The organism is Achromobacter sp. ACM05, assembly GCF_019218915.1.
GTDB lineage: Bacteria > Pseudomonadota > Gammaproteobacteria > Burkholderiales > Burkholderiaceae_B > Achromobacter > Achromobacter animicus.
This window is the reverse complement of the sequence record NZ_JAHUWQ010000001.1, coordinates 1,942,487-2,055,112: the sequence shown is the minus strand read 5'-3', so window position 1 is coordinate 2,055,112 and position 112,626 is coordinate 1,942,487. Positions and strand designations below refer to the sequence as shown.

Genomic DNA, 112,626 nt, shown 5'->3' with positions numbered 1-112,626 from the left:
TCTGGCTGCACCACTTCTTCACCATGGGAGCGGGGGCCAACGTCAATGCCTTCTTCGGCATAGCGACAATGATCATCTCGATCCCGACCGGGGCCAAGATCTTCAACTGGCTGTTCACCATCTACCGCGGCCGCCTGCGCATCACGACGCCGGTGCTGTGGACGCTGGGCTTCATGATCGTGTTCGTCATCGGCGGCATGACCGGCGTGATGCTGGCCATCCCCGGCGTGTCGTTCATCCTGCACAACAGCCTGTTCCTGATCGCGCACTTCCACAACACCATCATCGGTGGCGTGGTGTTCGGCTGCATCGCCGGCATGGTCTATTGGTTCCCGAAGGCGTTCGGCTTCACGCTGAACGAGCGTCTGGGCCGTTACTCGTTCTACTGCTGGTTCGTCGGCTTCTTCCTGGCCTTCATGCCCCTGTACGTCCTGGGCTTCAAGGGCATGACGCGTCGCCTGAACCACTACGACAACCCCGAATGGCAGCCGTACCTGCTGGTCGCGCTGGCTGGCGCCGCGCTGATCATGCTGGGCATCTTCTTCCTGCTGCAGCAAGTGTTCGTCTCCGTGCGTCAGCGCAAGCAGAACCAGGACGTCACCGGCGACCCGTGGGATGGCCGCACGCTGGAATGGTCGATCTCGTCGCCCGCGCCTTTCTACAACTTCGCCCACGTTCCTCACGTTGATGAACTGGACCAGTTCTGGGAAGACAAGCAGAGCGGCAAGGCGTACAAGCGCCCGGCCAAGTACGAAGACATCCACATGCCGAAGAACACCGCCGCTGGTGTCTGGATTGGCGCCTTTGGCCTGGTCATGTGCTTTGCGCTGATCTGGCACATCTGGTGGCTGTCGATCGCCGGCCTCGTGGGCATGATCGGTTCGTTCATCGTTCGCGCCTATGACCGCGACGTCGACTACTGGGTCCCGGCCGCGGAAGTCGAACGCATCGAAAACGCTCACTTTGACAAAATGCAGAAGGCCGCCTGAGCCATGATTCAAGCCGTAGCCACTCACCCCCACGCGGGTCACGACGATCACGCGCATCACGACGATGGATCCAAGACCGTTTTCGGTTTCTGGGTCTATCTGATGAGCGACTTGCTGATCTTTTCGGTGCTGTTTGCCACGTTCGCGGTGTTGTCCAACGCCACCGCGGGCGGTCCGTCCGGCAAGGAACTGTTCGACCTGAACTTCGTCCTGGTCGAAACGCTGTTGCTCCTGGTGTCCAGCTTCACCTTCGGCATGGCCAACCTGAACGTGCACGCCAACAACAAGAGCCGTGCCATGGGCTGGTTGATGGTCACGTTCCTGTTCGGCGCGGGCTTCATCGCGATGGAAATCTATGAATTCCATCACCTGATCAGCATCGGCGCCGGTCCGGGCCGCAGCGCCTACCTGTCCGCGTTCTTCACGCTGATCGGTACGCACGGCCTGCACGTGACCTTTGGCCTGATCTGGATCATCGTCATGCTCGACATGATCCGCCGTCATGGCCTGGACTCGATTAACAAGCGTCGTCTGGCGTGCCTGAGCCTGTTCTGGCACTTCCTGGACATCGTCTGGATCTGCGTCTTCACCTTTGTCTACCTTCTGGGAGCCCTCTGATGTCGCACTCCGCTGCGGCCGCACACGGCCACGACGATCACGCCGCCGATCACGGCAGCCTGAAGTCCTACATCATCGGTTTCGTGCTCTCGCTGCTGCTCACCTTCGGCTCGTTCGGCCTGGTGATGCACGGCGCGCTGTCCCACACCGCCACGATCATCGGCGTGGTGGCGTTGTGCATTCTCCAGCTGCTGGTTCAGCTGGTGTACTTCCTGCACATGGGCGCATCGAAGTCGTCCCGCGACAACCTGGCCACGTTTGTCTTCACCGTGCTGATCATCTTCATCATCGTCGGTGGTTCGGCCTGGGTGCTGTACAACATGAACGTCAACATGGGCCACGCCATGTAATGACCGCTTGCCGTTCAGGCATGCAAAAACGGGCGCCTTCGGGCGCCTGTTTTTTTTGGGGTGGGATTGCGCGGAAGGCGCTGGGGCGTCGCGGGCAGCCAGCACGCCACAGCCGCTGCGCAGCGCGCGCCGGATCAGCGCGCCGGATCAGCGCGGCGATTCAGCGCGGCGGCGCCGGCAGGTCCACCTCGGCGCGCCGTGCCAGCTCGGATGCCGTCACGCCCTCGAAGGGCTGCACGCGCGACGTCTGGTTCAGATCGCATCCAGCCGGGCCAGCGGCTGCATCGAGCACCTGCTTGACCCCACGTCCGCCCATCGGGCTGACCGGGCCGTTGTTGCCAAGCTGCCAGGCCAGCACGTCCGCCACCGCCATGCCGCAACGGGCCGGCGTCTTTGGCGCGCCGCCGTGTTCGAGCAGCAACTGAACCTTGTTGTCCATGCCCAGGTTCAGCATGGTCACCAGCGGCAGCGCGTCCGCCGCCGCGACGCCCTCGAGCCGCATGTCGGAATCGCTCCGGTCGGTCGGGTCCGCACCCGCCTTCAGCCAAGCCTCGTACAAATCGTCGGGCAGCCACGGCAGGCTGAGCGGCGCGATCCGGTTGCGCAGCGGTCCCGCCGTGTCGGCCGGCGCCGCCAGCGGCACGCCTGCGGCCACCAGCCGGTCCGCGATGGCGCGCAGCCGCGCGCGCTGGCCGTCCCACGCCGCGCTGTTGCCGTCAGCCGCCGCGCGTTGCTCCACCTGATTCCACATCGACAGCAGACTGGACAACGGCTCCGTCGAAAGCGGCGCTTGCGGCGGGCGAGCAGCCTGCACCAGCTGATCGATGAGGCCAGGCTGCAGGTAGCGGACCGCCAGCGACAGGCCTTCATTCATCCCGTTACGGTCGGGCGCGTCCTTGCTGGCGCCGTAGCCGCCTACCGCGGGATCGGCGCCGTGGGCCAGCACGTATGTCACGCGCTCAGGCACGGCATAGGTCGCCGACGGGGTCAGGTCGCCGCCCGGCGATTCCCGCAGGGCCTCGAGCAAGGGCGTTTCCCACATTGGACTGTTGCCGTAGTACATGCGGGTGTAGGCGGCATTGATGTCCGCCCCCCGCGCGAGCAGTTTCTCGGCAAACCAGAAATTCTTCGGCGTTTGCAGCGCGGCATGCAGCAGCGAGCGCCCGTTCTTTTCGCGCGCGTTCGGATTGGCGCCCTTCTCCAGCAGGTAGACCAGGTTTTCCTTGCTGTCGCTGTAGTACGAAATCCGGCGCATCAGCAGCGGCGTGCCGTTCGAGTCCAGCGCATCCACCGGCGCGCCCGCGGCGATCAGGATGTCGGCCAGCGCGTAGCGCTCTGCGGCCGGGCGGGTGTCCTTGGCGTCCGGCAACGCGCTGGCGACCAGCGAGAACCCGTTGTCGGGGCCGTCCGCCTTGGCGCCCGCGTCCAGCAGCACGCGCACCATCTCAAGCTGCTTGCGCGACACGGCCACCGACAGTGCGGACCTGCCGTATTCGTTCACGCCGTTCGGATCCTGTCCGCCCGCCAGCTGGGCGCGCACCGCGTCCAGATCGTTCGCCTGGATCGCCTGGAAGATCGCCAGGCGCGGACGGCAGACCTGCGCATCCAGTGCCGAGGCCTCCAGCGCCGCGCCGATGCGGGACGCGATGTTGGCCGGAATGGCTTCCTTGGCGGCAAGGCGCTTTGCGCAATACAGGCGGTAGTCCTCGCGCGCCAGCGCTTCGTAGTAGGCCCGTTCCTCGCGCGATTTCTCGCGCTGCTTCCAGCGGGCGTCGGCGCGGTTCAGGTAGGCGGCGGTGCGCGACGGATCGCGCCGCAGCACGTCGGTCAGGATGCGTTCCGCCTGCGCCGTGTCGCCCGACTCGGCCAGCCAGAAGCCGTAGTCGTTCAAGGCGGTCAGCATCTCGGCGTCCTTGCCGTCCGGATCGATCTCGCGATAATCCTGCGCCATGACGAAGCGGCGCAGGTCGGCCAGCGCACGGTTGAACTCGGCGGTCTTGGCGCGCGGAATGGCGCGCGCCACCTGATGCAACGTGCGGAACGTGGCCGTCACGTCCGGCGCCGTCTGGTGTTCGAAACGCACCTGCGCGGGAAATGGGTCCAGCCGCGTGGGATAGTCGCGCAGCGCCGCCTGCAATGTCGCCAGGGCCTGCGCGCGGCGCGCCTCGTCCCACGGGCGGCTGCTGGTGACCACCGCTAGCTGCGAGTCGGCGTTGACCGACGCGGCCTCGCCTTTGTCGTCCACCAGAAAACCCGTGGCCTTGCCGGCGCCGGCGCCGCGATCGGCATAACCGACCCAGTAGAAGGCCTCGCCCGCGCGCGGGGACCGGACCGCCACGTTGTCCTCGCGCGACGCCTTCCAGCCTTCGGGGTCGATCACCAGCGGCTGCGAGCGGAAATCCAGCTTGAAGGTCTTGGCCCCCTCGCGCACGTACCGGTACAGGTACAGCCGGTTTTCCATCTGACCGACAAGGACGGCGTCCTTGACGTTCTCGGTGCCCCACACCCGGCGCTCGGGCTCGCGCAGCGGATAACGGGAAAGCCGGATCGAATCAATGACAGCGCCGACGTCAAAGGCCAGGGCCGGCGGCGGCGATGCGGCCATGCCGGCCAGCGCCAGCGCGACAGCGCCAAACAGACGGGTGACAGCGGGACGGAAACGGCGCGGCATGTTTGGGATGTTATGCAATGGAAAGGACGCCGATCATACCTGTCCCCGCTAATTGCCCTCGGGTATGTCCCAACGGGGATTCACCCGCATATGGCAGAAGCGCGCCGATTTTTCGTTATATATTCGCCCCTACACTGTTTAGTTAACAGCTTAATAAAACCGTTACCGCCTTAAGAATCATGATGGACGCCGTGCCCGTGCCGCCCTCTCTTCCCGACACCAGCATCACCGATCGGGCCCAGCGGTTTGCGCATGCCTTGCTGCGATATGCACCGCCCGTTCATCCCGACGCCGGCTTTTTCGCCGCCGTCATCGGCACCAGCATTGCCCACCAGGACCTCGCGCGCAGCGGTCTGTCGCCGGCCGAACTGCACGACCTGCTGGACTACCTGTTCCCGGGCGCGCTGACCGGCTTCGACACATCCCTGTCTCCGCTGCGCGAGCAATATGCCGCCTACGTCGGGATGGGCGTGAGCGATCCTCAGCCCGGTTTCACGCTGTTGATGCGCGTCCTGCTCGACGCCTACCGCGCGCCCGGCCCCGACACCACCCCATGGGTCAGCAGCGTCCTGGCGCACGCCTGCCTGCGGCCCGACCACCTGTGGCGCGATCTGGGTTTGTCGGGACGCGAAGACGTCACCGTGCTGCTGGCGCGTCACTATCCGGGCCTGGTGAGCCGTAACGTGAACAATCTGCGCTGGAAGAAATTCCTGGCGCATTCAGCGTGCGAACACGCCGACCTGCCCGCCGCGGCCGCGCCGGGATGCAGCGATTGCGAGGACAGCGCGTTCTGCTATCCCGCCGCGGCGTAAGGCGCGGGCGGGGTCACGACAACCCGCCGCACCTCGCGCGTCAGAACCGGTAAGTCGCCCCCACGCCCACGCCCGCATTCCGTCCGGGCGCCGGTTCGTAATAGCGCCCGTTGCCTTCGTTGACGATGACCGAGCCTGCGTAGTCGCGGTCGAACAGGTTGTCGACGCGGGCGTAGGCGTTCAGCTCCCACGGGCCCGCGCGCTTGATGTAGCCGACGCTGGCGGCCGCTACAAAATAGGCGGGCGCGTCGCCATTGTTGGCGTCGTTGACGTAGATCTTGCTCAGGTAGCGCCCTTCCACTCCGGCCTGCCAGCCTTCGGGCGGCGCCCAGGCCAGCGAGGCATAGGCCGCCTGGCGCGCGATGCCGGGGATCTTGTTGCCCGCGCGGATATCGCCGCTGCCGTCGTCGGCGTAGCGTGCGTTGAGCAGCGTGTACGCGAGCTGCGTGCGCCAATGGCGCGCAAATTCCCCGGACCAGCTCAGTTCCAGGCCATCGCGGCGCGTGCGGCCGGCATTCTGGTAGCTGGTGCGCCCGCCCAGGCTGCCCGCAGACACGATCTCGTCGTCGGTGCGGGTGCTGAACACCGCGGCCGTCAGCAGGCCGCCGGCCATGCGCGCCTTGACCCCGGCTTCGACGTTGGTGCTGACCGACGGCATCAAGCCGAAGTTCAGCCCCGGGTCGCCGCCGGGCCGGTACGAGATCTCGTTTAGGGTGGGCGTCTCAAAACCCCGGCCGTACGAGGTGTAGACGCCGACGTCGTCGTTGACGGCGTAGCGCAGCGCGGCCACGGGCAACGCCTTGCGGTAGCGCGCGCCGCCGCTGTCGTCGGTATTGCCGGCGGTGATGTAGTGGTCGTCGGAGTCGAAGCGGACCGTGCTGTAGCGCAAGCCTGCGTCCAGCGTCCAGCGGTCGGCGAAATTCCAGGAGGCCTGCGCGTAGGGATCGGCGTTGTAGACGCGATTGGTCTCGTCGCGGCGCAACGCGCCTTTCACGCCCAACTGCCGGCTTGCGCCCGAACCGATGAAGTTCTCGTAGCCCTTGCGGTCTTCCTGCATGGTGTCGTACGAGAAGCCGCCGATCAGGGTCAGCGCGCGGCCCGCCAGCGTCAGTTCCGAGGTCCAGCGCACGTCCGCGCCGCCGTATTGGCGCTTCAGATCAATGACGCCGCCGGCTTGCGTGGGCGGAGTCTGCACGGCGGGCGGGATCGACTGATATTGCGTGGTATCGCGCTGGCCGTAATACACCATCACGCGCAGCGCGTTGCGGCCGTCGATCTGGTGGTCGAAGACCAGCCCGCCCTGCGTCTGCTTTACCGTCTTGCGCGTGTTGAACTCCTCAGCGAGCGGCGCGCTGCGCGGGTCGTCCTGAAACTGCTGGTAGGTCAGGCCCAGCGGGTCCTGCGCCTTCAGGTCGACGCTATTGACGACGAGCGTCAGGCGGCTGTCGTCGTTCAGTTGCAGGCCCAGCTTGGCGTTGCCCAGATTCTTGCGCGCGGCGCTGTGGTCGCGATAGCCATCGGTGGTGAAACGCGACAGGTCCAGCACGTAATCCAGCTGACCCGCGCCCGTGCCCGTGACGCCGCTGGCCTGCGCTCCGTAGCGCCATGTGCCGTAGCTGCCGCCCCAGCCGCTGGCGGTGATCTCGGGCGGATTGGCGCCGTCCTGCGTGAACACCTGGATGACACCGCCGGAGGAATTGCCGTACAGCGCCGAGAACGGCCCGCGCAGCACCTCGACGCGGTCGATGGAGCCGATGTCGATATTGGAGGTCTGCCCCTGGCCGTCGGGCATGGTTGCGGGAATGCCGTCCACGTACAGCCGCACGCCGCGCACACCGAACGTGGATCGCGCCCCGAAGCCACGGCTGGAAATCTGCAGGTCCTGCGCGTAGTTCTGGCGGTTCTGGATCTGCAGGCCGGGCACGCCGGCCAGGCCTTCAGACAGATTGATGCCGGGCTGCTGCCAACGCATGGTGCTGCCCTGCACGATATCGACGGAGGCCGGCGTGTCCAGCACCGCGGTGCCGAGCCGAGTGCCGGTCACCACCACCGGGGCCAGCGTCTGGGCTTGCGCCAGCGCGGTCGCAGCCGGTGCAAGCGCCAGTATCGTGCTTGCCGTCCACCACCACGTGCCGCTGTCCCGCCATTGCCGCTGTACCAAACTTCTCTCCTGTGATCGGGCGGGAATGGGTTCTAATACCCGCCATGGAAAATACGCAAGACATCGAACGCCGGCTGATGGACCTGGAGGTCAAAGCCAGCTTCTCGGATGATCTTCTGGAGCAGTTGAACCAGATCATCGTCCGCCAACAACAGCAGATCGACCGGCTCATGCGCGAGGTCGCCGACCTGCGCCAGCAGGCGCCCGAGGGGGCAGCCCCCTTCCGCAGCCTGCGCGACGAACTGCCGCCGCACTACTGATCGCTAATAGTGATAGCGCAGCAGCCTGGTCATACTACCCAAGGGCTCGACCCGGCGCATCAGCCATAACGCCGCCTGCGCCGGCAGCGAATATCGTGCCCGCTGCGCGGGGTCGTCGGTTTCGTACCCGCCGCGCACGGTGCGCAGCCGCAAGGCGGGCACCTGCGCCTCCAGATCCTGCGGGCGCCTCAGACTCCAACGCGTGACCGCGCCTGTCGATTGGATCATGCGGTTGTGCGCCACCCAGCTCAAGCCCAGGCGGTTGTAGGCGTCAAAGACGACCTCGCCGGACGGAAACCGCGCCGTCACCGCGCGCAGCAAGGTCAACAGCGCGTCCTCGGGCAGATAAAGAAAAAGTCCTTCGGCCACGACCAGCGTTGGCTTGCCGGCCGGGATCTGCGCCAGCCAGTCCAGGTCCGTGACGGGCGTGCCCACCAGCGTGCAGCCCGGCCGCGGCGGATACAGCTTGCGCCGCAGTTCGATGACCTCGGGATAGTCGACCTCGTACCAACTTATGCCCGGTGGCGGATTCACCCGCTGCACGCGCGTATCCAGCCCGCAGCCCAGATGCAGCACGGTGGCATCGCCGTGCGCGGCGATGAATTCGCGGGCCCAGCCATCCAGCGTGTGCGCGCGCATCGCCAGACCGATCATTTCGTCGCGGCGCATGCGCAGGCGGGAAAAATCGTAGTCGATGCGGCTAACGGCATCGGCGGCGTGATGGTCCTGCAGCACGGAATTGGGCAGCCGGCTTTCTCGCGCCTTGGCGTACAGCGTGATGAGAAGCGTGGCCTTTTCCCGGGTGAGGTCGATTTTTTCCATGCACAAGTCCAGTCGATCCGCCCCGCCTCGGTATTCCAACAATGGCGACTTAGCCTACTTAGAGGCGAAATCTTTCCACTGATAGAATTATCTTTTACCGATATCCGGGTTTATCCGCATTCTAGATCGGCGCAAGATTCAACCCATCGGGAAACAGCAACGAACCACGACGGAAAGGCCGCCGGATTCGCTCCCAGGCTCTAGAAATCGGAGGTTTACCATGAAGACCCTTGCTACCGCTTTGATGTTCTCGCTGGCTGCACTGAGCGCCGGCGCCTACGCCTCGCCCAACATCGAACCCAACAACGTGCCCTTCCAGGGCGTCTACGGCACCCCGTACGAAGGCCCCACCCGCGCTCAGGTGAAGGCCGAACTGGCTGCCGCCAAGGCCGCCGCCAAGGCTGCCGGCATCAACACCAACGCCGAACCGAACAACACGCCGTTCCAAGGCGTGTATGGCACGCCGCACACCGGCAAGACCCGCGCCGAGGTGCAGGCCGAACTGGCCGCCGCCAAGGCCGCCGGCCAAGTGTCGAACGTGGAACCGAATGACATGCCGTTTGCCGGCGTGTATCGCGGCAACTGAAACGGCAACTGAAACGGCTCTCCCGCCGCGCAACGATTTACCCTCCCCTTGTTGTAGCTTGGCCGCCCCGTTGGGCGGCCTTTTTTTGGCGTACTATCGGCTCAGATTCACGGTGCAGACTCGCTTACCGCCTTACTGGCTGTTCACATCAGGGAGCCCATCTTGAAATATCCCCGCGTTCTTGCCGCAGTGCTTCTGTCCAGCGTCATGGCGTCGGCGGCGGTCGCCGCCCCTGCCGTCATGCTCAACGACGCCCTCATCACGCAGATATTGCCGGCCGACCGTGCCTCGTTTCACGAGGCCGTGGCACAGGCGCTGAACAGCTCGGCCGACGGCCAGAGCACCGAATGGACCAGCACGCACCAGCGCAAGAAGGCGGCGCCGATCACGGTGCAGTTGACGCCCAAGCAGACCACCAAAGCCGGCAATGACCGCGTCTGCCGCTTCCTTGTCGGCAATTTCTCGCGGACCACCACGACCGAAACCTGGCAGTTCTGGTTCTGCAAGCAACCGGACGGCACCTGGAAGGCCAGCGCAAACTAGGCCTGGCCGCTCACCCGCGGAAAAAAATGCGCGCCGGCTCCATGAGGAGCGGCGCGCATTGTCTTGGCCGCGCGAATCACGCGGCGGGCTCAATGGCGATCAGGCGCCTTCGACGCGGTTGGCGTCGAGCACCGTCATGGCCGTCATGTTGATGATGCGGCGCACGGTGGAGCTGTTGGTCAGGATGTGCACGGGGGCATTGGCGCCCAGCAGGAACGGACCCACCGCGACGTTGCCGCCCGCTGCCGTCTTGAGCAGGTTGTAGGCGATGTTGCCGGAGTCCACATTCGGGCACACCAGCAGGTTGGCTTCGCCCTTGAGCGTGGACGACGGCAGGATGCGCATGCGCAGGCCCTCGTCCAGCGCGCAATCGCCGTGCATTTCGCCGTCGATTTCCAGTTCCGGCGCGGCTTCGCGCACCAGTTCCAGCGCGCGGCGCATCTTCTCGCCCGAGGCCGAGCTGCCCGAACCGAAGTTGCTGCGCGACAGCAGCGCGACCTTGGGCGCCAGATTCATGCGCGCCATTTCCTGCGCGGCCATGATGGTGAATTCAGCGATCTGCTCGGCGGTGGGCTCGTCGTTCACGTGCGTGTCCACCAGCACCACCGTGCGCTCGTCGAGCAGCAGGATGTTCATGGCGGCGTAGACGTTGTGGCCCGGACGGCGGCCGATGACCTCGTCCACGAATCGCAGGTGGTCGTGGTACGCGCCGACCGTGCCGCAGACCATGCCATCGGCATCGCCCAGATGCACCATCATTGCGCCGATCAGCGTCAGGCGGCGGCGCATTTCCACGCGCGCCATTTCCTTGGTGATGCCGCGGCGGCTCATCAGCTCCCAATACGTCGTCCAGTATTGGTGGAAGCGCTCGTCGTATTCGGGGTTGGTGACTTCGACGTCCTCGCCCAGGCGCAGACGCAGGCCGAATTTTTCGATGCGCGACAGCAGCACGGCGGGACGGCCCACCAGGATCGGACGGGCCAGGCCTTCGTCGACGATGACCTGGACCGCGCGCAGCACGCGTTCGTCTTCGCCCTCGGTGAAGACAATGCGCGCCTTGCCGCCCGAGCGCACGATGCGCTTGGCCGCCGAGAACAGCGGCTTCATGAACGCGCCCGAGTGGTACACGAACTGCTGCAGCTGTTCTTCGTAGGCTTCCAGGTCGGCCAGCGGACGCGTGGCGACGCCGCCTTCCATCGCGGCCTTGGCCACGGCCGGCGCGATGCGCACGATGAGGCGCGGATCGAAGGGCTTGGGGATCAGGTATTCGGGACCGAACGAGATGTCGTAGGTGCCGTAGGCGGCGGCCACGACTTCGTTCTGTTCTTCTTCGGCCAGGTCGGCGATGGCATGCACCGCGGCCATTTCCATCTCGCGCGTGATGGTCGTGGCGCCCACGTCCAGCGCGCCGCGGAAGATGTACGGGAAGCAGAGTACGTTGTTGACCTGGTTCGGGTAATCCGAACGGCCCGTGGCCATGACCACGTCGTCTCGCACGCCGTGGGCCACTTCGGGCAGGATTTCCGGCGTGGGGTTGGCCAGCGCCAGGATCAGCGGACGCGAACCCATGGCGGCGACCATTTCGGGCTTCAGCACGCCGCCGGCCGACAGGCCCAGGAACACGTCGGCGTCCTGGATCACCTCGGCCAGCTTGCGGGCATCGGTCTTCTGCGCAAAGCGCGCCTTGTCCGGATCCATCAGCGTGGTGCGGCCTTCGTAGACCACGCCCTCGATGTCGGTGACCCAAATGTTTTCCAGCGGCAGGCCCAGGTCCACCATCAGGTCCAGGCACGCCAGCGCCGCAGCGCCCGCGCCCGACGTGACCACCTTGACCTGCTTGATGTCCTTGCCCACGACCTTCAGGCCGTTGATGAAGGCGGCCGACACGGTAATGGCGGTGCCGTGCTGGTCATCGTGAAAGACCGGGATCTTCATGCGTTCGCGCAGCTTGCGCTCGACGGTGAAGCACTCCGGGGCCTTGATGTCTTCCAGGTTGATGCCGCCGAAGGTGGCTTCCAGGCCGGCGATGATCTCGACCAGCTTGTCGGGGTCGGTTTCGTTGATTTCGATGTCAAAGACATCCAGGCCGGCAAACTTCTTGAACAGCACCGCCTTGCCTTCCATGACCGGCTTGGAGGCCAGCGCGCCGATGTTGCCCAGGCCCAGCACCGCGGTGCCGTTGGAGATCACGCCCACCAGGTTGCCGCGGGCGGTGTAGCGGTACACGTTGGACGGGTCGGCCACGATTTCCTCGCAAGCCGCCGCCACGCCGGGCGAGTACGCCAACGCCAGGTCGCGCTGGTTGACGAGCGGCTTGGACGCCACGACGGAGATCTTTCCCGGGGTGGGGAACTCGTGATAGTCCAGGGCTGCCTGGCGGTCGGAGGGGTTGTTCATGGGCTGTGGCCTCGCTGTCTTGAATGTGCAAAATTCTAGGGTGGAAGACATAAGGTGTTCATTCGGATTTAATATCGTCCCATCACGCTTTCCTAATGCCTTGTCTATGACAGCCTTTGATCCGGATGCCGTTTTCCGGAAATTGACCTCGCGCCTGAAGATGCGCCACCTGATGCTGCTGCTCCAGATCGAGCAGCACGGGTCACTGACCCGGGTGGCCGAACACATGGCGACCAGCCAGCCCGCCGTGACCAACGCCCTGGCCGAACTGGAAAGCATGTTCGGCGTGCCCCTCTTCGACCGCTCGGTGCGGGGCATGACCCCCACGCCCATGGGCGCCGTGGTGCTGGCGCGTGCCCGCGGGCTGGTCCATGACCTGGGCCATCTGGTGCAGGAAATGGAAACCGTGGCGGCCGGGCACGCCGCCCACCTGCACATCGGGGTCATTCCGTTCGTGTCGGGCCAGATGCTGTCGGCGGCCATCGGCCGCACGCTGCCGCAGGGCCGTCAGCTCACCGCCACCATCCACGAGGGTCAGGGGCCGGCGCTGCTGCGCCAATTGCGCGACCACACGCTGGACGTGGTCGTCGGCTGGGCCACGCCCTCGGTGGACCTGAGCAACATCGGTTTCGAGGTGCTGTACCACCAGCAGCCGCGCCTGATCGCCAGCCGCCGGCTGGCCGCCCGGCTGGGTCGGTCGCGCCTGGAATGGAACCGGCTGGCCGATCTGGACTGGATCCTGGGCACGCCGGGCAGCCCGATCCGCGAGCAGGTGGCCGACATCTTCTTGCGCGCCGGCCTGGCGCCCCCGCCGCCGTCCGTGCAAAGCGACTCGTCCAAGCTGATCGGCGAGATGATCGTGGCCAGCGACCGCGCCGTCACGATCCTGCCGGCCGACATCGCCGACGAACTGGTCCGCATCGCAGGCGCGGCCATCGTGCCGTATTCGTTTGACTGGACGCTTCCGCCGATCTCGCTGTTCACGCGGTCCGACGGATTGCGGCGCAACGTCGAGGCGCTGTTTGCGGCGGCGTTGCGCGAGGTCTATCTGAAGGGCGCGCGGCCGATGTGACGCCCCGGGCCGGCAGCCCGTCGTATCATGGACGCCGGACTGACCTGTGCGGCCCCCGACTTCCGGCCCGGTCACGTGGCCGGTCCCTCCGGGAGGCCGTACGTCATGACGCAGGCGAACACGCAGGTTCCGCAAGCTCCTCGCCCCTGGCACCAACTCTCCGTCGACGAGACGTTGGGCATCCAGGTGACCAGCGCCGCCGGCCTTTCGCAAGACCAGATCCGGCGCAGGCAAGAGACCCACGGCCTGAACGCACTGCCCCCGCCTGCCCGCCGCAGCGCCTGGCTGCGATTTCTGGGCCACTTCAATGACGTGCTGATCTACATCCTGCTGGGTGCGGCGGTGGTGACATCGCTGATGGGCCATTGGCTCGATACCGGCGTCATCCTGGCCGTGGCGGTCATCAACGCCGTCATAGGCTACGTGCAGGAAAGCCGCGCCGAACGTTCGCTGGACGGCATCCGCAACATGCTGTCGAACCATGCCCGCGTGGTGCGCGACGGGCAGAAGGAAGAGATCGACGCCCGCGACCTGGTGCCGGGCGACATCGTGATCCTGCGACCCGGCGACAAGATCCCGGCGGACGTGCGGCTCTTTGACACGCACAACTTCCGCGTCGAGGAATCGATGCTGACCGGCGAATCCACCGTCGTCGAAAAGCACGATGCGCCCCTGCCGGGTGACGCGCCGCTTGGCGACCGCCTGAACCTGGGGTTCTCGGGCACCCACGTCAGCGCGGGCAATGCGCGCGGCATCGTCGTGGCCACCGGCAGCGACACCGAGATCGGCCACATCAACCGCATGATGACGGACGTGCAGACGCTGCAGACGCCGCTGCTGCGGCAGATGGAGCTGTTGGGCAAGCGCATCTTCCAGGTGGTGCTGGTGATGGTGGTGGCGCTGTTCGTGCTGGGCCGCTACGTGCTCGACATGCCGCTGTCGGACCTGCTGATGTCGCTGATCAGCATCGCGGTCGCCTCCGTGCCGGAAGGCCTGCCTGCCATCATCTCCATCATCCTGTCGCTGGGCGTGCAGCGCATGGCGCGCAACCGCGCCATCATCCGCAAGCTGCCCACCGTCGAAACGCTGGGCGCGATGACGGTCATCTGCTCTGATAAGACGGGCACCCTGACCATGAACGAGATGACCGCCAAGAATGTGCTGCTGGCGCAGGGCGTGTATCGCGTGTCGGGCGACAACTACCGGCCGGTCGGCGAGATCACCCGTGAATCCGACGGCACGCCCGTGGACTGGCAGCGCGAGGACGCGCTGACGCGCTTCGTGCGTGCGGCCGCCATCTGCAACGACAGCCAGCTGCACGAAGATGCCGATGGGCAGTGGCGCATCGTGGGCGGTCCCACGGAAGGCGCGATGATGGTGCTGGCAACCAAGGCCGGCCAGAGCCTGGAGGGTGTGGCCAAGCACGGCAAGGTGCCGTTCGATTCCAGCTACAAGTACATGGCGCGCCGCTGCGACGACCATGGTCAGAACATCATCTACGTCACCGGCGCGCCCGACGTGCTGTTCAAGCTGTGCGCGCAGGAACAGGGGGAAGCCGGGCCGCAGCCGCTGCGGCTGGACTACTGGGAGCGCGGCCTGGAGGCCTTTGCGCACCAGGGCCTGCGGACATTGGCAGCGGCATACAAGCCCGGCACGGCGGACGCCACGGCGCTGGACCATCCGGACTTTCAGGACGGGCTGGTGTTGCTGGGCGTGGCCGGCATCATGGACCCGCCCCGTCCCGAAGCCATCGAAGCCATCGCGCAGTGCAACCAGGCAGGGATCCGCGTGAAGATGATCACGGGCGATCACCCCGAAACCGCGCTGGCGATCGGCGCCATGCTGGGCATGACGCATGTGCGCGAGGCGGTGACCGGCGCCCAGTTGCAGCAGATTGGCGACGAAGAACTTGCCGCGCTGGCGCGCGACCACGACATCTTTGCGCGCACCAGCCCCGAGCACAAGCTGCGCCTGGTGCGCGCGCTGCAAAGCATGGGCGAAGTGGTCGGCATGACGGGCGATGGCGTCAACGACGCGCCCGCGCTCAAGCAGGCGGACGTGGGCGTGGCCATGGGCATCAAGGGCACCGAGGTCACCAAAGAGGCCGCCGACATGGTGCTGGCGGACGACAACTTCGCCTCCATCGCCTATGCCGTGCGCGAAGGGCGCCGCGTCTACGACAACCTGAAGAAGACGATCCTGTTCATCCTGCCGACCAACCTGGCGCAGGGACTGCTGGTCATCGTGGCGCTGCTGGCCGGCGCACAGGCGCCGCTGACGCCGCTGCAGATCCTGTGGATGAACATGGCGACCTCCATCACGCTGGCCTTCGGCCTGGCGTTTGAACCGGCCGAACCGGGCATGATGCAGCGCCGGCCGCGCGATCCCGCGAAATCGATCCTGGACGGCTTCGCCCTCTGGCGCATCGCGTTCGTGGGGCTGCTCTTCACCACGTCCGCCTTCATCATCGAAAAGAGCCTGATTGCCGCCGGGCGCGATCCGGACTTCATCCGCACCGTCATCCTGCAGACGCTGGTGACGGCGCAATGGACCTATCTGTTCAACTGCCGCCTGCAGGACCGGTGGCCGATCACGCCCAGCATGTTCCGCAACAAGGCGCTGTGGCTGGTCACGATCCTGCTGGGCCTGCTGCAATGCGCGTTGATCTATCTGCCCGCGATGAACCGCGTGTTCGGCACCGTCCCGCTGCCGCCCGAATACTGGACCCTGACGCTGGTGGCCGCCGCGGTGCTCTTTTGCGTGGTGGAGATCGAGAAGCTGGTGCTGCGGACATGGCGCGCGCGGCGCGCCCGGCTCGAGCTGGCGCATCGTCCCGCAGCATGACGTGACGACCGCGGCGTGATGGCGCGCCCCGGTTGCCCGCCGCGCCTCGCGCACAAAAATGCCAACAAATGTAAAGGCCGCGGCCGCGCGGCTGCGCGCCCTCCTATACTTGCGCCCGCCAAGATTCACAGGAGGGCCCGCAGCTTGTTCACCATCTCGCCAACCTTTGCGAGCGGCCGCGCGCTTTGCCTGCTGGGACTCGCCGCGCTGACCGCGCTTTCAGGCTGCAGTTCGATGCTCGGGGAAGGCACGGGCGCCGCGGCCGGTATCGCCGGAACCGCCATCGCCAACAAGGTGACCGACAACGCCACGGTGGCCACGGGCATCGGCCTGGGCGTGCAGGCCGGCGCGAAGGCGGCGCTGGCCTATGCGCAGCGCCAGACACGCGGCGAAGAGCAGGACGCCATCGCCAAGGCGGCCGGCGCGCTCGCGGTGGGCAAGGTCGCCAGCTGGAACGTCCAGCATAAGTTGCCGATCGAGGACGACGCGCGCGGCCAGGTCACCGTCAGCCGGCTGATCGGCGGTGGCGATCTGCAATGCAAGGAAGTGGTGTTCTCGGTGGACACGCCTGCCGGCAAACCCGGCGCTGATCCGGAACGCGAGTTCTACGTCACGACCGTCTGCCGCGACGGCGAAAACTGGCGCTGGGCCAGCGCCGAACCGGCGACCGCCCGCTGGGGTTCGCTGCAGTGACGCGGGCGATCGGCATGCTGGCGCTGGCCGCCAGCCTGGCGCTCGCGGGCTGCCAGAGTTCCTCCATCGGTCCCGCCACGGGCGCGGTGGTCGGCACGCTGAGCGGCGCGGCCACGGCCAATCCCGTTGCCGGCTTTGCCATTGGTGTGACGGTGCAGGCCGCGGTGGACGCCACGGTGAAGTACGTGTTGCGCGAATGGAAGAACGACCAGCAGAACGTCATGGCCAATACGGTGGGCGGGCTGCCCATCGGTGAAGTCCAGCAGTGGCAGATCAAACGCACCCTGGCGGTGGGCAACGAGCGCGGCAGCATCCAGGCAGTGCGCGACATCGATACGCCGCTGGCGCACTGCCGCGAGGTGCTGTTTACGGTCGAGGTCGAAGGCGCCGCGCCTGCCTACACCAGCACGATCTGCCAGCGCCGGGACGGGCAATGGAAATGGGCCTCGGCCGAACCCTCCGTGGCGCGCTGGACCGGCCTGCAATAGCGGCGCTTGATCGGCGCGAGATCTGCGGGCGATACTGGCCCGACCGCCATCGCCGCCACGTCATTCATGCCCGCAGGCCAATTCCTCATGCAGCGCAGCGCCATCGCCGGCGTGCAGGCCGTCTCCGCCTGCAGCGGCCACGCGTTCGCGCGCCACACGCATGAACAATTCGGCATCGGCGTGATGCGCCAAGGCGCCCAGGTGTCGCACAGCGGCCGGGGCCAGGTGGAGGCCGGGCCGGGTTACGTCATCACGGTCAATCCGGGCGAGGTCCACGATGGCGCGCCCATCGGCGACGGTGTGCGGGCCTGGCAGATGATCTACCTGGATCCCGGTGTCGTGGCCGTCTGCGCCGAAGACCTGGCCGGCGCGGGCGTGCCTCGGCGTCACGATGCGGGCAGTCTGCCGGGCGCCTCCCTCTACGAATTCGAGCACCCGGCGCGGCACCAGCCAGCGCTGGCCCGTGACGTCCTTGCGCTTTATGCACACATCACCGCAGGCGGATCGCCGTTGGCGTGCGACAGCCTGCTGTTGCGCGTGCTGGCGCAGGCTGGCGGTCCGCGCGGCACGCTGGCCACCGCCCCTGCGCGCGACGCGATACCGTCCTCCCTGCGCCATGCGATCGCGCGCATCGACGACGACCCGGCCGCGGCGCTGTCGCTCGCCGATCTGGCCACCGCCAGCGACCTGAGCCGCTACCAGGTGCTGCGCGCCTTCACGCGCGCCACGGGGCTGACGCCGCACGCCTACCAGATGCAGCGTCGCCTGCTGCTGGCTCGGCGGCTCATCCGGCAGGGCATGGCGCTGGCCGATGCGGCCGCGCTGGGCGGTTTTGCCGACCAGAGCCACATGACGCGGCTTTTCGTGCGCGCCTATGGCGTGTCGCCGCGCCGCTATGCGTTAGCCGCGGGCGCCTGATCCGCCTTCCCTGCAATTTCGTTCAAGACCTGCCTCCCGCCTGCGCCCTACGCTGCGCCTTTTCCAACGGGAATTCAGGCGATGGCCATCAACAGGCTGCGGCACGGGTATCTCTATCTGGCACTGGCCATGGTGCTGGTCGGCAGCACCGTGACCGCCAGCAAGGTCATTGGCGCGGGGTTGCCGCCCTTCACCGCGACCGCCCTGCGCTTTGCCATCGCGTTGCCCTGCTTCGCCCTGCTGATGGCGGCGACCGGCGCGCGCCTGCCCCGGCTGCACCGGCGGGACTGGCTGCTGCTGACGGTGCAGGCGGTGGCGGGCAGCGTCGGGTATTCGACCTTGTTGATCGCCGGGTTGCAGCGGACCTCGGCAGTGGACGGCGGCATCATTCTGGGGACGCTGCCGCTCGTCACGGCCGCGATCGCCATGCTGCTGCTGGGCGAGCGCCCGGGCCGGCGGGCCCTGGCTGCCATCGGCATGGCGGCGTTCGGCGTGTGGCTGATGACCAGCCGAACCCCCTCACGGGGCATGGACGGGTCGCTCGCCGGCAACGCGCTGATCCTGGGCGCGGTGGCCTGCGAGGGGCTGTTCATCCTGTTGAACAAGCGCCTGCGCACTCCGGTTGCGCCGCTGGCGCTATCGACGTTGATGACGGCATTCGGCCTGGCGTTTTCCGCGGTGGCCAGCCTGACCGAAGCGCCATGGGCATTGGACTACACGCCTGGCGCGGTCGCTGCCGTCGCGTACTACGCGCTGGTGCCCACGGTGGGCGGCTTTCTGCTCTGGTACGCGGGCGCGGCGCGCGTGCCTGGCTCAGAGGCGGCGCTTTTTACCGCACTGGCGCCCGTTTCCGCAGTGATGCTGTCGGCCAGCCTGCTGGACGAGCCGGTGACCGGCGCGCAGATCGCCGGCATAAGTTGCGTGCTGGGTGGCGTCCTGGCAATGACCCGGCGCGGCGGCCCGCGCAGCAATGGAACGGGGGACGGCATTTAGCCGCGGCTGAAGGCCTGCGCGAAGTCGTCGGAAAAGATGGCGGCCAGCGCGTGGCGCAATGCCGCGGCGCGCTCGGCGCCGTACGCGGCTTCGAAACGGTTCTGCGCGTCCTTCCACAAGCGGCGGGATTCCGCCAGCTTGGCGCGGCCGGTCTCGGTCAACTCCACCCGGCGGCTGCGGCCATCCAGCGGGTCGCGCATCATCTGCACGTACCCATCGCGCTGCAAGGGCTTGAGGTTGTGCGCCAGCGCGGACCGGTCCAGCACCATCGCGCGGGCCAGGTCGGTCATCGACGGCGAACCCGCGCGGGCAATGTGCACCAGGATCGAATGTTGCGACACTTTCAGCCCGCAGGGCGCGAGCACGGTGTCATAGAGCTGGGACACGCGACGCGTCGCCTTGCGCAGCGCAGCGCCGTTACAGACAAGCGGATCCGGAGGAACGGCAGAGCCGAGGAGCGGGGCGTCGGACATGGCGGCCAAGGAGGGAAAATCGGCGGGCAAGGACATAACGCTACCGCCCGCGCGGGTTCACGTCCAGCCCGTTATTGACAGTTATTGGCATATGCACGTAAATTTTGCCGATCACGTCCACCGGCCTTCCCCATGCCAGCGACCGCTCCGCCACGCCCCGCCAATGCGCGCTTGCAAGCCATGCTGCATGGCCCCATCGCGCCCACGCTGGCGCGGCTGGCGTGGCCCAACATCCTCATGATGCTGGCGCAGTCGTCCACCGGCCTGATCGAGACCTGGTTCCTGGCGCGGCTGGGCACGCCGGTGCTGGCCGGCGTGGCGCTCGTCGTGCCGGTGCTGATGCTGATGCAGAACATGTCGCAGGGCGCGATGGGCGGCGGGATTTCCGCCGCGGTCGCGCGCGCGCTGGGCGGCGGACGGCAACAGGAGGCCGATCAGCTCGTGCTGCATGCGGTCGTGCTGAACGCCTTGCTGGGTCTGGCCTTCTGCGTGTTGTTGCTGGCCTTCGGTCCGGCGCTGTACCGCGCGCTGGGCGCCGAAGGCGAAGCGCTCGACGCCGCGCTGGCGTATTCCAATGTGATCTTCGGCGGCATCGTCCTGATGTGGCTGATGAACGCCTTTGCCAGCGCCATCCGCGGCACCGGCAACATGCTGGTGCCGGGCGCGATCATCTGCGGCGGCGCGCTGCTGCTGATTCCCCTGTCGCCATGCCTGATCTTCGGATGGGGCCCCTTCCCCGCGCTGGGCGTGGCGGGCGGCGGCTGGGCGCTGGTGATCTACTACGCCGTGGGCACGCTGATCCTGGGCGCCTATTGCGCCAGCGGACGCAACGCGGCGCGGCTGGTCTCCAGCCGGCTGCATGCGACGCTGATGCGCAACATCCTCAGCGTGGGCGCGCTGGCCACCATCAACCCGCTCATGACCAACGCGCTGGTGGCACTGACCGCGGCACTGGTGGGCGCCTACGCGGGCGAGGCAGCGGTGGCGGGCTATGGCGTGGCGGTGCGGCTGGAATATCTGTTGATGCCCATCGCCTTCGGGCTGGGCGCGCCCATGGTGGCGATGGTCGGCTCGAACATCGGCGCGGGCCAACCGGAGCGCGCCATGCGCATCGCCTTGACGGGCGGGGCGATGGCGTTCGTGCTGGCGGAGGCGATCGGGCTGACCGCGGCGTTTTTCCCCGACGCGTGGCTGCGCCTGTTCGGCGCGCAGGATCACATGCTGGAGGCCGGCGCCGATTATCTGCGCATTGTGGGTCCGGTGTATGGGTTCTTTGCGCTGGGCTTTTCGCTGTACTTCGCGTCGCAAGGCGCCGGAAGGCTGAAGTGGCCGTTGTTGGCGGGGTTCCTGCGGCTTTTGGTCGGCATCGGCGCAGGCGGCGTCGCGCTGCACATGACCGGTTCGCTGACGGTGTTCTTCGTGATCGCGGCCGTGGCGATGTGCATTTACGGCCTGATCATCCTGGCCGCCGTCGCGTCGGGTTCGTGGTTCGACCGCGGCCACCTGCCAGGGCGCCGGCAGTTCGCGCGGTAGCGCGGGCGGGCGCGGTGGCGGGAGTGGTGGCGGGAACGCCAATTGCATTCTGGCCAGGCGCGCCAGACCGCGCTTCTGCCGCATCGCCAGCCGGTGCGTCGCGCAACGCATAGGCCACCAGATCCGCCGCGTACGCGGGAAGATCATCACGCACGCACAGCACCAGATCGCGGGCCGCCCACGGATCCGCCAGCGCCACGCGGCATACCCCCGCCGCGCGGCCATAGCGCACCGCCGCCGCGCGCGGCACGATCGCCACGCCGACCCCCTGTCCCACCATCCGGCAGACGGCATCGAAACTGCGCAACCGCACGCGATAGGACAGCGCCTTGCCGCTGCGGCGCGCGTGATGCGCGATGTGCTCCTGCAGCGCGCTGCCCTGCACCAGTCCGACGAATTCATACCCGGCCACGTCCTCCAGCAGCACCTGTTGCAGCGCCGCGAGCGGATGGCCGCGCGGCACGATCAGCGTCAGCGGGTCATGGCGGAAGATGCGCGTGCGCAGGCCGTGCAGATCGGCCGAGTCCGCCAGCACCCCGATGTCGCATGCGCCGGTCCGCAGCGCGTCGGCGATCTCGTGGCTCAGGCGCTCTTCGAGGTCGACGGAAATATGCGGATGGTCCTTGAGAAACGCGCCCAGCACGGGCGGCAGGTATTCGCTGAGCGCCGTGGTGTTGCACAGCAACCGCACATGGCCTTTCAGCCCGGCGCCGTAATGATCCAGCTCGCCGCGCATGCGGTCGATCTGGCCCAGCACCAGCCGTGCATGATGGACCAGCGTGCGCCCCGCGGGCGTTGCCTGCACGCCGCGCGGCTCGCGCACCAGCAGCGGTACGCCCAGCGCGTCTTCCATGCCGCGGATGCGCTCGCTGGCAGACGCCAGCGTCATGTGCGACCGCCCCGCGCCCGCCGTGATGGAGCCGGTTTCGTGCACGTTCAGGAAAAGGCGTAGGTCGGTCAGGTCAAAGCGCATGAAAAAAAGCGTAGCACGCCAGCCTCAGGCGCAGCCATAGTCTGGGTAAGCCAGATCCCGATAGGCGCGGTCGGGCGCGAGCGTGAGAATGCGTCCATACCCATCCAGAGAGGCGGAAATCATGAACATTGCAATGTTGCGCACCCGGACCGCGCGCTGGCCGGGGCTGGCCTTGGTCGCATTGGCGCTGCACGCCTCAGGCGTAGCCGAAGTGCAGGCCGGACTTGGCGGCCCCCTCACCCCCGCCCAGCAGTACGCACTGGCATTGGAAGCGCAGACGCAGGGCGACCATGGCGCAATGCTGACGTGGCTGCGCGCCGCCGCGCGCGCGGACCACCCGCCCGCGCAACGGATGCTGGGCATGGTGCTGATCGGCGGTCCCGCGTTGTACGGCCCGTCGCTGCCCGCCGACCTGTGCGAGGGGCGCGCATGGCTGCTGCGCGCCGCCCGCCAGAACGAAGGATCGTCGCAGGATGTGGCCTTCGCCCTGTTCGGCCGCCCCAAGGACGCGCTGACCGCGCACTGCGAGCCCGCATGAATCTTTTCGATCCCGTATTGCTCGCGGCTGTCGTGACGGTCTTCGTCCTGGCCGGCGTGGTCAAGGGCGTGGTTGGGCTGGGCCTGCCCACCATTTCGATGGCATTGCTGGCGCTGGTGATGGCGCCGGCGCAGGCGGCCGCGCTGCTCATCGTACCGTCGCTCATCACCAACCTGTGGCAGGCGTTGCCGTGGGTCACACTGCGCGGGGTCCTGCGCCGGATCGCCGGCATGCAGGCCGGCGTCTGCGCGGGCACGGTGGCGGGCGCGCTGTGGCTGGGTCCGCCCTCGGGCGACTGGGCCGGCATCTTCCTGGGGCTGGCGCTGGTGGCTTATGCCGCCTGGGGACTGTTTGGCTCGCCGCCCACGGTGCAGCCCCGGCATGAACAATGGATGGGCATCGCGGCCGGCGCGGTGACCGGGGTGATCACCGCCGCCACCGGCGTCTTCGTCATCCCGGCCGTGCCCTATCTGCAAGCCCTGAAATTGGACAAGGACGCGCTCATCCAGGCCATGGGGATTTCCTTCACGGTGTCGACCGTGGCGCTGGCCGCGGGGCTGTGGCTGAACGGCGGCTACACGGCCGGCGCCGCCAGCGCGTCGCTCCTGATGCTGCTGCCGGCACTGGCCGGCATGGCGCTCGGGCAACGGCTGCGCGGTCGGCTTTCCGCGCGCACGTTCAAGCTGTGTTTCATGGTCAGCCTGGCGCTGCTGGGCGCCTACCAGGCCGGGCGCGGGCTGCTGGGCGGCTAGCGGCTGCGCGCCTCAACGGTCTGCGGGCTGCTCACCCGATGCGGCTGGCGCGCTGTAGGCCTCAAGCGGCCAGCCGTCTTCCGTCGACAGCGCCGATCGACACGGACATCTCGCGCCACCGTGCCAGCTCCTGTTGCACCGACTGGATCTTGCTGCGCGCCTGATCGAAGGAATCGCGGCCCAGGAACAGATGCAGGGGCGCGTACTGCGCCTCGGCGGCCTGGATCAGCGCCTGCGCCGCCTTGACCGGATCGCCGCCCTGGTCCCACCCTTGCTCGCCGCGCGCGGCCAGCTCCGGGGATGCTTGCGCATCACCCGCGCGCATCGCGCCCGGGTAGACAAGCGACACCCGGATGCCCAGCGGCGCGGCTTCGGCGGCCAGGGATTCGGTCAGCCCGCTGACGGCAAACTTGGCGGCGCTGTAGGCGCCCCATTCCGGCGCGCGGCCATCGAAACCCAGAATCGACGAGATATTGAACACATGCCCGCCGCGCTGCGCGCGCAGACGCGGCATCACGGCGCGGATGACGTTCAGCACCCCGAACACGTGGATATCGAACGTGCCGCGCAACTGCGCGTCCGACAACCGCTCGAGCGAGCCTTGCACGCCCTGGCCGGCGCCATTCACCACGACGTCGATGCCGCCAAAGGCCGCCGTCGTGGCGTCCACCGCGCGGCGCACCGCGCGCTCGTCGGCCAGGTTGACGGTCAGGGGCAGGAACCGGCCTTCCAGCTTGGCGCCCACCGCTTCCAGCAACGCATCGCCGTCGTCCGACGTAGCCGCGACCTTGTGCCCCTGGTCCAGCAGCATCTTGACCAGCGTGACGCCCAGCCCGGCCGACGCGTCCGTCACCAACCAGATTTTTTCGGTATTCATGCGATTCCCTTCCCTTGCTTGCGGCCGCCGGCAAGATGCCTGGCTGCCCGGCCGATTGCCCCCGCGCTCCGCAGAGCCACGGCCGGCGCGGCCCTGGACAGGATAGTAAGAATCGCGTGCGCGGGCGTACAGGCAGGATCTTGCGTGAAACCTGCCTATTTCTACGGCAATGCGATATGGCGGATAATCCGTCTGTTTGCCGCCGCCACGCGCGGCGGGTCATTGCGGGGCTTTCTTTCCCCGCTGCTTTCGGAGTCAGCTATGCATCGCGGCATTGAAGCGATCGAACACTTCATGGAATCCATCGGCCTGACCTGGCAGCCCGGCCGCGTCGCACGCGCCGAACTGCGCGTCAGCTACCGCATCGGCAATACCCGCCCACTGGGCATCGACCGCACGCTGGTGGAATTCCACTGCGACGCCAAACGGGCAAAGGTGTGGGTGCCCGAGTTCTCGCGCACCAGCTTTCACCAATGGTTTGAAGTCCCCTATCAGGACTTCGAGTACACGCCCGGCGGGTCCATGCTGAAGATCAAGGCCGCCGCGCGCGGCAACGCGCCGCCCTACAGCGTGGGCATCAAGCCGCTGGCCTGATCGCCCCGCGCGGAACGCCGGTCATAGCGGCTTGTACATGATCGTCGTTCCGTCCACCTTCGCCGGGTCGAGCGGATCTCGTGCAAATCCCGGAATCACCCCCACCGTCTGATAGCCCAGCGACGCGTACAGCGGCTCGGCCGAATCGCCCGTGCGCGTGTCCAGCGTGAGCAGGCTGCGATGCAGGCGGCGCGCCATGTCCTCGACCTCGTGCATCAGCCGGCGCGCGATGCCCTGGCGGCGAAAATCCGGATGCACCAGCAGCTTGCGCACCTCGGCGCGGTGCGGCTGGTTCGGCGGCGTGTCGACGTCCAGTTGCACGGATCCGGCAACCCGCCCGTCCACGCGCGCCACCCACAACTTCACCGCCCCGCTTTCGACGCCAGGCAGCACCTTGCCGCGCCAGAACCCCTGCGCGTCGTCATGCGTGTACGGCAGCACGAAGCTGACGCTGGCCCCGCCCTGCACGCACGCGTGCAGCAAGGTGGCCAGCTCGGGGATGGCGGCCGCGGCGGCATCGGCCGTCAGCAGCGTCAATTCAAGGTTTGCAGGGGTCATGGCAGGCTCAGACGATGAAAAGCAGGTAGCGGGCGCCGCTGTGCGGCGGGGTGACGAAGGCGCTGGCGCCGAATAGCTGGTAGCGCAGGCAGTCGCCCGGCAGCAGGCGATGCGTGTGGCCGTCGGCCGTGACGGACAGCTCGCCGTCCAGCATCAGCAGATGGTGTTCAAGGCCGGGCCGTGGCGATTGGTCATAACTAATGCGGGCGTCGGCGGCCAGTTCGCAGGCCAGCACCTCGCCCGCCAGGCGCTGCGACGGCGGCGACACCGAGCGGCGGCGGAAACCCACGCTGTCATCCACCCACACCGCCTGCGCGGCCTGGGGCACATGGGCGGCAAAGTCGTCTTCGACCATCAGCATGAGGCGCGACATCGTCATGCCATGGGCGGCGCAAAGCTTGCCCAGCACGCTGGCGGTGGGACTGACCTCGCCATTTTCAAGGCGGGAGAGCGTGGCGCGGCTGATGCCGGCGCGGCCGGCCAGATCGTCCAGCGACCAGCCCCGGTCCTGGCGCAGTGTTTTTAGCCGGGCGGCCAGACGAAGGTCCAGCCCGGCATCGGCGGCGGCGGCGGTGTGTGGTTGTTCCATATCCGGGAATTTATTCCATATATGAAAACATGTCGACCGCGTGGTTTCCCCGATGCGCAATCCGTTCGCCCGCCGGACACTACGAGCGACCCGCGCCGGATTCGGCACAATAGCGGTCATGCACTTGGGCAAACACCTCTACATGACCATCTTTTGCGCGTTGACCTCCGGTTGTTCCCTTCCCTCGCTGGACAAGCGCAGCGTGTCGCAGGGACTTACCGATGAGGAAGCCGGCGCAACGCCGCTGGGCCGGGCGATCGCCCCACTGGCCGCCGCGCATCCCGGCAAGTCCGGCATCCACGCCCTCGCCGATCCCCTGGACGCCTTTGCCGCGCGCATGATGCTGGCGCGTGCGGCCGAACGCAGTCTGGACGTGCAGTACTACATCTGGCACGACGACATGACGGGCATCATGCTGTTCGAGGCGCTGCACGAGGCCGCCGACCGCGGCGTTCGCGTGCGTCTGCTGCTGGACGACAACGGCACGTCGGGACTGGACCGGACGCTGTCCGCGCTGGACGGGCATCCGAACATCGAGGTGCGGCTCTATAACCCTTTCACGCTGCGCTGGCCCAAGCCGCTTGGTTACCTGACGGACTTCAACCGGCTGAACCGCCGGATGCACAACAAGTCATTCACCGCCGACAACCAGGCCACCATCGTGGGCGGCCGCAACATCGGCGACGAGTACTTTGGCGCCACCGACGGCGTGCTGTTCAGGGACATGGACGTGCTGGCCATCGGCGCCGCCGTCAGCGACGTGTCGGGCGACTTCGACCGCTACTGGCGCAGCGATTCCGCCTATCCGGTGGAAGGCATCGTCCGGAAGGCCGCGTCCAACGAACTGGAAGAACTGGAGGCGGACGCGGCCGCGGTCGAACAGTCGCCCGAGGCCGCAGCCTATGCGCAGGCGATGCGCGACCTGCCCTTCATCCGGCAGTTGCTTGGCGGCGAACTGCCCCTGATCTGGGCGAGCACCCAAATGGTCAGCGACGATCCGGGCAAGACGCTGGGCACCGCGCCGCCCGAGGCGATGCTGCCGCACCAACTGCACGAGATCGTGGGCGAGCCAGCAAAGGAACTGCTGCTGGTGTCGCCTTACTTCGTGCCCACCGCCGCCGGCACGCAGGCGTTTGCCAAGATGGCGCGCAATGGCGTCAAGGTCCGGGTGCTGACCAACGCGCTGGAAGCCACCGACGTGGCGGTGGTGCATTCGGGCTACGCCAAGCGCCGCAAGGACTTGCTGGCCGCCGGCGTCGAGCTCTACGAAATGAAGCGCGCGGTGCAAGGCGTCGAGCGCAACAAGAGCATGGGTCCCTTCGGCAGTTCGGGCTCCAGCCTGCACGCCAAGACCTTCGCGGTGGATGGCGAGCGCGTTTTCGTCGGGTCGTTCAATTTCGATCCGCGCTCGGCGAGATTGAACACCGAGCTGGGATTCGTGATCGACAGCCCGGCGCTGGCGCGTGGCATCGAAGACGCCTTCGAGGAAGAACTGCCCCGCACCGCCTACCGCGTCATGCTGGATGAGATGGGCAAGCTCTACTGGCTGGAAGATCGCGACGGTCACACGGTGCGCCATGACCGCGAGCCCGGCGCCAGCATCTTGCAACGCGCGACCGTGTGGGTGGCGTCGCTGTTGCCGCTGGAGCCGTTGTTGTAGGGGTGGAAGTCAAACGCGACCCGGTCTACCGCAATCCGCAACAAGCGGAGTGGCCGTTTATTTCGCAAGGCGTAGACTGGACGCAGCGATTTTCCGCAGTGAATCTGCCGCCGTAAATTTGCCGCAGTAGTTCTCCATTCAACGACCATGACCACCACGCCCGCCGACGCCCTGCTCGCGCAGCAGGACTGGAACCGCGCCGTTGCCGACCTCGACGCGCACGGCAACGCTGTCCTGCCCGCCTTGCTGACGCCTGCGCAATGCATCGCGCTGTCGGACGCCTACGACCACGATGATCGCTACCGAAGCCGTATCGTGATGGCGCGTCACGGATTCGGGCGTGGCGAGTACAAGTATTTCCGCTATCCCTTGCCTGACCTGCTTGCCCGCCTGCGCGGCGCGCTTTATACCCAGCTGGCGCCCATCGCCAACCGATGGAACCGGCAGATGGGCATCGGCGTGCAGTACCCCGCAGATCACGCGGATTTTCTTGCGCGGTGCCACGCGGCCGGCCAGCGCCGGCCGACGCCATTGATCCTGCAGTACGGGCCGGGCGACTACAACTGCCTGCACCAGGACCTGTACGGCGAACACGTGTTTCCGTTGCAGGTGGCGGTGCTGTTGTCCACGCCGGACGTGGACTTCACGGGCGGTGAATTCGTCATGACGGAAACCGGCAGCCGAGAGCAGCGCGCCGACGTGCTGCCCCTGAAGCAAGGAGATGCGCTGATCTTCACGGTGAACCAGCGCCCGGTTCCCGGCGTGCGCGGATGGCGCAAGGTGGCCATGCGCCACGGCGTGAGCGAGCTGCGGTCGGGGCGCCGCCACACGCTGGGCATCATTTTTCACGACGCGGTGTGACATGACCCTGGACCTATTTGGCGGCGACGATCCCGCCCAGCATGGCCGCGTGACCATCGGCCCGCAATCCGTGGTGTTGCGCGGCTTTGCGCTGCCAACCGTTGACGCGCTGCTGGCCGGCGTGGACGACGTAACCGCGCAGGCGCCGTTCCGGCACATGGAGACGCCGGGCGGGTACACGATGTCGGTGGCGCTGACCAACTGCGGCGACTTGGGGTGGACGACGGACGCCCGCGGCTATCGCTACAGCCGCATCGACCCCGTGTCCGGACAGCCCTGGCCGGCGATGCCGCAGGCCTTCAGGCAGTTGGCGCAGGACGCGGCGCGGGAAGCCGGCTTTCCGGATTTTGCGCCCGATGCGTGCCTGGTCAACCGCTACGAACCCGGCTCGCGTCTGTCGCTGCACCAGGACCGCAACGAGCGCGATTTCAACGCGCCCATCGTGTCGGTGTCGCTGGGCATGCCGGCGATGTTTCTGTTCGGGGGAGACGACCGCGCGGACCGCGCGGCGCGGGTGCCGCTGTTTCACGGTGACGTCGTCGTGTGGGGAGGCGTGGACCGCCTGCGGTTTCACGGCGTGATGCCGCTGAAGGACCTGCCGCATCCGCGGCTGGGAAGCCAGCGCATCAACTTCACGATACGCAAGGCGGGATAGGGGCGCGCGGCCGCTGCCGGCGCCCCTGTGGAACCCGGTGGCCCGGGCCGTGGGGACAGCGCGGGCCGCGCGTTGCGAAGGCCGCCTGGGTTGCCCAGGTTGGCCCCGGATCGCTCACGCCGCGCGCAACTGCACACGCGGGAAATCCACCGGCACGTCGAACGCCACGTTCACGTAGTTGGTGAACAGGTTCAACGCCACATGCGCCAGGATCTCGACGATCTGCTCGTCATTGAAGCCGGCCGCGCGCACCGCCGCCACGTCGGTGTCGGCCACCTGGCCGTGCTGGCGCACTAGCTTCAGCGCGAAATCCAGCGCCGCGGCCGTCTGCGGATCGTCGGCGTGGCCGGCCTGGGCCGCAGCCATCTGTTCGGCAGTGGCGCCAGCCTTGCGGCCCAGCGCGGTGTGCGCGGCCAGGCAGTATTCGCAGCGGTTGCGGTCGGCGACGGCGACGGCGATCTTTTCCGTCAGTTGCGGGGGCAGCACGCCGCCGCCGAGGGCGCCGAACGCACCCCACATGCTTTTCAGGGCGGCGGGCGAGTTCGCGACTGCGCGGAACATGTTGGGGGTCGCGCCGAACGCGCCGTGGATCTGGTCAAGCAGCGCCTTGCTGGCAGCGGGAGCAACGGAGGAGTCGATGAGTTGAACGCGGGACATGATGTTTCCTTTCAGTGAGTTGATTCAATCGTTAAGGGAAAGGCGCCGGCTGGTTTCCTGCTGCCTTTGCGCCAGTATGGGCGGGCCGGGAGTAATATTGGGCACCTAACGTCCACGATTCATATCTATTCGTCCAAGACGCCATGACACCCTCGCTCGACCGTCTGTCCGCCCTGCTCGACCGGTTCCGCGTGCGGGCGCACCTGTTCCATGCCGGCCCGCTGTGCGGTCTGAACCGGTTCGCGCCCGAACCCGGGCGCGCCTTCCTGCACGTGCTGCGACGCGGCGACATGGAGGTCGCGCACCGGGCCGGCAGCGGTCTGCCCCGCCGGCTGCGCGTAGCCGAGCCGACGCTGCTGTTCTACGCACGCCCGGTGCACCATGAATTCCACAACCCGCCCGAGGACGGCTCGGATTTCACCTGCGCCACGCTGCACTTCGAAGGCGGCGACCACCATCCGCTGGTGCGCGCGCTGCCGCCGCTGATCGCGCTGCCGCTGGCGCGTGTTGACGGACTGGCGCAGGCGCTGGCGTTGCTGTTCGCCGAAACCGAACAGGTGCGATGCGGACAGCGGCTGCTGGCGGACCGCCTGTTTGAGGTGGTGTTGATCCAGCTGTTGCGCTGGCTGATCGACCATCCTGCCGAGGCCGGCATACAGATCGGGTTGATGACGGGTCTTGCCGAGCCGCGCCTGGCGCGCGCGCTGGTCGCCATGCACGAGCAGCCCGGCGCGGCCTGGACGCTGGCAGCGCTGGCCGGCCGTGCGGGCATGTCGCGCAGCGCCTTTGCCGCCGCGTTCAAGCACGTGGTCGGCCAGCCGCCGGCGGACTACCTGGCCGACTGGCGCCTGACGCTGGCGCAGTCGCGCTTGCGGGAAGGCATCGCCGTCAAGACGATCGCCGCCGAGCTGGGCTACGCGAACGCGTCGGCCCTGTCGCGCATCTTCAGCCAGAAGCTGGGCGCATCACCGCGGCAATGGCTGGATGCGCGGGCGGCGGAAAACTGAGCGGGCGGCAGTCGACGATGCAGCCTTTGGGGTCCGCCAGCGGGCGGTCCGGCGGTCCGGCGGTCCGAAGCTCCGGCGATCCGGCGCTCCGGCGGACCGGCTTTCCGCGACGCGTCCGTCCAACATGAGGGTTCACCATGTCTGGCGGCGGCCGCGCAGCGGACCTACTATTGCGCACCCCTCAGGCCTAACCCGTCGGACTGCCATGCGTACCCGCACTGCCTTCGCCCTGCTCTGCACCCTGACCTGCGCGTCCGTCCAGGCGGCCACGCCGCCCGACATCGTCGAAAATTCGCTGGGTATGACCTTCGTGCGTGTCCCGGCGGGCACATTCCAGATGGGCAGCGACGAAGGGGCCGACACGCTGGCCGCCGCGTATCCGCACTATCCGCCTGACCGCTACGCCCAGCTCTTTGACGAAGCGCCGGTGCACGCCGTTCGCATCACGCGGCCGTTCTACCTGGAGCGCACGGAAGTCACCGTGGGCCAGTTCCGGCGCTTCATCGAAGCGTCCGGCTACGTGCCGGAGTCCGAAGCCGACGGCACCGGCGGCTACGGCTACAACGCCGCGTACGATCCGGAAACGTCCGCGTCGGGCGACGCCTTCGAAGGCCGCGACCGACGGTATTCCTGGCGCAACCCGGGATTTGTGCAGGGCGACGATCACCCGGTGGTGAACATCAGCTGGAACGACGCGCAGGCGCTGGCGCAATGGCTGACCAGGACGGAAGGCCGCGTGTACCGCTTGCCCACCGAAGCCGAATGGGAATACGCCTGCCGGGCCGGCACGCGCACGCGCTACCAGAACGGCGACGACCCGGCCGCGATGCCTGACGTGGGCAACGGTTTCGATGCCGACGCCAGCCCGTTGTGGCCGAAGTGGCAGGCCTTTGCCTCGCCGCGCCACGACGGCAACACCTTCACCGCCCCGGTCGCCAGCTACGCGCCCAATGCGTTCGGCCTGTACGACATGCACGGCAACGCATGGGAATGGGTCGCGGACTGGTACGGCGAGGACTACTACGCCCACTCCCCGACTGATGATCCGCAGGGTCCGGAAGCCGGCAACGTGCGCGTGCGGCGCGGCGGCTCGTGGCATACGTGGGCGCTGTACACGCGCTCGTCGTACCGCAACTGGAACACGCAGGAAACGCGCTATCCGCTGGTCGGCGTGCGCCTGCTGCGCGAGGCCGACGCCGCCGACTGAGGTCAAAGACTTCCTGGTGGGTTAGCATGGCCGCACGATCCATTTGAAGAGAGTCCTGATATGCACACGCTGGGCCGTCTCGTCCTGCTGGTGAACGACTACGACACCGCCATCGCCTTCTACCGGGACAAGCTCGGGATGGAGGTGTCTGTCGACATGCCTGTCGGCCAGCAGCGCTATGTGCATCTGCGTCTGCACGATCAGCCCTCGGTGGGCATGTGGCTGCTGCAGGCCCAGACGCAGGCCCAGCGCGATCGCGTGGGCGACCAGACGGGCGGCCAGCCCGTCGGCGTGTTCTACACGGACGACGTGCTGCGCGATCACGCGCACTTCTCGGCCAAGGGCGTGCGCTTCACGCGCGAGCCCGTACAGGAAGAGACCGCCGCGTACGCCCACTTCATCGACCTGTACGGCAACGAGTTCGTGCTGGTCCAGTTAAAGCAGCCGGCGTAGCCGCGGGGTCTGCTCATGGCCTTCGATGCGACCCGCAAGGACTGGATCCGGCGTGCCGCGCCGTCCAGCCGCGTGGAGCGCATCGAGGCGTACTTCGGCGGGCATGGCTACGACATGCACCGCCACGACACCTACGCCATCGGCCGCACCCTGGCCGGCGTGCAAAGTTTTCATTACCGGCGCGGCATGCAGCACAGCCTGCCGGGCGGCACCATCGTGCTGCATCCCGACGAAGCGCATGACGGCCAGGCCGGCACCGACGCGGGCTTTCATTACCGGATGATCTACGTGGAGCCGGCGCTGATCCAGCAGATCCTGGGCGGCCGGCCGCTGCCGTTCATCCGCGACGGCATCAGCGCCGATCCGCGGCTGTACGCGGCCAGCGGCGCGCTGCTCCAGGCCACGGGCCAGGACATCGATCCGCTGCAGGAAGACGACGCGCTGTTTGAACTGGCGCACGCGCTGTGCGCCGCCGCGGGCCGCAGAACCGGCCGGCGCGCGCCCGATTACGCCGCGGCCGAACGCGCCCGGCAGTTCATCCATGCATCGTTGGACCAGCCGATTCTGCTGGACGACCTGGCGCGCGCGGCGGGCACGGATCGCTGGAGCCTGTCGCGCGATTTCCGCGCGCTGTTCGGCACCAGCCCATACCGCTACGTGATGCTGCGGCGCCTGGACCTGGCGCGCCGGCTGATCGCGGTGGGCACGCCGCTGGCGCAGGCTGCCGCCGACGCAGGCTTCACCGATCAAAGTCACCTTACGCGCCGCCATGTGCAGGCCTATGGCATGGCGCCCGACCGCTGGCGGCGGATGCTGAACGGCTGACGCGCGGCCCCGGCGCGCAACGGAAAAAGCTGCTCGATCGTACAAGACGGCGCGCCCGGCGCCGCCGTATCGTGGGGCTTTCCATCCCCATGAGCCCGCCATGTCCCTCCCTGCTTCCATCAATCTGGCCGCCAAGCTGGCCCTGATCCACGACCACTGGATGCCCAAGGTCATTGCCGAGATGAACGACTACCAGTTCAAGCTCGTCAAGCTGAAAGGCGATTTTGTCTGGCATTCGCACGCCGACACGGACGAGACGTTCATCGTCATCGCGGGCCATCTGCGGATCGCGCTGCGTGACGGCGAGATCGCGCTGGGTCCCGGTGAAATGACCGTGATCCCCAAGGGCGTGGAGCACAAGCCCTGTGCGCCGCAGGAAGTGCAGCTCATGCTGATCGAGCCGCGCGGCGTCGCGAACACCGGCGACGAAGGCGGGCCGCGCCGTGCGCCCAACGACGTATGGATCTGATCGGCCGCGTTTGCTAACGTGTGGCCCAACAGTGATGCCACCACAGGAGGAAACCATGTCCAAAGTCATGCTTGTCACCGGCGGCAGCCGCGGCATCGGGGCTGCCATCGCCAAGCTGGCCGCCCGCCGCGGGTACGCGGTCGGCGTCAATTACCACGCCAATGCCGATGCCGCAGAGGCGGTCGTGGACGAGATCACCCGAGACGGCGGCAAGGCCGTCGCGATTCAGGCGGATGTCGCCCAGGAGGACCAGGTGCTGCGCATGTTCCGCACGCTGGACGAGCGCCTGGGTCGCATCCACGCGCTGGTCAACAACGCCGGCATCCTGGAAAAGCAGATGCGCGTCGAGGACATGGATGCCGCCCGGCTGCACCGGGTGTTGTCCACCAACGTGGTCGGCGCATTCCTGTGCGCACGCGAAGCCGTGCGGCGGATGTCGCCGCGCCACGGCGGCCAGGGCGGCGCCATCGTCAATGTGTCATCGGCCGCGGCGCGGCTGGGATCGCCCAACGAATACGTGGACTACGCCGCGTCCAAGGGCGCGATGGACACGCTGACCATCGGGCTGTCCAAGGAAGTCGCTCCCGAAGGCATCCGCGTGAACGGCGTGCGCCCCGGCACGATCTACACCGAGATGCACGCCAGCGGCGGCGAGCCGGGCCGCGTCGACCGGCTGAAAAGCGTCATCCCGCTGCGCCGCGGCGGCACCGTGGAAGAAGTGGCCGGGGCGGTGATGTGGCTGTTTTCGGACGAGGCCGGCTATACCAGCGGCTCGTTCATCGAGGTATCGGGCGGCAATTAGCGGGCGGCAATTAGCGGGCGGCCCGGCAAGACTGCGCCGGGCGGATCCGCTTCCGGTGTCTACGGCGATCCCTTGTCATCCGTCGAGATCACGCGCTTTTCCTGGCTTGCGGAAATGCGCGCCTCGACGCGCCGCAGCACGGCCAGCACAAACAGCGCCATCAGGGTGCTGACCACGGCGGTGGCCTCGCGGCCCATGCCGGCGGCCACGCCAATGGCGGCGGTCATCCAGATGCTGGCCGATGTGGTGAGGCCATGGATTTCGCGCTCGGCGCCCAGCTTGATGATGGCGCCCGCCCCCAGAAAGCCGATGCCCGCGATCACGCCTTGCAGCACGCGGCTCAGGTCTCCGACTTCCATGCCGCCCTGCAACGGCACCAGCACGAAGATGGCCGCGCCCAGCGCCACCAGCATGTGCGTGCGCAGCCCGGCATCCTTGCCTCTGCGTTCCCGTTCGTAACCCAACAGGCCGCCCAGCAGGACGGCCATGCTTAAGCGCAGCACAATGCGTGTTGCCTCCGCCACATCGGGAATATCGGCAAATTCAGTACGCACTGCAGTCCAGATTTCCAGCCAGATTTGCGACATCGACGAGTCCTTGGATCCGAGGAGAAACCGAGCATAGCAGGCGGCGCGCGGACGCGGCGCACCTTCGCGTCTTCAAAAATTCTGCCCTGGATCCCACAGCGCCGCGCATCCGGTTTACAACGTCTGCAAGGCCGCGCCGACCGGCGCGCATCGACAGGAGCGCTACATGGATTTGCAGCTGGCGGGTAAACGCGTCCTCATCACGGGCGCCTCCAAGGGCATCGGCCTGGCGTGCGCCATCGCGTTTGCGCGGGAAGGCGCCGAGCCGGTACTGGTTGCGCGTGACGATGCCGCGCTGCATGACGCCACGGCGGCAATCCGCGAGCAGACGGGGCGGCAGGCCGGCGCGGTGACGCTGGATCTGGCGCAACCCGGCGCGGCCGAGCGCCTGTGCAAGGAAACGGGGCCCGTCGACATCCTGGTGAACAATGCCGGCGCCGTGCCGGGCGGCGCGCTGGATCAGGTTCAGGACGAACGCTGGCGCGCGGGCTGGGAGTTGAAGGTGCACGGCTACATCAGCATGGCGCGCCACTACTATCCGGCGATGCGCGACGCGGGGTCGGGCGTCATTGCCAACATCATCGGCATGGCGGGCTCGGCGCCGCGCGCCGATTACATCTGCGGCGCGGCGGCCAACGCCTCCCTCATTGCATTCACGCGAGCGCTGGGCGGCGAATCGCCGCGCCACGGGGTGCGGGTGTTCGGCGTCAATCCGTCGCGCACGCGCACCGATCGCGTGCTGACGCTGGCGCGGCAACGCGCGCAGGCGCGCTGGGGCGATGAATCGCGCTGGCAGGAAACACTGTCGGATCTACCGTTCGGGCGGCTGATGGAGCCGGGCGAGGTGGCCGACATGATCGTCTTCGGCGCCTCGCCGCGCGCGGGTTATCTGAGCGGAACCGTGATCGACCTGGATGGCGGCGAACAGTACGCCACGCACGGGCGTTGATGCCCGGCGCGGCGGATGCGCGTCAGGCGCCCGCCGCCTGCCGGCACATCGATCGGCAATCGCGCGCCAGCGCCTCAGGCAGCTTGCGCCCGCCAGCCCGCCAGCAGCGCCGGCAACTCGCGCATATCGGTGAACACGTGCGACACGCCCACGTTGCGCAGCGCCTGCGCGCCGCTGTGGCCGAGTTCGCCGGGGCTGTAGCCGAATACGGTGGCGCCGGCGGCCACGCCTGCTGTTGCGCCGGTGACCGTGTCCTCGACGATTGCGCAACGCTTCGGGTCCACGCCCAGCGCCTGCGCGGCCGCCAGGTACACGTCCGGAAACGGCTTGCTGCGCGGCATCTCGTGGCCGCTGAAGACGCGCCCATCGAAGCAGTCGGCGATGCCCACCTTGGCCAGTTGCAGCTCGACCTTGCGTCGGTCCGCGCCCGATGCCACGGCGATGCGCCCATCCAGCGCTTCGTGCAAGGCGCGCACGGCGTCGGGCGCCCCGGGGATCTCGACGAGATCGCGGTCCAGCGCGTCGTTGCGGCGTTGGCGGAACTGGTCGAACCATGCCTGATCGATCGTGGCGCCGGTGCGCGCCTCGATCAGCGGCAGTTCGTCCTTGACCGCCTTCCCGGTAAAGATCTGCATTGTCTCGGCGTGCGTGATGCCCCAGCCCAATTCATTGAGCATCTCGGTCAGCACGCGGCTGGTGATGGGTTCGGAATCGACCAGGACACCGTCGCAGTCGAACAGCACGGCGTCAAAGGGAAAATCAGTCATTGCGGGCAGCGGGGGGAGTGTCGATGAAGCCGGTAAGCATACTGCACGGCAACTGACCGCCGGCTGGTGCGGCCCAGCGGACAGCAAGCGGCGGAGTGCCCGGGCGCGCCGGACTGGCTAAGCTGTGGATTCGTGCCGGCGGCGGGTAACGCCTGGCCGCCAGGACGATTGCCCCGCGCAAGACGATGCACATGAACATGACCACGCCCAAGACCCCGATCCCTTCCATGACGCGCCCCGGACCATGACCACGCCCGCCTCCCGCCCGCTCGGCGAATACGACTGGATACGCATCGCGCAGGACCTGGACGCGCAGGGCTGGGCGCTGCTGCCCGCGCTCTATGCGCCGGCTGACGCACGCGCGCTGGCAGCGCTGCAAGGCCTGCCCGATCCCCTGCCGGCGCCGCTGGCCAGCCTGCGCACCGATCTCTACGCGCGCCTGCTGCCGGTGGCGCGCGCCTGGGCAAGCGCACTGGACGTGGATGTCTCCTACCCGGACGATCTGCCCGCCTACCTCCAGCAGAACCGCCTTTCAGGACAATCGCGCAGCCTTTCCGCGATCCAGCGCCTGGACGCACCCGGCTACCAGCCGCTGCTGCAGCATGCCGACGGCGCCTGCGTGTTTCCGCTGCGGCTGATCGTGCTGCTGTCCGAGCCCGGCGTGGATTTCACGGGCGGCGAACTTGTCATGACCGAGCAGCGTCCGCGCATGCAGTCGCGCCCGATGGTGCTGCCGTTGGGCCTGGGCGATGGGGTGGTGATCGCGACGTCGCACCGGCCCGTATCGGGCTCGCAGGGCGTCTACCGCGTCACGGAGCGCCAGGCCGTCAGCCGGGTGCGCAGCGGCGAACGCGTGGGCCTTGACCTGATGCTGCACGACGCGCCGTAACGGGCAGTAGCGCTGTGCACGTCTTCGCGAACGGCCTCCCAAGAGCTGACCCAGGAGCTGACCCACGTGGCGCCCCACCAGCCCGCACAACCCGCTTTCAGTTTTCCGCCGTGATGTTGCCGTCGGCCACGACCTTGGCAAACACCGCCGTCTGCGCCTTGATGAACGCGCGGAACTCGTCCTGGCTCATCGGCTGCACTTCGCCGCCCAGTTCACGGATGCTGGCCACGAATTTCTCGTCCTTCAGGCTGCGGTCGATGGCGGCCGCCAGCTTCTGCTGCACCTCCGGCGGCGTGCTGGCCGGCACGAAGACACCAAACCAGTTTTCCAACGCATAGTCCTTGAGCGGCGCGTATTCGGCCAACGCAGGGATGTCCGGCGCGAACGACGCGCGCTTGGCGGACGTGACCGCCAGCGGCTTGACCTTGCCGCTCTTGATGAACGGCAAGGCGCCCGCCAGGCTGACGAACGTGAGGTCCACGCTGCCCGCCGCCACGTCCACCAGTTGCGCCGCGGCGCCCTTGTACGGCACATGCACCATCTTGATGCCCGCCAGCGACTGCAACAGCTCGCCGTTCAGGTGCTGCGGGTTGCCCACGCCGCTGGTCGCGTACGTCAGCTTGTCGGGATGGGCGCGGCCATAGGCCACCAGTTGCTCGACGTTGGCCACCGGCAGCTTGGGATTGGCGACCAGCACGTTCGGCACACGGGCGATCAGCGCGACAGGCGCCAGGTCCTTCTCCGGCTGGTACTGCATCTTGCTCTTGAAGACGAGCGGGTTGATGGCGGTCTCGCCGGCCGATCCCAGTAGCAGCGTGGCGCCGTCAGGCGCGGAACGCACCACCGCCGTCGCGCCCAGCATGCCGCTGGCGCCCGGCTTGTTCTCCACGACCACGCCCTGAGGCAGTTCGCTGCGCAGGCGCTCGGCCAGCAGCCGGCCCATACCGTCCACGCCCCCGCCCGCGGCAAAGGGCACGATCAGGGTGATCGGGCGGTTGGCTGGCAAGTCGGCGGCCTGCAGAGGGGTCGAGGCGGCGAGCGCCAGGGCCGCGGCGGCGGCCAGGGTACGGATGGGGGGCATGTCTGTCTCCTATGGGGCCATAGCGTCAATGCGCGGCCGGGTTTGTCCTTAATTGCATTTTATGCAGTCAATATGCAAAACTGGCAGCTATGGAAAACACCAATGCCCCGCTCCGTCGCGCACACTTCACGCTGAATGGCGCCTCGTACAGCTGCCTGGACCTGCCGGCTGAATACGGCGCGGACTACTTCCGGCTGCCGGTCGTGCTGCGCCTGTTGCTGGAGAACGCGCTGCGCAACATGCAGGGCGCCGAACGCGACGCCGCCGTCGCCGCGCTGTTCGGCTGGCTGGCGCACGGCACCAGCGAATCCGAAATCGCCTTTCAACCGGGCCGCGTGCTGATGCACGACACCACCAGCACGCCCGCTCTGGTCGACATTGCCGCAATGCGCGACGCGCTGGCCGAGGCCGGCGTTGACCCGGCGGTCCTGAACCCCATGCTGCCGGTGGACGTGTCGGTGGACCATTCGCTGGCCGTCGAAGCCTATGCGCGCAGCGATGCCGCGCAAGCCAACCTGGACCTCGAACTGCGGCGCAATGCCGAGCGCTACCGCTTTCTGCGCTGGGCCTCCAAGGCCCTGTCGAACGTGCGCATCCACCCGCCGGGCACCGGCATCATGCACACCATCAACCTGGAGCAACTGGCCACGGTGGTCTGCCAGCAGCCAGGCCCCGACGGCACCGCCCTCTATCCCGACATGATGATCGGCACCGACAGCCACACGCCGATGATCAACGGCATCGGCGTGCTGGGCTGGGGCGTGGGCGGACTGGAAGCGCAGACGGTCATGTTCGGCATGCCCACGATGCTGCGCATTCCCGACGTGATCGGCGTGCGGCTGACCGGCGCGCTCCAGCCCGGCGTCACGGCCACGGACCTGGCCTTGACCGTCACCCAGCGCCTGCGCGTCATCCACGTGTCCGGCGAGTTCGTTGAATTCTTCGGGCCCGGCGTGGCCACGCTGCCCGCCGGCAGCCGCTGCGTTGTCGCCAACATGGCGCCCGAATACGGCGCGACCACGGGCTACTTCCCGATCGACGGCGAAACGCTGGCCTACCTGCGCCAGACCGGCCGCGCCGACGATCAGATCGCGCGTGTGGAGGCCTACGCGCGTTGCACCGGCATCGCGCTGGACCCCGATGCCGAGCCCCGCTACACCCGTGTGGTCGACATCGCGCTGGATGCCGTGCAGATGCACGTGGCCGGTCCCAAGCGTCCGCAGGATCTGCATCCCTACGGGCAGACGCGCGAAATTCTTGCGGCGCTGGATTTCACGCCGCGCGCGCCGTCCGCCCTGCCCCGCCACGCCATCGCCATTGCCGCGATCACCAGTTGCACCAACACGTCCGATCCGCGCCTGTTGACGGCCGCCGGGCTGCTGGCCCGCAAGGCCCGCGGGGCCGGGCTACGGCCGCCGCACTGGGTCAAGACGTCACTCGGCCCCGGCTCCCCCGCCGCCGCCGAATACCTGGCGCGCGCCGGTCTGCTGGAAGACCTGGCCGCCGTGGGCTTTGACATCGTCGGCTACGGGTGCACCACCTGCATCGGCAACTCCGGTCCGCTGCCGCCCGTCGTGCGGGAGGCGCTGGCCGACGGCGCCATCCACCCGGTGGCGGTGCTGTCCGGCAACCGCAATTTCACGGGCCGGATCCATCCGGATCTGGACCTGGGCTTTCTGATGTCGCCGCCGCTGGTCATCGCCTTTGCGCTGGCCGGCGACGCGGAAAGAGACCTGAGCCGCGAGCCGGTCCAGGTGACGCCCGACGGGCGCGCGGTTCACCTGTCCGAGCTATGGCCGACGGAAGCCGAGATCGACGCCGCGCTGGCCGCAGGGCAGCGTCCCGACGACTATCGCGCCGCGTTCAAGATCGCCAGCGCGAACCCGGCCTGGCAGGCCCTGCAATCGCCCGCGTCGGCGCGGTTTCCGTGGGACGCTGCGTCCACCGCGCTGCGCCGCCCGCCCTTTGCCAGCACCGAGGCCGGCAGTCAACTGGGCCGCTACACCGCGCATCCACTGCTCGTCGTGGGCGACGACGTCACGACCGACCACCTGTCGCCCGCCAGCGCCATCCCGCCCGACAGCCTGATCGCGGACTTCCTGGTCGAACGCGGCGACGACCGCAACGACCTGAACGTATTCGCATCGCGCCGCGGCAACTGGGAAGTCATGATGCGCGCCGCGTTCTACAGCAAGAGCCTGACCAACCTGCTCTGTCCCTCCGCCCCCGTCGGCCACACCCTGCACGCACCCAGCGGCCGGCTGGAACCCATCTGGGACGCCGCCGCGCATTACGCGAAGGCGTCGCAGCCCGTCGTGCTGGTGGCGGGCGCGCGCTTCGGCACAGGCTCGTCGCGCGACTGGGCGGCCAAGGGCCAGCGGCTCTTGGGCATCCGCGCGGTGCTGGCGGTCAGCTTCGAACGCATCCACCGGTCCAACCTGATCGGCATGGGCATCCTGCCGCTGCGCCTGCCCGACGGGGTGACACCCGCGACGCTGCGGCTGCAGCCGGGCGACCGGATCGAGATCGACGTCGAGGCCGCCGCGCTGGCGCCCCGCGCCGCCATTCCCGTGCGCGTCCTGCGCGCCGATGGCCGGATCGAGGCGCTGACCGCCACCGCGGCGGTTGAGACCCGGCTGGAGATCCGGCTGTTGCAGATGGGCGGCGTCATTCCCGCTATCCTGTCGGACACCATTTCATCGGCCGTCCGCCACCCATGAGCGCGCAAACCAATACCGTCACGAAGATCCTGGACCTCATCAAGGAAGACCGTCTGCAGGAGGGCGCGCACCTGCGCGCGCAGAAGATCGCCGACCGCCTGCGGCTGTCGCGCTCGCCGGTCAACGATGCGCTGGGTATTTTGGAGCAGCACGGTGTGGTGGCGCGCAAGCCCAACCGCGGGTACTTCCTGCTGCGCGACTTCGATGTCGCGGGCGACGCCCCCGCCGACATCACGCCCCCATCGGCGGACGACATCGTCACGCAGACGTACTTTGCGCTTGCCGACGAACTGCTGCGCGGCGAACTGCCGATGCAGTGCAGCGAAGCGCAGCTGCGCACGCGCTACGCGCTGACCAATGCGCAAACGCAGGCGCTGCTGGGCCGCATTTCGCAAGAGGGCTGGGCGCAGCGCCGGCCCGGATACGGCTGGGAATTCTCGTCCATGATGACGACGCCCGACAGCCTGCTGCAGTCCTACCGGCTGCGGTTGGCGCTGGAGCCGGCGGCGCTGCGCGAGCCCGGCTTTCGCATCGAAAAATCCGTGCTGGCGCGCTGCCGCGCCGCGGAAATGCACCTGCTGAACGGCGGCATCGCCACCGACACCGCAGACCAGCTCCACGATCGCGGCGTGCGCTTTCATGAATCGCTGGTGGAAGCCTCCGGCAATCCGTTCTTCATCGACACGATCAAACGCGTCAATCGCGTACGCCGCCTGCTGTCCTACCGCTCGATGCAGGACCGCAGCCGCTACCAGCAGCATTGCGACCAGCACCTGGCCATCCTGGACCTGCTGGAACGCGAACGCAACGACGAGGCGGCCGAGGCGCTTTCGGCCCACCTGCGCAGCACGCTCGACAACCTGGCCCGCATCAGCGGCATCCTGACTTCGTAGGGCCGCGCGTGGCGCGGCCGTTTTCAACTGGCAAAAAGAGGCTCGCGCCATGCATGTCTATATCGGTTCCCGGACCACCCGGGAACGCAATGCCCGCGGCGAGGGCATCAGCGTGTTCGACTACGCGCCCGAGACGGGAACGCTGACGCTCAAGCAGGTCGTGGGGGGTCTGCACAATCCGTCGTATCTGCTGCCGCATCCGTCGCTGCCGATCCTGTACACCGTGCACGGCGACAGCAGCGAGGTCAGCGCGCTGCGCCGCGATGCGCATGACGGCACGCTGACGCCCTGGCATACGCAGGACTGCCAGGGCCGCAATCCCGTCCATCTGGCGCTGGGGCCGTCGGCCCGCTATCTGATGGTGTCCAACCATCTGACCGGCACGCTGGCGGTGCTGCCCGTAGCGGCGGACGGCGCGCTGCAAGCCGTGTCGCAGACGGTGCCGCTGGCCGGCGAACCGGGGCCGCACCGCAAGGAGCAGCCATTTTCCAAGCCGCATTTCAACGTGCTCGACCCGTCGGGCAAGTATGTAGCGGTGCCGGACAAGGGGCTGGACCGGGTGTTCCTGTATCCCGCCGACGCGCATGGGATCGGCGCGCAGCCTGCCAGCGTTGCGACGTCGCGCGAGGGCGCGGGCCCACGCCATGCGGTCTTTCATCCATCAGGGAAATGGCTGTACGTCGTCAACGAGTTGGACAACACGGTCACGGCCTATGCCGTGGAAGCAGGCGCGCTGCGTCCCTTCCAGGTGCTGTCCACCCTGCCCGACACCTATACCGGCAACAGCCGCGCCGCCGGCATTGCGCTGGACGCCGATGGCCGGCACCTGTATGCGTCGAATCGGGGTGACGACAGCATTGCGGTGTTTCGCGTGGACGCATCCACCGGTCGACTGACCACCGTGCAGCATGCCCGCACGCACGGCAAGACACCGCGCTTTTTCACGCTGTCGCCCGACGGCCGGTTTGTCTTCGCGCTGAACGAAGACAGCGACACGCTGCAGCGGTTTCGTGTCGATCCGGCCAGCGGCATGCTGGCGCACGACGGCTACGCGCTGTCCGTCGGCAGCCCGGTGTGCATGGTGTTTGCCGGCGCTTAGAAGTCCATCGACGCCGACAGCATGAGGGTGCGCGGCACGCCTTGTGAGATCGTGCCGTACGAGGCCACGCCGGACCAATAGGCGCGGTTGAACACGTTGACGACGTTGGCGCGCAGCGTGACGTCCCGGCCTTGGACCTTGAGCGCATAGCGCGCGCCCAGGTCGAACGTCGTCCACGACGGCACCGACTGCGTGTTGGCCTGGTTGATGTATTCGCGTCCGGTGTAGACCATGCCGCCCGTCAAGGTCAGCCCCGTCACCCACGGCGTGTCCCACTCGGCGCCCAGGTTGACGGCGACGGTGGGCACGCCCACGGGCCGGTTGCCCTGCGTGGCCGCGCTGTTGGTGCGCGTCAGCTCCCCATCCAGGAAGGTCACGCCGCCCAACAGGCGCACGCCGCGCATCGGTTCGCCGGACACATTCAATTCCAGCCCGCGGTTGCGTTGCTCGCTATCGGCCGCATACACGCCGTTCGTGAGCTGCCCGCTGGGCTTGGTGATCTCGAAGGCGCTCAGCGTCACCATCGCGTTGTCCAGCTCCACCTTGACGCCCACTTCCTTCTGCTTGGCCTTGTACGGCTTGAAGACCTCTCCCGCGTTGGTGGCGGTGGCGGGCGCCACGTCGCCCTTGCTCAGCCCCTCGATGTAGTTGGCGTAGAACGAAACGTTGTGCCAGGGCTTGATGACCAGCCCGGCCAGCGGCGTGGTCGCGCTTTCGTCGTAGCTGACCGTCCGCACACCCGTGGCGCCGTTGAAGTTGCGCGATTCGATGCGCTGGTGGCGCAGGCCCAGCGTCAATTGCGCGCGCTCGTCCAGGATGCTGAGCGTATCGGCCAGCGCCAGGCCGGACAGATCCGACGACGACACCTTGGGCACGTTGGCCGGCGCGGGAATGTGCTGCTCCGGGCGCGTGATCGGGTGGTAGATGTTGGACGTGAGCGGGGTGCCGTTCACGCTGGCCTGCAGATTGCGGTCGCTGTAAAGGCTGCCCATGAAGCTGATCGCGTGGCGCACGGGCCCCGTGTCCAGCTTGGCGCGCAGCCCGGCGTTGTAGGTGCTGCGGTTGACCTGAAAGCGGAAGTTGTTGGGCGTCACCACGGTGTCGCCGGCCTCGTTCACGATGGTGGGCGTCTGGTCCGACAGGCGCGACACGCTGGTGTCCGAGCCGCCCGCGTCCGCGAACACCGTCAGGCGGTCGCTGATGTCGTATTCCACGCGCAGCAGCGCCGACTGGCCGTCGGACTTCCACCAGCCCCACGGTTGCGTGGCGTTGCGGCGGCCATCCGGGGCACGCGGCACGGCAATGCCCGGCGCCACCAGAAACGGTCGCGTCGGCGCGTCGATCTTCTCGTGCTGCGTCAGCAGATCCAGCGAGGCGCGCAGCCGTTCGCCCTGGTAATCCAGCGACAGCGCGCCGATGGTCGTGCGCGAACTCATGTTGTCCAGGGGCGTGTCGCCCTGCCGCTGCATGCCGTTGACCCGCACACCCCATTCCCCCGCGTCGCCAAACCGGCGGCTCAGGTCGACTCGCGCGCCGAATTGCGAGTCGCCGACGTAGTCGGCCGACACGCGGGTCAGGTCCTCGGGCAGCGAGCGCTTGGGCACCATGTTGATGACGCCGCCCACGCCGCTGTTGGGCGACATGCCGTACAGCAGCGCCGCCGGCCCCTTCAGCACTTCCACGCGCTCGATGTAGTCGGTGAAGACGTGGTAGTTGGGCGCCACGCCATAGACGCCGTCAAAGGCGATTTCGCCGAGGTTGCCTTCGCCGATGGGAAAGCCGCGGATGTAGAACGAATCGGTCACGCCGCCGATCTGGCCGGTAAAGCGCACGGACGGCTCCACCGTCAGCGCGTCGGCCAGCGTCACGGCCTGACGGTTCGCCAGCAATTCCGACGTGTAGCTGGTGACATTGAACGGCGTGTCCATCACGTCGCGGTTGCCCAACAGGCCCATCCGCGCGCCGCGCGCCACCTGGCCGCCGGCAAATTCCGCCGGCAGCGCGGAGGGGCTGATGCCCGCTCCATCGACGGTGACCGCGGGCAGCACCGTGGTCTCGCCGGCGGCCACCGGCAGCCTGCGCAGCGAATAGGCGCCGCCGCCCTGTTCGGCCAGCGCGTAGCCCGATCCGGACAGCAGGCGGGCGAACCCCTCTCGCACCGTGTAGGCGCCCTGCAGACCGTCGCTGCGCTGGCCCGCGACCAACGCGGGATCGAACGACAGCGGCACGCCCGCACTGGCGGCGAACTGCGCCAGCACGTCGCCAAGCGGTCCAGGCGCGATGGCATAGGACTTGCGCGGCGCGGCGCTGGCTGTCTCGGCCGCGAACGTGGCCGCCGGCATTCCCGAGGCCGCAAGCAGCGCCAGCCCCAGGCCGGCGGCCCGGACCAGCGACGCCGCGGGCGACAGGACGGCAAGGCCGCGCGGCAGGCGGGGCGATCGGGAGAGTCGGGAAACCATGTAACGATCCTTCGTGGGGTTGGGGTAACGCGCATGTCGCGGCGGTTCACCCGGTACACCGGACGAAGCGGAAAAAAGTGTCAGCCGATCGGCGATTAATTTGTAACAGCGGCGCGCGGCGCAACCGTCGTCCACCACGGAGTCACGCGGCTGACGCGAACCGGCAGGGTCTTTTGCAGCAGGCGCAGGCTGGCTTCGATGTCGTTCAACGGAAACGCCCCCGACACGCGCAGGTCAGCCACCGCGGGATCGCAACGCAGCACGCCGTGGCGGTAGCGTCCCAGCTCGTCGACCAGATCGGCCAGCCGCCAGTTGCGCGCGGCCAGCATCCCGTCCGCCCACGACGCCGCCAAAGCATCGGCCGGCCCCGGCGTCCGGACGCCGTTCGCGGTGAAGACGGTCTGCTCGCCCGCCTCCAGCACCATGGCGCCGGCGTCCGCTTGGGCGGGCCGGACCTCGACCGCGCCCTCGTACACCGCCACGCGGACGCTGGCGCCCTCGTCGCGGACCATGAAGCGCGTGCCCAGCGCGCGCAGGACGCCCTGGGTCGTCTGCACCAGGAACGGGCGCGGCGCCGGCGCGGGATCGCGTCCCGTCGTCAGCAGGATTTCGCCCGCGCGCAGCCACAGCATGCGTTGCGTCGGGGTGTAGTCGACGTCGACGGCGCTGGCCGTGTTGAGCACCAGTTGCGTGCCATCGGCCAGTTCGACGCGGCGCTGCTCGCCCGTCGCCGTGCGCAGGTCCGCGCGCCATTCGCGCCAGGGCAGCTCGCGCACGCCCAACCACGCCGCCGGACCCAGCACCAGCAGCCCCGCCAGCGCGCGCACGGCCTGGCGGCGTCCGGCGCGGTCCGCCTGCCGCAGCGCTTGCCCGCCGATCCGCGGCGGCACCTGGCCAAACCCGCGCAGCATCGCCTCGGCGCGTTGCCAGGCGGCTTCATGGTCGGCGCTGCGCGCCCGCCAGCGCGCCAGCGCCGCGCGATCCGCCGCTGAGAGTGTCTCGGACTGCAAACGCACCAGCCAGCCGGCCGCTTCGTTGAGGATGGCGGGGTCGATGACCGCGTTCACGCCGCGTCCGCCTGATACGCGATCAGGCACGCGGCAAAGGCGGCCTGCATATGGCGCTTGACCGTCGACAGCGACACGCGCTGCTTGCGCGCGATCTCGTCATAAGCCATGCCGTCGAACTGCGACAGCAGAAAGACTTCCCGCGTGCGGGCGGGCAGCGAACGCAGGGCGGCGTCGATGGCGTGCAGCGTTTCCAGGATCAGGGCGCGCGCCTCGGGCGATGGGGCCTCGGCCTCGGGCACGTGCGCCACGGCGGCCAGGTAGGCGTCTTCCACCGCGCGGCGGCGCCAATGGTCCGCCACCAGGCCCTTGGCGATGTGGGTCAGCAGCGCGCGCGGCTCGGCGCCGGTGTCGTCGCGGCGCCGGCCCGCCATCAGCCGCACGAAGGTGTCGTGCGCCAGGTCCGCGGCGTCGAAGGAACTGCCCAGCTTCTTGCGCAGCCACATCGAGAGCCAGCCGTGGTGTTCGCGATAAAGCTGGGTGACGTTGTCGGCGGATGGGGATAGCGGCGCAGGCAAGGCGCACCTCGGCATATGTGCAAATAGGAATTGTTCTTATTCTATACGAGCCTCCTGTCCGCGCACGCGCGCCCGAGTGCTGGGATAGAATCGGTCACCTACCCCGCCACCCTATCGAGTGCCATGCAGAACGACCCGTCCAAGCCTCTATTCCTTGCCAGCGGCGGGGAAATGGGCGCACGAGTCAGCCGCCACGACTGGTCTGCCACGCCGCTCGGTCCCATCGCTTCCTGGCCCGCCTCGTTGCGCATTGCCGCGAGCATGGTGCTGTCGTCCCGGTTTCCGTCCTGCCTGGTCTGGGGCCCCGAGCTCATCTCGATCTACAACGACGCGTTCGTCCCCATCCTGGGCGCCAAGCCCGACGCGCTGGGCTGCCCGTTCGATGAGATCTGGCGCGAAGCCTGGTCGCTGATCGGCCCGATCGCCGAACGCGCCTACGCCGGCGAGGCCACCTTCATCGAGGATTACCCACTCGTCGTCCACCGATACGGCCGCGCCGAGATGGCCAACTTCACGTTCTGCTACAGCCCCGTGCGCGATGAAAACGGCAATGTCGCCGGCATGATCGACACCGTCATTGAAACCACCGCGCGGGTCGGCGCCGAAAAGGCCCAGGCCGACGCGCTGCGCCTGACCGAAGAGGCCCTGCGCCAAAGCCAGAAGATGGAAGCCATCGGCCAGTTGACGGGTGGCGTCGCGCATGACTTCAACAATCTGCTGACGGGAATCTCCGGCAGTCTGGATTTTCTGTCCCAGCGCCTTGCGCAGGGGCGGACCGATGACCTCGCCCGTCACATCGCGGTGGCAAAAGGCGGCGCCGACAAGGCGGCCATCCTGACGCGCCGCCTGCTTAATTTTTCGCGCCGCCACCCGCTTGAGCGCACGGCGGTGGACATCAACCACGTCATCGCCGACATGGAGGCGCTGATCACGCGCAGCGCCGGAGCGGCGATCACGCTGGACGTGGACTGCGCCGCCGGGTTGTGGCCGGTCTGGGTGGACGCGCACCAGCTTGAAAATGCGCTGCTGAATCTGTGCCTGAATGCGCGCGACGCCCTGTACGCGAGCGGCACGCTGCGCATCGAGACATCCAACGTGACCCTGGGCGCCGAGGACGCGCGCGAGCGCAATCTGGAACCGGGCGACCACGTGCGGTTGCGCGTGTCCGACACGGGGTGCGGCATGACGCCCGAGACGATGCGACGCATGTTCGAACCCTTCTACACCACCAAGCCGGCCGAGCGCGGCACCGGCCTGGGACTTGCGCTGGTTCACGACTTTGTCCGTCAGTCCGGCGGTCACATCCAGGTGCGCTCGCAACCGGACCTGGGCACGGATATCGACCTCTACTTTCCGCGCCATGGCGGGGCCCGCATCCAGGTCGCCGCGGACACGGCATCGGTCTCGCCGTCGCGGGTCTTGCAGGGCAGGACGATTTTGCTGGCCGAGGACGATCCGGCCGTGCGCGAAATCACCGCCGAAGTGCTGAAGGAAATCGGCTTCGATGTGATCGAAGCGACGGACGGCGCCAGCGCGCTCAAGCACCTGACCACGCAGGCCCGGATCGACCTATTGGTCTGCGACCTGGCCTTGCCGGGCGGCGTGAACGGGCGGCGGGTGGCGGAGACCGGCAAGACATTGCGGCCGGAAATGAAAGTGCTGTTCATCACGGGCTACGGCGAAACCGCCGAGGGGAACAACGCACCGGCGACGGGTGCGCCCGTGTTGCTGAAGCCATTCACCCTTGAAGATCTGGCAAGCCAGGTGCATGCGCTGATGCGCTGAAAAACGCGGCCGGGCGGGTGCTCAAGCGGACGGCAGGCGCCGCGTCGTGCGGATCCAGAACAGCCCCGCCCCCGACAGCAGCATGGCGAACAGCAGGTACACAAAACAGATCAGCAGGCCGAAGAAATAGTAGCGGTCGTAAACACTGGCCGCCCACCACGCAACCCCGCCATACACCGCCATGACGATGAACGGCAGCCACAGCACCGCCACGCCGGCGCGGCGCCAGCCGGGGGTGTTCAAGCGCGGAAATCGATGCGGGCGGGCGCGCAGCAGCAAAGCCAGCGCCGACAGCGCCGGCAGCACAAAGGCCAGCACCGCCAGCACCAGCAGGCCGGCATCCAGGAACGTCGCCACGAACTCGCGCAAAATCGGCTCCTTGCACGGCGCGCACGGGTGGCGCCGTCCCGGACGTTATACACGAGGCGCCGCGGACGTCCTTAGAGCTTGGGCGCGTAGCGCACGGTCAGCATCACATTGCGGGGCTCGCCGTAGTAGTTGTTGCTGGACAGCGTGTTGTACGACGGCACGTAGTATTTCTTGTCGAACACGTTGTTCACGTTCAGCCCGAAACTCAGCTCCGGCGTGGCCTGGTAACCCACGCGCGCGTTCCAGATCGTGAATCCCGCCAGCTTGAATTCGCGGTCCGAACTGATCGTCGACGTCTGCGTGTTCACGCCGGCGCCCACGCTCAGGCGGTTCCACGTGCCCGGCAGCTTGTAGTTGGCCCACAGGCGCAGCATGTGCTTGGGCGTCCAGGTGCTGAAGACCTTGCCCTGGTTGTCCGGGTCCTCCAGGAACTTGGTGGTGTTATAGGCGTAGCCGGCATACAGCTCCAGCCCCCTGACCACTTCGCCGGAGATCTCGGCCTCGATGCCCTGGCTGCGGACCTTGCCCGCCGCGCGCGAGCAATACCAGCCGTTGCAGGCAAACCCGGCGTCGTAATCGTTGACCGCACGGTTCTTGTGGTCGTAGCGGAACAACGCAAGCAAGGTATTGACCCGGCCGTCCGCCAGCTCGCCCTTCACGCCGACCTCGTAGTTATTGCCCTCGATCGGCTTGAGCAGGCTGCCCGACACCGTGCGCTGCGTCTGCGGCTCGAACACCGTGGTGTAGCTGCCGTAGACCGACCAGTTGTCGGTCAGCGAATACACGATGCCGGCGTACGGAATGAACTCGCCCGAGGTCGATGACGTCGTGGCTTCGCCCCCGCCGCTGTAGCGGTAGTCGAACCAGCCGACGCGGCCGCCGCCGATCAGCGCCAGCGATTGCGTGGGCTTGACGCGCCACGTGCCGTAGATGCCCTTCTGCCGGATGTCGTAGGCGCTGCGCGAATCGTAGCCGCTGGCGGCGACGATGGAATCGATGTCCTGCCACGGACGGTGATGGTCCAGATCGAAGATGTTGCCGCCGCTTTCCCAGGAGCGGGTGAACCGGTCATTCGTCGTGAGCTTGGAGTAGTTGGCGCCGATCACCACTTCCTGCGCCATGCCCCAGGCGTTGAAGTCACCGGCCACCGACATGTCCATGCCGCGCTGGCGGCTCGTGAAGTCCACGCCGAAATTGCCGTAGTCCAGGCCGCTGCCGTCGCGCTGCACGGCTCCGGCGACGCGCTGGTGCACGGTCGTGTTGTCTTCGTCCATCGCCACGCCGGCCAGCCGGAAGCGCCACGACGAGTTGAAGCGATGCGTGATGTCGGCGTTGAAGATGGTCTGATCGTTGGTGGCGCGGTTCCAGGTCGAGCCGGTGAACGTCGAGCGCGGCAGATCGATGCTGCCGCCATCTTCATAACGGGGATAGCCGACGAACATGGGCCGCGACTTGCTGTACCGATTGCTGACGCCCAGCCCCACCGTCGTGTTCTCGGTGATGTCGTAGTCCAACGCGGCGTACAGGTTGCGCGTCCTGTCCCACACGTAGTCGATGTACGAATGGCTGCGGTCCTCGTCCAGCACCACGCGCCCGCGCAGCGTGCCCGATTCATTGAGCGGACCGCCCGCATCCAGCGTCAGGCCGTAGTGATCCCACGATCCCACCTTGCCCGTCACGACCACCGAGGGCTCTGCGCCGCCGCGCTTGCGCACCAGGTTGATCGCACCGCCGGGACTGCCCGCGCCTTGCAAGAGGCCCGCCGCACCGCGCAGGATTTCCACGCGGTCATAGAACACCAGCGAATCCTGCTCCCAGTTGCCCAGGCTGTAGCTGTTGCGCAGCAGGGACACGCCGTCGTATTGCAGCAGGTCCACGGGAAAGCCGCGAGCATTGATCGCGACGCCGGCGCCGACCCCCTGCACGCCCACCATGCCGGCCGTGTTGTTGACGGCGTCCGGCAGGCTGGTCATGTCCTGGTCGTCCATCCGCTGCCGCGTCAGCACGGTGATGGACTGCGGAATGTCTTTGAGCGCCTGCGGCGTCCTGCCGATGGTGACCGCCGGCGACGTGTACGAACCCGTGCCGTCTGTCGTGGTGTTGTAGGTGCCCGTCACCGTCACGGGCGCCAGCGTCGTGGCCGCCTCGGCCGGCGCCTGCCGCAGACGATAGCCGCCCTCGGCGCGCGCCACCGCTTGCAGGCCCGTGCCGGCCAGCAGGCGCTCGAGCGCGGCGTCCACGGCGTACGTGCCCGTCAATCCCCGCGTCGAGGCCCCGGCCGTCAGGCCCGGATCGGACGCCACCATCACGCCCGCCTGCACGCCAAACGTGCCCAACGCCGCGCTCAGCGGCCCGGCCGGAATGCTGAACGCGATGGCGCGCGGCGCCTGCGCCTGGGCATGCACCGCCACCGGCGCCAGGACGGCAGCCGCCGCAAGGGGCGTGAAACGCCGCAGCGCGGCGCTCAGGGCCGTGCTGCGCAGGGGAAGTCGGACAAGCGTCGCGGCGCTTACGGCGCGGACAGGACGAGGTGACATGTAAGGGTTCCCAGGCTCATGAAAGGTCGGCGCAGCCGCGAGACACGGGCTGCTTTCCTGACATGAAGCGCGAGATCGGGATATCCGCCGTTGCTGTTACAAAAAAGCCGGCAATAAGGGAAACGCGGCTCACCGAGGGACGAGAATCACAAAGCCACGCGAGTCACACGTGGCTCACCGTCACCCAGTAACGTGTATAGCGGCGCACCTGCACCGGGAGGATTTCTTCAAGCATGGCCAGGACCTTGTCGGTGTCGGCCAGCGGGAACGCCCCCACCACGCGCAGCCCGGCAACCGCGTCCGAGCAATGCAGCAGGCCCGGGCGGTAGCGGCCCAGTTCGTTCAGGAAGGCCGATAAGGGCATTTCGTCCGCGATCAGCATGCCGTCCAACCAGGCGGACACGCCGGGCTCCAGCGTCCCCGGCGCAAAGCTGCCGCCCGCCGTGAACTCGGCCTGTTCGCCGGCCCGCACACGCCGCGGGCCGGCGTCCGTCGCCAGGCCGCGCACGTCCACCGCGCCTTCCAGCACCGCCACCCGCATGCGGCCTGCCTCCAAATCGCGCACCAGAAAGCGCGTGCCCACCGGCGTCACCACGCCGCCGCGCGTGCGCACGCTGAACGGCCGGCCGTTCGCATCGGGCGCGGTCGCGATCAGGATTTCGCCCTGCAGCAGCACCAGTTCGCGGTGGCTTGCGGTATAGCGCAGATCCACTGCGGTGCCGGCGTTCAGTTCCACCTGCGTGCCGTCGGGCAGCGTCACTGACCGGCGTTCGCCGGTGCCGGTGCGCAGGTCCGCCGACAAGCGGCGGATCGCGTCACGCTCGCCCACGGCCCACGCGCCCAGACCCACACCAACCGCCGCGAACATCAGGCGCAATGCGGTACGGCGGGATTGAATCAGCGGCGCCTGCCGCAAGGTGCGCGACGCCACCGACGGCCCCGCCTGCGCCACGCCCGCAGCCACGTCGCGCGTCAAGGCGCCCAACCGTTGCCAGGCCAGTTCGTGGGCGGGTTCCGCCCGCCGCCAGCGCTCGAAGCGATCGCGTTCGGCAGGGCTGGCGTCTTCACGCAGACGCGCCCACCAGTCCGCCGCCTGCCGGATCACTTTGGGATCGATGGCGCCGGCCTCGGGCGCGTGGGGCCGCAGCAGCTTGGCGTTGTCCATGAATTCTGGGGTCAGCCGTATACGGCCGTGTAGCAGTGCACCAACGCGCGCGCCAGCGACTTCTGCACGGCGTTGGGCGTCAGGCCCAGCTGCTGGCCGATCTCGGCATACGACAGGCCGTCGATCTGCGCCATCAGGAAGATCCGGCGGCTGGTCATCGGCAAGGCGTCGAGCAGTTCGCACACTTCCGCCAGCGCCTCCAGGATCAGCGCGCGGGCCTCGACCGAGGGTTCGACGGCCACGGGCTGCAGCGCCAGCGTCTCGGCGTAGGCCGCTTCCAGCGCGGCGCGGCGCGCCCGGCCGATCAGCAAACGGGTGGCGATGGTGCGCAGGTAGGCGCGCGGTTCATTGAGCGGTTCGCGGAGATTGGCGCGGATCAGGCGCTCGAACGTATCGTGCGCCAGGTCGGCCGCGTCCGACGCATTGCCCAGCTTGCGTTGCAACACGCCCCGCAGCCATTGGTGATGGGCCTGGTAAACGGACTGCACCTCTGCACGAGAGGCAAATGAGGAGGATGGCATGGCGGTGCGGCCCGGCGTCGCCGCCTGAGAGCAAGACGAGATGAAAATGATTCGCAATTATAGATGCGGTTTTCGTCTTTGCAAGGCGCTGCCGCACGCGCCCGCCGTATGGTGGCGTGACGCCGCTAGTAGTCCATCGGCACGTGGCTCTGTGCGGCGCGTATCTCTTGTATATGGCGTTCGGCTTCCTGGCGTTCGACGGCGGGCGGCAGCGCGCGCCAGCTCACCAGGTTGCCCGGCGTCTTCAAGGGCATCCAGCCCAACACGCTGTACAGCGAAATCGCGGTGCCGCCGGTATCGAGCCGCGTCTCGTAATAACCCTGACGATCCGGCACGGTGTCGCCGGGCGTCCAATCCAATTGAGGCATCCAGGTCTCCTCCTGGTGAAGCTTATGTGCAAGGACGCGCGGTCCTTGCAAGGCGGATTCCACTGATCGTATAGCGTCCGGACCGGCTTGTCCCCTATCAAAAAGACTGAATTTCCAATTATTGACAGAGGGGAATCCCTAGGCCGCCGGCACGTTTTTGCATTGCTAAAGCCCGAACACAGGCGCTAGCATGCGGCAACGGATTTTTACCCCCGGCGGACATGCATCGCCCGGGCCCCTCGCGCCACAAGACGGCCATGCCGAAATCGATCTTTCCGCAGTACCCAAGAGATCGGCTGGCCGCCCTGGCAAGCGCCAACTCCCTGCGCGCCATCCGCGAAGGCCTGCTGTGGGCCATGCCCTGCCTGCTGGTCTCTGCCTTGTTCCTGGTGCTGTCCGTTTGCGCACGCCTGTTCGGCCTGCCCGACAGCATTGCCGATCTGCTGGCGGGTCTGCACCGCGCGCTGTCGGGCGTCATCCCGCTGCTGGCCGGCACCGCCATCGGCTACATGCTGTCGATCCGCCACCGGCTTCCGCACCTGCCCACCGCGCTGCTGTGCCTGTGCTTTGTCGCCATCGCCGAAAACTTGCTTGCTCCCTACCCCCGCGCAGCCGCCACGCTCACCTTGTTCATCGCCATCGTCACGCCGATCGCGGCCGTGCCGGCGATGGCCTGGCTGCACCGGCGCCGCTGGACCCAACTGGCGCCGGACGGACTGATCGGCGAAAACGTCCGCGACTCATTGAACATGATCGTGCCGGGATTGCTGACGGCGGGTCTGGTGATGGCGGCGCTGTCGGCGGCGTTGAGCATCCCCGCCGTGGCACAGGTCGACATTCCGCTGAGCCTTGCGTCGCTGGACAGCCCCTACACGTCCGGCGCGCTGGTCGGGGCGCTCAATTCCCTGTTCTGGTTCTTCGGCATCCACGGCGCGCAGGCCATGGCGCCCATCATGGACGTGCTGGACCAGGCGACCCGGCTCAACGCCACCAGCGTGGCCGCGGGGTATGAAGGCGTCTATGCGCTGAACGGCACGCTGCTGGGCGCGTTCGTCTTCATTGGCGGCTCCGGCGCAACCTTGTCGCTGGTGGTGGCGATCCTGCTGTTTTCGCGCAGCGATTCGCTGCGGGTGCTGGCGGTGGCCAGCATTCCGGTGTCGCTGCTGAACATCAACGAGATCCTGCTGTTCGGCCTGCCGCTCATCCTGAATCCCCGTCTGCTGCTGCCCTTCGTGTTGACGCCCGTAGTCAACGTGCTGGTTGCCGTGGCGGTCGTGCAGCTGGGCTGGCTGGCCCCCGCCACCGTGGCGCTGCCGCTGACATCGCCCGTGCTGTTCAACGCCTACCTGGGCGCGGGCGAAAGCCTGGCGGGAATCGCGCTGCAATGCGCGCTGGTCGCGCTGGGCGCCTGCATCTACGTGCCCTTTCTGCTCGCGCTGGAGCGGCAGCGCCAGGCCGATGCCACGGTGTATTTCAAGTCGCTGGACACCACCTTTCCGCAGTTGCAGGAAGAATCCCTGCTGTATGCCCATGACCCGGTCGCGTCCACCTACGCCACGCGCGCGCGCCGCCAGGCCGAGGTCGCGCGCATCCGCGCCATCAGCGAATACGACTTCTATCTGGAGTTCCAGCCGCAGGTATCGATGCGCACGGGCCTATGCACCGGCTGCGAGGCCCTGCTGCGCGCCACCGGCCCCGAAGGCACGCAACAGGCGCCGCTGGAATTCCTGCGCTGGCTGGCGCGCGCGGACCTGATGCGCGAAGTCGATCTCTGGGTGGCGCGGCAGGCGGTGCTGCAATGCCTGGCGTGGCGGGCGCAGGGCTTCACGATGCCCATGACCATCAACGTCACAAGCGGCACGTTGACGGCGCCGGCCTTTCTGGACCGGTTGATCAAGGTGCTGGCGCAGGCGCAGGGCCAGGTCTCGGTCGAGCTCACGGAAGATGCGCTGGTCGAAGACGCCGACGCGCTGCACACGGCTTTCGACCGCCTGCATGGCATCGGCGCACGCGTCTATATCGACGACTTCGGCACGGGGTATTCGGCGCTGAGCTACCTGCACCAGTTTCAGATCGACGCGGTCAAGATCGACCGCAGCTTCGTGATGGCGCAGAGCCACGACCGGGGCGCGCTGGTGATGAGCGGCCTGCTGCGATTCTGCGAGGCGCTGAACCTGCAGATCATCGTCGAGGGCGTGGAAACGGAGGGGCAGTTGTCCGCGCTGGCGTCCAGCGCGGAGATCGTCGTGCAGGGCTGGTACTACAGCAAGGCGGTGTCCGGCGAACACATCGTGGACTTTGCGCGCCGGCGGCGGGAGCTCTCCGCCCTGCCGGCGCATCCTGCCAGCGCGGCCGCTACTTGATGCCGATGAAGGGCAGCGCGGCGCCCGGCACCTGCGTGGACGGCAGCACGCCATCCCACTTTTCAACGGCGTTCAGGCTCACCAGATTGGTGTTGGCGGCCAGCGCCTCGGCCTTGGCGCGGATCGACGCCGCTTCGGCCTCGCCGCGCATGCGGATGCCGTCGGCTTCCGCGGTGAACTGCTGACGGCGCGCATCGGCTTCGGCCTTGGCCTTCACCACCTGGATCTCGGCGGTGATCATCGCCGTTTCCTTCTGCTGGCGGGTCGTCTCGATCTGCACCTGCGCCAGCATGCGCTGTTCGATCGAATGCTCGTAGGCCTGCGAAAAGCCCACCTCTTCGATCTGCACGCCCACCACCTGGACCGGCGCGCCTTCCATCGTCTTGAGCACGGCGTTGTTCACGTCCAGGCCAAGCTTCTGGCGTTCCTGGATGGCGCGCACGGCGGTGTACTGGCCAAACACGTTCTTCACCGCGTCCGGCGTCTTGCGCTCCAGCACGCGCATCTGCAGATTGGCGATGGTGCCGTATTCGGAGTAGAGCTCGGCCACGTGCTCGGACGGCACGCGGTACGTGACCGACACGCGCAGCGTCGCGGGCTGCTGGTCGTAGCTGTAGGCCTCGAGCTTTTCAAACACGAAGGTGTGGTCGCGCACGGACACCGTCATCACGTTGTCGATGAACGGCGTCTTGAAATCCAGTCCGGGTTCGGCCACGCGCACGAGCTTGCCGTTGCGCAGCACCACGCCGCGTTCGCCCTGATCGACCTGGAACCACGATCCGAAGGCGATGAACAGGATCAGCAGGAAGATGAGTGCGGTTCCAATGGCGAATTTCACGTTGCGCGGCTTGACCGCGCCGATCGTCTTGACCATCTGGATATCTGTCGGCTTCATCTTCACTTCCAATCCCTGTCTGTTCTTTTGCGTTTACGGTCCGAGAGCACCGCCGCGATGCCGCGCGCGAGCAGATAGGCGACTACCGCCGCCCCCACCAAGATAAGGAAATACCGCATCGAGCGTCCCCCCCGGGAAAGAAGGACGGGATTCTATCCCGCAGCGGCCGACCCGCCGCAGGCGTGTATCGACGTAATGTGGCGATACGTTTCTGAACGTTTCTGCTGCAGTGATTCTGACGGTTTCAGGCGCCGTACCAGCGCAAACCCAGCCGCGCTATCGAGTCCGGGTAATCCCAGAATGCGTGATCCAGCGACTCCATTTCTTCCTGCTCCTGCTCGGTCATCGCGCCGTAGATGTCGTTGAGCTGCACCACCTCGGGCGAGGCCTCGAAACGGTCGATCAGTCCGCGCATGCGCGACAGCACATCCAGCATGTGCACCGCGCCGATCTTGCGCAGCGCCTGCAACGCCAATTGGCAGGTCTGGTCGCCCCAATTGCACAGAAACTGCATGAAGCCGCCATTGTTGATGTCGGCCTCCATGCGCCACAAGGCCACCAGTTCCTGATCGGTTTCCGACAGCCGGTCGAGCTTCCATTGCGCGGCTTGCAGCGTCGCCATGGCTTGCTCGTAGCGCAGATCCCACAGCAGATCGTGCACGTTCAGCATTCCTTCCGGCACAGGTGCGGCCAGCGCGGGCCACACGACGCCATGCCCATCGTCCACCAGTTGCCAATGCGTGCGCGCCTCGGGTGTCGCCTCGTGCAGGCGGATGTGCCGGCGGATCGGCTCCTTGATCTCGCGGCCGTCGGCAAGCGTCAACAGCACGTGCGTATCGGTGAGCGACAAGGAGGCGATGCGGTAGTCAGGCGTGGCCATGCAAGGGTCCGGAAAAACGGGAAAGCGCAAGACGCTACCGGATCGGCGCAGCGCTGTCGAGGCGCGTGCGTTGCCGCTGCGCATCGCGCCGCATCCTGTTACGGCGCGCTGTTCACCCATCTGCTACGTTAACCAGGCATACGCCGGGGTGTCCTCCGGCGCCTTTGCCGGAGACCGACCATGCCCCGCCCTTCCGAGTCCGCTCCTCTGATCGGAGTGGTCCCGCCGTACATGCTGGACCGGCTTGCGCAGCATACCGATGCGCGCGTCAGCATGCCCGCCGTCAAGACGATGATCATCGATCAGCAGCAACGCAGCCTGCGCGAGATGGCCGAGCAGCCGCCGCGCGCAACGCTGGCGCCGGCACGCCAGGTGGCGCCGGCCGGCACGCCCGACCGCGCCGTGCATGACGCGGGCAACAGCACCACGCTGCCCGGCAAACTGGTGCGGGCCGAAGGCGCGCGGCCCAGCGGCGACGCCGCGGTCGACGAGGCCTACGCGCACCTGGGTTCGACCTACAAGCTGTTCTGGAACGTGTACAAGCGCCATTCCATCGACGCGCACGGCCTGCCGCTGATCGGCACGGTGCATTACGGCGAAGACTACGAAAACGCCTTCTGGAACGGCGCGCAGATGGTGTTCGGCGATGGCGACGGCGAAATCTTCAACCGCTTCACCATCGCCGTCGACATCATCGGCCACGAACTCACGCACGGCGTCATCGACACCGAAGCGGCCCTGCTCTATCAGGGCCAGTCGGGTGCACTGAACGAATCGCTGTGCGACGTGTTCGGTGCGCTGGTCAAACAATATTCGCTGGGGCAAACCGCCCGCCAGGCGGACTGGCTGGTGGGCCAGGGCCTCTTCACGGAAAAGGTGCGGGCGCGCGCGCTGCGCTCCATGGCCGAGCCGGGCACCGCGTACGACGATCCGGTGCTGGGCAAGGACCCGCAGCCCGCGCACATGCGCGACTACGTCGACACGCCGCGCGACAACGGCGGCGTGCACATCAATTCGGGCATTCCGAACCGCGCGTTCTATCTGGCCGCCACGGCGTTGAATGGCAATGCGTGGCAAGGCGCGGGCCAGGTCTGGTACGACACGCTGTGCGACAAGCGCCTGCGCCACGACGCCGGCTTCAAGGACTTTGCGGGCCTGACGATCCAGATCGCCGGCGAGAAGCACGATGCGGCCGTGCGCCGCGCCATCGACGACGCCTGGAAGGCCGTGGGAGTGCTGCCATGATCGAACTGCCCTCGCTGGATCTCGCCCAACTGGTGCGCCTGACGCGCGAGGGCGGTCTTGCCTACCTGCCCGGCCTGGCGCAGCCGCGCCACATCGACATGACTGCCTGCCCGCCCGGCGTGCGGCAGGAAGTGTGCGAGGCGCTGCTGCATGCCGCGCCCAAGGCCGTGTCCTGCGGGCCGGATGCGCGCGGCGATCAGCGCTATTTTCACGTTGAAGTGGAGTTCGAAGGCGCGGACGCGCCACGGATCACTTTTGACGTGCCCGAGGCGGATGCGCCGCCGACGCTGGTGCAGTTGTGGAAGCGCCAGGCCGGCCAATCTGGATAGCGCGCCCGGCGTACAGCCCGGCCAGCGCCATCAGCGCGCACAACGTCGCACACACACCCAGCGCAACGGCCCAGCCGCCCAGCGCGTCGTGCACACTGCCCACCAGGGTCGGGCCCGTCGCGGCGAACAAGTACCCCACGCATTGCGCCATGCCAGACAGGGCCGCCGCCTGTTGCGCGTGGCTGGCGCGCAGCCCGACAAACGCCAGGCCCAGGATGATGCCCGCGCCGGTGCCCAATCCCAGAAACGCGATCCACACCACGCCCCATGCGGGCGCCGCGATCAGGCCCGTGAACGCCACGAACGATGCGCCCGCCGCGCAGAACGCCGCCGCACGCTGGTCCTTCAAGCGGCGCAGCAACGGCGCCAGAAAGAGCGCGGGCGCTGCCGACGCCAGCTGCATGAAGCCGTGCAGCGAGCCTGCGCGCTCGGCCGAAAAGCCCGCGTCGTGCAGGATGGCGGGCAGCCAGCTCACCGCGACATAAAACACGAACGAATTGATGCCCAGGTACGCCGTGACCTGCCAGGCCAGCGGCGAGCGCCACAACCGCACCCCGTGCGGCGCGTGCGCGGTGGTCGCGGCGGGCGGCGTATGGTTGGCAAGCTGCGGCAGCCACAACAACAGGCTGAGCAGCGGCAGCGCCAGCATGCACAGCGTGGAGAACCGCCAGCCGCCCAGTTGAAAGTTGGACATCGGCAATTCGGCCAGGGGAATCGCGACGGCCGAGGCCAGCCCGGCTGCAAGGCCCATCGTCAGCACGTAGGCCGACGTCAGGCCCGCCAGGCGCTGCGGGAAATCGCGCTTGAGCAGACCGGGCAGCAGCACGTTGCCCAGCGCGATGCCCGCGCCGATGATGGCCGTGCCCGCGTAGAGTCCTACGGCATCGCCCAGCACGCGGATCCCGATTCCGCCGGCGATGAGCAGCAGCGCCGCGAACAGCGTGCGTTCCAGTCCGAAGCGGCGCGCCAGCCCCGCGGCAAACAGCGACACCACGGCGAAGGCCAGCAGCGGCAGCGTGATGAGCATCCCCGCCGCCGCCGACGACAGATTCAACTCGGCGCGGATCAGGCCGATAAGCGGCGGCACGCCGGTGAACGGCGCGCGTAGGGCCATGGCGATGAACAGGATGCCCAAGATCAGCAGCGCGGGGCGGCTGGGTATGGGGTGGCTGGATGAGGCGTGGCTGGACATAGGTTGGCCGGGTGCGGGGTGGCCGGGTGCGGGGTGGCTTGGCATCGGGTGGCGGGAGGCTTGCATGGAGTCAGCTTGGAAATTCTTCAGGCATGGAGGCCCTATTCGATCCCGCCAGCTTACGCATCGGCCGCTTTACCGAATTTCGAGATAATGACAAACTCTCTCGCAATCCGGCCAAAACGCGCCCTTCTGCCCGGCCGACGCCCATGCGCACGCCCGATACGCCCACTGCTCCGTTCGATCCCGACAGCCCCACGCAATGGGCCTTCGCCATGCCCGTGCATGCGGCCGAGCGGGACAACGAATCGCCCACACATCAGCATCACATGGGCCAGCTCGTCCTGGCGCTTCGCGGCGGGGTCACGTGCTCGGTGGCGCAGGGCCTGTGGATGGTGCCGCCGCAGTGCGCGGTCTGGATTCCCGGCGGCCAACCCCACAGCAATCGTGTCACCGCCAATGGGCGCATGTGCTTCCTGTTCGTGCCGGCCGACACGCCGCGTTTGCCCACGGCCTGCTGCACGCTGTCGATCACCCCGCTGGTGCGCGAGCTGGTCGTGCACCTGGCCAACCTGACGCCCGCCGAGGCCGCGGCCGACGCCAACCGCAAGCTGGCCGACGTGCTGCTGGACCAGCTGTCGCACATGCCCACCGAGCAGCTCCACCTTCCCATCTCCGACCACCCGCGTCTGCGCGAAATCGCCGGCGCGCTGAACGCGGACCCCGCCGACCGCAGCACCGTCGCACAATGGGGCAAGCGCGTCGCCATGAGCGAACGCACGCTGGCGCGGCTGGTGCAGCAGGAGGTCGGCATGAGTTTCGGCCGCTGGCGCCAGCAACTGCACATCATCCTGGCTTTGCAGCGGCTGTCGGCGGGCGTGTCGGTGCAACGCACGGCGGACGACCTGGGGTACGAATCGGTCAGCGCCTTCATCACGATGTTCAAGAAGACGCTGGGCAAAACGCCCGCGCGTTACTTTGCGGACAAGACCGACGGGCAGACGGCCGTGCAATGATGCCCGTCCAAGGGCTTGGCCTCGCCCAAAGAACCGGGTATCGGTGTGGCCGCGGGATTGCCCGCCCTACGCCTGCTTCGCGCTCGCCACGATGAACAGCCGCGGAAACGGCAACAGCACGGTGCCGTCCGCCAGCGCGGGATAGGCCGCTTCGATCAGCGACTGATAGCGCGCCAGAAAGCTGGCCTGCTCATCGGCATCCAGCTTGTCCAGATACGGCCGCAGGGCCGTACCCTTGAACCATTCCACCACCGCCGCAGCGCCCGCCAGCGGATGGTGATACGTCGTGCGCCACACATCCAGCGTGCCGCAATGCGGCTTGAGCAATTCGTAGTACCAGGCCGCGCTGTGCCGCGGCGGATGCTTCACGCCGCCCGTCTTGGCGGCCCAGGGCGCCTCACCGGCCACCTGCCGGGCAAGACGGTGCGCGGGCTCTTCCAGGTTGTCCGGCGTCTGCACCGCCAGGCTGCCGCCGGGCGCCAGCTTGGCCACCAGCGCCGGATACAGCGTGGCGTGGTCGGGCACCCACTGCAGCGCGGCGTTGGCCAGGATCACGTCGTACGCCTGCGGCGGATTCCAGCTGGCGATGTCGGCCAGTTCGAACGACAGCGCAGGCATGCGTTTGCGCGCGGCGTCAATCATGTCCTGCGAACTGTCCATGCCTGAAATCTCCGCGTCCGGATAGCGGCTGGCCAGCACCTCGGTGGAATTGCCCGGCCCGCAGCCCAGGTCCACGGCGCGCTTGACGACCAGATTGGGCAGCGCCGCCACCAGATCCCGCACCGGACGCGTGCGTTCGTTTTCAAAAGCGGAATACTGCTTGGCGGACCAGGTGTTCATGATCGTTCCTTGTTTGGCGGCCGGATGGTGAGACCCGGTGGTGCGACCCGGTGGTGCGACTCGGTGGTGCGACTCGGTGGTGCGACTCGGTGGTGCGTGTCGGAAATAGCGGTTTGTCAGCCGCCGACTCTACGCCTGGCCCTTTCCAATGACAAATCCACAAAACACCCGCCTGCCATATCGGGCGCATATGGCTTGCCACAAAAAAACCCGCCCGCCGAGCGCTGCCGGCGGGCGGGTTCGTGGGGCGGTAAGCCGGATTACTGAGGCTTCAGCTCATCCGTGCGGGTTTTCCACAGCGAGAACAGCACGCCGCCAAGGATCAGGCTGAAGGTCACGCCCAGCGAAATCGCGGGAGGCACCTTGCCGATGAAGCCGACCAGGAAGATCTTCGTGCCAATGAACACCAGGACCAGGGCCAACGCGTACTTCAGGTAATGGAAGCGGTGGATCATCGCCGCCAGGGCAAAGTACAACGCACGCAGGCCCAGGATCGCGAAGATGTTGCTGGTGTACACGATGAACGGGTCGGTCGTGATGGCGAAGATTGCGGGCACCGAGTCCACGGCAAACACCAGGTCGACGAACTCGATCAGCACCAGGGCCAGCAACAGCGGCGTCGCGTAACGCACCTTCTTGGACGTCGCCGGATCGGTTTCGGTCACCATGAACGCGTTGCCGCGCAAGCCGTCCGTGACACGCATGTGACGCTTCAGGAACTTCAGGATCGGGTTGGTCGCGATGTCAGGCGTCTGGTCCGCGATCATCCACATCTTGATGCCCGTGAACACCAGGAACGCGCCGAACAGATACAGCAGCCAGCCGAAGTTGCTGACCAGCGCGGCGCCCAGGCCGATCATCGTGGCGCGCAGCACGATCACGCCCAGGATGCCCCAGAACAGCACACGGTGCTGGTACTGGCGCGGGATCGCAAAGAAGCTGAAGATCAGCGCGATCACGAACACGTTGTCCATGGACAACGATTTCTCGATCATGAAGCCCGTGTAATAGGCCATGCCGCTTTCGGCGCCCATGTTCCACCAGACCCAGCCACCGAACAGCACGGCGGCGGTGATGTAGCCGGCGGAAAGCAGCAGGCTTTCACGCACGCCGATCTCGCGGTCTTCCTTGTGCAGCACGCCCAGGTCAAAGGCCAGCAGGCTGACGACGATGCTGATGAAGAGCAGCCAGCTCCAGGTTGGCGTGCCGAGAAAATCGGCATTGAAGAAGGTGATCAAAGTGTCCATGATTGCCCCGCTAGATTCGAAGGTGCCCATGATCCGGATCCGCCGGGGATGGAGAAATCAGCCTGAAAGTGAGTTAAGGTTCGAAAAAACCGAAGTGATCCGACTGACTGAGCCAACACCCATGCTGAACTACCGCCACCTGTACTACTTCTGGATGGTCGCCAAGGAGGGCGGGTTTTCCCGCGCCGCCGAGCGCCTGGACATGGCCATCCAGACCATCAGCGCGCAGGTCCGCGAATTGGAAAAGAACCTGGGCCATCAGCTGCTCAAGCCGGCCGGCCGCGGCGTGACGCTGACCGACGCCGGCGAAGCCGCCTTTGCCCGCGCTGAAGAAATCTTCCAGATCGGGCAGGTGCTGCCGCAGGAAGTGCGTGCCGCCGCCACCAAGCCCGTCGTGCGCCTGTCCGTGGGCCTGTCGGATGGCATTTCCAAGCTGGCGGCACACGCCTTGCTGGGGCCCGTGCTGCACACGCCGGATCTGCATCTGACCTGTCATGAAGGTGAAGTCGAGGAACTGTTGGGCGAGCTGGCGCGGCATCACCTGGACCTCGTGCTGGCCGGCCAAGGCGCCCCCGCCAATCCCAACCTGCGGCTGACCAGCGACCGCCTCGTGTCGTCGCCGGTGGACTGGTACGGCCCGGCCAAGCTGGTGCGCAAGCCGGACACGCTGGATTTTCCGGGCTGTCTGGAGCGCCTGCCCGTGCTGCTGCCCACCGGCCATTCGGTGCTGCGCCAGACGCTGGATCGCTGGTTTGCCGAACAGGGCGTCTACCCGAACGTCGTGGGCGAGTTCGAGGACAGCGCCCTCATGTCGGTGTTCGCGGCGCGGGGCCTGGGCGTCTTTCCGCTCAGCCGGCTGGGCGGGGACGACGTTGCGCTGCTGCGCGGCCTGCGGCCACTGGCGCGCTGCGACGACGTGCACGAGGAAATCCACGCCATCCGCAACCGCCGCGGCCAGCATCATCCGCTCGTCCGCCAGATCCTCGAGCAGGCGAAAACTTCGGTTTTATCTTAATGTTTGTCACATCCACTCTGGTTTTTCAGAAATAGAATCCCCGGTATCGTGGCCGTTCTTTTTGAGTCATCGGAGTACCTGAACAAATGAAGAAAATCATCTGGCTCGTTTTTGCCGTCCTGGCGGCGCTCTGGACCGGGCTGGTGGCGCTGACCCTGCAACTGACCGACTGGGTGCTGGCCACCATCGCCACGGCGCAGGTGCCGGGCACCGCGATCGACACCTCGCAGTGGGTGGCGCCGGCCTGGGCGGCGCCGTGGGTTGACCCGGCATGGCTGGCATCGCTGCAAGGGGGCCTGGTCTGGGCCGCGCAAGGCCTGAACCAGGTCCTGCCTTTTGCCGGCAGCCTGGGTACGCTGATCACCGTGCTGGGCTGGCTCTGCTGGGGCTTCATCATGGCGGGACTGCTGGTGCTTGCGCTGATCCTGCACTGGCTGGCCGGCAAGCGCGAGCAGCAGACGGCCCCGGGCCGTCAAGTGGTGTAAAAAGGGGCAGGCAACGCGCCGCCCGGCACGCTGCCCTCAACCGGAGCGTGCCGTGCCCTCTCGATCTACCCGCCGTCTGATCCTGCCGTTTGCGGCGCTGCTGGCCAGCGCCGCCGCGACGTCCGGGCAGGCGGCGCCTTCGCAAACCGCACCAACGCAGGCCGCACCACCGCAGGCCGCAACAACGCAGGCCGCCTCCCCCCACGGCATCGACGTGTGCACGGTGACGGGGACCTCGGGGCAATACAGCGTGCGGGTGCGCAACACCACGGACAAGACGCTTTCGCACGCGGACGTCGTGGGCGTGCATCTGAACGCCGCCGGCCAGGGCGGCAACACCGTTACCGTCAACCTGCAGGACGTACCGCCCGGCAAGTACAAGACCGCCGTCCTGGCGCGCCACGGCGAATCGGCGGCGCTGGTCAGCATCGCCACCTACCAGACCGTCAACGGCGTCGACACGCCGCAGCAGGAACTCTACGCAGGCAAAGTCGCGCACGTGGCGCCCGGCTCGGCATTGCAGTACACCCTGGCGCCGCTGGCGCTGCGCGGCTGGACCGTCGCCTACGGCACGGCGCAGAGTCCCAAGCTGGAACCCGGCAGCGCCGTGCTCCTCATCTATCCCGCCCGCACCGGAAAGAAGCGTGACGTCACGCGGCCCGATGCCGGGCGCGCGCCTGCGGACGTGGTGCCGCTACTTTCCTGCGCCACGCCTCGCACACATTGATCGCGTTCATTTGCTGACGCCGGACCGCGTTGCTACGGCGAGATTGCCGTCCCACGACCCCTACGCTTTCCTATCACGTGCCGCTCAGCAGGTCGCGCTCGTTCAGCAGCGCATAGACGATCTCGGGCCGGCTGTCGAAACCGCGACGGATCGCGGCTGGCAGCGACGCCCGCGTCTTGCGGCACAGACCCGGCAGTTCTTCAAGCTGGATCGAAATGCCGCGCGAGGTCCGCACCTCGTTTTCGCTGGGCGTGATGTGGATGACGATGCCAAGCTGCGCCTGAATGCGCCCCTGCATCGCACGCAGGTCGTCCAGGCTGGTGATGTTTTCCAGCCGCGCCACTAGGCGCTTCTCTTCCTCGCGCGTCAGCCGCAGGACCCGCATGTCCGTCGTTGGATTGGCCAGCAACTGCTCCCGGTCGCACACACAGGCGCCGGGAGGACATTCTTGGCGGATGGGAAACGGCAGGTTCATGGGGACGGTGCACCAGCCACAACGGCGCGGGACGATATCTTCCCGATTCTAACCAGGATGACCACCCGCCGACGCGCACTGCGCGTTTACCCGCAAGCGCGGGGCGGCCCGCCCCTCCGCCCCCCTACCAGTAATCGTTCAGACATGAGATTGCCCCGAACGCCTTTTGCCGTAAGCTCCTGCCCTTGCCCTGAATCCTGGCTCCCCCCATGACCGTTCCGACCTACCGATTTGCGGCCCGTACCTTGATGGCGTTGGCGGCGCTCGTGCTGCTGGCCGCGGCGGCGCTGGCCGCGACCGCCTTGCTGACCAGCGCGCGCCACGCCGACGTGGCCGTCGTGCTGGGCAACAAAGTTGAACCCGGCGGCCAGCCTTCGCCGCGCCTGGCCGCGCGGCTGGACCGCGCCTACGACTGCTACGCCGCATCAACCTGCCGCGTCCTGTTCGTCAGTGGCGGCGTGGATCCGGCCGGCACGGACGAGGCCGCCGCCATGCGCGATTACCTGCTGGCGCGCGGCGTGCCCGCCGACCGCATCGTCGTGGACAGGGCCGGCGTCGACACCTGGGCCACGGCCCGCCACGCCAGCGCCTACATGCGCCAGCACGGCTACACGAGCGCGATGGCCGTGACGCAGTATTTCCATGTGCCGCGCACGATGCTCGCGCTCAAGCGCCAGGGCGTCGCGGACGTAAGCGGCGCATACCCTGCATTTTTCGAATTACGCGACGTCTATTCCGTTTTGCGCGAGCTGCCCGCCGTGGCGCTGTATATTTTCCGGCCACTGTAGCGGCGCATCCGCCTGCCCTACCCTTCCAGGACTTTCCATCGTGCTGATCTTCCACAATCCCGTTCACGACAAACACAGCGGCCGCCAGGAGATGTTCCGCGGCAAGCTGGTTCCCTGCCACGAAACGCCGGCCAGGCTGGAATACGTGCTGGACGCGCTGCGCCAGCGCGGCATCGGTGAATTGCGCGTGCCGTCCGCGCCCGACATGGATCTGATCAAGCGCGTGCACACGCCGCGCTACGTGGACTTTCTGGCAAGCGCCTGGAACGAATGGGTTGCGCTGGATCCGGCCAACGCGGATCTGGACGTGCTGCCGTCGATCTGGCCCGTGCGCGGATTTCGGCACGACGTCGAACCCACCAATTTCGCGGCGCGCGTCGGGCTGTTCTCGTTCGACAGCGGCTGTCCGCTGACGGCGGGCACGTGGGAAGCGGCGACTGCGGGCGCGGCCTGCGCGATCGACGCCGCGCGCGCCATTTCCCAAGGCCAGGGCCAGCGCGCCGCCATGGCGCTAACGCGCCCGCCGGGCCATCATGCTGGCGCGGACTTCTTTGGCGGTTACTGCTTTTTGAACAATGCGGCGCTGGCGGCCCAGGCGCTGCGCGATGCCGGCGCGCAGCGCGTTGCCGTGCTGGACGTGGACTATCACCACGGCAACGGCACGCAAAGCATCTTCTACGACCGCGGCGACGTGCTGACCGTGTCGGTCCATGGCGATCCGACTACCGAGTATCCGTTTTACCTGGGATACGCGGACGAGCGCGGCGACGGCGCGGGCCAGGGCTGCAACTTGAACCTGCCGCTACCCGCCGGCAGCGACTTTGCCGCATGGACGGCGGCCTTGCAGCAAGGCCTGGACGCGGTGCGCACGTTCAAGGCCGATGCGCTGGTCGTTGCGCTGGGCGTGGATACCTACGAAGGCGATCCGATATCCAAGTTCAAATTGAAGAGCGCCGATTATCTGCAGGTCGGCCGCATGCTGGCCGACCTTGGCCTGCCTACGGTGTTCACGATGGAGGGCGGCTATGCGGTCGCCGACGTGGGCATCAACGTCGCGAACGTGCTTGAGGGGTTTGTGGGCTGAACGTCAGACCGGGGCAGCAACCCACTGCCCCGGATTCAATCGCGCGTTTCAAGCACCTTGTTGATGCGCAGCGCAATCAACGTGCACGCCACGCCAGACAACAGGTACACGCTGACCGCCACCAGCCCGAATCGCGCCGACAGCCCCAGCGCCACCACCGGTGCGAACGCCGCGCCGACCAGCCACGCCATATCGGACGTCAAGGCCGCACCGGTATAACGGAACCGCCGCGTGAAGTTGGCAGTGACCGTACCGGATGCCTGCCCATAAGACAGACCCAGCAGCGCAAACCCGATCAGGATGAACGCATCCTGCGCCTTCGGCCCGCCGCCCAGCAGCCAGGGCGACACCACCGCAAACACGCCGATCAGCATGGCCAGCAGTCCCAACGTGGTGCGGCGTCCGATGCGATCAGCCAGCCACCCGGAAGCGATCGTACCCAGGATGCCGATCACCGCGCCGATGATCTGAACGATCAGCACATCCGAAATCTGTTGCGTGCCGCTGACAGCGATCCACGACAGCGGAAAAACCGTGACGAGGTGAAACAGCGCATAGCTGGCCAGCGCGGCGAAGGCGCCGATGAAGAGGTTGTAGCCTTGCTGGCTGATGATCTCGCGGATGCCGATGGGCTCGAGTTCACCTTCTTCGAGCAACTGCGTGTATTCCTCGGTCACCACCAGCCGCAGCCGCGCAAACAGCGCCACCACGTTGATGGCGAACGCCACGAAGAACGGATAGCGCCAGCCCCATTCAATGAAGTCCGCCTCCGTCAGCGTGATGTGCAGATAGAGAAACAGCGCGCTGGCCACCAGAAATCCCACAGGCGCGCCCAGCTGACCCATCATCGAATACCAGCCGCGCCGGTTGGGCGGCGCGTTCAGCGCCAGCAGCGACGGCAGGCCGTCCCACGAGCCGCCAAACGCCAGGCCCTGGAGACAGCGGAAGACCGCGAGCAAGGTGATGGCATGCACGCCGATCGATTCATAGCTGGGCAAAAACGCCATGCCGACGGTCGCGGTGCCCAGCACGAACAAGGCGACGGTCAGCTTGGTTGCGCGGCCCCATCGGCGCTGGATCGCCATCGACAGCGCGGTGCCGATGGGACGCATGATGAAGGCGAAGGAGAAGATGATGAAGGCTGACAGCGTGCCTTCCAGCTGGCCTTCGAAGGGAAAGAACACCTTCGGAAAAACCAGCACGCACGCGATGCCGAAGACGAAGAAATCGAAGTATTCAGAGGCGCGTCCGACGACCACCCCCACGGCGATTTCACCGGGCGCCACCTTGGCGTGGCTGGTGCCGCCGCTGATCGCCCCGGGTCCGGAACCGGGAGAGGGATGACCAGGATACTGCGTGGTGGTCGACATGGGTTCGCTCGCAAAAGAAGGTTCTGAATACGCCTTGTCTACGATCTTGCAACACACCAGCACCACGGTACGCGCATCATGCAGGAAGCCGCAAGCGTTTTGGCCCATGACTGCCCCGCACGCGTTCCCGTGCATACTTTTGCTCTTTTTACCCTAGATTTTTCGCGGCTTCCAGCGTAGTGTTTCGTTTACTTCGCACGGTTACGTTTCGGGGTATGACCATGTCGTCCTTCGCAAGGCTCCGCGGATTGATCCTGTTTGCCGCCCTGCCGCTGCTCGCCGGGTGCAATGCGGTCCTGCTGTCGCCATCGGGCGACGTGGCCGTGCAACAACGCAACTTGATCATCATCTCCACCGGCTTGATGCTCATCATCATCGTGCCGGTCATCATCCTCACGCTGCTGTTCGCATGGCGCTATCGCGCCAGCAACAAGGAAGCCGCCTACGACCCCGACTGGAACCACTCCACGATGCTGGAGCTTTTGATCTGGGCGGCCCCGCTGCTCATCATCATCGCGCTTGGCGCGCTCACGTGGGTCAGCACGCACCAGCTTGATCCCTATCGGCCGCTGGCGCGCCTGTCCGAAGGCCGCGAAGTGCCGCCCAACACCAAGCCGCTGGTCGTCGAAGTGGTGGCGCTGGACTGGAAGTGGCTGTTCCTCTATCCCGAGCAAGGCGTGGCCGCCGTCAACGAGATGGCCGCGCCGGTGGACCGTCCCATTCAGTTCAAAATCACGTCGTCGTCGGTCATGAACTCGTTCTTCGTGCCCGCGCTGGCCGGTCAGATCTACGCCATGCCCGGCATGCAGACCACGCTGCACGCCGTCATCAACCATCCCGGTGAATACGAAGGCCTGTCCGCCAACTACAGCGGCTCGGGCTTTTCGGGCATGCGCTTCCGCTTCCATGGCCTGGACCAGAAGGGCTTTGACGACTGGGTCGCGCAGGCCCAGAAATCGCAGGCCACGCTGGACCGCGCCGCTTACCTGAAGCTTGAACAACCCAGCGAGCGCAACCCGGTGCAGCTTTACGCCACCGTTGCGCCCGGCCTTTTCGACGCCATCGTGAACCGCTGCGTCGAACCCAACCGCATGTGCATGCGCGATGCGATGGCCATCGACGCGCAGGGCGGCGCCGGCATACCGGGCGCGCACAACCTCACCACCCTGGACCCGCAAGTGCGCGAGAAGCTGGGCCTTACGGAAACGCCGCCGCGCAAGTATGTCGGCGCCATGTGCACGGCCTCTGAAGGATTGGTGCTCTAGCGCGGCAGGTTTTTCGGCACGCGACGTGCTCCATGTAAACGCGGTTTTTTTGCTGGAATCGAGATGCCTGATCAACCTGACCTCACCAAGCTGATCTTCGGCCGGCTTACCTGGGACGCCATTCCTTTTCACGACCCCATCCTGCTGGGCACCTTCTTCGTGGTGGCGGCCGGCGGCATCGTGCTGCTGGGCTCCGTCACTTACTACAAGCAGTGGGGCTACCTGTGGCGCGAATGGTTCACCAGCATCGACCACAAGAAGATCGGGATCATGTACGTGATCCTGGGCATCGTCATGCTGCTGCGCGGCTTTGCCGACGCCATCATGATGCGTTCGCAGCAAGCCGTGGCCTTCGGCGACTCCACCGGCTTCCTGCCCCCGCACCACTACGATCAGATCTTCACGGCGCACGGCGTCATCATGATCTTCTTCGTGGCCATGCCGCTGGTCACGGGGCTGATGAATTTCATCGTGCCGCTGCAGATCGGCGCGCGCGACGTGGCGTTTCCGTTCCTGAACAACTTCAGCTTCTGGATGACCGCGGGCGGCGTGATCCTGGTGATGATGTCGCTGTTCGTGGGGGAATTCGCCCGCACCGGCTGGCTGGCGTATCCACCCTTATCAGGCATCCTGCACAGTCCGGACGTCGGGGTCGATTACTACATATGGGCCTTGCAGATAGCGGGCGTGGGAACACTGCTATCGGGGGTGAACCTGCTGGTCACCATCGTGAAGATGCGCGCGCCCGGCATGAAGATGATGCGCATGCCCATCTTCACGTGGACCGCGCTGTGCACCAACGTGCTGATCGTGGCGGCGTTCCCGGTGCTGACGGCGGTGCTGGCGCTGCTGTCGATGGACCGCTACGTGGGCACCAACTTCTTCACGGCGGACTTTGGCGGCAACGCCATGATGTACGTGAACCTGATCTGGATCTGGGGCCACCCCGAGGTCTACATCCTGATCCTGCCGGCCTTCGGCATCTTTTCCGAAGTGGTGTCCACGTACTGCCGCAAACGCCTGTTCGGTTATGCGTCCATGGTGTACGCCACGGTCGTGATCACCGTGTTGTCGTACCTGGTGTGGCTGCACCACTTCTTCACCATGGGGTCCGGGGCCAGCGTGAACTCGTTCTTCGGGATCACGACAATGATCATCTCGATCCCGACAGGCGCCAAGATCTTCAACTGGCTATTCACGATGTATCGCGGGCGCATCCGCTTTGAAGTCCCGATGCTCTGGACGCTGGGATTCATGGTGACGTTCGTGATCGGCGGCATGACGGGCGTGCTGCTGGCGGTTCCGCCCGCCGACTTCGCGCTGCACAACAGCCTGTTCCTGATCGCGCACTTTCACAACGTGATCATCGGCGGCGTGCTGTTCGGGCTGATGGCCGGCATCACGTACTGGTTCCCCAAGGCATTCGGCTACAAGCTGGATCCGTTCTGGGGCAAGTGCTCGTTCTGGTTCTGGCTGGTGGGCTTCTACGTGGCCTTCATGCCGCTGTACGTGCTGGGCCTGATGGGCGTGACGCGCCGCGTGAATCACTTTGAAGACATGTCGCTGCAGATCTGGTTCCAGATCGCGGCCTTCGGCGCGCTGCTGATCGCATGCGGCATCGCCAGCTTCATCATCCAGCTCGTGGTCAGCTACCGCCGCCGCGATCAGTTGCGCGACACCACGGGCGATCCGTGGGATGGCCGCACGCTGGAATGGTCTACCTCGTCGCCCCCGCCCGTGTATAACTTTGCGTTCACGCCGCGCGTGCACGACCTGGACGCCTGGTGGCAGATGAAGCAGCACGGCTACCAGCGTCCGCAACAGGGCTTCATTCCGATCCACATGCCGAAGAACACCTGGGCGGGCATCGTCCTGGCGGGGATCAGCGTGGTGCTGGGCTTTGCGCTGATCTGGCACATGTGGCCGCTGGTGGTGCTGTCGTTCGCAGCGCTGATCCTCGTGTCGATCATCCATACCTTCAACTACAAGCGCGACTACTACGTGCCGGCCGCTGAGGTCGTCGCCACGGAAGACGCCCGCACAAGGCTGCTAGCGCAACATGTCTGATACCCTCGCCCACCCCATGCCCGGCGGCGCCGCACCGTCGTCCCAGGAACCGGTCTTTTACGTTCCTGGCGAACACCATCCCAAGAACGGCACGCTGCTTGGGTTCTGGGTCTACCTGATGAGCGACTGCCTCATCTTTGCGTGCCTGTTCGCGGTCTACGGCGTGCTGGGCCGAAGCTTCGCGGCCGGCCCATCCGGCGCCGACCTGTTCGACCTGCCGCTCGTCGCGGTGAACACGTCGCTGCTGCTCCTGTCGTCCATCACCTACGGGTTCGCGATGCTGGAGATGCGGCGCAACCGCATCGGCGCCACGCAGTTGTGGCTTGCCGTCACCGGCATCCTGGGCCTGGGCTTTCTGTCGCTGGAAATCTACGAGTTCTGGCACCTGATCCACCAGGGCGCGGGTCCCCAGCGCAGCGCCTTCCTGTCGGCGTTCTTCACGCTAGTCGGCACGCACGGGCTGCACGTCACGTTCGGCATCGTGTGGCTGGTGACGTTGATGCTGCAGGTGCGCCTGCATGGGCTGATCCCCGAAAACCGCCGCCGCCTGATGTGCCTGTCGATGTTCTGGCACTTCCTGGACCTGATCTGGGTGGGCGTGTTCACGTTCGTGTATCTGATGGGAGTGCTGCCATGACGTCGCACATGGATAACCTGGCCGACACCGGCCACGGCGGCCACGGTGGCCATAGCGGCCACGATCATCACGATGGCCACCATGACGATGACGACGGCGCCGGCCACGGCACCTTCAAAAGCTACATGACCGGCTTCGTGCTGGCCGCCATCCTGACCGCGATTCCGTTCTGGCTGGTCATGGACCTCGTCATCGACAGCTCGCGGGTCACCGGCCTGGTGATCCTGGCCTTTGCCGTCGTTCAGATCGTGGTCCACATCATCTATTTCCTGCACCTGGACACCAAGTCCGAAAGCGGGTGGAACATGTTGGCGTTAATATTCACGCTCGTGCTGGTCGTCATCACGCTCAGCGGATCCATCTGGATCATGTACCACTTGAACTCCAACATGATGCCCATGTCACCGCATGACATGCGCAAGATGCCCTGATGGCAGCAGTCAAAGACATTTCTTCACGCGACACCTCCCGTAATCCGCGCAGCAAGGCAACCCTGGTCATCCTGGGGTTGCTGGCTGTTGCCATCTTCGCCGGGCTTTGCGCGCTGGGCACCTGGCAGGTGCACCGGCTGGCCTGGAAGCGCGCGCTGATCGCGCAGGTGGATCAGCGCGCCCATGCGCCGGCCACGCCCGCCCCCGGCAAGAACGAATGGGCGCAGCTGACGCAGGACAACGCCGAATACCGCCACGTTACCGCATCCGGCACCTACCACTTCGACAAGCAGACGCTGGTGCAGGCCGCCACGGAACTGGGCAGCGGCTATTGGGTCATGACGCCGCTGCAGCTGGCGGACGGCGGCACCGTGCTGGTGAACCGGGGCTTCGTGCTGCCGGCATGGCGCAAGGACGCAGCCAACAGCGCCCAGCCGCCGGCGCCGGGCCAGGTCACGGGCCTGCTGCGAATGGGCGAACCGGCCAGCGGCTTTCTGCGCAACAACGATCCGGCCGCCAACCTCTGGTATTCGCGCGATCTGCCCGGCATCGCGGCGGCGCGCGGACTTGCCGACGTGGCGCCCTACTTCATCGACGCCGACGCCACGTCCAGCCCCGGCAAGGATGCCGCCCGGGAGCCGGTTGGCGGACTTACGATGATCAACTTCCCCAACAACCATCTGACGTACGCCATCACCTGGTATGCGCTGGCGCTGATGGTGATCGTGGGCGTGGTGATCTTCGTGCGCGAGGAAAAGCGCGCACGCCGGCCGGACTGATTCGCCGCCACGTATGAGAAACGGCGCCCGCAAGGGCGCCGTTGTCGTCTGATCTGCCGGCAAAGACTGGCGAATGCCGGCGGGATCAGCAGGCCGGCCAGCGGATGCTGCCCGCTTCAGGGCAGGTCCACGATCCCTGCAGCCGCGCCCGGATCTCGGCCAGGCTTTGTTCCACCAGCAGTTCGCCGTCGCGGAACACAGGCACCAGCGCGCCACCCGCCGCCTGCTCGGGGGTCTGCTGGTCGTGCAGCACGTAGCCGTCCGGCGTCTTGTCCACACGCAGCAAGCCCTTGGCGGACTTCTTCACGCCGGAATCGGTGACCGGGTCCTTCACCAGTTCCTGCGGTTCGCCGTTGACCTCGGCATACGTGGCCTTCAGCGCCCAGCCGAAGGTGTCGCGAGTCAGGTACTGATAGGTGTACGACCCGATGCCGAGCACGACGTTGCCCGACGCAAAGCCCTTGCGTTCCAGGCGCACCAGGATGTCGCGCGCCCGGGTCAGCGTGATGGAGTCGCCGTAGATCAGGCCCACGTGCGGATCCAGCAGCTTGTAGCCGCGATCGGTCTCTACGCCGCCGAACGTGTCCCACAGGCATTGCACCGCGCCCTTCACCTCCGGCGCGCGCAGCGTCTGCTGCGCGCTGGCGTCTTCGCCCAGGAGCCAGTACGTGCCCGTGGCCGCATCCCGCACGGCCTCGAAGCCGGCGGCCTGCGCCGCTTGCAGGGCGGCGCGGTCCTGCACGTCCGGCACGTCGGTGCAGAAATAGCCGGTCAGGATCTTCACGGGGTCGCCGGAGTCCGGACGGAACACCACCTTCGCGTTGCCCAACGCATCCGGCTGGCGGCTCATGATCTCGGACTTGAGCGCCGCGGCGAAGTCCGTCACCACCTGCCAGAAGTCCCAGGTGTCAGACACCACCGACACGATGCCGGCCGGATACACCTGCTTGACCAGGCGGCGGATGGTCTCGATCTCGCCTTCCTTGCTGCCCAGGCACATCACGGAGTGCTCCGTCGCCGGCACCGAGCCGCCGATCAGTTCGCGGTCCGAATCCGCGTTGTAGAGGTCTTCCAGGTAGTCGATGGCCGGGATCGTGTCCGTGCCGGTAAAGGACAGCAGGTGACCCGCGCCGCACTTGCGCGCGTCGTACAGGCCGGCCATGCCGCGCATCGAGAAGTCGTGGCCCTGCCAGTCCACGAACGCCATCGGACTGCCGGTCAATTGCGCAAAGTACGTCAGCAGCTTGCGGTATTCGAAGGCGATGGTGGCGACCGTGGACGGCTTCCAGGACTCGCAGCTGAACAGGGTTTCGATGTAGGTCACCAGCCAGGCGAATTCCGGCTGGGTGTTGATGAAGGTGACCGGCGGCACGCGGATGTCGACGCGCGCGCCTTCAGGCACCGAGCGGATCTCCAGCGGCAGATAACCCAGGTCGTGCAGCGCCTGCAGGTGATCGACCGTGACCGCGCCCTTGCCCAGCGCGTTGTCCACACGGCGCTGGTACTGGCGCACGGCGGTGCTGGCGGGCTTACCGAAGAACTCGCGGTTGAACAGGCCGATCAGGATTTCCTTGATGAATCCTTGCAGGCCGAACCAGACGATTTTCTCGTCGAACAATTCGGGCAACACCGGCGCCAGGCGGGCCGAGCGCGGCGTGAAGTTGGCCAGGATCTTGTTCGTGCCCTTGGGGTACTGGAACGGGTGGCCGGTCTTGTAGAAGTCCGCCTGCAGGAAGGGATTCAGGCCATTCTTGAGCTGGGGGGCCAGGGTGTTGGGGGCATTCATGGCGGGTTCCTTCTTGGTTGATCTGTGTTCTTGGTTGATCTGCATGCTTAGTTGACCAGCACCGCACCGGCGGCGGTCGCGGCCGCCTCTTCGGTACGGGTCCAGTCGTAGGCGGTGAAAATCCCGGCGTATCGCGCCTTCAGTTCGGTCAAGCCCTTGCTGAAGATGCCGTGCGTCACATACAGATAGAGCGGCTGGCGGGTCTTGTCGGCCAGGGCGGCGGCCAGTTCCAGAAACGTGCGTCCGCCGTCGCAGATGTCGTCGACCACCAGTACCGGTTGGGCGGGGATATCGTCGGGCACGCGGGTTTCCGTGATGCGGCCGGTCTGCGGGTCGCGGACCTTTTCCGCGTAGCGCACGTCCGCCACGCCCAGCGTTTTGGCCAGCGACTGCACCCGTTTGCGGGCGCCGGCGTCCGGGGCCATCAGTGTGACGCCCTGGGCAAAGGCCGGGGCGGCCAGCGCTTTCTTCAGGAAGGCGGCGGCGTCGATCACCCGCACCCGCTGCAACAGCGCTGGCGTGACGTCGCTGTGCGGTTCCACGATGGTGACCGTGGCGTACTGCTGGTCATTGATGAGCTTGCAGAACACGGCGGCGCCCAGCGCCTCGCCCGGATTGCAGACGCGGTCCTGGCGCGCATACGGCACATAGGGCATGTCCAGGTGCACGGGCGCGGCCGGGTTCAGGCGGCGCAGCGCGTCGGTCAGCAGCAGCAACTGCATGACGTCGTCGGCCGACTTCAGCAAGGCGTGGATGCGGAATTCGCGGGCGGCGTCGGCCTGTTCACGCAAGCCGGCGGGAATGGTGACCTGCATTTCGCCGCCGGGAAACCGGAACGCGGCTGGCGTATCGGTCTTGCGCTGTCCTTCGATTACCGCAGTGATGGTGAACATGATGGCCCCTTAGTGGCATTTCAAAACTAAGTGAGGCCAGTATATGCCTACTTATTGTTGTTTTGCAACTATCTTTGCGTTGCAAAAGGCTCGTCCCGTCGAATCAGCCGACGCTCCGGTCGAAAAAGGTGAAATCCTTCAACCGGTAAAGACGCGCCGGACGCTGCGCGCCCCCGACCACTTCGTCGGTTGCCTCCAGCGCCCCCCACGCTTCCATCTTCCTGCGGAAGTTCGACTTCTCGAGCCGGGTCTGCAGGATCGCCTCGTAGGTGTGTTGCAGTTGGGTCAGCGTGAAGCGCTCGGGCAGCAGGAAAAACGGCAGCGTGGAGTACGTGGATTTGCTGCGAAGGCGGTCCACGGCGGCAGTGATGATGTCCGCATGGTCGAACGCCAGCGGCGGCAAGGCGTCCACACTGACAAAACGGAATTCCGCGCGGGTGGCGGCTGCCAGTTCGGCGGCGGGCACCAGCGCCACATAGGCGACCGACATCGACCATCCCCGGGGATCCCGATCCTGACCGGAAAACACCTGCAATTGCTCCAGGTAGCGCGGCTCGAAGCCGGTCTTGTCGCGCAATACACGCCGGATGCTGTCTTCGGTGGACGTGTCTTCGTTGGCGTGCACCACGCCACCCGGCAGCGCCATGGCGCCCTGAAGCGGCTCGCGGTCGCGCTGATGCAACGCGACTTCCAGGCCGGATTCGCGCAGGGTAAGAAGGACGGCGTCGACGGTGACGAGCGGTTGGGGAAAGTCCAAGGAGCGGGTTCCGTGATTGAGGTTTTGGGCAAGATGCCACTATGACGCCGCAAGGTCAATTCGCTCGGCTTCGTTCCAGAAAAAGCACCTGAACGCCCCACTAGAAAGTGTTCGAATTTTGGCAAGAATTGACGGTGGATAACGACAATTAACGCATTGTTCTACACTATGCGCCGAGGAACACCGTCGGGTTGATGCTTGGCGTCGTGTTCCTTTTGCTTTTTCTTCAACTGCAACTCAGGAGTTTTCCGGATGAAAAAGACGCTGCTCGCCGCGGCAATGCTGGCCTCTTTCGCAGGCGTTGCCCAGGCAGAACCGTCAGTCACCCTCTACGGTGTCATCGACACCGGCCTCGGCTACAACAAGATCAAAGGCGATGGCTACAGTGGTTCCAAAGTCGGCATGATCAACGGCATCCAGGCCGGCTCCCGCTGGGGCCTGCGCGGATCCGAAGATCTGGGCGACGGCCTGCGCGCCGTCTTCAAGCTGGAAAGCGGCTTTGATTCGGCCAACGGCCAGCGCGGCCAATCCGGCCGCCTGTTCGGCCGCCAAGCCACCATCGGTCTGGCCAACGACGCCTGGGGCTCGCTGGAATTCGGCCGTCAGGCCACGGTCGGCTCGAACTACCTGGCCGACATCGACCCCTTCTACACCAGCTACACCCAATCCAACCTGGGCCTGGGTTTCAGCGCGGCCAACACCATGCGCTGGGACAACATGGTCATGTACCGCACCCCGTCGGTGAACGGCTTTGAATTCGCCGTGGGCTACTCGTTCAGCGTGGACGACACCACCTCGGACCAGACCGGCTTCCAGACCGCCGACAACACGCGCGGCATCACCACCGGCCTGCGCTATGTGCAGGGTCCCTTGAACGTGACGCTGACGTACGACCAGCTGAACGGCGCCAACCGCAGCACCGTCGACAACGGCGCCACGCCGCGCCAATACGCCGTCGGCGCTTCGTACGACCTGGAAGTGGTGAAGCTGGCTGCCGCTTACGGCCGCACCACCGACGGCTGGTTCGTCGGCCAGGATCTGCCGTCGGGCACGCCGTTCAGCGATGAGTTCGGCACCAACCGCTTCGTGGACGGCTTCAAGGCCAATTCCTACATGCTGGGCGCGACGTTCCCGGTGGGCGCCTCGGGCAGCCTGTTCACCTCGTGGCAGCACGTGGCTCCGTCCAACGACAAGCTGACGGGCGGCGACGCCAACATGAATGTGTACAGCGTGGGCTACACCTACGACCTGTCCAAGCGCACCAACCTGTACGCCTACGGTTCGTACGGCACGGACTACGCGTTCATCGACGGTCTGAAGAGCACCGCCGCTGGCGTGGGCATCCGCCACCAGTTCTAAGCGTGTGCCGGGCCGGCCGCCCCGCGGCGCCGGCCCATCCTGCCGCCCGGGTCGCTACCGCGCCCGGGCGCGCTCCAGCATCTGCACGATTTCCGTCTGGCCGCGCTGACGCGCGTGCTGCAATGGCGTAAGCCCATCCTTGTCGGGCAGATTCACGTCCGCTCCCCCCTCTATCAGCAGCGCCACGATGGCCTGATGGCGCGGTCCGCCGTCGCTCAGGATGATGGCCTCGAGCAGCCCCGTCCAGCCTAGCCGGTTGACGTGGTTGGGATCCACGCCCGCCTGCAGCAGCCGCTTCACGACCTCGACGTGGCCGCGCTCGCACGCCGGAATCAGGGCCGTGCCGCCATAGCGGTTGGTGCTTTTCAGGTCGGCGCCATGCGACAGCGTCAGCTCCAATATCTCTCGATAGCCCTGCGCGCCCGCCAGCAGGTATGCGCTGTCCTGCATGCCGTTCTGGGCGTTCACGTTTGCGCCGGCGCCGATCAGCGCCGCCGCGGCCTGTACGTGGTTGCCTTGCGTGGCGCGCAGCAGCGGCGTATTGCCCTGCCCGTCCCGCGCCTCGATCGGCGCGCCCTCTGCCAGCAATTGGCGCACGCGCGCCGCATCGCCCTTGCCGGACGCCTCCAGCAGTTGGGGGCCGCGCGCGTTCGCGGCGCGGTCTTCCGCGGCGGCGCCAAAACCGATCGCGCTCAGCGTCAGTACGACGCAGACGCGCCAGAATGTGATGTAAGCCATTGCCGGCAGCCTCCTTGGTATGTGTCTGCTTGACGCCCGGTCCGGTGCCGGACGCGCTGCCATTATCTCCTTGCCCCCGGCCGCGCGCGCGGCCTATGCTCGGTCAGGTTCTCGGTGACGTGCAATGCGCAGGAAACACGCGTCCGGCATGATCGGCCTCCCTTACTGATCGCAGCCCCCAAGAACTGCCATGCCCTCCCGTACCGAATCCGCGCTTTCTCCCCTTTTCCGTCCGTCGCGCCTGATGCGCGCCCTGGCCCTGGCTTTGTTGCCGCTGGCCCTGGCTGCCTGCAATGGCGGCGGCGATGATGACGATGACGGCGTCCAGCCGCCCGTCGCTGAAACCCCGGCGCCGCAGCCCACGCCGCAACCGCAACCGGAACCGGAACCCGAACCCCAATCGCCTCCGCGCAACACGGCCTATCTGCAGAAGAAGGCGGGCGACGTCATCCAGGTCCGCATCGAGGAACTGCATCCGACCCAGGCCGCGATCGGCTACGACCAGATCTATTACAAGCTCGGCCGCTGGCAAGGCGACTTCGACCGCGCCACCTGGGCGGCCGACCCAGTTCTGCAACTGGATTACCTGAACCGCACCGTCGGCAAGAAGTTCGACGACTATTGCGAGGACGTGGGCGGCGCCGAGCGCGCGCAGAAGTTCCAGAGCATCGCCGAGGCGCGCGCCGCGCGCCTGGACAAGCCCGAAACGTTCACCTGCCTGGACGCGCCGGGCACGAATACGGCCAACCTGAAGACGGTGATCGTGGGCTGGGACGGCAACCTGTACCTGACCGACGGCCACCACACGTTCTCGTCCCTGCGCGAGATCTCTGATGGCGGCCCGAAGCTCCCCGTGTGGGTGAAGGTCGACGCCAACTACAGCGACCTCCCGACCGCGGCGGCCTTCTGGCAGCGTCTGGTCGACGAGCGCCGGGCATGGTTGCGTGACGGCCAGAACCAGCCGATCACCGTCGACCAGCTGCCCACGCGCGTCGGCCTCGCCAATGCGCAGGAGCCCGGCGGCATGCAGGAAGACCGCTACCGCTCCCTGGTGTATTTCACGCGCGACATCGCCTACAGCAACGGAAACCTGCCTGAATTCGCGGAATTCCTGTGGGGCGACTGGCTGCGCCGCCAGGCGGCGGCCGGGCAGCTGCAGGGCCTGGACCAATACAAGATGCAGGCGCCGGCAACGCCTGCGGAAATCCTGGCGGTCAGCACGTTGAACAAGGACATCCTGCCCACCGGGGCCAATGACAGCTACGCCGCCGCCGTGCGCGATGCGTCGGTGAAGATGAGCGCGTTGGCTGACACGGCTATCGTGTTCGAAGACCGCGACGCCGCCAGCCTTGGCCGCATCGTCCTGGAAGCCAATGCCGCCAGCGGCTCGGCCACCAAGACGGCGCGCGACACGCTGGAAGAACTGCCGCGCAACGACGTCAAGACGTCCGACGGCACGCCGCGCGGCGCGGGCAAGCTGTGGTTCGCGGTGAACTACCGCACCTGCGGCAAGCCTGCGGCCGGCACCTGCTGGGGCTGGTAAGGAAAAAAGGCCCGCGCAAGCGGGCCTTTTCACATCGGGCGGTCAACGCGTCAGAGCACTTCCTGCGTGTTCTCGGCCTTCGCCAATTGCTGCATCGCCAGGGCGACCTTCTTGGCGACTTCCAGGCGTTCGGCGGCCGACATGGCGTCGTATTCTTCCTTGGAAATGCCCAGGCTCGCCAGCGCCGCGTAGAACATCTTGTCCTCGAGCGACATGCCGGCGTAGCCCAGGAATTCCTTTTCGGCCTGCGACGGCGCGGCCTGCGAGGCGCCGGACACGCCTTGGCCCATGGCAGAACGATTGCGCTCGGTGGCATCGGCAAACGCCGCGCGGAAGCTTTCGCCGGCGTTGGCGTTGGCATTTTTGGCGGCCGGCGCGGACTGGCCGGCGGCGGCATTCATACCCAGGAAATTCACGCTGCTCATGGATGCTCCAGAGGGATTGGCGGTCAGGGTGCCAACATACTCCCCGACCGCGCAGCCGGAAAACTGGGTCAGCCGCCCGAACCGCCCGTTTCTCTGCGGATTGCGGTCCGACCATTTTTAGCGCCCTTCGAGTATCTTGTGCCTCTCGCAAATCTTCCAGAGACCCTTCTCATGAGCATCGACACCCCTTCGAGCCAGCCCGCTGCCGCCACGCCCGCCGCAGACGCCTTCCTGCAGTTCCTGGTCAACCTCGTCAACAACGGCAGCCAGATCGAAAGCATTGGCGTGACGTTGCAGATGGGCGGCATGCTGGTCTCCGGCTCGATCGTCTCGGGCGCCGAGTACTTCGACACCTTCGCGGCCAGCTTCTCGGGCTCGCTGGAATCGCTGGACCCCGACACGCGCCAGACCGTACACGCCTCGCTGGCCGAACTGGGCGACGTGTTCCGCCTGCCCCAGCCCGTCGATCCGCTGCCCAACTACATTCACCTGGCGGACGCCCTGTTCTTCACCGCCGACGGCACGCCCATCGCCGGCCAGCCGACGCTGTGGCGCGGCCGCACGAGCGCCGTCGACGGGTTCATCCTGGGCCGTCTGCAGTCCGACGCCCTGGCCTGATCCGCATGACGCAACCCGTTACTGCGCCGATCGAGGGCCAGGACATCGATCGCAAGGCCATGCAGGCCCTCATCGAGACGGCGGCAGGCAAGGCGCTGTCGTTCGTGGACTGCGACTTTCAGGAGGCAGACTTTTCGCGCCTGGAACTGCGCGGCTTCCAGTTCAGCGGCTGCGCGATTGCGGGCGCCTCGTTCCAGGGCGCGGATCTGACTGACAGCCAATGGCTACGCTGCCGCGGCGGGTCGGCCAACTTTGCGTCGGCGGACGCCAGCGAGGCCCACTTCCAGAACTGCGACCTGAACAACGCCAATTGGCGCCGCGCGCGGCTGGCCAGCGCCAAGTTCCGGTCGTGCAAGCTGACCGGATCGGATTTCGATGGCATTGCGTGCCTGGGCTGGTCGCTCGAGGAATGCCTGCTGGTCGGCGCGCTGCTGCGCGGCGTGTCGTTTCGCAAGTGCAATCTGCTGCAGCTGGATTTCTCGGACGCGGACCTGTCGGGAAGCGACTTCCGCGAGACGGTGTTTCACGGCGGCAGCCTGCGCAATGCCACGTTGAAAAACGTCCACTTCGAAGGCGCGGACCTGCGGGAAGCGGACCTTGGCGGGTTGGACCTGACCGCGGCCGCCCGGCTGGCCGGCGCGACGATCTCCAAGACACAGGCGGCGGCGCTGCTGGCCGAGTTGCGCATCAGCGTGGTTTGACACGGTTCTGACGCAGCCCGTCTTTGCGGACTTGCAGGCCGGCGATGCGGCCAGCGCCTGCATTGCCGCGCATTGGGTCAGCCCGGACGCCGGAAGTACGCGCGCGCCGCCTCGATCTGCCCATGGCAGACGCAACCGCTCATGTGCTCGTTCACCATGCCCACGGCCTGCATGAAGGCATGCATGGTCGTCGGGCCCACGAACGTCCAGCCGCGCCGCTTCAGCGCGCGAGAGAGTTCTTTCGACGCCTTGGATGTGGGATTGCTGTCCCAATAATGCCGATCCACCGCCGCCGGTCGGTCCTGCGGCGGCGGTTCATGCGACCAGAGCCAGCCGGCCAGCGACCCGGTCTCGTCGGCCAGATCGCGCGCGCGCTGCGCGTTATTGATGGCCGACACGATCTTGGCACGGTTGCGCACAATGTCGGCGTTGCCCATCAGGCGCTCCACGTCGCGCTCGGTATAACGTGCCACCCGCTCCATGTCGAAATCGTCAAAGGCCTCGCGAAACGCCTCGCGCTTGCGCAGGATCGTGATCCACGCCATGCCGGCCTGAAAACCTTCCAGACAGATCTTCTCGAACAGGCGCCGGTCGTCCACGACGGGCCGGCCCCATTCATGATCGTGATAGTCCGGCATGGACGGCTGCCAGAAGCAACGCGGCTTGCCATGCTCGTCAATGATCAGGCCGGTGTCGGGGATGCCGGCGGCCGGGTCGGCGATGTCCGGGTTGCTGGTGTTCGGACTGCTGACGTCCGGAGTGCCGACTTCCGGGCTGGCCTGATGTCCGGCATTCTGCGCGGCAGCAATCATGGCTTGCGCGGCACCGGGCAGCTCGTGTCGCCTTCCTCGCACGCCAGATACGCGCGCAATTCCTTGGTCCGGACCTTCGTGAGCTTATCCAGGCACATGCTCAACACCATCGGATAGGCGCTGCCGCCCGTCACGCCTGTCGACGAAAACGCGCATTCGGCATCGCGAAAGAACAGCCACGCTTTCTGCGCCGCCTGCAGTTGCGTCAAGGCGTCCTTGCTGTCCTTCAGGCGCTCCGTCGCTTCTTTGTACGCAGCGTTCAACTCGGCGTCGGACTGGCGATACGCCTGATCCGCGCACAGGTTCATGTCGGTCTGAGTGGACGCCTGGTCACACTTGAGCACTTGGGCCTGCGCCCCCGCTGCAAGCAGGAGCGCGGCGGCGGCAAACACGATACGCATGGGAATTCCTCCTTTTTGGGTGGGATTGGGGTGGTCAACGCATGGGGGAAAGTGTCGCATGGATGCCGGCGAGGCGCAGCGCGGCTGTCCGTCGCCTAAGATAGCCCCCATGAAGATCCAACTGCTTTCCGACTTGCATCTTGAAACCGATCCCACCTTTGTGGCACAACCGTTGCCGGGCGCCGACCTGCTCGTGCTGGCGGGCGACATCGGTTCGTACCGCCAGGGCTCACGGCTGGAACGGGACGACTTCGGCCTGGGCGACTATTCGCCGCGCCACGGCTGGCCGACGCCTGTCCTGTACGTGCCGGGCAACCACGAATACGACAACGTGGATTTCGACGAGGCGCACGCGCGCCTGCAAGACCTGTGCCGCGCGCTCGACATCCAGTGGCTGGAACGCGAAACCACCGTCATCGGCGGCGTGCGCTTCGTCGGCACGACCCTGTGGACGGACTTCGACGCGCTGGCCTCACCGGACGACACGCTGGGGGAAGCGCTGAAAAAGCGCGCCAAGGCTTTTCGAGCGGCGGACTTTTATCTGGAAAAGGCCGAGATGCGCCGCCATGGCGCGCCCTTCATGGCTGAACAGATGCGCGAGCAGGGGCTGGCCTGTCAACAATGGCTGGACGCCGCCCTGCGCGTGCCCTTCGACGGCACGACGGTGGCGGTCACCCACTTTGCGCCTACGTTGGCTAGCGCCGATCCGCGCTATGGCGTCACGCCCGGCACGGCGGGATTTTGCAACGCGCTGGATGGATTGCTGCCGCTGGCCGACGTGTGGATTCACGGGCATCTGCATTGCGCGCAGGATTACGTGAAGGACGGCTGCCGGGTGATTGCGAATCCGCGGGGGTATGCGAAGAAGGGGGAACAGGCGGATTTTGCGCCGGAGAAGTTGTGGGAGGTTCCGGTGCGTCGGCAGACATGAATGCGGGACCTGCCGTGATGGCGGTGGACGGATCCCTGGATTGCGGGATCGAAATCGATTCCGTCGCGCTCCGATTTGGCGAACAGCAGTCGGCCTCCTACCGCCCGTGATCGGCAACCCCGCATGGCTCACTTGGCGACGTGAAGCGCGAGAAATACTGATGCCTTGTGTGCGAGCTAAACCGCGCTTGTGCACTGATGCACACATCCACCCGACTGAACTTGCCCGTAATCTCTACGCTTCGGCGATTGACGAATGGCGTGCTGACCTCAATCCACGACGCCGGCGACGCAAACATCGTGGTCGAAAATCTGACTGACTCCCCGGGATGAATGATTTCCCTTGTGAGGCGATGATTATCGTTGAAGTAAACCACCACGGGCGCTGCAGCGTCTTGCGCATAGTGGAGTACCACCGTAGGCGTCAGCGAACCCCAAATTACCAGACTTCCACACAACCCTCCTAGCAAAGCCAGCAGAATGCAAATTGACCTTCCGAGAATCCGCATATTTGCCCTGGCTAGCGTTCGCAGACGTGCAATTCTTTCGAACTTCCCCTGCTGTTTCCCCAAGGCAACGGTACAGCTTCGACTGTTCCAAGCAGGATGTCCGGGGTCAGTGCATGAGGTCTGACGTTTGCGTACAGGTCACACCCCAACTGAATTGAAATATGGTCCGGCCTATCGTCTGCGCTAGCAGGCCATCCGCCGTTTTCCGGATGATTCTGCATGGTCGGCATTCGCCGTTTTTCCAAGGCGCCCAAAGTGTCATGCAATGCCTGAGCGATCCCTGCTCCGTTGATCAGTTCATCTGGGGTGAATCCGACCGCCACACCGACATAGCCTTGTGACCAAGCCCTGCTGCCGCCCTGCCGTCGATGTCGTAGGACGAAAACCCCTCCAACACCCTTCCGCCATGGGTCGTCTTGTCACCAACACGAATGATCGGGCGCGCTGTCATCATTGCTCCAGGCAATTACTGATGCGCGAAAGTCTGAGCGTCGCAGAAGCCGACTTGAATCAGATAAACGCGAAAATTGCCTGATTCACTTTTCTCCCGTGATGCCACGCACGATTTGAATCCCCCCTGCTTCAAACATGCGTGCCAACGACGGCATTACAGAACTACCCCTCGGAAATGAAAAAAGCCCACCGCTTTCGCAAGTGAGCTTTTCGGTTGTTGACCTCGAAGGAGATCAACCGCCTTCCATCGGGGCATGAACGGTTTCCCGTCCCGCCCCGCGCGCCTCAAGGCGCCGGATTCGGATGACGCACGTGGATCTGGTTGATCGCGTCCAGCACCTCAGCCGACAACGTCACATCAACACTGTCGATGTTTTCCTTCAACTGCTCCAGCGACGTTGCGCCGATCAGATTGCTGGTGACGAACGGGCGTTGATTCACCCAAGCCAGCGCCAGATGCGTCGGAGAGATGCCATGCTTGCGCGCCAGTTCCACATATTCGCGCGTGGCGGCTTCGGCCTGGGGGTTGCTGTAGCGGGTGAAGCGCGTGTACACCGTCAGGCGGGCGCCGGCCGGCTTGGCGCCGTCCAGGTACTTGCCGCACAGCATGCCCATCGCCAGCGGCGAATACGCCAGCAGGCCTACGCCTTCGTGGTGCGTGAATTCCGACAGGCCGATCTCGTACACGCGGTTCAGCAGGCTGTACGCGTTCTGGATCGACGCGATGCGCGGCAGGTCGGCATTCTGGGCGTGGCGCAGGAACTGGCTGACGCCCCACGGGGTTTCGTTCGACACGCCCACGTGGCGCACCTTGCCGGCGCGCACGAAGTCCTGCAGCACCGACAGGGTCTCTTCGATCGGCACGGTGTGCTCGTCTTCGACCCACGGGTAGTTGAGCTGGCCGAACGTCGCGGTGGTGCGGTCGGGCCAATGCAGTTGATACAGGTCCAGATAATCCGTCTGCAGGCGCTTCAGGCTGGCGTCCAGGGCCGCGGTCAGATTCTTGCGGTCCAGGAAGGTCTTGCCGTCGCGGATGTGGCCGGGGCGCTTGGCATCGCGCACGGGGCCGGCCACCTTGCTGGCCAGCACGATGTCCTGGCGGCGGCCGGTCTTGGCCAGCCACGTGCCGATGTAGGTTTCGGTCAGCCCCTGGGTTTCGGGCTTGGGCGGCACGGGATACATCTCGGCCACGTCGACCAGGTTGACGCCGCGCTCCAGCGCGTAGTCCAGTTGCTGATGCGCGTCGGCTTCGGTGTTCTGCTCGCCCCAGGTCATGGTGCCCAGCCCGATCAGGCTGACATCCAGGTCGGTACGGCCGAGTTTGCGGTATTTCAAGTTCTGCTCCGTGCGGGTCTTGGGGTTAAGAAGCGACACCTTACTCCAAGATGTTGGCGTTTCGCTGACAGGATGGCCCGGCGTTCGGCCAGGCTTGCCGCCGCCGCGCAATCGGCATACGCTGATCCGCAAATCCGATCCGGGGGGGAAAACGGCATGCTGCGGGAAGTCGACGAGGTCATCCTCTTTTTCGTCGTGCTCATCATTTTCCTGGGCGTCATCGAGGTCGGCTATCGCCTTGGCCGCCGGCTGCGCAAGCCGGCCGACGAGGCCGCCAAGACGCACATCACCGCACTGCAGACCGCCCTGCTCGGCCTCCTGGCCCTGCTGCTGGGGTTTACGTTCGCCATGTCGGTCACGCGGTTCGAGACGCGCAAGAACCTGGTGCTGGAAGAGGCCAACGCCATCGGCAACGCCTACTGGCGGTCGCAGCTCATTCCCACTGAGCACCGGCCGGTGGTGGCAAAGATGCTGCACGAATACACGTCGGCATCGCTGGATTACCACCTGGCCGACCAGGATTCGCCGCGTTTTGCCGCCGCCAACGCCACGGCACGCCGCATCGAACGCCAGATCCGGGCGGCGGTGGCGGCGCGGGCCGAGAATCCGCCGTCGATCTCCACGATCATGTTCATACAGGCCATCAACGAGATGGCGCAGATCAACGAGAAGCGGCGCGTCGCGCTGGAAAATCACGTGCCCGAGCCGGTGTACTACCTGCTGTTCATCGTGGCGGGCGGCTCGATGGGCTATATCGCGTACGGCACGGGCCTGTATGGACGGCGGCGGCCGATTTCCACCGGGATGTTTGCTGCGCTGATTGCCCTGGTGCTGACCTTCATCCTGGATATCGATCAGCCGGGCAGCGGCTTGATCCAGGTGGGCCAGGAAAGCATGGAGCGCATGCAGGCTACGCTTGCGCAGGAAATGCAGCAGTAGGACCGCGGGCGCTCACGAAACGCGTTTTACGGATACAGCTCCAGCACCTCGTCGCCCCGGTCGTCGAACGTGCCCGTCGATGTCCAGCCCAGGTGCCGGTAAAAGCCATACGAACGCACGGCGGGGTCGCTGGCGCATCCCAGGATCAGCCGCTGAAAGCCCAGCGCCTTCAGATCGCGCACGACCAGATTCAACAGCGTCTTGCCCGCGCCATGCCCCTCGAAGTCGGGCAGCAGCGCCAGGACGACGATCTCTCCGGCTTCGGTGTCTCCGAAACAGTACCCGGCGACCTTGCCGTCGACCGTGGCCACGTAGCCGGGCAGCGAGCCGTCCTGGACCGCCGCGGTCCATGATTCGAGCGTGACGCCGACCGCGGCGAGGTCCGCTGCGGAAAACGCGTTCTCGCGGGTCTTGCCCCGGATGTCGATGCAGGCCGCGACGTCTTCGCCGCGCGCGGGGCGGTAGGTGAATTCCATGTTTCCTCAGTCAAAAAAACGCCGCAGGAACGGGGCGGTGACGCCCGCGTTGCCGCGGCTGACGGCTTCCGGGGTGCCGGCCGCGACGATAGCGCCGCCCTCTTCGCCGGCGCCCGGTCCGACGTCCAGCATCCAGTCGCTGCCCGCGACGACGCGCAGGTCGTGTTCGACCACGACGACGGTATTGCCGGCATCCACGAGGCCGTGCAGCTGCGTCATCAACTTGTCCACATCCGCCGCGTGCAGGCCCGTGGTGGGCTCGTCCAGCACGTACAGCGTGTTGCCGCGCTGGCTGCGCTGCAGTTCGGTGGCCAGTTTGATGCGCTGGGCTTCGCCGCCGGACAGTTCAGTGGCGGGCTGGCCCAGGCGCAGATAGCCCAGGCCGATCTCGGCCAGCAGCGTCAAGGGGCGCGCCACCACCGCCTCGTCCTTGAAGAAATCGCGCGCTTCGTCCACCGTCATGTCCAGCACCCGGGCGATGTTGCGGCCATTCCACTCGACTTCAAGCGTCTTGGCGTTGTAGCGGCTGCCGTGGCACGTGGGGCACGGCGCGTACACGCTGGGCATGAACAGCAGTTCGACGTGGACGAAGCCTTCCCCCTCGCAGGTCTCGCAGCGCCCTTGCGCGACGTTGAAGGAGAAGCGGCCCGCGCTGTAGCGCCGGGCGCGCGCGGCCTTGGTGTCGGCGAACAGCTTGCGCACGTGATCGAACAGACCGGTGTAGGTGGCCAGGTTGGAGCGCGGCGTGCGGCCGATGGGCTTCTGGTCCACGTTGACCAGGCGCTTGATGGCCTGCCCGCCCGCATGCAGCCGGCCCGTGGTGCGCGGCAAATTGCCGGGCTGCGGCAGGTCGCTGTCGGGTTCCTCGGCCGGCAGTTCCTGGCCCAGGTGTTCGCCCACCAGTTCAACCAGCGCCTGGCTGACCAGGCTGGATTTGCCCGAGCCGGACACGCCCGTCACCGCCGTGAATGCGCCCAGCGGAAAGCGCGCGTCCACGCCATGCAGGTTGTTGCGATGAATGCCGCGCAGTTCCAGCCACCCGGCCGGTTCACGCGGGGTGCGGCGGCTGGCGGGGCGCATGTCGAACAGGTACTTGGCGGTGACGGAATCCTTTACCTTGCGCAGCCCCTCGGGCGGACCGCTGTACAGCACCTGCCCGCCGTGCTGGCCCGCGCCCGGCCCCACGTCGACCAGCCAGTCGGCGCGGCGCAGCGTGTCCAGATCGTGCTCCACGACAAACAGCGTGTTGCCGCCCGCTTTCAGCTGATCCAGCGCGCGGTGCAGCGCCTGGCCGTCCGCGGGGTGCAGGCCGGCGGACGGTTCGTCCAGCACGTAGACCACGCCAAACAGGTTGGAGCGGATCTGCGTGGCCAGCCGCAGGCGCTGCAACTCGCCGGGCGACAGCGTGGGCGTGGACCGGTCCATCGCCAGATAGCCCAGGCCCAGCGCCTGCAGCGTGCCGATGCGCTCGACCAGATCATGTGCAATGCGCTGCGCGGCGATGCGTTTCTCGGGCGACAGGTCCGGCGTGCGGCGCACGTCGCTGCTGCCGGCATGCGACAGCCCGCCGGCCGCCACGCGTTTGGCGTTGGCACGCACGCCCGCAGCCTTGCTGCGCGTCGATCCAGACTGCGCCGCGTGTTCGTCGAACCGGCCTTCGGCGGCGGGCGCCAGAACCTCTGCGATGCGGGCAAGCGGCAGTTGCGACAGGCTGCCGATGTCCAGGCCCGCGAACGTCACGGACAGCGCCTCGCGCTTCAGGCGCCGGCCGCCGCATTCCGGGCAGGGCGCGCCGGTCATGAAGCGCGCCACGCGCTTTTTCATCATGGCGCTCTGCGTGGTGGCGAACGTGTGCATGACGTAGCGGCGCGCGCCGGTATAGGTGCCCATGTAGCTGGGTTCGGTCTTGCGGCGCAGCGCCGCGCGCGTCTCGGCCGGCGTGAAACCGGCGTAGACCGGCACCGTGGGCTGTTCGTCCGTGTAGAGGATCCAGTCGCGGTCCTTCTTGGGCAGGTCGCGCCACGGCTTGTCCACGTCGTAGCCCAGCGTCACCAGGATGTCGCGCAGGTTCTGGCCATGCCAGGCCGGCGGCCACGATGCGATCGCGCGCTCGCGGATGGACAGCGACGGGTCCGGCACCATGGATGCCTCGGTCACGTCGTACACGTAGCCCAGGCCGTGGCAATGCGGGCAGGCGCCCTGCGGCGTGTTGGGCGAGAAGTCCTCGGCGTACAGCATGGGCTGGCGCGCCGGATAGGTGCCGGCGCGCGAATACAGCATCCGCAGCATGCTCGACAACGTGGTGACGCTGCCGACCGTGGAACGCACGTTCGGCGTGCCGCGCTGCTGCTGCAAGGCCACGGCGGGCGGCAGACCATCGATGGCGTCGACGTCGGGCACACCCACCTGATCGATCAGGCGCCGGGCGTACGGCGACAGCGATTCCAGGTAGCGGCGCTGCGCTTCGGCGTACAGCGTGCCGAATGCCAGCGACGATTTGCCCGACCCGGACACGCCGGCGAACACCACCAGCGCATCGCGCGGGATGCTGACGTCCACGTTCTTCAGGTTGTGTTCCCGCGCGCCTCGCACGCGGATGCAGGCATCGGGGCCCGGCTTCGAAGGATTCTTGCGCTGGCTCATGGTTGAAATAGTAATGGACCGGACGGCGGATGCCTTCGCGGGCGTGGCCAACCGGGCGAGCGGCGCCTCATCCCATCGCATGAGACCGCGCGCACTGATGCACCCATACCGCGGAACGAGGTGCCCCCCACTCGCGCGCGGCGCCGCGCATTGCCGTTGACGGCGCCCCGGCGCTGCTTTAATTTCGCAACACGCGAAACGGCAGGGGCGGCGCAATGCGCCGCCCTTGTCGTGCTGCCGGCAGCATCGGCGCGACCGCGCTGCTTCCGACTGCCGGGCAGGCTGCATCCCTTGCGGCAGGACTTGATGACCACATTGCTGAGGGCAAGACATGGTGATCTCGATTTCCGTCCTGGTCGTGGGCGCGGGCCCGGCCGGCCTGTTGACCGCCGCCGAATTGCAGCGCCGCGGCGTGGACTGCCTGCTGATCGATGCGCACGAACGCCCGCTGGATTGGGACCGCGCGACCGTCGTGCATCCGCGTTCACTTGAAATCCTGGATGCGCTGGGCATCATCGAACCCCTGCTGGCCGCGGGCGTGAAGCAGCGGCGCGCCCGCATTCACGCGGGCGGCAGCGAACTGGGCATCATCGACCTGGAACTTGCCGGCAGCCGCTATCCCTTCAACATCGGCATCTCGGAAGAAGTCACGGAGACGGTGCTGGCCGACCATCTGGCGCGGCTGGGCGGCAAGGTCACGCGCGCCACGAAGCTGGTGGGATTGCAGGAACAGGAAGACGGCGTGCTGGCCACCGTGGAGCGCGGCGGCAAGCTGTCGCAGGTGCTGGCGCAGTGGGTCGTCGGCTGCGACGGGCATCACAGCACCGTGCGGATGCTGACCGGCATCGAGCAGGACGGCCACGACATTAACCAGCCGTGGGCCGTGTTCGACGCCACCATCCCCGACTGGCCGGAGGCGTTCGAGGCGAACTACGCCTACCTGGATCAGATTCCCGTGATTCTGACCGCGCTTCCCGGCGAGCGCTGGCGCGTCTACCTGCGCCCCAGCTCCGCGGAGTCGGACCTGGTCGAGGACGCGCTGTCCACGCTGCGGCGCTACCTGCCCGACGCCGGCTTTTACAACGTCTCGCACCCGGCGCGCTTCGAATGCCACACCAAGGTGGCGCGCGCGTTCCGGTCCGGCCGCGTGCTGCTGGCGGGCGACGCCGCGCACACGTGCAGCCCGGCGCAGGGACATGGCATGAACACCGGCCTGCAGGATGCCTACAACCTGGGCTGGAAGCTGGCACTCGTCTGCCAGGGACATTGTTCGCCCGCGCTGTTGGACAGCTATCACGCCGAGCGCCGGCCCGTGGCCGACATGGTGATGGCGTCGGGCGATGCCGCCGAAAGCGCGCAGATGGCGCAGGGCAACGCAGAGCGGCGCGCGCGCGATCTGGCGATCCGCGCGGCCTTCGGCAACCCCGAAGCGCGGCACCGCGAGGCCGTGTCGGAAGCCGAACTCGACATCGACTACGCGGGGTCGCCCATCGTGATGGGTGACCGGCACGAGGCCATCTGGCCGGGCCAGCGGCTGCCGGACCATATCGACGTGCGGTTTTCCACCGGCGGCCGGGGCAAGCTGCATGAGTACGCCAAGCGGCGCGGCCACACCGTCCTGTTGATTGGCGGCCCCGGCACGGCGCAGCAGCCGCTGTCGGACCTGCGCCGCCAGCTGATGGCGCTGGCTGACGGCTACATCATCGAGGTGGTGGTGGCTCTGACCGCCAGCGATGGCGTCACCGACGTGGACGCCTACCTGGAGCCCGCCACGGCGGCGCGGATGGGCGTGGGCGACATGATGCTGCTGGCGGTGCGGGCGGACGGGCACGTCGGCCTGCGCGCCGAGCAGCGGCACGCCGAGACGCTGTCGGCGTACATTGAACGCCTGCGGCAATCGGGACAGACGCCATGACCTAGGGAAATCCCCAGGTAAATCCGTGTCGATCCGGGTGCCGGCGGTTCGTCGTAGTCATGCACCCACCCTCACATCAAGGCGGACTACACCATGACTACCGGAACCGTACGACACCTGCGCGTCCTGCGCGCCTCCCCCGACCGCGTCTATCGCGCCTTTCTCGAACCGGACGCGGTCGCCAAGTGGCTTCCGCCCTATGGCTACACCTGCTCGGTTCAGGAACTGGACGCGCGCGTGGGCGGCAAGCACCGGATGGCCTTTCGCAACTTCGCCACCGGCCACCTCGAGCCGTTCGGCGGAGAATACCTGGAGCTGGTGGAAGGCGAGAAGATTCGCTACACGGACCGCTTCAACGATCCCGCCCTGCCGGGCGAGATGACGACGACCATCAACCTGCGGCAGGTCTCGTGCGGCACGGAACTGACCATCGTGCAGGAGGGCATTCCCGAGGTCATCCCGACCGAGATGTGCTACCTGGGCTGGCAGGAATCACTGCTGCAACTGGCCCGGCTGGTGGAAACCGATACGCCCGACGGCCCGGTGCGCGACTGAGGCCGCCGACGCGAACGGCATCGACTCCGATACGTTTGTTCATCTTTTGACACCATCGGGTCGCGCGCAATGGCCCGACTCCCTACAAAATGTGGCGCGCCCCAGCGGCGCTGCGCGGGCCGTAACATACCGGCCCGCGCGCATCCCACAAGAAGGAAGAATCGTGTCAAAAGTGTTTGCCCTGCTGCTCTGCGCCGCCCTGCCCGCCGCGGCATTGGCCGCCCCCGATACCGAGCCCCTGAAGCTGAACGCGGACCACAAGCTGTATTGCAACGCACAGACCGACTGGTGCGTGGGCATCAAGACGGACGGCGCGTTCAACGAAAACGGGCCCTTCGCGACCAGCAGGACCCTGCGCGCCGACTACCGGTTCTGGGACTCGCCCGACATTCCCGACTTCAAGGACTTCAAGGTCTGGCCGGAACTGATCCGCTTGAGCGAAGAGCGGGCGCTGGTCGGCGTGATCGGCCCGGCGGAGCCGGATTTCAAGGCGTCGACCCCGTTCTCGGGCGGCGGATTCGAACGCCGGGATCTGTATCTGTACGACGTCAATCTGGGCGAGCAGGCCGGCGCCAGCCTGGCGCTCGTCATGCCGTACTCGGCCGATGCCTCCATCCGGGCGTGCTTCAACGAGGCGGACCAGGAAAAGCGCGCCGGGCAATGCAGCGATGTCTATCAGTTCACGGCATCGTTGAAGGCCCTGCCGGGCAAGGAATTGCCGGATCTGCAGGTGAAGACGCAGGCCACCCGCTCGCCGTCAGGGGCCAGCCGTCTCGCGGACTCAAGCGCGCGGCCCGCGCTGACCAAGGCGCAGCTCGCGCCGCAGGTGGACAATCAGTGCAGCTATACGGTGACTTACGCGTGGCAAGCCGATTCGTCGTCATACCAGCCGGCCAAGCCGCTGCCGGATTGCGCCGAGTTCCTGTCGGCGGATCCGGCTGCGAAGAAGTAGTCGGCGGCGTGCTGCTGGCCGGTGTCGGGCACCGGCCTTCACGCTTATTCCGCGTAGCCCGGATTGCGCCGGTCCAGCCGGCGCAGCAGGCCCGGCCAGGCCAGCTGGGCCTTGTGGGCGCGGTCAGCCGGCGACTCCACCGCCGCGCGGGCCAGGATGTCCGCAGGGATGTGGGTCAGCTCGCCGCCGGCCTGGGCGCGCACCTGCACCATGCAGGCGGCTTCCATCCGATGCATGGCCTGAAAGGCCTCGGCCATGCTCTGACCCACGGTCAAGAGGCCGTGGTTACGCAGGATGAGGTAGTTGTTGGCGCCCAGGTCGCGCACCAGGCGCGGCTGCTCGTCGGGATTGAGCGCCAGACCTTCGTAGTCGTGGTAGCTGAGCGAGCGCAGCACGATGAACGCGAACTGCGACAGCGGCAAGAGGCCCGCCTTCTGCGCCGACACCGCCACGCCGTTGATCGAATGCGTATGCAGGACGCACATCGCATCCTTGCGCGCCGCATGGATACAGCTGTGGATGGTGAAGCCGGCCGGATTGATGTCGTATTCCGACTCCATCACCTTGTTGCCGTGCAGGTCGATCTTGACCAGGCTGGACGCGGTGATCTCGTCGAACATCATCCCGTAGGGGTTGATGAGGAAATGCTCCGTGCCCGGCACCTTGGCGGTGATGTGCGTGAAGATGAGATCGTCCCACCCGAACAGCGCCACCAGCCGGTACAACGCCGCCAGATCCTTGCGGACCTGCCATTCCGTTTCGCCGACCTGTTCGCGCACGCTGGCGCCCTGCTTGCCTGCCGTATCCATCCTGTCTCCGTATTGTTGGTGTCGGCCCCGAGCCGTTGCGCCGGGATCCGTCATGCACTGTATTCCTTTTCGCGCCCGGTGCGCACGGCGGCGTCGGGGCGGCGTCCGTCTGGTGAAACAGCCCGAGACCCATTAACCTGTGAGCCACGTCCGAGGAGACTCCGAGAATGCTGCCTGCACTTTACGGTCATCCCTTTTCGTCGTACACGCAGAAGACACTGATTGCGCTGTACGAAAACGCCACGCCGTTCGAGTTCCGCAGCATCGGGCCCGACACGCCCCAGCATGCCGCCGACTGGATCGAGCGCTGGCCGCTGCGCAAGTTTCCGCTGCTGGTCGACGGCGAACGCAACGTCGTTGAATCAAGCATCATCATCGAGTACCTGCAACTGACCCACCCCGGCCCGGTCCGGCTGATTCCCGCCGACCCGATGGCCGCGCTGGACGTGCGCTTTCTGGACCGCTATTTCGACCTGCACGTCATGTACTGGATGCAGCACGCGGTGAACGGCGCGCTGACCGGCGATCCCGCCAAGCGTGACGAAGCGCGGTCGCTGGCCTCGCAGAAGCTGGAACGGGCCTACGCCTGGATCGACGCGCAGCTTGCCACGCGCACATGGGCCGCGGGCGCGGACTTCACGCTGGCCGACTGCGCCGCCGCGCCCGCCTTGTTCTACGCCGACTGGACCCACCCGATCGCCGACGCCTATCCGCATCTGCGGGCCTATCGCGCGCGGCTGCTGGCGCGGCCGTCGTTCGCGCGGGCGGTCGACGAGGCCCGGCCCTACCGGACGCTCTTTCCGCTGGGCGCGCCCGACCGCGACTGACAGCCCCGTCCGTATCGGCACCCACAAACATCGTCACCCGCGACCATCGCGCCGCAACGTGCGAGAATCCCCGCCATTCCCTCCCGGATGAGGACGCCCACCGTGCAGCAGACCTTGCCCCGCCACCTGCCTACCTTCCTGCGCTCGCACCTGGAGTCCCTATCCGGCGTCGGCCTCATGCTTGGCACGCTGTTCTTTGCCGCGGCGCTGACGCCCACCCTCATCCCCCGCACCCACGTCACGCAGGGCGTGCTGGCCGGCACTTGCCTTGCCGCGGGATATGGTCTGGGCGTGCTGTGGCATTGGCTGTGGGCCTACATGGAACTACCCGAGCCCCGCGGCCGGACCGCGCGCATCATCAATGCCGTCATCGGCCTGCTGTGCGTGTCCGTGGCGATCGTATTCCTGGGCCGCGCAGCCGAATGGCAGAACACCATCCGCGCGCTGATGCAGATGGAACCCGTGACGAGCGCACATCCCATCAAGGTCAGCCTGATCGCCCTCGCGACGTTCGCCGTGCTGCTGGCGCTGGCGCGGCTGTTCAAGCTGATCGCGCGCTATCTGACCCGGCAGGTGCGGCGTGTCGTACCGAGGCGCGTGGCCAACGTCACGGGCGCGGCCATCGCCCTTTTGATCTTCTGGCTGCTGGCGACCGACGTGTTCTTCCGCGGCGCGCTGCACGTGCTGGATGCGTCGTTCAAAGAATTCGACGCGCTGCTGGAACCCGAACGCCCGCAGCCGACCGCCGATAACAAGACCGGCGGTCCGGCGTCGCTGATCCGCTGGAATGAACTGGGCCGTGCGGGCCGCGAATACATCGCGTCGGGCCCGACAGCCAGCGAGATCACCACGCAGTCCGGACGCGAGGCGCTGGAACCCATCCGCGTCTATGTCGGCCTGCGCGGCGCGGCCACGCCGCAGGCCCGCGCGCAGCTTGCGCTGGACGAGATGAAACGCGTCGGCGCCTTCGACCGCTCGGTGCTGGTCGTCATCACGCCGACCGGCACGGGGTGGGTCGACCCCGCCGCCGCAGACTCGCTGGAATACCTGCTCAATGGCGACGTGGCCAGCGTGGCAATGCAGTATTCGTACCTGTCCAGCCCGCTGTCGCTGCTGGCGCAACCCGAATACGGCGCCGAGGCGGCGCGCGCCCTGTTCCAGGCGGTGTATGGCCACTGGACCACGCTGCCCAAGGACCGGCGGCCCCGGCTGTATCTGCATGGCCTGAGCCTGGGCGCCATGAACTCAGCCGGCTCGGCCGAACTGTTCGAGATGATCGGCGATCCCATCCAGGGCGCGTTGTGGAGCGGCCCCCCGTTTGAAAGTCGGGTCTGGCGCAAGATCACGGACGCCCGCAATCCCGGCTCGCCCGCGTGGCTGCCCGAGCTGCGCGATGGCGCCTTCGTGCGCTTCATGAACCAGCACGGCTCGCCGGTGCCAGCCGACGCGCCGTGGGGGCCGATGCGTGTCGTCTACCTGCAATACGCCAGCGACCCGGTCACGTTCTTCGACTATCGCGACCTCTACCGTCCGCCGGCGTGGATGAACGCGCCGATGGGACCGGACGTGTCGCCCGAGCTGCGCTGGTATCCCGTGGTGACGATGTTGCAGTTGGCGCTGGACATGGCGGTGGGCACGGCCACACCCATGGGCTATGGACACGTCTATGCGCCGCAGCATTATGTGGATGCATGGGTTGCGGTGACCGGCGTAACGGACTGGACGCCGGATGGCCTTGAAGGCCTGAAGCGCTATCTGCTGGAACGCGCGCAGGCCGCGATGGAAGACGAGGACGGCGACGAAGGCGCTTATGAAGGACGCGGAGGTTAGGCGCGGCAGGCGCGGCTCATGAATCACCCATTGCAGTCATGAATCACCCAATGCAGGACCAATTGACGTCGTTCTTTTACGCGCACGATGACGTCTTGCGCAGCCGCAGCGTCAGCAGCCGGCTGCTCGCGGGCCACCTGAACGTGCCCGCGCCGCCGGCACGCCTGCTGGCCGATTGGAATCGCGAGATCCGCACGCGGCTGCTGCTCGAACCCGGCGACGTCGAGCAGATGCCGCTGTCCCGCACCCGCGCGCGCTGGCCGGAATTCGGCGAGTGCGTGCAAGCCATGCGCGACTGGACGCGCGCGCAAGGGCTGGGCGATGTGCTGGGCGCCAGCGACATGGCGCTGATGGCCTGCCGCGGCGCGCGCTATCACCACGACGGCAGTCAATACGGCAGCGCGGCGTTCTGCAATCTGTTCCTGTCCGACGACAAGGGTCTGGACGTGCATTTTCCCGGCACCGGCCACCGCATTGCGCTCACACGCGGCGTGGCCATCGTCTTCGACACCTGCCAGCCGCACGCCGTGATTCGCCGGCATCAAAGCGGGTACGACGAGGCGGACTTCGCCGATGACCAAGATCTGTCGCAACTCTTTCTGACCTGGGAGCTGCCGATCGAAGATCCGGCGGTCGCACGGGCGCTTGGCATTGTCTTCGACATCGACACCGGAACGGCGTCGCGGCTGGAAGAGGAACAGGTCTGGGCAGATGGCCGGCGCGTTAGCGTGGACCCCGGCGCTGGACAGTGGCGGTCAGCAGATTGAAGCCCTGATGCGTCGGGTATATTGACCGGCCCACGTCTCAGGGTCCACCACGCAGATGCCCTTTCCCATTGCACGCCCGCTTTCGATTCCGTTTAGCGCCTTGGCGCTGGCCCTGCTGCTGCAGACGCCCGGCGAGGCCAGCGCCGCCGAGCGCACCGTCTACACGGGCACGCTGCAAGGCGTGGGCGACATCGTGATGGAGCTGGACAGCGCGGCCGCCGATGGCGAGCTGACCGGACGCTACTTCTATCCCAAGAACGGCGTCGACATTCCGCTCAAAGGCACCGTCAAATCGCTGGCCGAGCCGCTGACGTACCAGGCCGCCAAACAGCCGGGCGCAAAGCCTGCCGCCACCTGGCAAGGCACGCTCGACGCGCAGGGCTATCGCGGGGTCTGGATCGACACGCGCACGGGCGAGCAACGCAGCTTCACGCTCAAGCGTGTCGCGCAGTACGACGCCAGCGCGCTGACGCCCGATGGCGGCATCGAGTTCGGCGTAGAGATCGACGCGGCCCGCGTGCCCTACGACACGCTCAAACTAGCGGGCCATGCCGAGCCCGTGGGCGACGACATCGGCAGCGCCACCGTGGCCTATCGCATGTGGCGCGATCCGCGCACGCAGTTCAGCTATCCGCGCCTGTCGCGGCATCCGGACAAAGCGGTCATGGCGCGCGTCAACCATCTGCTCGAACAGCGCCACTGGCGCATGAGCCACGCAGCACTGGTCTGCAAGGCCACGGCCTACACCAGCGACGGCCCGTCCGCGGGAACGCTGGGCAACTACGAGGAAGAGGTCGTGAAGGTGCCGTGGCTGTCCAGCGCGTTGATGACCGTGACCGAGTCCGGCAGCCTGGACTGTGGCGGCGCGCATCCCAACAACCACTTCGATCCCTACACGTTGGACCTGCTACGCGGCGAAACCCTGGATTGGAACCGCGTGTTCGACGCCTACGAGCCGAACAACCGCGAACCGCGCCCCGCGCTGAAGGAACTTGCCGGCCAGGTACAGAAAACCCTGGCGGCGCGCGACGAGTCGGGCCTGACGGAAGACCGCTCCAAGGAAGGCTGCTGGGATCTTTGGCCCACGTATCTTGCGCTGGGCGCGAGCGCTCCGGGTGCGCTGAGCCTGTCGGTGTCGGGCGTGGGGCACGCGTCGGGCGTGTGTCTTGGCACGCTGGCGCAGGTGCCGTTCAGCGATCTGGCGGCTTATCTGAAGCCGGGCGGACAGGCGTACCTGGTGCAGGACTGACCACAGACAACATGCGTGCCGGCCGCCGAGCCGGCACGCGTTGCGCGCGACGTGAGCGCGCTGCCCCTACCGACTCAACGCCGGAAGCCGCCGCCCCGGAACCCGCCAAACCCGCCAAAGCTGCGCCCCTCCATCCCGCGGCCCTGCCAGCCGCCCTCCCCGCGCCCTTGCCAGCCGCCCTCCGCGCGACCCTGCCAGCCGCCGTCGCTGCGGCCTTGCCAGCCGCCCGCGGACTCGTTCATGCGGTTCTGCCAGCCTCCGCCATCCATGCCGCCCGGTTGCGCCGAATAATCGCGCGCCTGGCGCTGTGCGTTCAGGTAATTGGACTGGGTGTTCGGCTGAACCGGCTGCCACCCCGACGACGTGTGCTGCTGCCAGCCGTTGTCGTTGTGCTCGTAGACATTGCCGTTGTGGTCCGCATACACGTTGCCGTTGTTCCACGCCGCGCCGCTGCCGGTGTTGCGGTTGTAGGTGGCGCCGCGCCGGTCGACGCTGTCGGCGCCTTGGCCCGCCGTGCCGGTCGCGCTGGCGGCGGAGTACGTGGTGCGGCCGGTGTCGGCATTGGTGCGCACGTTCTGCCGGCCTGCGGCCCACTGGCCGTCGTCGTTCTCGACTGCGCCCGCGCGGCCCGCGCCCGATGCGCCCGTGACCGGATCCGTGTAGGCGCCGCGGCGTCCGGCGGCGGCGTTGCCCGTGTACTCGTTGTAAGCCGCGCCGCGCGTGCCTTCAAACGCGGCGCCGGTTTGCGGGTTGTAGCCTTCGGCGTGGGCGCCCTGCCACTCGGTACCCGTCCAGCCGTTCCAGCCGGCCGCGTGCGTGACCGTGCCGGAACCGCCCCAGGCGCCGTAGACGTCGACCTTGTTGACGTCCACGCCGCCCCAATAGGGCGCGCCATAGTACGGTCCCCAGTACGGCGCCGCGCCGCCCCAGGCCTCGGCGGCGGCAAACCCGAAGGCAAAGCCCGCGGCCGAATCGAAGGCGGCGTTGTAGCCATAGCTGGGCGGATAGCCGACCCAGGTGTTCTGCACGATCGTGGGCGGATAGGAATAGCCCGTGCCGTAGACGACGGTGCCGTCGGGCGCCACCACCACGCCCATGTAGCCGGGTGAATAGCCGAACACCACGCTTTGCGGCGTGGCGCCGTAGACCTGCACATAGGTCACGTAATGCAGCGGCGAGCTGGCGGGAATGGCGTAGATGGCCGCCGGAACATGGTCGGCCACGCGCCACGGTCCGGTTGGCGAGTCCGACACGAACCACACCGCGTTCGACAGCGCGTAATAGCGGCCTTCCGCCTGGATGACCGGCACCGGCGAGTTCGTCGCGTAGTGCAGGGTCGTGCCGTCGATGGGCCGCAGCACCGGCGCGCCGCCGGCGTATTCGACCTGCAGCTTGGCGGCGCTGCGCGACACCGTGGCGGTCTGCGGAATGGTCGACGCAATGACGGCTTCCCGCGCCTGCGGCGTGCCGGGCACCGACACCAGCACCCCGCCTTGCGGATCCCGCGGCGGAATGCGCGCGAAATCACGCGGCAGGTCCTTGCCCGGCACATACGACCATGGCCCTTCCAGCCGCGCGCCGCGGAACCAGCGGCCGGACACCAGCAGGTAGTAACGGTTGTCGCCCGGGTTCATGAACACGGCGTGGTCGGCGTTGGTGACCGACAGCAGCGAAGTTCCCGGCACCGGCCGCAGCTCGGCCTGGCCAATCGTGATCAGCAGTTCAGCGGGCACGGTCGACACTTCGATATCGGGCGCGCGGTGCGGCGCCTTGCCGTCGTGCGGCATCAACGGGTCCGCCGCCGGACCGCGGCGCGCGGCGTCTGCCGCCGCAAGCAGCGCGGGCGACGGTTGCGCCACGGTGCGCCACGGCCCGTTGATGTCGCCGGCTTCGTACCAGTGGCCCGCGGCCTGCAGGTACAACCGGCCGGCGTTGTCGCCCAGGATCAGGGCGCGGGTGTTGATGACGCGGCGCCATCCCTGCGTCTCGGGCAGCTGGGTCCACGCAGGTGCGCCATCCACCAGCACCAGGATCGCCGGCACCGTGCGGTAGATGATGCGCGGCGGCGTGTTGTTCACCGGCACGGTCTTGGCGGGCGGGTTGTTCTGCGACAGCGCATAGCTCAGTTGCAGCGCATCCAATGGCGTGACCACGCCGTTGGCGGGGATGCGGGCTTCGAGCTCGCTGCGCAGGCGCGCGGCCTCCTGCGGCGCGGTGGGCACCTGCACGCGTTCGACGCGGATGTCTGACAGGCGCACCAGTCCGGCCGGCTTGTTCACGTCGGCGCGGGCGGAAAACTCGGCGACGCCGTAGGTCGGGCTGCCCTTGGCCGGTCCCACCGCCACCGCCATGCGGCCGGTGAGGCGGTCGGCGGTCCAGGTGTCGATCTGCGGTTGGTAGAGCTCGACCCGTTTGCCGTCGGGCGCGGTGAAGCTACGCGGCCATTGCAGCGCGCGCGCGGCGGACGAGTCTTGTTGGCCGGCGCCCGGTTGCGCGGCAGCAGTCTGGGTCGCGGGGGCTGACGCAGGCTGGCCGGCATTCTGCGGCTGCGCCGCGGCGCCAAACGCCAGCGACGTTCCGGCCGCCACGCCCAGGACGACGCGCGTCATGCGCAGGCGTCGGGCGGCATCGCCGGAGGTGGCAGGCAAGCGGGAAAACCAATCATGCAAATGCAGCATTCGGGACACGCAATTCATCTCACGCTCCTTGAGGTTCTGGCCGCCTGCCAAACCGGCTGGGGCGTTCCGCCGCCCGGATGATCGCGGGCGGCGCCGCTTCGGGTTATACGCCAGCGCGCCCCGGGGTTCAATTGCGGCAAGACCGGAGCTGACCGCCCCCTGAATAAGAAACAGATGGTTAACGCCGTTAAAAAGCTATTGATCGCATCAATCAGAACTTCTATAACTCGTTCCTACCAGGGCTTGCTGCTTTTGCCCGATTGCCTTTCCGCTGCAATCCAACTAGAGCGGCGCAACGCCCGCCACCCCGCGCAAGCCTCGCGCGAATCGCCAGCCTTCTCCTGCCCGTCTCCCGTGGCGCGCTGGCGGCTCTCTAAGCCTCTCCTGCGGCTAGGACACTGATCCCGACAGCCGTGTGAAGGAGCAGCTCATGGCCCTTACCCTGTCCCATCCCGGGGTTTATATCCAGGAAATTCCCAGCGGCGTTCGCACGATTGCCGGGGTCGCGACCTCGGTCGCCGCCTTTCTGGGCGCGGCCCCACGCGGTCCCGTCAACAAGGCGGTCCGGATATTCAGTTTCTCCGACTATGAACGCGCCTTTGGCGGACTGGCCGACGATTCCGAGCTGGGCTATGCCGTGCGCCAGTTCTTCGTGAACGGCGGCACGGACGCCTGGGTCGTGCGCGTCGTGAAGGAAGCGTCGCCCGCCCAGCGCACCTTGCGCAGCGCAACCGCGGTGGACGTGCTGACGGTGCGCGCGCTGGACCCCGGCGTATCCGGCAACAGCATCCAGGTCCGCGTCGACCACGCCACCGCGGTGCCCTCCAGCACCTTCAACATCCAGTTCATCCGCGGCAGCGACGGGCGGGCGGAAAGCTACGCCAACGTCTCGTTGAACGCCAAGGATCCGCGCTATCTGCTGGATCTGGTGCAGGGCGTATCGCAGCTCGTTCGTCTGGAGCGGATGCTGTCGCAGGGCGCGCTGGATGCGCTGCCGGCGGGCACCAGCGTCAGCGGCGCGCTGGGCGACGTGCAGACGTTGCTGGATGCGACGCACACGGATTTCCGCGTGGCCGTGAACGGGCTGGAACCCGTGGGCGTCAGCATCGCATTGCCCGGCGACATTGCCGGCGGCACTGCGACGCAGCGTCTGACCGCGCTGGCGGCGGCAATCCAGACCAAGGTGCGGGCGCAGGCGCAGGGCCGCCCGGCGCTGGCGAACTTCACCGCCGCGCGCAACGGCAACACGCTGGTGATGACGTCCGGCGCGGGCGGCGAAAACGCCAGCGTCCGCGTGCTGCCGGGCGCGCGCAACAACGCCGCGGGCGTGCTGATGCTAGGGTCGCTGGCAGGCGGCATCGAAACCGACGGCGCGGCCATCATCCGCCCCGCGCCCACGCCCGACGCGGCAACGCTGACCAGCGATGCCTTCGGCGCAACCGACCTGGACGCGCTGCCCGACGCCACGCACACCAGCCTGCGCATCACGCTGGATGGCTTGGGGCCCGAACTCGTGAGCCTGGGTGACGCCACCGCCGCAGGCGGTTCGCTGGCCGCCAAACTGGAAGACGTGGCGGCGCGCCTGCAGGCCGCCGTGCGCGCGCTGCGGCCGGGCACGCCGGCCTTCCGCGACTTCACGGCGCGGGTGCAGGGCAGCACGCTGGTGCTGGCAAGCGGCTCGCGCGGCCTGGGCTCGACCATCGCGGTGGCGGCCGCCCCGGCCAACGACCTGGCCGCCTCCCTGCATCTGCTGACCGGCGCCGTCGCCTCGCCGCCCCCGGTCGATGCGCTACTGGAAGGCGGCACCGAAACGCCGTACGGGCCGGAGGACGTCTATGCCGCGTTTATCGGCAGCCGCGCGCTGCGGCAAGGGCTGTACGCCCTGGAAGACGCCGACATCTTCAATCTGCTCTGCCTGCCGGCCATCACGCACAGCGGCGTGCTGGCCGATGCCGCGTCGTACTGCGAAGAGCGGCGCGCCTTCATGATCGTGGACGCTCCGCCCACGGCCACCGATCCGGCGGCGATGGTGGCGGTGGCCAACGGCACGGCGCTGCCCAAGTCGGATCACGCCGCCGTCTACTACCCGTGGACGTACGTGTCCGATCCGCTCAAGAACGGCAAGCCGCGTCTTGCGCCCCCGTGCGGCACCGTCGCCGGCCTGTACGCGCGCACCGACGGCAACCGGGGCGTATGGAAGGCGCCCGCGGGCACCGACGCCAACCTGACCGGCGTCATCTCGCTGGCCGCGACGCTGACGGACGGCGAGAACGGCAGCCTGAATCCACTGGGGGTCAACTGCCTGCGCACATTTCCGGTGTATGGCGCGGTGTGCTGGGGCGCGCGCACGCTGCGCGGCGCGGACCAGCTCACCTCGGAATACAAGTACGTGCCGGTGCGGCGCCTGGCCCTCTACCTGGAAGAGTCGCTGTATCGCGGCACGCAATGGGTGGTGTTCGAGCCCAACGACGAGCCGCTATGGGCGCAGATCCGCCTGAACATCGGCGCGTTCATGAACACGCTGTTCCGGCAAGGCGCCTTCCAGGGCAGTTCGCCGCGCGAGGCCTATCTGGTCAAGTGCGACCGGGAAACCACCACGCAGGACGACATCAATCGCGGCGTGGTCAACATCCTGGTGGGGTTTGCGCCGCTCAAGCCCGCCGAGTTTGTCGTCATCAGCATCCAGCAACTGGCCGGCCAGATACAGGCCTGAGCCCGGCACGCGCCGGCGCCGCTTGCGGCCCGGCGCGTTTGCCGACCACGGTTACCAGGAGATTGCCATGGCGCAGTTCACCGTCAATCCGCAGCGCTTCGACCCGTACAAGAACTTCAAATTCCGGGTGAAGTGGGATGGCCGCTACGTGGCGGGCGTCAGCAAGGTGTCGGCGCTCAAGCGCAGCACCGAAGTGGTCGAGCACCGCGAAGGCGGCGACCCGTCCAGCGGACGCAAGTCGCCAGGCCGCAGCAAATTCGAGGCGGTGACGCTGGAACGCGGCGTCACGCACGACCGCGAATTTGAGCAGTGGGCCAACAAGGTGTGGAACTTTGGATCGGGCCTGGGCAGCGAGGTGTCGCTGAAGAACTTCCGCAAGGACCTCATCATCGAGGTCTACAACGAAGCCGGGCAGCTCGTGCTGGCCTACAAGGTGTTCCGCTGCTGGGTGTCGGAGTACCAGGCGATTCCCGATCTGGATGCGAACGCCAACGCGGTCGCCATTCAGACCATCAAGCTGGAAAACGAAGGATGGGAACGCGACTACGAAGTCGCCGAGCCATCCGAACCGAGTTTCGTCGAGCCGGCCTGATGGAGCGCCGCGATGAACGCCCTGATCGAATCGCAGATTCTTGCGCTGTGGGAGGCGGGCCGTGACTGTCATCCGATAGACCGCGGCCTGCTCGCGCTTGCCGAGGCACTGCCTGGCGTGGATGTCGCGTCACGGCCGGTCGGATGGCGGAACCTGGCGCTGCTGCGCCTACGGCAAGCCACGTTCGGGCCGCAGCTGGCCGCTTGCGCCGATTGTCCGACTTGCGGCGCGGCGATGGCGTTCGACCTAAACGTGGCCACGCTGCTGGAATCGGTGTCCGCGCCGCCGGAACGCGCATCGGCCGAGCCGATGTTCGACGCGCATGGAGCGGCATGGCGTCTGCCCAGCAGCCGCGACCAGGCGCAGGCCGCGGTGGCCGCCGACAGCGACGCGGCGCTTGCGCTGCTGCTGCGTGCGTGCCGGGTTGACGCACCGCCCGACGCCGACCTGCCGCAGGGTGCGGCGCTGGACGACATCGAAGCGCGCATGGAAGCGCTGGATCCCGCCGCCAACATCGAGCTGTCGTTGCGCTGCGCGGACTGCGCGCACGCGTGGACCGTGGCGCTGGACGCCGACGCCTGCGTGTGGGACGACATCAGTCTTTGCGCGCGGGGACTGCTGCGGGACGTGCATCGTCTGGCGCGCGCCTACGGCTGGACCGAACCGCAGGTGCTGGCGCTGGGACCTGCCCGGCGCGCCGCGTATCTGGAACTGGCCGACAGCGAGGCGCTTCCATGAGCGGCTTCCTGCGCCAGCTTGCGAGCCGCAGCGTGGGTTCCGCACCGCGCCTGCGCAGCGCGCCGTCGCCGCGGGCCGTGGCGCTTGTCGGGACTGTGCCGCGTGATGATTGGCGGGGTGAGACGCAGGGGCTGGGGGCTGCGCAGGCGGCGTCGGACGCGCGCGTGCAGGCGGCCAGAGACGACGCGCGATCCAGCGTGGCCAGCTTCGCGCAGACGCCGTTGCACGCTGCGGATTCCGGGGGGATTGGCCAGACAGAATGGAACGTTGATGCGGCGGGCGCGAATGGGCCTGACGCGGCGCATGACACACGCCGGCATCGCACGCATTTCAGCGTGACAGCGCCGATCGCCGACGCGGACGTGCCCCCACGCAACCCGGCGCGCGGTGATCAAGATGCGCCCTCGCCGGTTCGCCAATCGCGCGCGCTTCGGTCCATCGAGGCAGACAAACACGCCGCCGACGACCGGCAGACCCGCCCCGCAGCCGTATCGCCAATCACATCGCCCTTACCGGCGGAAAAGTCAGGCGAGCACGACGTCACTGACAGTACCCGCCCTGCTGCCCCACGCGACGCGGCCTTGTCCGCCGAGGCACGAGAACTTGCCGGCCCCAACGCACGCAACGCAAGAAGCCACGCCGCCGATGCGGCGTCCGCCTCCCGCCTTCCCGCGCTGCCGCCCTCTCCGCCCGACGTCCACATCACCATTGACCGCCTGGAAGTCGCCCCCCCGCCCCAACGCGCGGCGCCCGCCGCCCCGCGATCGTCTGCGCTGTCGCTGCGCGCCTACCTGACCGCCAGACGCGCGGGGCTGCCATGAGCAACGCGCTGGCGATCGCGGCGGTCACCGCCGTCATCAAGGACCTGCTCGACTCGGGCATGATCGACCACGCGGTCACGGACGCGCTGGGCGCGGGCGTCAAGGTATCCGCGCTGGCGCCCGACGCGGTGTCGCTGGACAACCAGGAAGATCCGCAACTGAACCTCTTCCTGCATCAGGTCACGCCCAACGCTGCGTGGCGCAATGCCGCGCTGCCGTCGCGCGATCCGGCAGGCGATCGCATCGCGAATCCGCCGCTGGCCCTGGACCTCCACTATCTGCTGACCGCGTATGGCCGCGCCGAGCTGCAGGCGGAAGTGCTGCTGGGCTATGCGCTGCAATTGCTGCACGAATCGGCCGTGCTGCCGCGCGAGGCCGTGCGCCGCGCGCTGGATCCGGACGTGGTCGATGGCGCCATTCTGCCGACGGTTTACCAGAGCCTGCGCAGCGCAGACCTGGCCAGTCAGATCGAACTGTTGAAGATCACCCCGGCAGCGCTGGGCGCGGAAGAGATGTCGCGCCTGTGGTCCGCCCTGCAGGCGCACTACCGCCCGACCGCCGCGTTTCAGGTGTCGGTGGTGCTGATCGAGTCCAGGCGGCCCGCGCGCGGCGCCCTGCCCGTGCTGACACGCGGGGAAGCCATTCCCGGCACGCCGCGCGACCGGGGTGTGCTGGTGTTCCCCGGCCTGACGCCGCCGCTGCCCACGCTGCTATCGGTGCAACCCGCGGGCAGGCAGCCGGTTGCCGTGCCCGGCGGCGCCGTGACGTTGCAGGGTCATCATCTGGATGGCCTGGCGCGCACGGTGACGCTGCGCCATTCGACGCTGGATGCCGAACGCAACGTGCCCGTCGAGGCAGGCACGGACGCGTGGCTGCGGCTGACGATGCCGTCGGACCTGCCGGTCGGCGTCTATCGCGTGCATGCCACGGTGCAGGCCAGCGATACCGGCCTGCGGCGCGACAGCAATCAGTTGGCGCTGGTGCTGGCGCCCGAGCCCGTGCTGCCGCCGGCCGCCGCCACGCGCAACGCGGGCACGGTGCGCATCACGTTGGGCATCGCGCCGCCGCTATTGCCCGGCCAAGCGGCCAGCCTGCTGCTGGGCGACCGCGAGCTGCCCGCTGAACCCGCCACCGCACCCGCCAGCGCGCTCATCTTCGAATGGCGCGACGCGCCACCCGCCGGCGCGCGCTTTCTGGTGCGGCTGCGGGTGGACGGCATTGAAAGCCCGCTGGTGGACCGCGAGGCGGTCCCCGTCCGCTATCTAGACCGCCAGATCGAGCTGCCATGAACGCGCGCGCGCCCACCGACTGGATCGAAGCCAACCAGCAACTGCTGGCCGCCGAGTTCACGCGGCTGCGCACAAGGCTGCGCAAGCCCGGCAGCCGGCCGCCGCGCCACGGCGCGCAGCAGCTTGCGCAGGCGCGCGCCGCGCTCGACGGCGACTCGGCCATCGACCAGTTGACCGCCACCTTCGGCCTGTCGGCGTTCGAGCGCGACCTGCTGCTGCTGTGCGCCGGCATCGAGATGGACGCGGTGCTGGCCGATCTGTGCGCCCACGCGAACGGCCGATCGGGCAGCCAGCGTCATGCCAGCTTCGCGCTGGCGCTGGCCGAGCTGGAAGGCGCGCATTGGAGCGCCCTGTCGCCGCAGCGTCCGCTGCGCCGCTGGCGCCTGCTGGACGTGGACGACACGGCCGACCTGAGCACCGCGCGCCTGCGCATCGACGAACGCGTGCTGCATTACCTGGCCGGCCTGAACGAGCCGGACGCGCGACTGCGCCCGCTATTGCGGCCGGCGCTGCCCCTGCCCCACACCGCGACCGCGCACGAAGCGGCGGCGAAACAGATCGCCGCGCAGGTCACCGCCGCGCAAGGCACGCCGCTGCCGGTGTTTGTGCTGGAAGGCGATGACCCCGGCGCGCAGGAAGACGTGGCGGCGCGCGCCGCGCATGCTGCGGGCCTCGCGTGCCTGGCGCTGCAGGCAGAAGACGTGCCGGCGGACGCCGCCGAGCGCAACGTCATGCTGACGCTCTGGCAGCGCGAGGCCGTGCTGCTGGGGGCCGCCCTGTTCATCGACGCCTCGGAGGGCCTGACGCCGGCGGCGCGGCATCTGGTGGAACAGGCCGGCGGGCTGTGCCTCGTGGGCGTGCGCGAACCCGTCACGTTGCGCACGGCCTCGCGCCCGTGCGCCGTCTCCCGGCCGCAAGAGGCCGACCGCAGAACGCTGTGGCGGCAGGCGTTGGGGCCGCAAGCCGCCGCGCAAGTCGGCGATGCCGTGGACCAGGCGGCCAGCCAGTTCGGGCTGGACTCGCGGACCCTGCAGCGCACCGCCGCCGCGCTCGCCCCCGCCTTGCAGGAACCCGGCGCCGATCCGGCCGCCGTGCTGTGGCAGGGCTGCGCGCAGGCCAGCCGCCGCAAGCTGGACGGCTTGGCGCAACGTCTGACGCCGGCCGCAGGCTGGGACGACCTGGTGCTGCCCGAGCCGCAACGCGCCGTGCTGCGCCAGATCGCCGCGCATCTGCGCCAGCGCTATCGGGTCCATCAAGACTGGGGGTTCGCGGCCGCGCAGTCGCGAGGTCTGGGTCTTGCCACCCTGTTCACCGGCGAAAGCGGCACGGGCAAGACGCTGGCCGCGGAGGTCCTGGCGCGCGAAACCAGGCTGGACCTGTACCGCATCGACCTGTCCGCCGTCGTCAGCAAGTACATCGGCGAGACCGAAAAGAATCTGCGGCGCCTCTTCGAAGCCGCGGAAGACGGCGGCGCGATCCTGCTGTTCGACGAGGCAGACGCGCTCTTTGGCAAGCGCTCGGAGGTCAAGGACAGCCACGACCGCTACGCCAACATCGAAATCAGCTACCTGTTGCAACGCATGGAGTCGTACCGGGGCCTCGCGGTGCTGACCACCAACCTGAAGTCCAACCTGGACAGCGCCTTTCTGCGGCGGCTGCGCTTTGTCGTGCAGTTTCCGTTTCCTGACCTGGAGCAGCGCGCGCGGATCTGGCGCGGCGTGTTCCCGGCCGCCACGCCTACCCGCGATCTTGATCCGCGCCAACTGGCGCGCCTGAACCTGACGGGCGGCAGCATCCGCAACGTCGCGCTGAACGCGGCCTTTCTGGCCGCCGACGCCGGCTCCGAAGTCACCATGGCTCACGTGCTGCAAGCCGCGCACGCTGAAGCCGCCAAACGGGAACGGCCGCTGGCCGATGCCGAAACGAGGGGATGGCCATGAAATCCGCAATTCACCTGCATATCCGCGCG

At 67.1% G+C, this 112,626-nt stretch carries 107 protein-coding genes and 1 pseudogene (2 of these 108 only partly in view); 66 read left to right on the top strand and 42 right to left on the bottom strand.

Features of this window, described 5'->3' with window-relative positions; genetic code table 11:
* The 3 genes in view from cyoB (KW836_RS09310) to cyoD (KW836_RS09300) are tightly spaced (at most 3 nt apart) and all read left to right on the top strand, a layout consistent with a single transcriptional unit that may run on beyond the window.
* Positions 1-989, top strand: the 3' portion of a protein-coding gene (gene cyoB, locus KW836_RS09310) for a cytochrome o ubiquinol oxidase subunit I (protein WP_175186325.1). It extends 988 nt beyond the left edge of the window; the window shows 989 of its 1,977 coding nt (coding positions 989-1,977); its start codon lies beyond the left edge, outside the window; its stop codon occupies positions 987-989.
* A 3-nt stretch (positions 990-992) separates the two neighbouring features.
* Positions 993-1,607: a cytochrome o ubiquinol oxidase subunit III gene (gene cyoC, locus KW836_RS09305; RefSeq protein WP_056326361.1), complete on the top strand. Its 615-nt coding sequence runs from the start codon at positions 993-995 to the stop codon at positions 1,605-1,607.
* The gene (cyoD, locus tag KW836_RS09300) at positions 1,607-1,957 is read left to right on the top strand and encodes a cytochrome o ubiquinol oxidase subunit IV (protein WP_175124443.1); all 351 of its coding nucleotides are present in this window, start codon (positions 1,607-1,609) and stop codon (positions 1,955-1,957) included. Before cyoC (KW836_RS09305) ends, cyoD (KW836_RS09300) begins: the two co-directional genes overlap by 1 nt.
* A 160-nt stretch (positions 1,958-2,117) precedes the next feature.
* Here the strand turns inward: cyoD (KW836_RS09300) and KW836_RS09295 are convergent, their stop codons facing one another.
* Positions 2,118-4,628, bottom strand: coding sequence for an ankyrin repeat domain-containing protein (locus tag KW836_RS09295; RefSeq protein WP_218343058.1), 2,511 nt, complete (start codon positions 4,626-4,628; stop codon positions 2,118-2,120).
* Between the two features lie 179 nt (positions 4,629-4,807).
* On the opposite strand from KW836_RS09295, the gene KW836_RS09290 reads away from it, so the two are divergent.
* The gene (locus tag KW836_RS09290; RefSeq protein WP_370632995.1) at positions 4,808-5,440 is read left to right on the top strand and encodes a nitrogen fixation protein NifQ; all 633 of its coding nucleotides are present in this window, start codon (positions 4,808-4,810) and stop codon (positions 5,438-5,440) included.
* A gap of 40 nt (positions 5,441-5,480) precedes the next feature.
* On the opposite strand, the gene KW836_RS09285 is transcribed toward KW836_RS09290, so the two are convergent.
* Positions 5,481-7,547, bottom strand: coding sequence for a TonB-dependent receptor (locus tag KW836_RS09285; protein WP_218343309.1), 2,067 nt, complete (start codon positions 7,545-7,547; stop codon positions 5,481-5,483).
* Between the two features lie 98 nt (positions 7,548-7,645).
* Between KW836_RS09285 and KW836_RS09280 the strand changes: the two genes are divergently transcribed.
* On the top strand, positions 7,646-7,861 hold the full coding sequence (locus tag KW836_RS09280; RefSeq protein ID WP_056558252.1) for a SlyX family protein: 216 nt from the start codon (positions 7,646-7,648) through the stop codon (positions 7,859-7,861).
* Between the two features lie 3 nt (positions 7,862-7,864).
* Here KW836_RS09280 and KW836_RS09275 read toward each other — a convergent pair whose 3' ends face one another.
* Positions 7,865-8,683 (bottom strand): class I SAM-dependent methyltransferase, encoded by an 819-nt coding sequence (locus KW836_RS09275; protein WP_175124441.1) that lies wholly within the window; start codon positions 8,681-8,683, stop codon positions 7,865-7,867.
* A 220-nt stretch (positions 8,684-8,903) separates the two neighbouring features.
* Between KW836_RS09275 and KW836_RS09270 the strand changes: the two genes are divergently transcribed.
* The gene (locus KW836_RS09270; RefSeq protein WP_218343057.1) at positions 8,904-9,269 is read left to right on the top strand and encodes a DUF4148 domain-containing protein; all 366 of its coding nucleotides are present in this window, start codon (positions 8,904-8,906) and stop codon (positions 9,267-9,269) included.
* Between the two features lie 162 nt (positions 9,270-9,431).
* Positions 9,432-9,812 (top strand): hypothetical protein, encoded by a 381-nt coding sequence (locus KW836_RS09265; protein WP_175137704.1) that lies wholly within the window; start codon positions 9,432-9,434, stop codon positions 9,810-9,812.
* A 99-nt stretch (positions 9,813-9,911) separates the two neighbouring features.
* Here KW836_RS09265 and KW836_RS09260 read toward each other — a convergent pair whose 3' ends face one another.
* Positions 9,912-12,209, bottom strand: a complete 2,298-nt coding sequence (locus KW836_RS09260) for an NADP-dependent malic enzyme (RefSeq protein WP_191576120.1) — start codon at positions 12,207-12,209, stop codon at positions 9,912-9,914.
* A 106-nt stretch (positions 12,210-12,315) separates the two neighbouring features.
* Here KW836_RS09260 and KW836_RS09255 point away from each other — a divergent pair, with 106 nt between their 5' ends.
* The 6 genes from KW836_RS09255 (at position 12,316) to KW836_RS09230 (ending at position 19,217) form a co-directional block, all read left to right on the top strand.
* Positions 12,316-13,281, top strand: coding sequence for a LysR substrate-binding domain-containing protein (locus KW836_RS09255; RefSeq protein WP_175124438.1), 966 nt, complete (start codon positions 12,316-12,318; stop codon positions 13,279-13,281).
* A gap of 105 nt (positions 13,282-13,386) precedes the next feature.
* Positions 13,387-16,125, top strand: a complete 2,739-nt coding sequence (locus tag KW836_RS09250; RefSeq protein ID WP_218343056.1) for a cation-transporting P-type ATPase — start codon at positions 13,387-13,389, stop codon at positions 16,123-16,125.
* A 144-nt stretch (positions 16,126-16,269) separates the two neighbouring features.
* Positions 16,270-16,818, top strand: coding sequence for a hypothetical protein (locus KW836_RS09245; protein WP_218343055.1), 549 nt, complete (start codon positions 16,270-16,272; stop codon positions 16,816-16,818).
* Positions 16,815-17,306, top strand: a complete 492-nt coding sequence (locus tag KW836_RS09240) for a hypothetical protein (RefSeq protein WP_370632993.1) — start codon at positions 16,815-16,817, stop codon at positions 17,304-17,306. The genes KW836_RS09245 and KW836_RS09240 overlap by 4 nt, the downstream gene beginning before the upstream one ends.
* Positions 17,307-17,372: 66 nt before the next feature.
* Positions 17,373-18,224, top strand: a complete 852-nt coding sequence (locus KW836_RS09235) for an AraC family transcriptional regulator (RefSeq protein WP_218343054.1) — start codon at positions 17,373-17,375, stop codon at positions 18,222-18,224.
* Between the two features lie 81 nt (positions 18,225-18,305).
* The gene (locus tag KW836_RS09230) at positions 18,306-19,217 is read left to right on the top strand and encodes a DMT family transporter (RefSeq protein ID WP_218343053.1); all 912 of its coding nucleotides are present in this window, start codon (positions 18,306-18,308) and stop codon (positions 19,215-19,217) included.
* Here KW836_RS09230 and KW836_RS09225 read toward each other — a convergent pair.
* Positions 19,214-19,690, bottom strand: coding sequence for a MarR family winged helix-turn-helix transcriptional regulator (locus tag KW836_RS09225; RefSeq protein ID WP_218343307.1), 477 nt, complete (start codon positions 19,688-19,690; stop codon positions 19,214-19,216). The two genes, KW836_RS09230 and KW836_RS09225, sit on opposite strands and share 4 nt — an antisense overlap.
* Positions 19,691-19,822: 132 nt before the next feature.
* On the opposite strand from KW836_RS09225, the gene KW836_RS09220 reads away from it, so the two are divergent.
* The gene (locus tag KW836_RS09220; protein ID WP_218343052.1) at positions 19,823-21,223 is read left to right on the top strand and encodes an MATE family efflux transporter; all 1,401 of its coding nucleotides are present in this window, start codon (positions 19,823-19,825) and stop codon (positions 21,221-21,223) included.
* A gap of 91 nt (positions 21,224-21,314) precedes the next feature.
* Here KW836_RS09220 and KW836_RS09215 read toward each other — a convergent pair.
* Positions 21,315-22,196, bottom strand: a pseudogene (locus tag KW836_RS09215) (LysR family transcriptional regulator); the annotation flags it as partial.
* A gap of 121 nt (positions 22,197-22,317) precedes the next feature.
* Between KW836_RS09215 and KW836_RS09210 the strand changes: the two are divergent.
* Both KW836_RS09210 and KW836_RS09205 read left to right on the top strand, forming a co-directional pair.
* A complete protein-coding gene (locus KW836_RS09210; RefSeq protein WP_218343050.1) occupies positions 22,318-22,734 on the top strand; it encodes a sel1 repeat family protein in 417 nt (138 codons plus the stop codon).
* The gene (locus KW836_RS09205; RefSeq protein ID WP_218343049.1) at positions 22,731-23,486 is read left to right on the top strand and encodes a sulfite exporter TauE/SafE family protein; all 756 of its coding nucleotides are present in this window, start codon (positions 22,731-22,733) and stop codon (positions 23,484-23,486) included. The genes KW836_RS09210 and KW836_RS09205 overlap by 4 nt, the downstream gene beginning before the upstream one ends.
* Before the next feature lie 61 nt (positions 23,487-23,547).
* On the opposite strand, the gene KW836_RS09200 is transcribed toward KW836_RS09205, so the two are convergent.
* Positions 23,548-24,363: an SDR family NAD(P)-dependent oxidoreductase gene (locus KW836_RS09200; protein ID WP_218343048.1), complete on the bottom strand. Its 816-nt coding sequence runs from the start codon at positions 24,361-24,363 to the stop codon at positions 23,548-23,550.
* Between the two features lie 261 nt (positions 24,364-24,624).
* Here KW836_RS09200 and KW836_RS09195 point away from each other — a divergent pair, with 261 nt between their 5' ends.
* Positions 24,625-24,957 (top strand): hypothetical protein, encoded by a 333-nt coding sequence (locus KW836_RS09195; RefSeq protein WP_056558301.1) that lies wholly within the window; start codon positions 24,625-24,627, stop codon positions 24,955-24,957.
* 21 nt (positions 24,958-24,978) lie between these two features.
* Here the strand turns inward: KW836_RS09195 and KW836_RS09190 are convergent, their stop codons facing one another.
* Positions 24,979-25,515: a GNAT family N-acetyltransferase gene (locus tag KW836_RS09190; RefSeq protein ID WP_175124427.1), complete on the bottom strand. Its 537-nt coding sequence runs from the start codon at positions 25,513-25,515 to the stop codon at positions 24,979-24,981.
* A gap of 7 nt (positions 25,516-25,522) precedes the next feature.
* Positions 25,523-26,104 carry a helix-turn-helix domain-containing protein gene (locus KW836_RS09185; protein ID WP_175124426.1) on the bottom strand — a complete coding sequence of 194 codons (582 nt, stop codon included), beginning with the start codon at positions 26,102-26,104 and terminating at the stop codon, positions 25,523-25,525.
* Positions 26,105-26,222: 118 nt separating this feature from the next.
* Between KW836_RS09185 and KW836_RS09180 the strand changes: the two genes are divergently transcribed.
* The 3 genes from KW836_RS09180 to alkB all read left to right on the top strand — a co-directional run bounded on the left by KW836_RS09180 (position 26,223) and on the right by alkB (position 29,280).
* On the top strand, positions 26,223-27,764 hold the full coding sequence (locus tag KW836_RS09180) for a phospholipase D family protein (protein ID WP_218343047.1): 1,542 nt from the start codon (positions 26,223-26,225) through the stop codon (positions 27,762-27,764).
* A 147-nt stretch (positions 27,765-27,911) separates the two neighbouring features.
* A complete protein-coding gene (locus KW836_RS09175) occupies positions 27,912-28,625 on the top strand; it encodes a 2OG-Fe(II) oxygenase (RefSeq protein ID WP_218343046.1) in 714 nt (237 codons plus the stop codon).
* Between the two features lies 1 nt (position 28,626).
* On the top strand, positions 28,627-29,280 hold the full coding sequence (alkB, locus tag KW836_RS09170) for a DNA oxidative demethylase AlkB (RefSeq protein ID WP_175137692.1): 654 nt from the start codon (positions 28,627-28,629) through the stop codon (positions 29,278-29,280).
* Positions 29,281-29,394: 114 nt separating this feature from the next.
* Here the strand turns inward: alkB and KW836_RS09165 are convergent, their stop codons facing one another.
* Entirely contained in the window at positions 29,395-29,937 is a 543-nt protein-coding gene (locus KW836_RS09165; RefSeq protein ID WP_175137691.1) for a carboxymuconolactone decarboxylase family protein, read from the bottom strand.
* Positions 29,938-30,080: 143 nt separating this feature from the next.
* Here KW836_RS09165 and KW836_RS09160 point away from each other — a divergent pair, with 143 nt between their 5' ends.
* The 6 genes from KW836_RS09160 to KW836_RS09135 all read left to right on the top strand — a co-directional run bounded on the left by KW836_RS09160 (position 30,081) and on the right by KW836_RS09135 (position 34,700).
* A complete protein-coding gene (locus KW836_RS09160) occupies positions 30,081-30,944 on the top strand; it encodes an AraC family transcriptional regulator (RefSeq protein ID WP_175137690.1) in 864 nt (287 codons plus the stop codon).
* Positions 30,945-31,149: 205 nt separating this feature from the next.
* Positions 31,150-32,151 (top strand): formylglycine-generating enzyme family protein, encoded by a 1,002-nt coding sequence (locus KW836_RS09155; protein WP_175124422.1) that lies wholly within the window; start codon positions 31,150-31,152, stop codon positions 32,149-32,151.
* A 60-nt stretch (positions 32,152-32,211) separates the two neighbouring features.
* Positions 32,212-32,604: a VOC family protein gene (locus KW836_RS09150; protein ID WP_175124421.1), complete on the top strand. Its 393-nt coding sequence runs from the start codon at positions 32,212-32,214 to the stop codon at positions 32,602-32,604.
* Between the two features lie 15 nt (positions 32,605-32,619).
* Entirely contained in the window at positions 32,620-33,429 is an 810-nt protein-coding gene (locus KW836_RS09145) for an AraC family transcriptional regulator (RefSeq protein WP_175137688.1), read from the top strand.
* 100 nt (positions 33,430-33,529) lie between these two features.
* Entirely contained in the window at positions 33,530-33,898 is a 369-nt protein-coding gene (locus KW836_RS09140; protein WP_175137687.1) for a cupin domain-containing protein, read from the top strand.
* Between the two features lie 55 nt (positions 33,899-33,953).
* Positions 33,954-34,700: an SDR family oxidoreductase gene (locus KW836_RS09135; RefSeq protein WP_175137686.1), complete on the top strand. Its 747-nt coding sequence runs from the start codon at positions 33,954-33,956 to the stop codon at positions 34,698-34,700.
* A 59-nt stretch (positions 34,701-34,759) separates the two neighbouring features.
* On the opposite strand, the gene KW836_RS09130 is transcribed toward KW836_RS09135, so the two are convergent.
* Positions 34,760-35,287 carry an MgtC/SapB family protein gene (locus tag KW836_RS09130; RefSeq protein ID WP_175124417.1) on the bottom strand — a complete coding sequence of 176 codons (528 nt, stop codon included), beginning with the start codon at positions 35,285-35,287 and terminating at the stop codon, positions 34,760-34,762.
* 166 nt (positions 35,288-35,453) lie between these two features.
* Here KW836_RS09130 and KW836_RS09125 point away from each other — a divergent pair, with 166 nt between their 5' ends.
* On the top strand, positions 35,454-36,236 hold the full coding sequence (locus tag KW836_RS09125) for an SDR family oxidoreductase (RefSeq protein ID WP_218343045.1): 783 nt from the start codon (positions 35,454-35,456) through the stop codon (positions 36,234-36,236).
* Between the two features lie 74 nt (positions 36,237-36,310).
* Here KW836_RS09125 and KW836_RS09120 read toward each other — a convergent pair whose 3' ends face one another.
* On the bottom strand, positions 36,311-37,003 hold the full coding sequence (locus KW836_RS09120; RefSeq protein ID WP_175137684.1) for an HAD family phosphatase: 693 nt from the start codon (positions 37,001-37,003) through the stop codon (positions 36,311-36,313).
* 244 nt (positions 37,004-37,247) lie between these two features.
* On the opposite strand from KW836_RS09120, the gene KW836_RS09115 reads away from it, so the two are divergent.
* Positions 37,248-37,892, top strand: coding sequence for a 2OG-Fe(II) oxygenase (locus KW836_RS09115; RefSeq protein ID WP_175124414.1), 645 nt, complete (start codon positions 37,248-37,250; stop codon positions 37,890-37,892).
* A 97-nt stretch (positions 37,893-37,989) separates the two neighbouring features.
* Here the strand turns inward: KW836_RS09115 and KW836_RS09110 are convergent, their stop codons facing one another.
* Entirely contained in the window at positions 37,990-38,973 is a 984-nt protein-coding gene (locus KW836_RS09110) for a tripartite tricarboxylate transporter substrate binding protein (protein ID WP_218343044.1), read from the bottom strand.
* Positions 38,974-39,062: 89 nt separating this feature from the next.
* On the opposite strand from KW836_RS09110, the gene acnA reads away from it, so the two are divergent.
* From acnA to KW836_RS09095, 3 genes are read left to right on the top strand one after another with little or no spacing between them, the layout of a single operon-like run.
* The gene (gene acnA / locus KW836_RS09105) at positions 39,063-41,693 is read left to right on the top strand and encodes an aconitate hydratase AcnA (RefSeq protein WP_218343043.1); all 2,631 of its coding nucleotides are present in this window, start codon (positions 39,063-39,065) and stop codon (positions 41,691-41,693) included.
* A complete protein-coding gene (locus KW836_RS09100; RefSeq protein WP_218343042.1) occupies positions 41,690-42,586 on the top strand; it encodes a GntR family transcriptional regulator in 897 nt (298 codons plus the stop codon). The genes acnA and KW836_RS09100 overlap by 4 nt, the downstream gene beginning before the upstream one ends.
* Before the next feature lie 49 nt (positions 42,587-42,635).
* The gene (locus KW836_RS09095; protein ID WP_175124411.1) at positions 42,636-43,685 is read left to right on the top strand and encodes a lactonase family protein; all 1,050 of its coding nucleotides are present in this window, start codon (positions 42,636-42,638) and stop codon (positions 43,683-43,685) included.
* Here KW836_RS09095 and KW836_RS09090 read toward each other — a convergent pair.
* The 3 genes from KW836_RS09090 to KW836_RS09080 all read right to left on the bottom strand — a co-directional run bounded on the left by KW836_RS09090 (position 43,682) and on the right by KW836_RS09080 (position 47,729).
* Entirely contained in the window at positions 43,682-46,144 is a 2,463-nt protein-coding gene (locus tag KW836_RS09090) for a TonB-dependent receptor (protein WP_218343041.1), read from the bottom strand. The genes KW836_RS09095 and KW836_RS09090 overlap by 4 nt on opposite strands.
* Before the next feature lie 95 nt (positions 46,145-46,239).
* Positions 46,240-47,211, bottom strand: coding sequence for a FecR domain-containing protein (locus KW836_RS09085; RefSeq protein ID WP_218343040.1), 972 nt, complete (start codon positions 47,209-47,211; stop codon positions 46,240-46,242).
* Positions 47,208-47,729: a sigma-70 family RNA polymerase sigma factor gene (locus tag KW836_RS09080; RefSeq protein WP_175184463.1), complete on the bottom strand. Its 522-nt coding sequence runs from the start codon at positions 47,727-47,729 to the stop codon at positions 47,208-47,210. The genes KW836_RS09085 and KW836_RS09080 overlap by 4 nt, the downstream gene beginning before the upstream one ends.
* 123 nt (positions 47,730-47,852) lie before the next feature.
* Here KW836_RS09080 and KW836_RS09075 point away from each other — a divergent pair, with 123 nt between their 5' ends.
* Positions 47,853-49,514 (top strand): ATP-binding protein, encoded by a 1,662-nt coding sequence (locus tag KW836_RS09075; protein WP_254594934.1) that lies wholly within the window; start codon positions 47,853-47,855, stop codon positions 49,512-49,514.
* A gap of 21 nt (positions 49,515-49,535) precedes the next feature.
* Here KW836_RS09075 and KW836_RS09070 read toward each other — a convergent pair whose 3' ends face one another.
* The 5 genes from KW836_RS09070 to KW836_RS09050 form a co-directional block, all read right to left on the bottom strand.
* On the bottom strand, positions 49,536-49,883 hold the full coding sequence (locus KW836_RS09070) for a hypothetical protein (RefSeq protein ID WP_175122767.1): 348 nt from the start codon (positions 49,881-49,883) through the stop codon (positions 49,536-49,538).
* 71 nt (positions 49,884-49,954) lie between these two features.
* The gene (locus KW836_RS09065) at positions 49,955-52,420 is read right to left on the bottom strand and encodes a TonB-dependent siderophore receptor (RefSeq protein ID WP_218343039.1); all 2,466 of its coding nucleotides are present in this window, start codon (positions 52,418-52,420) and stop codon (positions 49,955-49,957) included.
* A 163-nt stretch (positions 52,421-52,583) separates the two neighbouring features.
* The gene (locus tag KW836_RS09060) at positions 52,584-53,585 is read right to left on the bottom strand and encodes a FecR domain-containing protein (protein ID WP_218343038.1); all 1,002 of its coding nucleotides are present in this window, start codon (positions 53,583-53,585) and stop codon (positions 52,584-52,586) included.
* Positions 53,586-53,596: 11 nt separating this feature from the next.
* Entirely contained in the window at positions 53,597-54,106 is a 510-nt protein-coding gene (locus KW836_RS09055; protein ID WP_218343037.1) for a sigma-70 family RNA polymerase sigma factor, read from the bottom strand.
* 125 nt (positions 54,107-54,231) lie between these two features.
* The gene (locus KW836_RS09050; protein ID WP_191576154.1) at positions 54,232-54,474 is read right to left on the bottom strand and encodes a hypothetical protein; all 243 of its coding nucleotides are present in this window, start codon (positions 54,472-54,474) and stop codon (positions 54,232-54,234) included.
* A 257-nt stretch (positions 54,475-54,731) separates the two neighbouring features.
* Here KW836_RS09050 and KW836_RS09045 point away from each other — a divergent pair, with 257 nt between their 5' ends.
* Positions 54,732-56,837: a PTS sugar transporter subunit IIC/EAL domain-containing protein gene (locus tag KW836_RS09045; RefSeq protein WP_218343036.1), complete on the top strand. Its 2,106-nt coding sequence runs from the start codon at positions 54,732-54,734 to the stop codon at positions 56,835-56,837.
* Here KW836_RS09045 and KW836_RS09040 read toward each other — a convergent pair.
* Together KW836_RS09040 and KW836_RS09035 are read right to left on the bottom strand one after the other, a co-directional pair.
* Positions 56,830-57,732 carry an SPFH domain-containing protein gene (locus tag KW836_RS09040; RefSeq protein ID WP_370632992.1) on the bottom strand — a complete coding sequence of 301 codons (903 nt, stop codon included), beginning with the start codon at positions 57,730-57,732 and terminating at the stop codon, positions 56,830-56,832. The two genes, KW836_RS09045 and KW836_RS09040, sit on opposite strands and share 8 nt — an antisense overlap.
* A 244-nt stretch (positions 57,733-57,976) precedes the next feature.
* Positions 57,977-58,612: a DUF4375 domain-containing protein gene (locus KW836_RS09035; RefSeq protein ID WP_218343035.1), complete on the bottom strand. Its 636-nt coding sequence runs from the start codon at positions 58,610-58,612 to the stop codon at positions 57,977-57,979.
* Positions 58,613-58,792: 180 nt separating this feature from the next.
* Between KW836_RS09035 and KW836_RS09030 the strand changes: the two genes are divergently transcribed.
* Complete coding sequence (locus KW836_RS09030; RefSeq protein ID WP_175122760.1) at positions 58,793-59,857, top strand: M4 family metallopeptidase; 1,065 nt, start codon at positions 58,793-58,795, stop codon at positions 59,855-59,857.
* Entirely contained in the window at positions 59,854-60,186 is a 333-nt protein-coding gene (locus KW836_RS09025; RefSeq protein WP_175122759.1) for a protealysin inhibitor emfourin, read from the top strand. Before KW836_RS09030 ends, KW836_RS09025 begins: the two co-directional genes overlap by 4 nt.
* Here KW836_RS09025 and KW836_RS09020 read toward each other — a convergent pair.
* Positions 60,107-61,378 carry an MFS transporter gene (locus KW836_RS09020; RefSeq protein ID WP_218343034.1) on the bottom strand — a complete coding sequence of 424 codons (1,272 nt, stop codon included), beginning with the start codon at positions 61,376-61,378 and terminating at the stop codon, positions 60,107-60,109. The genes KW836_RS09025 and KW836_RS09020 overlap by 80 nt on opposite strands.
* Positions 61,379-61,587: 209 nt before the next feature.
* Here KW836_RS09020 and KW836_RS09015 point away from each other — a divergent pair, with 209 nt between their 5' ends.
* A complete protein-coding gene (locus tag KW836_RS09015; RefSeq protein WP_175137669.1) occupies positions 61,588-62,394 on the top strand; it encodes a helix-turn-helix domain-containing protein in 807 nt (268 codons plus the stop codon).
* A gap of 66 nt (positions 62,395-62,460) precedes the next feature.
* Here the strand turns inward: KW836_RS09015 and tam are convergent, their stop codons facing one another.
* Complete coding sequence (tam, locus tag KW836_RS09010; protein WP_218343033.1) at positions 62,461-63,234, bottom strand: trans-aconitate 2-methyltransferase; 774 nt, start codon at positions 63,232-63,234, stop codon at positions 62,461-62,463.
* Between the two features lie 260 nt (positions 63,235-63,494).
* On the bottom strand, positions 63,495-64,481 hold the full coding sequence (locus KW836_RS09005; RefSeq protein WP_175122755.1) for a TerC family protein: 987 nt from the start codon (positions 64,479-64,481) through the stop codon (positions 63,495-63,497).
* Between the two features lie 121 nt (positions 64,482-64,602).
* Between KW836_RS09005 and KW836_RS09000 the strand changes: the two genes are divergently transcribed.
* The 3 genes from KW836_RS09000 (at position 64,603) to KW836_RS08990 (ending at position 66,708) form a co-directional block, all read left to right on the top strand.
* Positions 64,603-65,496 carry a LysR family transcriptional regulator gene (locus tag KW836_RS09000; protein WP_175184471.1) on the top strand — a complete coding sequence of 298 codons (894 nt, stop codon included), beginning with the start codon at positions 64,603-64,605 and terminating at the stop codon, positions 65,494-65,496.
* An 86-nt stretch (positions 65,497-65,582) separates the two neighbouring features.
* Entirely contained in the window at positions 65,583-65,981 is a 399-nt protein-coding gene (locus KW836_RS08995) for a hypothetical protein (RefSeq protein ID WP_218343032.1), read from the top strand.
* 52 nt (positions 65,982-66,033) lie between these two features.
* On the top strand, positions 66,034-66,708 hold the full coding sequence (locus KW836_RS08990) for a hypothetical protein (RefSeq protein WP_218343031.1): 675 nt from the start codon (positions 66,034-66,036) through the stop codon (positions 66,706-66,708).
* Between the two features lie 73 nt (positions 66,709-66,781).
* On the opposite strand, the gene KW836_RS08985 is transcribed toward KW836_RS08990, so the two are convergent.
* Positions 66,782-67,183 (bottom strand): hypothetical protein, encoded by a 402-nt coding sequence (locus KW836_RS08985; RefSeq protein ID WP_191576163.1) that lies wholly within the window; start codon positions 67,181-67,183, stop codon positions 66,782-66,784.
* 209 nt (positions 67,184-67,392) lie between these two features.
* Here KW836_RS08985 and KW836_RS08980 point away from each other — a divergent pair, with 209 nt between their 5' ends.
* Together KW836_RS08980 and KW836_RS08975 are read left to right on the top strand one after the other, a co-directional pair.
* Entirely contained in the window at positions 67,393-67,971 is a 579-nt protein-coding gene (locus KW836_RS08980; protein ID WP_218343030.1) for a YdcF family protein, read from the top strand.
* A 40-nt stretch (positions 67,972-68,011) separates the two neighbouring features.
* The gene (locus KW836_RS08975) at positions 68,012-69,055 is read left to right on the top strand and encodes a histone deacetylase family protein (protein ID WP_218343029.1); all 1,044 of its coding nucleotides are present in this window, start codon (positions 68,012-68,014) and stop codon (positions 69,053-69,055) included.
* A 35-nt stretch (positions 69,056-69,090) separates the two neighbouring features.
* Here KW836_RS08975 and KW836_RS08970 read toward each other — a convergent pair whose 3' ends face one another.
* Complete coding sequence (locus KW836_RS08970; RefSeq protein ID WP_175122748.1) at positions 69,091-70,425, bottom strand: MFS transporter; 1,335 nt, start codon at positions 70,423-70,425, stop codon at positions 69,091-69,093.
* Positions 70,426-70,646: 221 nt separating this feature from the next.
* Here KW836_RS08970 and cyoA point away from each other — a divergent pair, with 221 nt between their 5' ends.
* The 5 genes from cyoA (at position 70,647) to KW836_RS08945 (ending at position 75,604) form a co-directional block, all read left to right on the top strand.
* A complete protein-coding gene (gene cyoA / locus KW836_RS08965) occupies positions 70,647-71,690 on the top strand; it encodes a ubiquinol oxidase subunit II (protein ID WP_105241679.1) in 1,044 nt (347 codons plus the stop codon).
* A gap of 63 nt (positions 71,691-71,753) precedes the next feature.
* Positions 71,754-73,757 (top strand): cytochrome o ubiquinol oxidase subunit I, encoded by a 2,004-nt coding sequence (cyoB, locus tag KW836_RS08960; protein ID WP_218343028.1) that lies wholly within the window; start codon positions 71,754-71,756, stop codon positions 73,755-73,757.
* Positions 73,750-74,394, top strand: coding sequence for a cytochrome o ubiquinol oxidase subunit III (gene cyoC / locus KW836_RS08955; RefSeq protein ID WP_175137660.1), 645 nt, complete (start codon positions 73,750-73,752; stop codon positions 74,392-74,394). Before cyoB (KW836_RS08960) ends, cyoC (KW836_RS08955) begins: the two co-directional genes overlap by 8 nt.
* A gap of 8 nt (positions 74,395-74,402) precedes the next feature.
* Positions 74,403-74,825: a cytochrome o ubiquinol oxidase subunit IV gene (cyoD, locus tag KW836_RS08950; protein WP_370633014.1), complete on the top strand. Its 423-nt coding sequence runs from the start codon at positions 74,403-74,405 to the stop codon at positions 74,823-74,825.
* Positions 74,825-75,604: an SURF1 family protein gene (locus tag KW836_RS08945; protein ID WP_218343027.1), complete on the top strand. Its 780-nt coding sequence runs from the start codon at positions 74,825-74,827 to the stop codon at positions 75,602-75,604. Before cyoD (KW836_RS08950) ends, KW836_RS08945 begins: the two co-directional genes overlap by 1 nt.
* An 85-nt stretch (positions 75,605-75,689) precedes the next feature.
* On the opposite strand, the gene KW836_RS08940 is transcribed toward KW836_RS08945, so the two are convergent.
* The 3 genes from KW836_RS08940 to KW836_RS08930 all read right to left on the bottom strand — a co-directional run bounded on the left by KW836_RS08940 (position 75,690) and on the right by KW836_RS08930 (position 79,040).
* A complete protein-coding gene (locus tag KW836_RS08940) occupies positions 75,690-77,390 on the bottom strand; it encodes a nicotinate phosphoribosyltransferase (RefSeq protein ID WP_218343026.1) in 1,701 nt (566 codons plus the stop codon).
* Between the two features lie 47 nt (positions 77,391-77,437).
* Complete coding sequence (prs, locus tag KW836_RS08935; protein WP_218343025.1) at positions 77,438-78,283, bottom strand: ribose-phosphate diphosphokinase; 846 nt, start codon at positions 78,281-78,283, stop codon at positions 77,438-77,440.
* Positions 78,284-78,386: 103 nt separating this feature from the next.
* Positions 78,387-79,040, bottom strand: a complete 654-nt coding sequence (locus KW836_RS08930) for an NUDIX domain-containing protein (RefSeq protein ID WP_218343024.1) — start codon at positions 79,038-79,040, stop codon at positions 78,387-78,389.
* A 252-nt stretch (positions 79,041-79,292) separates the two neighbouring features.
* Between KW836_RS08930 and KW836_RS08925 the strand changes: the two genes are divergently transcribed.
* Positions 79,293-80,399 (top strand): porin, encoded by a 1,107-nt coding sequence (locus KW836_RS08925; protein ID WP_175122742.1) that lies wholly within the window; start codon positions 79,293-79,295, stop codon positions 80,397-80,399.
* A gap of 54 nt (positions 80,400-80,453) precedes the next feature.
* Here the strand turns inward: KW836_RS08925 and KW836_RS08920 are convergent, their stop codons facing one another.
* The gene (locus tag KW836_RS08920; protein WP_218343023.1) at positions 80,454-81,137 is read right to left on the bottom strand and encodes an ankyrin repeat domain-containing protein; all 684 of its coding nucleotides are present in this window, start codon (positions 81,135-81,137) and stop codon (positions 80,454-80,456) included.
* Positions 81,138-81,327: 190 nt separating this feature from the next.
* Here KW836_RS08920 and KW836_RS08915 point away from each other — a divergent pair, with 190 nt between their 5' ends.
* On the top strand, positions 81,328-82,680 hold the full coding sequence (locus KW836_RS08915) for a ParB/Srx family N-terminal domain-containing protein (RefSeq protein ID WP_218343022.1): 1,353 nt from the start codon (positions 81,328-81,330) through the stop codon (positions 82,678-82,680).
* A 50-nt stretch (positions 82,681-82,730) separates the two neighbouring features.
* Here the strand turns inward: KW836_RS08915 and KW836_RS08910 are convergent, their stop codons facing one another.
* A complete protein-coding gene (locus tag KW836_RS08910) occupies positions 82,731-83,105 on the bottom strand; it encodes a hypothetical protein (protein WP_218343021.1) in 375 nt (124 codons plus the stop codon).
* Between the two features lie 171 nt (positions 83,106-83,276).
* Between KW836_RS08910 and gvpU the strand changes: the two genes are divergently transcribed.
* A complete protein-coding gene (gene gvpU, locus KW836_RS08905; RefSeq protein WP_175137652.1) occupies positions 83,277-83,723 on the top strand; it encodes a gas vesicle accessory protein GvpU in 447 nt (148 codons plus the stop codon).
* Between the two features lie 5 nt (positions 83,724-83,728).
* Positions 83,729-84,424, top strand: coding sequence for a pentapeptide repeat-containing protein (locus tag KW836_RS08900; protein WP_175137651.1), 696 nt, complete (start codon positions 83,729-83,731; stop codon positions 84,422-84,424).
* A 77-nt stretch (positions 84,425-84,501) separates the two neighbouring features.
* Here the strand turns inward: KW836_RS08900 and KW836_RS08895 are convergent, their stop codons facing one another.
* Positions 84,502-85,062 carry a DNA-3-methyladenine glycosylase I gene (locus tag KW836_RS08895; protein WP_255595323.1) on the bottom strand — a complete coding sequence of 187 codons (561 nt, stop codon included), beginning with the start codon at positions 85,060-85,062 and terminating at the stop codon, positions 84,502-84,504.
* 170 nt (positions 85,063-85,232) lie between these two features.
* A complete protein-coding gene (locus KW836_RS08890) occupies positions 85,233-85,637 on the bottom strand; it encodes a lysozyme inhibitor LprI family protein (protein WP_175122735.1) in 405 nt (134 codons plus the stop codon).
* 109 nt (positions 85,638-85,746) lie between these two features.
* Between KW836_RS08890 and KW836_RS08885 the strand changes: the two genes are divergently transcribed.
* On the top strand, positions 85,747-86,568 hold the full coding sequence (locus tag KW836_RS08885; protein ID WP_218343019.1) for a metallophosphoesterase: 822 nt from the start codon (positions 85,747-85,749) through the stop codon (positions 86,566-86,568).
* Positions 86,569-87,087: 519 nt separating this feature from the next.
* Here KW836_RS08885 and KW836_RS28130 read toward each other — a convergent pair.
* From KW836_RS28130 to KW836_RS08870, 3 genes are all read right to left on the bottom strand, one after another.
* Positions 87,088-87,399, bottom strand: a complete 312-nt coding sequence (locus tag KW836_RS28130; protein WP_218343018.1) for a polymorphic toxin type 44 domain-containing protein — start codon at positions 87,397-87,399, stop codon at positions 87,088-87,090.
* The gene (locus tag KW836_RS08875) at positions 87,369-87,527 is read right to left on the bottom strand and encodes a PAAR domain-containing protein (RefSeq protein ID WP_218343305.1); all 159 of its coding nucleotides are present in this window, start codon (positions 87,525-87,527) and stop codon (positions 87,369-87,371) included. Before KW836_RS08875 ends, KW836_RS28130 begins: the two co-directional genes overlap by 31 nt.
* Positions 87,528-87,814: 287 nt before the next feature.
* The gene (locus KW836_RS08870; RefSeq protein ID WP_175137646.1) at positions 87,815-88,864 is read right to left on the bottom strand and encodes an NADP(H)-dependent aldo-keto reductase; all 1,050 of its coding nucleotides are present in this window, start codon (positions 88,862-88,864) and stop codon (positions 87,815-87,817) included.
* 156 nt (positions 88,865-89,020) lie between these two features.
* On the opposite strand from KW836_RS08870, the gene KW836_RS08865 reads away from it, so the two are divergent.
* Positions 89,021-89,803, top strand: a complete 783-nt coding sequence (locus tag KW836_RS08865) for a hypothetical protein (RefSeq protein WP_175137645.1) — start codon at positions 89,021-89,023, stop codon at positions 89,801-89,803.
* Positions 89,804-89,829: 26 nt separating this feature from the next.
* Here the strand turns inward: KW836_RS08865 and KW836_RS08860 are convergent, their stop codons facing one another.
* Positions 89,830-90,279, bottom strand: coding sequence for a GNAT family N-acetyltransferase (locus KW836_RS08860; protein ID WP_218343017.1), 450 nt, complete (start codon positions 90,277-90,279; stop codon positions 89,830-89,832).
* Positions 90,280-90,285: 6 nt separating this feature from the next.
* Positions 90,286-92,922, bottom strand: a complete 2,637-nt coding sequence (uvrA, locus tag KW836_RS08855; RefSeq protein WP_218343016.1) for an excinuclease ABC subunit UvrA — start codon at positions 92,920-92,922, stop codon at positions 90,286-90,288.
* 331 nt (positions 92,923-93,253) lie between these two features.
* Between uvrA and KW836_RS08850 the strand changes: the two genes are divergently transcribed.
* The 3 genes from KW836_RS08850 to KW836_RS08840 all read left to right on the top strand — a co-directional run bounded on the left by KW836_RS08850 (position 93,254) and on the right by KW836_RS08840 (position 96,344).
* Positions 93,254-94,837: an FAD-dependent monooxygenase gene (locus KW836_RS08850; RefSeq protein WP_218343015.1), complete on the top strand. Its 1,584-nt coding sequence runs from the start codon at positions 93,254-93,256 to the stop codon at positions 94,835-94,837.
* A gap of 93 nt (positions 94,838-94,930) precedes the next feature.
* Positions 94,931-95,392, top strand: coding sequence for an SRPBCC family protein (locus KW836_RS08845; RefSeq protein WP_175122728.1), 462 nt, complete (start codon positions 94,931-94,933; stop codon positions 95,390-95,392).
* 163 nt (positions 95,393-95,555) lie between these two features.
* Positions 95,556-96,344 carry a hypothetical protein gene (locus KW836_RS08840; RefSeq protein ID WP_218343014.1) on the top strand — a complete coding sequence of 263 codons (789 nt, stop codon included), beginning with the start codon at positions 95,556-95,558 and terminating at the stop codon, positions 96,342-96,344.
* A gap of 44 nt (positions 96,345-96,388) precedes the next feature.
* On the opposite strand, the gene KW836_RS08835 is transcribed toward KW836_RS08840, so the two are convergent.
* The gene (locus KW836_RS08835; protein ID WP_218343013.1) at positions 96,389-97,153 is read right to left on the bottom strand and encodes a class II aldolase/adducin family protein; all 765 of its coding nucleotides are present in this window, start codon (positions 97,151-97,153) and stop codon (positions 96,389-96,391) included.
* A gap of 167 nt (positions 97,154-97,320) precedes the next feature.
* Here KW836_RS08835 and KW836_RS08830 point away from each other — a divergent pair, with 167 nt between their 5' ends.
* The 4 genes from KW836_RS08830 (at position 97,321) to KW836_RS08815 (ending at position 101,826) form a co-directional block, all read left to right on the top strand.
* Positions 97,321-97,980, top strand: a complete 660-nt coding sequence (locus KW836_RS08830) for a glutathione S-transferase family protein (protein ID WP_218343012.1) — start codon at positions 97,321-97,323, stop codon at positions 97,978-97,980.
* Between the two features lie 102 nt (positions 97,981-98,082).
* Positions 98,083-99,810 carry an alpha/beta-hydrolase family protein gene (locus KW836_RS08825; RefSeq protein ID WP_224776715.1) on the top strand — a complete coding sequence of 576 codons (1,728 nt, stop codon included), beginning with the start codon at positions 98,083-98,085 and terminating at the stop codon, positions 99,808-99,810.
* A 50-nt stretch (positions 99,811-99,860) separates the two neighbouring features.
* Complete coding sequence (locus KW836_RS08820; RefSeq protein ID WP_255595187.1) at positions 99,861-100,577, top strand: hypothetical protein; 717 nt, start codon at positions 99,861-99,863, stop codon at positions 100,575-100,577.
* Between the two features lie 55 nt (positions 100,578-100,632).
* Positions 100,633-101,826, top strand: a complete 1,194-nt coding sequence (locus KW836_RS08815; RefSeq protein WP_218343010.1) for a hypothetical protein — start codon at positions 100,633-100,635, stop codon at positions 101,824-101,826.
* Positions 101,827-101,900: 74 nt separating this feature from the next.
* Here KW836_RS08815 and KW836_RS08810 read toward each other — a convergent pair whose 3' ends face one another.
* Positions 101,901-104,435 carry a carbohydrate-binding family V/XII gene (locus KW836_RS08810; RefSeq protein ID WP_370633013.1) on the bottom strand — a complete coding sequence of 845 codons (2,535 nt, stop codon included), beginning with the start codon at positions 104,433-104,435 and terminating at the stop codon, positions 101,901-101,903.
* A 499-nt stretch (positions 104,436-104,934) separates the two neighbouring features.
* Between KW836_RS08810 and KW836_RS08805 the strand changes: the two genes are divergently transcribed.
* The 7 genes from KW836_RS08805 to KW836_RS08775 all read left to right on the top strand — a co-directional run.
* Positions 104,935-107,217: a phage tail sheath subtilisin-like domain-containing protein gene (locus KW836_RS08805; protein ID WP_218343009.1), complete on the top strand. Its 2,283-nt coding sequence runs from the start codon at positions 104,935-104,937 to the stop codon at positions 107,215-107,217.
* A 67-nt stretch (positions 107,218-107,284) separates the two neighbouring features.
* Positions 107,285-107,809, top strand: coding sequence for a phage tail protein (locus KW836_RS08800; RefSeq protein WP_056566211.1), 525 nt, complete (start codon positions 107,285-107,287; stop codon positions 107,807-107,809).
* A gap of 12 nt (positions 107,810-107,821) precedes the next feature.
* Complete coding sequence (locus KW836_RS08795; protein ID WP_218343008.1) at positions 107,822-108,547, top strand: hypothetical protein; 726 nt, start codon at positions 107,822-107,824, stop codon at positions 108,545-108,547.
* A complete protein-coding gene (locus KW836_RS08790) occupies positions 108,544-109,368 on the top strand; it encodes a hypothetical protein (RefSeq protein WP_218343007.1) in 825 nt (274 codons plus the stop codon). Before KW836_RS08795 ends, KW836_RS08790 begins: the two co-directional genes overlap by 4 nt.
* Entirely contained in the window at positions 109,365-110,657 is a 1,293-nt protein-coding gene (locus tag KW836_RS08785; protein WP_218343006.1) for a DUF4255 domain-containing protein, read from the top strand. The genes KW836_RS08790 and KW836_RS08785 overlap by 4 nt, the downstream gene beginning before the upstream one ends.
* The gene (locus tag KW836_RS08780) at positions 110,654-112,597 is read left to right on the top strand and encodes an ATP-binding protein (RefSeq protein WP_218343005.1); all 1,944 of its coding nucleotides are present in this window, start codon (positions 110,654-110,656) and stop codon (positions 112,595-112,597) included. Before KW836_RS08785 ends, KW836_RS08780 begins: the two co-directional genes overlap by 4 nt.
* On the top strand, positions 112,594-112,626 hold the start of the coding sequence (locus KW836_RS08775) for a hypothetical protein (protein ID WP_218343004.1). It continues 210 nt past the right edge of the window; the window shows 33 of its 243 coding nt (coding positions 1-33); the start codon lies at positions 112,594-112,596; its stop codon lies off the right edge, out of view. Before KW836_RS08780 ends, KW836_RS08775 begins: the two co-directional genes overlap by 4 nt.

Excerpts from the sequence above, each read along its gene's own strand:
- KW836_RS08970 (WP_175122748.1), bottom strand. The coding sequence starts at position 70,425 with ATGTCGACCACCACGCAGTATCCTGGTCATCCCTCTCCCGGTTCCGGA.
- KW836_RS09055 (WP_218343037.1), bottom strand. The coding sequence starts at position 54,106 with ATGCCATCCTCCTCATTTGCCTCTCGTGCAGAGGTGCAGTCCGTTTAC.
- KW836_RS09280 (WP_056558252.1), top strand. The coding sequence starts at position 7,646 with ATGGAAAATACGCAAGACATCGAACGCCGGCTGATGGACCTGGAGGTC.
- KW836_RS09220 (WP_218343052.1), top strand. The coding sequence starts at position 19,823 with ATGCCAGCGACCGCTCCGCCACGCCCCGCCAATGCGCGCTTGCAAGCC.
- KW836_RS09000 (WP_175184471.1), top strand. The coding sequence starts at position 64,603 with ATGCTGAACTACCGCCACCTGTACTACTTCTGGATGGTCGCCAAGGAG.
- KW836_RS08810 (WP_370633013.1), bottom strand. The coding sequence starts at position 104,435 with ATGACGCGCGTCGTCCTGGGCGTGGCGGCCGGAACGTCGCTGGCGTTT.
- cyoA (WP_105241679.1), top strand. The coding sequence starts at position 70,647 with ATGTCGTCCTTCGCAAGGCTCCGCGGATTGATCCTGTTTGCCGCCCTG.
- KW836_RS09185 (WP_175124426.1), bottom strand. The coding sequence starts at position 26,104 with ATGGAACAACCACACACCGCCGCCGCCGCCGATGCCGGGCTGGACCTT.
- KW836_RS09090 (WP_218343041.1), bottom strand. The coding sequence starts at position 46,144 with ATGGTTTCCCGACTCTCCCGATCGCCCCGCCTGCCGCGCGGCCTTGCC.
- KW836_RS09145 (WP_175137688.1), top strand. The coding sequence starts at position 32,620 with ATGGCCTTCGATGCGACCCGCAAGGACTGGATCCGGCGTGCCGCGCCG.
- cyoC (WP_056326361.1), top strand. The coding sequence starts at position 993 with ATGATTCAAGCCGTAGCCACTCACCCCCACGCGGGTCACGACGATCAC.
- KW836_RS08780 (WP_218343005.1), top strand. The coding sequence starts at position 110,654 with ATGAACGCGCGCGCGCCCACCGACTGGATCGAAGCCAACCAGCAACTG.
- KW836_RS08785 (WP_218343006.1), top strand. The coding sequence starts at position 109,365 with ATGAGCAACGCGCTGGCGATCGCGGCGGTCACCGCCGTCATCAAGGAC.
- KW836_RS09195 (WP_056558301.1), top strand. The coding sequence starts at position 24,625 with ATGCATCGCGGCATTGAAGCGATCGAACACTTCATGGAATCCATCGGC.
- KW836_RS09275 (WP_175124441.1), bottom strand. The coding sequence starts at position 8,683 with ATGGAAAAAATCGACCTCACCCGGGAAAAGGCCACGCTTCTCATCACG.
- KW836_RS09270 (WP_218343057.1), top strand. The coding sequence starts at position 8,904 with ATGAAGACCCTTGCTACCGCTTTGATGTTCTCGCTGGCTGCACTGAGC.
- uvrA (WP_218343016.1), bottom strand. The coding sequence starts at position 92,922 with ATGAGCCAGCGCAAGAATCCTTCGAAGCCGGGCCCCGATGCCTGCATC.
- alkB (WP_175137692.1), top strand. The coding sequence starts at position 28,627 with ATGACCCTGGACCTATTTGGCGGCGACGATCCCGCCCAGCATGGCCGC.
- KW836_RS09060 (WP_218343038.1), bottom strand. The coding sequence starts at position 53,585 with ATGGACAACGCCAAGCTGCTGCGGCCCCACGCGCCCGAGGCCGGCGCC.
- KW836_RS08790 (WP_218343007.1), top strand. The coding sequence starts at position 108,544 with ATGAGCGGCTTCCTGCGCCAGCTTGCGAGCCGCAGCGTGGGTTCCGCA.
- KW836_RS08915 (WP_218343022.1), top strand. The coding sequence starts at position 81,328 with ATGCCCTCCCGTACCGAATCCGCGCTTTCTCCCCTTTTCCGTCCGTCG.
- KW836_RS09115 (WP_175124414.1), top strand. The coding sequence starts at position 37,248 with ATGACCACGCCCGCCTCCCGCCCGCTCGGCGAATACGACTGGATACGC.
- KW836_RS09250 (WP_218343056.1), top strand. The coding sequence starts at position 13,387 with ATGACGCAGGCGAACACGCAGGTTCCGCAAGCTCCTCGCCCCTGGCAC.
- KW836_RS09160 (WP_175137690.1), top strand. The coding sequence starts at position 30,081 with ATGACACCCTCGCTCGACCGTCTGTCCGCCCTGCTCGACCGGTTCCGC.
- KW836_RS08795 (WP_218343008.1), top strand. The coding sequence starts at position 107,822 with ATGAACGCCCTGATCGAATCGCAGATTCTTGCGCTGTGGGAGGCGGGC.
- KW836_RS08865 (WP_175137645.1), top strand. The coding sequence starts at position 89,021 with ATGCTGCGGGAAGTCGACGAGGTCATCCTCTTTTTCGTCGTGCTCATC.
- KW836_RS09295 (WP_218343058.1), bottom strand. The coding sequence starts at position 4,628 with ATGCCGCGCCGTTTCCGTCCCGCTGTCACCCGTCTGTTTGGCGCTGTC.
- KW836_RS08835 (WP_218343013.1), bottom strand. The coding sequence starts at position 97,153 with ATGGATACGGCAGGCAAGCAGGGCGCCAGCGTGCGCGAACAGGTCGGC.
- KW836_RS08875 (WP_218343305.1), bottom strand. The coding sequence starts at position 87,527 with ATGACAGCGCGCCCGATCATTCGTGTTGGTGACAAGACGACCCATGGC.
- KW836_RS09150 (WP_175124421.1), top strand. The coding sequence starts at position 32,212 with ATGCACACGCTGGGCCGTCTCGTCCTGCTGGTGAACGACTACGACACC.
- KW836_RS08850 (WP_218343015.1), top strand. The coding sequence starts at position 93,254 with ATGGTGATCTCGATTTCCGTCCTGGTCGTGGGCGCGGGCCCGGCCGGC.
- KW836_RS09040 (WP_370632992.1), bottom strand. The coding sequence starts at position 57,732 with ATGAAGCCGACAGATATCCAGATGGTCAAGACGATCGGCGCGGTCAAG.
- KW836_RS08885 (WP_218343019.1), top strand. The coding sequence starts at position 85,747 with ATGAAGATCCAACTGCTTTCCGACTTGCATCTTGAAACCGATCCCACC.
- KW836_RS08995 (WP_218343032.1), top strand. The coding sequence starts at position 65,583 with ATGAAGAAAATCATCTGGCTCGTTTTTGCCGTCCTGGCGGCGCTCTGG.
- KW836_RS09190 (WP_175124427.1), bottom strand. The coding sequence starts at position 25,515 with ATGACCCCTGCAAACCTTGAATTGACGCTGCTGACGGCCGATGCCGCC.
- tam (WP_218343033.1), bottom strand. The coding sequence starts at position 63,234 with ATGAACACCTGGTCCGCCAAGCAGTATTCCGCTTTTGAAAACGAACGC.
- KW836_RS08815 (WP_218343010.1), top strand. The coding sequence starts at position 100,633 with ATGCCCTTTCCCATTGCACGCCCGCTTTCGATTCCGTTTAGCGCCTTG.
- KW836_RS09005 (WP_175122755.1), bottom strand. The coding sequence starts at position 64,481 with ATGGACACTTTGATCACCTTCTTCAATGCCGATTTTCTCGGCACGCCA.
- KW836_RS09095 (WP_175124411.1), top strand. The coding sequence starts at position 42,636 with ATGCATGTCTATATCGGTTCCCGGACCACCCGGGAACGCAATGCCCGC.
- KW836_RS09135 (WP_175137686.1), top strand. The coding sequence starts at position 33,954 with ATGTCCAAAGTCATGCTTGTCACCGGCGGCAGCCGCGGCATCGGGGCT.
- KW836_RS09235 (WP_218343054.1), top strand. The coding sequence starts at position 17,373 with ATGCCCGCAGGCCAATTCCTCATGCAGCGCAGCGCCATCGCCGGCGTG.
- KW836_RS09130 (WP_175124417.1), bottom strand. The coding sequence starts at position 35,287 with ATGTCGCAAATCTGGCTGGAAATCTGGACTGCAGTGCGTACTGAATTT.
- KW836_RS09025 (WP_175122759.1), top strand. The coding sequence starts at position 59,854 with ATGATCGAACTGCCCTCGCTGGATCTCGCCCAACTGGTGCGCCTGACG.
- KW836_RS09030 (WP_175122760.1), top strand. The coding sequence starts at position 58,793 with ATGCCCCGCCCTTCCGAGTCCGCTCCTCTGATCGGAGTGGTCCCGCCG.
- KW836_RS08820 (WP_255595187.1), top strand. The coding sequence starts at position 99,861 with ATGCAGGACCAATTGACGTCGTTCTTTTACGCGCACGATGACGTCTTG.
- KW836_RS09120 (WP_175137684.1), bottom strand. The coding sequence starts at position 37,003 with ATGACTGATTTTCCCTTTGACGCCGTGCTGTTCGACTGCGACGGTGTC.
- KW836_RS09290 (WP_370632995.1), top strand. The coding sequence starts at position 4,808 with ATGATGGACGCCGTGCCCGTGCCGCCCTCTCTTCCCGACACCAGCATC.
- gvpU (WP_175137652.1), top strand. The coding sequence starts at position 83,277 with ATGAGCATCGACACCCCTTCGAGCCAGCCCGCTGCCGCCACGCCCGCC.
- KW836_RS09255 (WP_175124438.1), top strand. The coding sequence starts at position 12,316 with ATGACAGCCTTTGATCCGGATGCCGTTTTCCGGAAATTGACCTCGCGC.
- KW836_RS08945 (WP_218343027.1), top strand. The coding sequence starts at position 74,825 with ATGGCAGCAGTCAAAGACATTTCTTCACGCGACACCTCCCGTAATCCG.
- KW836_RS09140 (WP_175137687.1), top strand. The coding sequence starts at position 33,530 with ATGTCCCTCCCTGCTTCCATCAATCTGGCCGCCAAGCTGGCCCTGATC.
- KW836_RS08940 (WP_218343026.1), bottom strand. The coding sequence starts at position 77,390 with ATGAATGCCCCCAACACCCTGGCCCCCCAGCTCAAGAATGGCCTGAAT.
- KW836_RS08920 (WP_218343023.1), bottom strand. The coding sequence starts at position 81,137 with ATGGCTTACATCACATTCTGGCGCGTCTGCGTCGTACTGACGCTGAGC.
- KW836_RS09050 (WP_191576154.1), bottom strand. The coding sequence starts at position 54,474 with ATGCCTCAATTGGATTGGACGCCCGGCGACACCGTGCCGGATCGTCAG.
- KW836_RS09035 (WP_218343035.1), bottom strand. The coding sequence starts at position 58,612 with ATGGCCACGCCTGACTACCGCATCGCCTCCTTGTCGCTCACCGATACG.
- KW836_RS09045 (WP_218343036.1), top strand. The coding sequence starts at position 54,732 with ATGCCGAAATCGATCTTTCCGCAGTACCCAAGAGATCGGCTGGCCGCC.
- KW836_RS08890 (WP_175122735.1), bottom strand. The coding sequence starts at position 85,637 with ATGCGTATCGTGTTTGCCGCCGCCGCGCTCCTGCTTGCAGCGGGGGCG.
- KW836_RS09065 (WP_218343039.1), bottom strand. The coding sequence starts at position 52,420 with ATGTCACCTCGTCCTGTCCGCGCCGTAAGCGCCGCGACGCTTGTCCGA.
- KW836_RS09200 (WP_218343048.1), bottom strand. The coding sequence starts at position 24,363 with ATGAATACCGAAAAAATCTGGTTGGTGACGGACGCGTCGGCCGGGCTG.
- KW836_RS09020 (WP_218343034.1), bottom strand. The coding sequence starts at position 61,378 with ATGTCCAGCCACGCCTCATCCAGCCACCCCATACCCAGCCGCCCCGCG.
- cyoD (WP_370633014.1), top strand. The coding sequence starts at position 74,403 with ATGGATAACCTGGCCGACACCGGCCACGGCGGCCACGGTGGCCATAGC.
- cyoD (WP_175124443.1), top strand. The coding sequence starts at position 1,607 with ATGTCGCACTCCGCTGCGGCCGCACACGGCCACGACGATCACGCCGCC.
- KW836_RS09015 (WP_175137669.1), top strand. The coding sequence starts at position 61,588 with ATGCGCACGCCCGATACGCCCACTGCTCCGTTCGATCCCGACAGCCCC.
- KW836_RS09110 (WP_218343044.1), bottom strand. The coding sequence starts at position 38,973 with ATGCCCCCCATCCGTACCCTGGCCGCCGCCGCGGCCCTGGCGCTCGCC.
- KW836_RS09155 (WP_175124422.1), top strand. The coding sequence starts at position 31,150 with ATGCGTACCCGCACTGCCTTCGCCCTGCTCTGCACCCTGACCTGCGCG.
- KW836_RS08985 (WP_191576163.1), bottom strand. The coding sequence starts at position 67,183 with ATGAACCTGCCGTTTCCCATCCGCCAAGAATGTCCTCCCGGCGCCTGT.
- KW836_RS08980 (WP_218343030.1), top strand. The coding sequence starts at position 67,393 with ATGACCGTTCCGACCTACCGATTTGCGGCCCGTACCTTGATGGCGTTG.
- cyoC (WP_175137660.1), top strand. The coding sequence starts at position 73,750 with ATGTCTGATACCCTCGCCCACCCCATGCCCGGCGGCGCCGCACCGTCG.
- KW836_RS09230 (WP_218343053.1), top strand. The coding sequence starts at position 18,306 with ATGGCCATCAACAGGCTGCGGCACGGGTATCTCTATCTGGCACTGGCC.
- KW836_RS08925 (WP_175122742.1), top strand. The coding sequence starts at position 79,293 with ATGAAAAAGACGCTGCTCGCCGCGGCAATGCTGGCCTCTTTCGCAGGC.
- acnA (WP_218343043.1), top strand. The coding sequence starts at position 39,063 with ATGGAAAACACCAATGCCCCGCTCCGTCGCGCACACTTCACGCTGAAT.
- cyoB (WP_218343028.1), top strand. The coding sequence starts at position 71,754 with ATGCCTGATCAACCTGACCTCACCAAGCTGATCTTCGGCCGGCTTACC.
- KW836_RS08895 (WP_255595323.1), bottom strand. The coding sequence starts at position 85,062 with ATGCCGGACTATCACGATCATGAATGGGGCCGGCCCGTCGTGGACGAC.
- KW836_RS08830 (WP_218343012.1), top strand. The coding sequence starts at position 97,321 with ATGCTGCCTGCACTTTACGGTCATCCCTTTTCGTCGTACACGCAGAAG.
- KW836_RS09210 (WP_218343050.1), top strand. The coding sequence starts at position 22,318 with ATGAACATTGCAATGTTGCGCACCCGGACCGCGCGCTGGCCGGGGCTG.
- KW836_RS08910 (WP_218343021.1), bottom strand. The coding sequence starts at position 83,105 with ATGAGCAGCGTGAATTTCCTGGGTATGAATGCCGCCGCCGGCCAGTCC.
- KW836_RS08860 (WP_218343017.1), bottom strand. The coding sequence starts at position 90,279 with ATGGAATTCACCTACCGCCCCGCGCGCGGCGAAGACGTCGCGGCCTGC.
- KW836_RS09165 (WP_175137691.1), bottom strand. The coding sequence starts at position 29,937 with ATGTCCCGCGTTCAACTCATCGACTCCTCCGTTGCTCCCGCTGCCAGC.
- KW836_RS09175 (WP_218343046.1), top strand. The coding sequence starts at position 27,912 with ATGACCACCACGCCCGCCGACGCCCTGCTCGCGCAGCAGGACTGGAAC.
- KW836_RS09125 (WP_218343045.1), top strand. The coding sequence starts at position 35,454 with ATGGATTTGCAGCTGGCGGGTAAACGCGTCCTCATCACGGGCGCCTCC.
- KW836_RS09075 (WP_254594934.1), top strand. The coding sequence starts at position 47,853 with ATGCAGAACGACCCGTCCAAGCCTCTATTCCTTGCCAGCGGCGGGGAA.
- KW836_RS08800 (WP_056566211.1), top strand. The coding sequence starts at position 107,285 with ATGGCGCAGTTCACCGTCAATCCGCAGCGCTTCGACCCGTACAAGAAC.
- KW836_RS09100 (WP_218343042.1), top strand. The coding sequence starts at position 41,690 with ATGAGCGCGCAAACCAATACCGTCACGAAGATCCTGGACCTCATCAAG.
- KW836_RS09225 (WP_218343307.1), bottom strand. The coding sequence starts at position 19,690 with ATGTCCGACGCCCCGCTCCTCGGCTCTGCCGTTCCTCCGGATCCGCTT.
- KW836_RS08900 (WP_175137651.1), top strand. The coding sequence starts at position 83,729 with ATGACGCAACCCGTTACTGCGCCGATCGAGGGCCAGGACATCGATCGC.
- prs (WP_218343025.1), bottom strand. The coding sequence starts at position 78,283 with ATGTTCACCATCACTGCGGTAATCGAAGGACAGCGCAAGACCGATACG.
- KW836_RS08845 (WP_175122728.1), top strand. The coding sequence starts at position 94,931 with ATGACTACCGGAACCGTACGACACCTGCGCGTCCTGCGCGCCTCCCCC.
- KW836_RS08805 (WP_218343009.1), top strand. The coding sequence starts at position 104,935 with ATGGCCCTTACCCTGTCCCATCCCGGGGTTTATATCCAGGAAATTCCC.
- KW836_RS09260 (WP_191576120.1), bottom strand. The coding sequence starts at position 12,209 with ATGAACAACCCCTCCGACCGCCAGGCAGCCCTGGACTATCACGAGTTC.
- KW836_RS09205 (WP_218343049.1), top strand. The coding sequence starts at position 22,731 with ATGAATCTTTTCGATCCCGTATTGCTCGCGGCTGTCGTGACGGTCTTC.
- KW836_RS09180 (WP_218343047.1), top strand. The coding sequence starts at position 26,223 with ATGCACTTGGGCAAACACCTCTACATGACCATCTTTTGCGCGTTGACC.